Origin of the sequence: Sporosarcina luteola, assembly GCF_007991495.1 — a bacterium.
Classification (GTDB): Bacteria; Bacillota; Bacilli; order Bacillales_A; family Planococcaceae; genus Sporosarcina; species Sporosarcina luteola.
This window is the reverse complement of the sequence record NZ_BJYL01000020.1, coordinates 1-115,343: the sequence shown is the minus strand read 5'-3', so window position 1 is coordinate 115,343 and position 115,343 is coordinate 1. Positions and strand designations below refer to the sequence as shown.

Annotated in this window: 123 protein-coding genes, 3 pseudogenes and 2 riboswitches (1 of these 128 running past the window's edge); of the genes and pseudogenes, 35 read left to right on the top strand and 91 right to left on the bottom strand. The window is 41.9% G+C overall.

The genetic code is table 11. From position 1 onward, the window contains the following. Positions 1-44 carry the start of a peptidylprolyl isomerase gene (locus tag SLU01_RS08170; protein ID WP_246110928.1) on the bottom strand. 727 nt of this gene lie to the left of the window's left edge, so only the first 44 of its 771 coding nucleotides appear in the window; its start codon is at positions 42-44; its stop codon lies beyond the left edge, outside the window. Between the two features lie 181 nt (positions 45-225). Between SLU01_RS08170 and SLU01_RS08165 the strand changes: the two genes are divergently transcribed. Both SLU01_RS08165 and SLU01_RS08160 read left to right on the top strand, forming a co-directional pair. After that, positions 226-1,464: an MFS transporter gene (locus SLU01_RS08165; protein WP_147057119.1), complete on the top strand. Its 1,239-nt coding sequence runs from the start codon at positions 226-228 to the stop codon at positions 1,462-1,464. A gap of 55 nt (positions 1,465-1,519) precedes the next feature. Next, entirely contained in the window at positions 1,520-3,373 is a 1,854-nt protein-coding gene (locus tag SLU01_RS08160) for a transglycosylase domain-containing protein (protein ID WP_147057117.1), read from the top strand. A gap of 193 nt (positions 3,374-3,566) precedes the next feature. Here SLU01_RS08160 and SLU01_RS08155 read toward each other — a convergent pair whose 3' ends face one another. Continuing rightward, positions 3,567-4,127 (bottom strand): DUF5366 family protein, encoded by a 561-nt coding sequence (locus SLU01_RS08155; protein ID WP_147057115.1) that lies wholly within the window; start codon positions 4,125-4,127, stop codon positions 3,567-3,569. Between the two features lie 162 nt (positions 4,128-4,289). Here SLU01_RS08155 and SLU01_RS08150 point away from each other — a divergent pair, with 162 nt between their 5' ends. From SLU01_RS08150 to mnhG, 7 genes are read left to right on the top strand one after another with little or no spacing between them, the layout of a single operon-like run. Continuing rightward, positions 4,290-6,698: a Na+/H+ antiporter subunit A gene (locus SLU01_RS08150; RefSeq protein WP_147057113.1), complete on the top strand. Its 2,409-nt coding sequence runs from the start codon at positions 4,290-4,292 to the stop codon at positions 6,696-6,698. Next, positions 6,685-7,107, top strand: a complete 423-nt coding sequence (locus tag SLU01_RS08145; RefSeq protein WP_147057111.1) for a Na(+)/H(+) antiporter subunit B — start codon at positions 6,685-6,687, stop codon at positions 7,105-7,107. The genes SLU01_RS08150 and SLU01_RS08145 overlap by 14 nt, the downstream gene beginning before the upstream one ends. Beyond that, a complete protein-coding gene (locus tag SLU01_RS08140; protein WP_147057109.1) occupies positions 7,107-7,448 on the top strand; it encodes a Na(+)/H(+) antiporter subunit C in 342 nt (113 codons plus the stop codon). The genes SLU01_RS08145 and SLU01_RS08140 overlap by 1 nt, the downstream gene beginning before the upstream one ends. Continuing rightward, positions 7,441-8,922: a Na+/H+ antiporter subunit D gene (locus SLU01_RS08135; RefSeq protein ID WP_147057107.1), complete on the top strand. Its 1,482-nt coding sequence runs from the start codon at positions 7,441-7,443 to the stop codon at positions 8,920-8,922. Before SLU01_RS08140 ends, SLU01_RS08135 begins: the two co-directional genes overlap by 8 nt. Positions 8,923-8,928: 6 nt before the next feature. Next, positions 8,929-9,408 (top strand): Na+/H+ antiporter subunit E, encoded by a 480-nt coding sequence (locus SLU01_RS08130; RefSeq protein ID WP_147057105.1) that lies wholly within the window; start codon positions 8,929-8,931, stop codon positions 9,406-9,408. Next, on the top strand, positions 9,405-9,686 hold the full coding sequence (locus SLU01_RS08125; protein WP_147057103.1) for a Na(+)/H(+) antiporter subunit F1: 282 nt from the start codon (positions 9,405-9,407) through the stop codon (positions 9,684-9,686). Before SLU01_RS08130 ends, SLU01_RS08125 begins: the two co-directional genes overlap by 4 nt. Then, a complete protein-coding gene (mnhG, locus tag SLU01_RS08120) occupies positions 9,670-10,047 on the top strand; it encodes a monovalent cation/H(+) antiporter subunit G (protein ID WP_147057181.1) in 378 nt (125 codons plus the stop codon). Before SLU01_RS08125 ends, mnhG begins: the two co-directional genes overlap by 17 nt. Positions 10,048-10,095: 48 nt before the next feature. Here the strand turns inward: mnhG and SLU01_RS08115 are convergent, their stop codons facing one another. Both SLU01_RS08115 and SLU01_RS08110 read right to left on the bottom strand, forming a co-directional pair. Beyond that, a complete protein-coding gene (locus SLU01_RS08115) occupies positions 10,096-10,350 on the bottom strand; it encodes a hypothetical protein (RefSeq protein WP_147057101.1) in 255 nt (84 codons plus the stop codon). Positions 10,351-10,413: 63 nt separating this feature from the next. Beyond that, positions 10,414-11,925: a leucyl aminopeptidase gene (locus SLU01_RS08110; protein WP_147057099.1), complete on the bottom strand. Its 1,512-nt coding sequence runs from the start codon at positions 11,923-11,925 to the stop codon at positions 10,414-10,416. A 156-nt stretch (positions 11,926-12,081) separates the two neighbouring features. Here SLU01_RS08110 and SLU01_RS08105 point away from each other — a divergent pair, with 156 nt between their 5' ends. Then, positions 12,082-12,558 (top strand): divergent PAP2 family protein, encoded by a 477-nt coding sequence (locus tag SLU01_RS08105; RefSeq protein WP_147057097.1) that lies wholly within the window; start codon positions 12,082-12,084, stop codon positions 12,556-12,558. A 55-nt stretch (positions 12,559-12,613) separates the two neighbouring features. Here SLU01_RS08105 and SLU01_RS08100 read toward each other — a convergent pair whose 3' ends face one another. From SLU01_RS08100 to SLU01_RS08090, 3 genes are all read right to left on the bottom strand, one after another. Continuing rightward, the gene (locus SLU01_RS08100; RefSeq protein ID WP_147057095.1) at positions 12,614-12,940 is read right to left on the bottom strand and encodes a YuiB family protein; all 327 of its coding nucleotides are present in this window, start codon (positions 12,938-12,940) and stop codon (positions 12,614-12,616) included. Positions 12,941-13,284: 344 nt separating this feature from the next. Then, positions 13,285-14,502, bottom strand: coding sequence for an NAD(P)/FAD-dependent oxidoreductase (locus SLU01_RS08095; protein ID WP_147057093.1), 1,218 nt, complete (start codon positions 14,500-14,502; stop codon positions 13,285-13,287). 243 nt (positions 14,503-14,745) lie between these two features. Then, on the bottom strand, positions 14,746-15,111 hold the full coding sequence (locus SLU01_RS08090) for a HesB/IscA family protein (protein ID WP_147057091.1): 366 nt from the start codon (positions 15,109-15,111) through the stop codon (positions 14,746-14,748). A 121-nt stretch (positions 15,112-15,232) separates the two neighbouring features. Between SLU01_RS08090 and SLU01_RS08085 the strand changes: the two genes are divergently transcribed. Beyond that, positions 15,233-15,928, top strand: a complete 696-nt coding sequence (locus tag SLU01_RS08085; RefSeq protein WP_147057089.1) for a DUF2225 domain-containing protein — start codon at positions 15,233-15,235, stop codon at positions 15,926-15,928. Between the two features lie 49 nt (positions 15,929-15,977). On the opposite strand, the gene SLU01_RS08080 is transcribed toward SLU01_RS08085, so the two are convergent. Next, positions 15,978-16,214, bottom strand: coding sequence for a NifU family protein (locus SLU01_RS08080; RefSeq protein WP_147057087.1), 237 nt, complete (start codon positions 16,212-16,214; stop codon positions 15,978-15,980). Between the two features lie 85 nt (positions 16,215-16,299). On the opposite strand from SLU01_RS08080, the gene SLU01_RS08075 reads away from it, so the two are divergent. Then, the gene (locus SLU01_RS08075; RefSeq protein ID WP_147057085.1) at positions 16,300-16,629 is read left to right on the top strand and encodes a YuzD family protein; all 330 of its coding nucleotides are present in this window, start codon (positions 16,300-16,302) and stop codon (positions 16,627-16,629) included. 122 nt (positions 16,630-16,751) lie between these two features. On the opposite strand, the gene SLU01_RS08070 is transcribed toward SLU01_RS08075, so the two are convergent. After that, positions 16,752-17,816 (bottom strand): NAD(P)/FAD-dependent oxidoreductase, encoded by a 1,065-nt coding sequence (locus tag SLU01_RS08070; RefSeq protein WP_147057083.1) that lies wholly within the window; start codon positions 17,814-17,816, stop codon positions 16,752-16,754. A gap of 140 nt (positions 17,817-17,956) precedes the next feature. Here SLU01_RS08070 and SLU01_RS08065 point away from each other — a divergent pair, with 140 nt between their 5' ends. Next, positions 17,957-18,193 (top strand): YuzB family protein, encoded by a 237-nt coding sequence (locus SLU01_RS08065; protein WP_147057179.1) that lies wholly within the window; start codon positions 17,957-17,959, stop codon positions 18,191-18,193. A gap of 21 nt (positions 18,194-18,214) precedes the next feature. Here the strand turns inward: SLU01_RS08065 and SLU01_RS08060 are convergent, their stop codons facing one another. From SLU01_RS08060 to SLU01_RS07920, 29 genes and pseudogenes are all read right to left on the bottom strand, one after another. After that, entirely contained in the window at positions 18,215-18,988 is a 774-nt protein-coding gene (locus tag SLU01_RS08060) for a TIGR01457 family HAD-type hydrolase (RefSeq protein WP_147057081.1), read from the bottom strand. A 2-nt stretch (positions 18,989-18,990) separates the two neighbouring features. After that, a complete protein-coding gene (locus SLU01_RS08055) occupies positions 18,991-19,440 on the bottom strand; it encodes a DUF86 domain-containing protein (RefSeq protein ID WP_147057079.1) in 450 nt (149 codons plus the stop codon). 104 nt (positions 19,441-19,544) lie between these two features. Beyond that, positions 19,545-19,847, bottom strand: coding sequence for a YutD family protein (locus tag SLU01_RS08050; RefSeq protein ID WP_147057077.1), 303 nt, complete (start codon positions 19,845-19,847; stop codon positions 19,545-19,547). A gap of 17 nt (positions 19,848-19,864) precedes the next feature. After that, entirely contained in the window at positions 19,865-20,824 is a 960-nt protein-coding gene (lipA, locus tag SLU01_RS08045) for a lipoyl synthase (protein ID WP_174842628.1), read from the bottom strand. A 168-nt stretch (positions 20,825-20,992) separates the two neighbouring features. Further along, on the bottom strand, positions 20,993-21,100 hold the full coding sequence (locus SLU01_RS08040; protein ID WP_147057075.1) for a methionine/alanine import family NSS transporter small subunit: 108 nt from the start codon (positions 21,098-21,100) through the stop codon (positions 20,993-20,995). A 12-nt stretch (positions 21,101-21,112) separates the two neighbouring features. Next, the gene (locus tag SLU01_RS08035; protein WP_147057073.1) at positions 21,113-22,642 is read right to left on the bottom strand and encodes a sodium-dependent transporter; all 1,530 of its coding nucleotides are present in this window, start codon (positions 22,640-22,642) and stop codon (positions 21,113-21,115) included. Between the two features lie 266 nt (positions 22,643-22,908). Beyond that, complete coding sequence (locus SLU01_RS08030; protein WP_147057072.1) at positions 22,909-24,492, bottom strand: Na+/H+ antiporter NhaC family protein; 1,584 nt, start codon at positions 24,490-24,492, stop codon at positions 22,909-22,911. A 215-nt stretch (positions 24,493-24,707) separates the two neighbouring features. Beyond that, positions 24,708-24,884, bottom strand: a riboswitch (Lysine riboswitch). 55 nt (positions 24,885-24,939) lie between these two features. Continuing rightward, positions 24,940-25,758, bottom strand: a complete 819-nt coding sequence (yunB, locus tag SLU01_RS08025) for a sporulation protein YunB (RefSeq protein ID WP_147057070.1) — start codon at positions 25,756-25,758, stop codon at positions 24,940-24,942. A gap of 51 nt (positions 25,759-25,809) precedes the next feature. After that, the gene (locus tag SLU01_RS08020; RefSeq protein ID WP_246110927.1) at positions 25,810-27,213 is read right to left on the bottom strand and encodes a bifunctional metallophosphatase/5'-nucleotidase; all 1,404 of its coding nucleotides are present in this window, start codon (positions 27,211-27,213) and stop codon (positions 25,810-25,812) included. Between the two features lie 6 nt (positions 27,214-27,219). Next, positions 27,220-28,044, bottom strand: a complete 825-nt coding sequence (locus SLU01_RS08015) for a sulfite exporter TauE/SafE family protein (protein WP_147057066.1) — start codon at positions 28,042-28,044, stop codon at positions 27,220-27,222. Continuing rightward, positions 28,044-28,907, bottom strand: a complete 864-nt coding sequence (locus SLU01_RS08010) for a DUF72 domain-containing protein (RefSeq protein ID WP_147057064.1) — start codon at positions 28,905-28,907, stop codon at positions 28,044-28,046. The genes SLU01_RS08015 and SLU01_RS08010 overlap by 1 nt, the downstream gene beginning before the upstream one ends. 235 nt (positions 28,908-29,142) lie before the next feature. Further along, complete coding sequence (gene sufB, locus SLU01_RS08005; RefSeq protein ID WP_147057062.1) at positions 29,143-30,540, bottom strand: Fe-S cluster assembly protein SufB; 1,398 nt, start codon at positions 30,538-30,540, stop codon at positions 29,143-29,145. A 143-nt stretch (positions 30,541-30,683) separates the two neighbouring features. Continuing rightward, positions 30,684-31,121: a Fe-S cluster assembly sulfur transfer protein SufU gene (sufU, locus tag SLU01_RS08000; protein WP_147057060.1), complete on the bottom strand. Its 438-nt coding sequence runs from the start codon at positions 31,119-31,121 to the stop codon at positions 30,684-30,686. Beyond that, on the bottom strand, positions 31,121-32,341 hold the full coding sequence (locus tag SLU01_RS07995) for a cysteine desulfurase (RefSeq protein ID WP_147057058.1): 1,221 nt from the start codon (positions 32,339-32,341) through the stop codon (positions 31,121-31,123). Before SLU01_RS07995 ends, sufU begins: the two co-directional genes overlap by 1 nt. After that, a complete protein-coding gene (gene sufD, locus SLU01_RS07990; RefSeq protein ID WP_147057056.1) occupies positions 32,341-33,645 on the bottom strand; it encodes a Fe-S cluster assembly protein SufD in 1,305 nt (434 codons plus the stop codon). The genes SLU01_RS07995 and sufD overlap by 1 nt, the downstream gene beginning before the upstream one ends. An 18-nt stretch (positions 33,646-33,663) precedes the next feature. Continuing rightward, on the bottom strand, positions 33,664-34,443 hold the full coding sequence (sufC, locus tag SLU01_RS07985; protein ID WP_147057054.1) for a Fe-S cluster assembly ATPase SufC: 780 nt from the start codon (positions 34,441-34,443) through the stop codon (positions 33,664-33,666). Between the two features lie 263 nt (positions 34,444-34,706). Beyond that, complete coding sequence (locus SLU01_RS07980) at positions 34,707-35,891, bottom strand: dicarboxylate/amino acid:cation symporter (RefSeq protein WP_147057052.1); 1,185 nt, start codon at positions 35,889-35,891, stop codon at positions 34,707-34,709. 150 nt (positions 35,892-36,041) lie between these two features. Next, positions 36,042-36,896 (bottom strand): MetQ/NlpA family ABC transporter substrate-binding protein, encoded by an 855-nt coding sequence (locus SLU01_RS07975; RefSeq protein ID WP_147057050.1) that lies wholly within the window; start codon positions 36,894-36,896, stop codon positions 36,042-36,044. 54 nt (positions 36,897-36,950) lie between these two features. After that, entirely contained in the window at positions 36,951-37,619 is a 669-nt protein-coding gene (locus SLU01_RS07970; protein ID WP_147057048.1) for a methionine ABC transporter permease, read from the bottom strand. Continuing rightward, positions 37,612-38,625 (bottom strand): methionine ABC transporter ATP-binding protein, encoded by a 1,014-nt coding sequence (locus tag SLU01_RS07965; protein WP_147057046.1) that lies wholly within the window; start codon positions 38,623-38,625, stop codon positions 37,612-37,614. Before SLU01_RS07965 ends, SLU01_RS07970 begins: the two co-directional genes overlap by 8 nt. Before the next feature lie 98 nt (positions 38,626-38,723). Then, positions 38,724-38,828: riboswitch (SAM riboswitch) on the bottom strand. A gap of 55 nt (positions 38,829-38,883) precedes the next feature. Then, the gene (locus tag SLU01_RS07960) at positions 38,884-39,183 is read right to left on the bottom strand and encodes a thioredoxin family protein (RefSeq protein ID WP_373866403.1); all 300 of its coding nucleotides are present in this window, start codon (positions 39,181-39,183) and stop codon (positions 38,884-38,886) included. A gap of 21 nt (positions 39,184-39,204) precedes the next feature. Next, positions 39,205-39,546 carry a toprim domain-containing protein gene (locus SLU01_RS07955; RefSeq protein ID WP_147057042.1) on the bottom strand — a complete coding sequence of 114 codons (342 nt, stop codon included), beginning with the start codon at positions 39,544-39,546 and terminating at the stop codon, positions 39,205-39,207. Between the two features lie 61 nt (positions 39,547-39,607). Beyond that, complete coding sequence (gcvH, locus tag SLU01_RS07950) at positions 39,608-39,991, bottom strand: glycine cleavage system protein GcvH (RefSeq protein ID WP_147057040.1); 384 nt, start codon at positions 39,989-39,991, stop codon at positions 39,608-39,610. A gap of 88 nt (positions 39,992-40,079) precedes the next feature. Beyond that, a pseudogene (locus SLU01_RS18450) lies at positions 40,080-40,229 on the bottom strand (arsenate reductase family protein); the annotation flags it as partial. A gap of 60 nt (positions 40,230-40,289) precedes the next feature. Further along, a complete protein-coding gene (gene opp4C, locus SLU01_RS07940; protein WP_147057037.1) occupies positions 40,290-41,207 on the bottom strand; it encodes an oligopeptide ABC transporter permease in 918 nt (305 codons plus the stop codon). A gap of 14 nt (positions 41,208-41,221) precedes the next feature. Continuing rightward, a complete protein-coding gene (locus tag SLU01_RS07935) occupies positions 41,222-42,187 on the bottom strand; it encodes an ABC transporter permease (RefSeq protein WP_147057035.1) in 966 nt (321 codons plus the stop codon). Between the two features lie 68 nt (positions 42,188-42,255). Then, positions 42,256-44,091, bottom strand: coding sequence for a peptide-binding protein (locus tag SLU01_RS07930; protein ID WP_246110926.1), 1,836 nt, complete (start codon positions 44,089-44,091; stop codon positions 42,256-42,258). A gap of 145 nt (positions 44,092-44,236) precedes the next feature. Beyond that, positions 44,237-45,271: an ABC transporter ATP-binding protein gene (locus SLU01_RS07925; RefSeq protein WP_147057033.1), complete on the bottom strand. Its 1,035-nt coding sequence runs from the start codon at positions 45,269-45,271 to the stop codon at positions 44,237-44,239. Then, entirely contained in the window at positions 45,268-46,257 is a 990-nt protein-coding gene (locus SLU01_RS07920) for an ABC transporter ATP-binding protein (protein ID WP_147057031.1), read from the bottom strand. The genes SLU01_RS07925 and SLU01_RS07920 overlap by 4 nt, the downstream gene beginning before the upstream one ends. Before the next feature lie 235 nt (positions 46,258-46,492). Between SLU01_RS07920 and SLU01_RS07915 the strand changes: the two genes are divergently transcribed. Then, the gene (locus SLU01_RS07915; RefSeq protein ID WP_147057029.1) at positions 46,493-46,702 is read left to right on the top strand and encodes a hypothetical protein; all 210 of its coding nucleotides are present in this window, start codon (positions 46,493-46,495) and stop codon (positions 46,700-46,702) included. Here the strand turns inward: SLU01_RS07915 and SLU01_RS07910 are convergent. The 4 genes from SLU01_RS07910 to SLU01_RS07895 form a co-directional block, all read right to left on the bottom strand. Further along, a complete protein-coding gene (locus SLU01_RS07910; RefSeq protein ID WP_147057027.1) occupies positions 46,699-47,058 on the bottom strand; it encodes an arsenate reductase family protein in 360 nt (119 codons plus the stop codon). The two genes, SLU01_RS07915 and SLU01_RS07910, sit on opposite strands and share 4 nt — an antisense overlap. Positions 47,059-47,131: 73 nt before the next feature. Further along, entirely contained in the window at positions 47,132-48,919 is a 1,788-nt protein-coding gene (locus SLU01_RS07905; RefSeq protein WP_147057026.1) for an acyl-CoA dehydrogenase FadE, read from the bottom strand. A gap of 153 nt (positions 48,920-49,072) precedes the next feature. Further along, the gene (locus SLU01_RS07900) at positions 49,073-50,248 is read right to left on the bottom strand and encodes an acetyl-CoA C-acetyltransferase (protein WP_147057024.1); all 1,176 of its coding nucleotides are present in this window, start codon (positions 50,246-50,248) and stop codon (positions 49,073-49,075) included. Positions 50,249-50,287: 39 nt separating this feature from the next. Continuing rightward, positions 50,288-52,672 (bottom strand): 3-hydroxyacyl-CoA dehydrogenase/enoyl-CoA hydratase family protein, encoded by a 2,385-nt coding sequence (locus tag SLU01_RS07895; RefSeq protein WP_147057022.1) that lies wholly within the window; start codon positions 52,670-52,672, stop codon positions 50,288-50,290. Between the two features lie 264 nt (positions 52,673-52,936). Here SLU01_RS07895 and SLU01_RS07890 point away from each other — a divergent pair, with 264 nt between their 5' ends. After that, a complete protein-coding gene (locus SLU01_RS07890; protein ID WP_147057019.1) occupies positions 52,937-53,254 on the top strand; it encodes a thioredoxin family protein in 318 nt (105 codons plus the stop codon). 14 nt (positions 53,255-53,268) lie between these two features. Continuing rightward, positions 53,269-53,787 (top strand): C39 family peptidase, encoded by a 519-nt coding sequence (locus SLU01_RS07885; RefSeq protein WP_147057018.1) that lies wholly within the window; start codon positions 53,269-53,271, stop codon positions 53,785-53,787. Here SLU01_RS07885 and SLU01_RS07880 read toward each other — a convergent pair. Continuing rightward, complete coding sequence (locus SLU01_RS07880; protein WP_147057016.1) at positions 53,784-54,689, bottom strand: 5'-3' exonuclease; 906 nt, start codon at positions 54,687-54,689, stop codon at positions 53,784-53,786. The two genes, SLU01_RS07885 and SLU01_RS07880, sit on opposite strands and share 4 nt — an antisense overlap. Positions 54,690-54,790: 101 nt before the next feature. Here SLU01_RS07880 and SLU01_RS07875 point away from each other — a divergent pair, with 101 nt between their 5' ends. After that, a complete protein-coding gene (locus SLU01_RS07875) occupies positions 54,791-56,023 on the top strand; it encodes an NAD(P)/FAD-dependent oxidoreductase (protein WP_147057014.1) in 1,233 nt (410 codons plus the stop codon). A 250-nt stretch (positions 56,024-56,273) separates the two neighbouring features. On the opposite strand, the gene hutH is transcribed toward SLU01_RS07875, so the two are convergent. From hutH to SLU01_RS07860, 3 genes are all read right to left on the bottom strand, one after another. Beyond that, positions 56,274-57,752: a histidine ammonia-lyase gene (gene hutH, locus SLU01_RS07870; protein WP_147057012.1), complete on the bottom strand. Its 1,479-nt coding sequence runs from the start codon at positions 57,750-57,752 to the stop codon at positions 56,274-56,276. A gap of 171 nt (positions 57,753-57,923) precedes the next feature. Beyond that, positions 57,924-59,249: a DUF4179 domain-containing protein gene (locus SLU01_RS07865; protein ID WP_147057009.1), complete on the bottom strand. Its 1,326-nt coding sequence runs from the start codon at positions 59,247-59,249 to the stop codon at positions 57,924-57,926. Next, the gene (locus SLU01_RS07860) at positions 59,203-59,763 is read right to left on the bottom strand and encodes a sigma-70 family RNA polymerase sigma factor (RefSeq protein WP_147057173.1); all 561 of its coding nucleotides are present in this window, start codon (positions 59,761-59,763) and stop codon (positions 59,203-59,205) included. Before SLU01_RS07860 ends, SLU01_RS07865 begins: the two co-directional genes overlap by 47 nt. Positions 59,764-59,893: 130 nt before the next feature. On the opposite strand from SLU01_RS07860, the gene SLU01_RS07855 reads away from it, so the two are divergent. Both SLU01_RS07855 and SLU01_RS07850 read left to right on the top strand, forming a co-directional pair. Further along, positions 59,894-60,598 carry a hypothetical protein gene (locus SLU01_RS07855; protein WP_246110925.1) on the top strand — a complete coding sequence of 235 codons (705 nt, stop codon included), beginning with the start codon at positions 59,894-59,896 and terminating at the stop codon, positions 60,596-60,598. A gap of 130 nt (positions 60,599-60,728) precedes the next feature. Then, on the top strand, positions 60,729-61,370 hold the full coding sequence (locus SLU01_RS07850; RefSeq protein ID WP_147057007.1) for a hypothetical protein: 642 nt from the start codon (positions 60,729-60,731) through the stop codon (positions 61,368-61,370). A gap of 51 nt (positions 61,371-61,421) precedes the next feature. Here SLU01_RS07850 and SLU01_RS07845 read toward each other — a convergent pair whose 3' ends face one another. Together SLU01_RS07845 and SLU01_RS07840 are read right to left on the bottom strand one after the other, a co-directional pair. After that, entirely contained in the window at positions 61,422-62,423 is a 1,002-nt protein-coding gene (locus SLU01_RS07845; protein ID WP_147057005.1) for a polysaccharide deacetylase family protein, read from the bottom strand. Next, positions 62,413-63,183, bottom strand: coding sequence for a GNAT family N-acetyltransferase (locus tag SLU01_RS07840; protein WP_147057004.1), 771 nt, complete (start codon positions 63,181-63,183; stop codon positions 62,413-62,415). Before SLU01_RS07840 ends, SLU01_RS07845 begins: the two co-directional genes overlap by 11 nt. A 188-nt stretch (positions 63,184-63,371) precedes the next feature. On the opposite strand from SLU01_RS07840, the gene SLU01_RS07835 reads away from it, so the two are divergent. Then, complete coding sequence (locus SLU01_RS07835; protein ID WP_170232635.1) at positions 63,372-64,274, top strand: M20/M25/M40 family metallo-hydrolase; 903 nt, start codon at positions 63,372-63,374, stop codon at positions 64,272-64,274. A 51-nt stretch (positions 64,275-64,325) separates the two neighbouring features. On the opposite strand, the gene SLU01_RS07830 is transcribed toward SLU01_RS07835, so the two are convergent. From SLU01_RS07830 to SLU01_RS07770, 13 genes are all read right to left on the bottom strand, one after another. Further along, positions 64,326-66,020 (bottom strand): GNAT family N-acetyltransferase, encoded by a 1,695-nt coding sequence (locus tag SLU01_RS07830; protein ID WP_147057000.1) that lies wholly within the window; start codon positions 66,018-66,020, stop codon positions 64,326-64,328. 294 nt (positions 66,021-66,314) lie between these two features. After that, entirely contained in the window at positions 66,315-67,241 is a 927-nt protein-coding gene (locus SLU01_RS07825) for an NAD-dependent epimerase/dehydratase family protein (protein WP_147056998.1), read from the bottom strand. Beyond that, complete coding sequence (locus SLU01_RS07820; RefSeq protein WP_147056995.1) at positions 67,241-68,359, bottom strand: glycosyltransferase family 4 protein; 1,119 nt, start codon at positions 68,357-68,359, stop codon at positions 67,241-67,243. The genes SLU01_RS07825 and SLU01_RS07820 overlap by 1 nt, the downstream gene beginning before the upstream one ends. Positions 68,360-68,676: 317 nt before the next feature. Further along, positions 68,677-70,197, bottom strand: a complete 1,521-nt coding sequence (gene murJ, locus SLU01_RS07815) for a murein biosynthesis integral membrane protein MurJ (RefSeq protein WP_147056993.1) — start codon at positions 70,195-70,197, stop codon at positions 68,677-68,679. Positions 70,198-70,245: 48 nt separating this feature from the next. Beyond that, entirely contained in the window at positions 70,246-71,604 is a 1,359-nt protein-coding gene (locus SLU01_RS07810; protein WP_170232634.1) for an O-antigen ligase family protein, read from the bottom strand. Then, positions 71,585-72,628: a glycosyltransferase gene (locus SLU01_RS07805; protein WP_170232633.1), complete on the bottom strand. Its 1,044-nt coding sequence runs from the start codon at positions 72,626-72,628 to the stop codon at positions 71,585-71,587. Before SLU01_RS07805 ends, SLU01_RS07810 begins: the two co-directional genes overlap by 20 nt. A 33-nt stretch (positions 72,629-72,661) precedes the next feature. Continuing rightward, positions 72,662-73,348 (bottom strand): CpsD/CapB family tyrosine-protein kinase, encoded by a 687-nt coding sequence (locus SLU01_RS07800; RefSeq protein WP_170232632.1) that lies wholly within the window; start codon positions 73,346-73,348, stop codon positions 72,662-72,664. Between the two features lies 1 nt (position 73,349). Further along, the gene (locus SLU01_RS07795) at positions 73,350-74,063 is read right to left on the bottom strand and encodes a YveK family protein (protein WP_147056987.1); all 714 of its coding nucleotides are present in this window, start codon (positions 74,061-74,063) and stop codon (positions 73,350-73,352) included. Between the two features lie 74 nt (positions 74,064-74,137). After that, a complete protein-coding gene (locus tag SLU01_RS07790) occupies positions 74,138-74,878 on the bottom strand; it encodes a tyrosine-protein phosphatase (protein ID WP_147056985.1) in 741 nt (246 codons plus the stop codon). Between the two features lie 202 nt (positions 74,879-75,080). Beyond that, on the bottom strand, positions 75,081-75,737 hold the full coding sequence (locus SLU01_RS07785) for a sugar transferase (protein WP_246110924.1): 657 nt from the start codon (positions 75,735-75,737) through the stop codon (positions 75,081-75,083). A gap of 171 nt (positions 75,738-75,908) precedes the next feature. Further along, entirely contained in the window at positions 75,909-76,826 is a 918-nt protein-coding gene (locus SLU01_RS07780; protein ID WP_147057165.1) for an AEC family transporter, read from the bottom strand. A gap of 163 nt (positions 76,827-76,989) precedes the next feature. Continuing rightward, complete coding sequence (locus tag SLU01_RS07775; RefSeq protein WP_147056983.1) at positions 76,990-77,967, bottom strand: SMP-30/gluconolactonase/LRE family protein; 978 nt, start codon at positions 77,965-77,967, stop codon at positions 76,990-76,992. Positions 77,968-78,083: 116 nt separating this feature from the next. Next, the gene (locus tag SLU01_RS07770; protein ID WP_147056981.1) at positions 78,084-79,382 is read right to left on the bottom strand and encodes an NCS2 family permease; all 1,299 of its coding nucleotides are present in this window, start codon (positions 79,380-79,382) and stop codon (positions 78,084-78,086) included. A gap of 165 nt (positions 79,383-79,547) precedes the next feature. Between SLU01_RS07770 and SLU01_RS07765 the strand changes: the two genes are divergently transcribed. Then, a complete protein-coding gene (locus SLU01_RS07765; RefSeq protein WP_147056979.1) occupies positions 79,548-80,078 on the top strand; it encodes a lysozyme inhibitor LprI family protein in 531 nt (176 codons plus the stop codon). A gap of 258 nt (positions 80,079-80,336) precedes the next feature. Here the strand turns inward: SLU01_RS07765 and SLU01_RS07760 are convergent, their stop codons facing one another. The 8 genes from SLU01_RS07760 to SLU01_RS07725 all read right to left on the bottom strand — a co-directional run bounded on the left by SLU01_RS07760 (position 80,337) and on the right by SLU01_RS07725 (position 85,994). Continuing rightward, the gene (locus SLU01_RS07760; RefSeq protein ID WP_246110923.1) at positions 80,337-81,422 is read right to left on the bottom strand and encodes a sensor histidine kinase; all 1,086 of its coding nucleotides are present in this window, start codon (positions 81,420-81,422) and stop codon (positions 80,337-80,339) included. Next, positions 81,409-82,095 (bottom strand): response regulator transcription factor, encoded by a 687-nt coding sequence (locus SLU01_RS07755; protein WP_147056977.1) that lies wholly within the window; start codon positions 82,093-82,095, stop codon positions 81,409-81,411. Before SLU01_RS07755 ends, SLU01_RS07760 begins: the two co-directional genes overlap by 14 nt. Before the next feature lie 38 nt (positions 82,096-82,133). Beyond that, on the bottom strand, positions 82,134-82,703 hold the full coding sequence (locus SLU01_RS07750; protein ID WP_147056975.1) for a TlpA disulfide reductase family protein: 570 nt from the start codon (positions 82,701-82,703) through the stop codon (positions 82,134-82,136). 18 nt (positions 82,704-82,721) lie between these two features. Beyond that, on the bottom strand, positions 82,722-83,480 hold the full coding sequence (locus SLU01_RS07745; RefSeq protein WP_147056973.1) for a cytochrome c biogenesis CcdA family protein: 759 nt from the start codon (positions 83,478-83,480) through the stop codon (positions 82,722-82,724). Beyond that, a complete protein-coding gene (locus tag SLU01_RS18090) occupies positions 83,481-84,122 on the bottom strand; it encodes a hypothetical protein (protein WP_174842627.1) in 642 nt (213 codons plus the stop codon). It abuts the gene before it with no gap. A 175-nt stretch (positions 84,123-84,297) separates the two neighbouring features. Next, positions 84,298-85,077: a sulfite exporter TauE/SafE family protein gene (locus SLU01_RS07735; RefSeq protein ID WP_147056971.1), complete on the bottom strand. Its 780-nt coding sequence runs from the start codon at positions 85,075-85,077 to the stop codon at positions 84,298-84,300. Next, positions 85,068-85,229, bottom strand: coding sequence for a sulfurtransferase TusA family protein (locus SLU01_RS07730; protein WP_174842626.1), 162 nt, complete (start codon positions 85,227-85,229; stop codon positions 85,068-85,070). Before SLU01_RS07730 ends, SLU01_RS07735 begins: the two co-directional genes overlap by 10 nt. Positions 85,230-85,553: 324 nt before the next feature. Continuing rightward, entirely contained in the window at positions 85,554-85,994 is a 441-nt protein-coding gene (locus SLU01_RS07725; RefSeq protein ID WP_147056969.1) for an Lrp/AsnC family transcriptional regulator, read from the bottom strand. A gap of 122 nt (positions 85,995-86,116) precedes the next feature. Between SLU01_RS07725 and SLU01_RS07720 the strand changes: the two genes are divergently transcribed. Beyond that, on the top strand, positions 86,117-86,662 hold the full coding sequence (locus SLU01_RS07720) for a cysteine hydrolase family protein (protein ID WP_147056967.1): 546 nt from the start codon (positions 86,117-86,119) through the stop codon (positions 86,660-86,662). A gap of 108 nt (positions 86,663-86,770) precedes the next feature. On the opposite strand, the pseudogene SLU01_RS18235 reads toward SLU01_RS07720, so the two are convergent. The 8 genes and pseudogenes from SLU01_RS18235 to SLU01_RS07680 all read right to left on the bottom strand — a co-directional run. Then, positions 86,771-86,947 (bottom strand): annotated as a pseudogene (locus SLU01_RS18235) (GyrI-like domain-containing protein); the annotation flags it as partial. 91 nt (positions 86,948-87,038) lie between these two features. Continuing rightward, positions 87,039-88,841 carry a glutamine--fructose-6-phosphate transaminase (isomerizing) gene (gene glmS, locus SLU01_RS07710; protein ID WP_147056965.1) on the bottom strand — a complete coding sequence of 601 codons (1,803 nt, stop codon included), beginning with the start codon at positions 88,839-88,841 and terminating at the stop codon, positions 87,039-87,041. Between the two features lie 427 nt (positions 88,842-89,268). Beyond that, positions 89,269-90,162 carry a zf-HC2 domain-containing protein gene (locus SLU01_RS07705; RefSeq protein WP_147056963.1) on the bottom strand — a complete coding sequence of 298 codons (894 nt, stop codon included), beginning with the start codon at positions 90,160-90,162 and terminating at the stop codon, positions 89,269-89,271. Further along, positions 90,152-90,634 (bottom strand): RNA polymerase sigma factor, encoded by a 483-nt coding sequence (locus SLU01_RS07700; protein ID WP_147056961.1) that lies wholly within the window; start codon positions 90,632-90,634, stop codon positions 90,152-90,154. The genes SLU01_RS07705 and SLU01_RS07700 overlap by 11 nt, the downstream gene beginning before the upstream one ends. 315 nt (positions 90,635-90,949) lie before the next feature. Further along, entirely contained in the window at positions 90,950-91,564 is a 615-nt protein-coding gene (locus SLU01_RS07695) for a hypothetical protein (RefSeq protein ID WP_147056959.1), read from the bottom strand. A 21-nt stretch (positions 91,565-91,585) separates the two neighbouring features. Beyond that, complete coding sequence (locus tag SLU01_RS07690; RefSeq protein WP_147056957.1) at positions 91,586-91,780, bottom strand: DUF6366 family protein; 195 nt, start codon at positions 91,778-91,780, stop codon at positions 91,586-91,588. Positions 91,781-91,828: 48 nt separating this feature from the next. After that, positions 91,829-92,239 carry a hypothetical protein gene (locus tag SLU01_RS07685; protein WP_147056955.1) on the bottom strand — a complete coding sequence of 137 codons (411 nt, stop codon included), beginning with the start codon at positions 92,237-92,239 and terminating at the stop codon, positions 91,829-91,831. Between the two features lie 21 nt (positions 92,240-92,260). Next, positions 92,261-93,129: pseudogene (locus tag SLU01_RS07680) on the bottom strand (DMT family transporter). A 706-nt stretch (positions 93,130-93,835) separates the two neighbouring features. On the opposite strand from SLU01_RS07680, the gene SLU01_RS07675 reads away from it, so the two are divergent. Both SLU01_RS07675 and SLU01_RS07670 read left to right on the top strand, forming a co-directional pair. Then, positions 93,836-94,813, top strand: coding sequence for a tRNA dihydrouridine synthase (locus tag SLU01_RS07675; RefSeq protein WP_147056953.1), 978 nt, complete (start codon positions 93,836-93,838; stop codon positions 94,811-94,813). A 297-nt stretch (positions 94,814-95,110) separates the two neighbouring features. Continuing rightward, positions 95,111-95,467 carry a DUF4181 domain-containing protein gene (locus SLU01_RS07670; protein WP_147056951.1) on the top strand — a complete coding sequence of 119 codons (357 nt, stop codon included), beginning with the start codon at positions 95,111-95,113 and terminating at the stop codon, positions 95,465-95,467. A 185-nt stretch (positions 95,468-95,652) separates the two neighbouring features. Here the strand turns inward: SLU01_RS07670 and SLU01_RS07665 are convergent, their stop codons facing one another. Further along, positions 95,653-96,465 (bottom strand): DODA-type extradiol aromatic ring-opening family dioxygenase, encoded by an 813-nt coding sequence (locus SLU01_RS07665; RefSeq protein ID WP_147056949.1) that lies wholly within the window; start codon positions 96,463-96,465, stop codon positions 95,653-95,655. A 230-nt stretch (positions 96,466-96,695) separates the two neighbouring features. Between SLU01_RS07665 and SLU01_RS07660 the strand changes: the two genes are divergently transcribed. From SLU01_RS07660 to SLU01_RS07640, 5 genes are all read left to right on the top strand, one after another. Beyond that, positions 96,696-97,229, top strand: a complete 534-nt coding sequence (locus SLU01_RS07660) for a TetR/AcrR family transcriptional regulator (RefSeq protein ID WP_147056947.1) — start codon at positions 96,696-96,698, stop codon at positions 97,227-97,229. A 2-nt stretch (positions 97,230-97,231) separates the two neighbouring features. Then, positions 97,232-97,621, top strand: a complete 390-nt coding sequence (locus SLU01_RS07655; protein ID WP_147057160.1) for a DMT family transporter — start codon at positions 97,232-97,234, stop codon at positions 97,619-97,621. 198 nt (positions 97,622-97,819) lie between these two features. Beyond that, a complete protein-coding gene (locus SLU01_RS07650; RefSeq protein WP_147056945.1) occupies positions 97,820-98,038 on the top strand; it encodes a hypothetical protein in 219 nt (72 codons plus the stop codon). 165 nt (positions 98,039-98,203) lie between these two features. Next, positions 98,204-98,608, top strand: coding sequence for a CidA/LrgA family protein (locus SLU01_RS07645; protein WP_147056943.1), 405 nt, complete (start codon positions 98,204-98,206; stop codon positions 98,606-98,608). Then, the gene (locus SLU01_RS07640; protein WP_147056941.1) at positions 98,578-99,270 is read left to right on the top strand and encodes an LrgB family protein; all 693 of its coding nucleotides are present in this window, start codon (positions 98,578-98,580) and stop codon (positions 99,268-99,270) included. Before SLU01_RS07645 ends, SLU01_RS07640 begins: the two co-directional genes overlap by 31 nt. A gap of 89 nt (positions 99,271-99,359) precedes the next feature. Here SLU01_RS07640 and SLU01_RS07635 read toward each other — a convergent pair whose 3' ends face one another. Further along, positions 99,360-99,923, bottom strand: coding sequence for a glutathione peroxidase (locus tag SLU01_RS07635; RefSeq protein WP_147056939.1), 564 nt, complete (start codon positions 99,921-99,923; stop codon positions 99,360-99,362). Positions 99,924-100,040: 117 nt separating this feature from the next. On the opposite strand from SLU01_RS07635, the gene SLU01_RS17930 reads away from it, so the two are divergent. Next, complete coding sequence (locus tag SLU01_RS17930; protein ID WP_170232636.1) at positions 100,041-100,376, top strand: TetR-like C-terminal domain-containing protein; 336 nt, start codon at positions 100,041-100,043, stop codon at positions 100,374-100,376. Positions 100,377-100,450: 74 nt separating this feature from the next. Here the strand turns inward: SLU01_RS17930 and queF are convergent, their stop codons facing one another. The 9 genes from queF to SLU01_RS07585 form a co-directional block, all read right to left on the bottom strand. Continuing rightward, positions 100,451-100,939: a preQ(1) synthase gene (gene queF / locus SLU01_RS07625; protein WP_147056937.1), complete on the bottom strand. Its 489-nt coding sequence runs from the start codon at positions 100,937-100,939 to the stop codon at positions 100,451-100,453. A 15-nt stretch (positions 100,940-100,954) separates the two neighbouring features. Continuing rightward, positions 100,955-101,542, bottom strand: a complete 588-nt coding sequence (locus SLU01_RS07620) for a VUT family protein (RefSeq protein ID WP_246110921.1) — start codon at positions 101,540-101,542, stop codon at positions 100,955-100,957. After that, on the bottom strand, positions 101,535-102,185 hold the full coding sequence (gene queC, locus SLU01_RS07615) for a 7-cyano-7-deazaguanine synthase QueC (RefSeq protein WP_147056933.1): 651 nt from the start codon (positions 102,183-102,185) through the stop codon (positions 101,535-101,537). Before queC ends, SLU01_RS07620 begins: the two co-directional genes overlap by 8 nt. Positions 102,186-102,393: 208 nt before the next feature. Beyond that, the gene (locus SLU01_RS07610; protein ID WP_246110920.1) at positions 102,394-102,738 is read right to left on the bottom strand and encodes an antibiotic biosynthesis monooxygenase; all 345 of its coding nucleotides are present in this window, start codon (positions 102,736-102,738) and stop codon (positions 102,394-102,396) included. Positions 102,739-102,753: 15 nt separating this feature from the next. Continuing rightward, positions 102,754-103,164 carry an ankyrin repeat domain-containing protein gene (locus SLU01_RS07605; RefSeq protein WP_147056931.1) on the bottom strand — a complete coding sequence of 137 codons (411 nt, stop codon included), beginning with the start codon at positions 103,162-103,164 and terminating at the stop codon, positions 102,754-102,756. Further along, on the bottom strand, positions 103,139-103,960 hold the full coding sequence (locus SLU01_RS07600; RefSeq protein ID WP_147056929.1) for an ABC transporter ATP-binding protein: 822 nt from the start codon (positions 103,958-103,960) through the stop codon (positions 103,139-103,141). The genes SLU01_RS07605 and SLU01_RS07600 overlap by 26 nt, the downstream gene beginning before the upstream one ends. Beyond that, positions 103,947-104,978, bottom strand: coding sequence for a FecCD family ABC transporter permease (locus tag SLU01_RS07595; protein ID WP_373866402.1), 1,032 nt, complete (start codon positions 104,976-104,978; stop codon positions 103,947-103,949). Before SLU01_RS07595 ends, SLU01_RS07600 begins: the two co-directional genes overlap by 14 nt. After that, positions 104,978-105,982, bottom strand: a complete 1,005-nt coding sequence (locus SLU01_RS07590) for an ABC transporter substrate-binding protein (protein WP_246110919.1) — start codon at positions 105,980-105,982, stop codon at positions 104,978-104,980. Before SLU01_RS07590 ends, SLU01_RS07595 begins: the two co-directional genes overlap by 1 nt. A gap of 334 nt (positions 105,983-106,316) precedes the next feature. Continuing rightward, positions 106,317-107,426, bottom strand: coding sequence for a flavin monoamine oxidase family protein (locus SLU01_RS07585; protein WP_147056925.1), 1,110 nt, complete (start codon positions 107,424-107,426; stop codon positions 106,317-106,319). A gap of 681 nt (positions 107,427-108,107) precedes the next feature. Here SLU01_RS07585 and SLU01_RS07580 point away from each other — a divergent pair. Next, the gene (locus SLU01_RS07580) at positions 108,108-108,374 is read left to right on the top strand and encodes a YqhV family protein (protein WP_373866401.1); all 267 of its coding nucleotides are present in this window, start codon (positions 108,108-108,110) and stop codon (positions 108,372-108,374) included. Positions 108,375-108,610: 236 nt separating this feature from the next. Further along, a complete protein-coding gene (locus SLU01_RS07575; protein ID WP_147056923.1) occupies positions 108,611-109,249 on the top strand; it encodes a 2OG-Fe(II) oxygenase in 639 nt (212 codons plus the stop codon). A gap of 83 nt (positions 109,250-109,332) precedes the next feature. Here the strand turns inward: SLU01_RS07575 and SLU01_RS07570 are convergent, their stop codons facing one another. Then, entirely contained in the window at positions 109,333-110,328 is a 996-nt protein-coding gene (locus SLU01_RS07570) for a virulence RhuM family protein (RefSeq protein WP_147056921.1), read from the bottom strand. A 197-nt stretch (positions 110,329-110,525) separates the two neighbouring features. On the opposite strand from SLU01_RS07570, the gene SLU01_RS07565 reads away from it, so the two are divergent. After that, positions 110,526-111,425, top strand: a complete 900-nt coding sequence (locus SLU01_RS07565) for a TIGR01777 family oxidoreductase (RefSeq protein WP_147056919.1) — start codon at positions 110,526-110,528, stop codon at positions 111,423-111,425. 60 nt (positions 111,426-111,485) lie between these two features. On the opposite strand, the gene SLU01_RS07560 is transcribed toward SLU01_RS07565, so the two are convergent. Further along, positions 111,486-112,244 (bottom strand): SDR family oxidoreductase, encoded by a 759-nt coding sequence (locus tag SLU01_RS07560; RefSeq protein ID WP_147056917.1) that lies wholly within the window; start codon positions 112,242-112,244, stop codon positions 111,486-111,488. A 143-nt stretch (positions 112,245-112,387) separates the two neighbouring features. Here SLU01_RS07560 and SLU01_RS07555 point away from each other — a divergent pair, with 143 nt between their 5' ends. Continuing rightward, the gene (locus SLU01_RS07555; protein ID WP_147056915.1) at positions 112,388-112,963 is read left to right on the top strand and encodes a TetR/AcrR family transcriptional regulator; all 576 of its coding nucleotides are present in this window, start codon (positions 112,388-112,390) and stop codon (positions 112,961-112,963) included. Between the two features lie 69 nt (positions 112,964-113,032). Next, a complete protein-coding gene (locus tag SLU01_RS07550) occupies positions 113,033-113,485 on the top strand; it encodes a DUF488 domain-containing protein (protein ID WP_308507720.1) in 453 nt (150 codons plus the stop codon). A gap of 278 nt (positions 113,486-113,763) precedes the next feature. Here the strand turns inward: SLU01_RS07550 and SLU01_RS07545 are convergent, their stop codons facing one another. Continuing rightward, positions 113,764-115,017 (bottom strand): S-layer homology domain-containing protein, encoded by a 1,254-nt coding sequence (locus tag SLU01_RS07545; RefSeq protein ID WP_246110918.1) that lies wholly within the window; start codon positions 115,015-115,017, stop codon positions 113,764-113,766. Positions 115,018-115,343 lie beyond the last annotated feature (326 nt).

The following is a 115,343-nucleotide window of genomic DNA, read 5'->3' as shown; positions in this document are numbered from 1 at the left end:
AGCATTAAAAGTAGAGTGAGCAAAGCAAGTGTCATCTTTTTCATATTCATTCACCCTGAACCAGTTTACCATATCCATCTTCCTTTTTCGATTCATAAGCATGAAACTTTCTTCGGAACACGAAATACTCTATAATTGGAAAATACATATGCGTTTAAACATAAATGACGGAGGGAATTGTTCTACTAACCCCTCGGCATTTCATACGAAAGCAGGTTTAACAGCATGGACGTTCAAAAACGAAATTTCATGATCATTTGGTTCGCAAACTTCCTAGTTGCAGGCACGATGACGATGATCATGCCTTTCCTTTCATTATACATAGAAACATTCGGAGATCATTCGGATGCATATGTCCAAAAATGGTCAGGATTGATTTTTGGAGCGACATTCATCACTGCATTAATCATGTCTCCGATTTGGGGACGAATCGCGGACAAATACGGATTCAAACCGATTTTGCTCATTAACGGATTCGGGATTGCAACGTCCGTCTTTCTGATGGGATTCGTCAATTCCGTTGAGGCTTTCTTCATATTACGGCTCTTCAATGGTGTCGTGACTGGATTCATTCCGACATCACTTGCTTTCATCTCTTCTCAGACAGCGAGAGAGGAAGCAGGAAAGAAACTTGGTACATTGCAAATGGGGAGTGTCACCGGGACTTTGTTCGGCCCAGTGTTAGGTGGACTCATGGCCGATGCTTTCGGTTTCCAATACACATTCGTCATTACTTCTATTTCAGTAGTCATTGCCGCACTCATTGTATTGTTCGGTATTAAGGAACAAAAGAAAGTGCAAGACAAAAAAGCGATCCATTATTCACGTAAGACAATTTTAAGCGGATTGCTTCATCACCGATTAATGTTGAATGTCATGATTGTGACTGCTTTGATCCAAATCGGGAATTTCAGCATCCAGCCCCTCCTATCGCTTTATGTGGCAGGCTTAACAGATTCGAATGATGTTGCATTTCTTGCCGGGCTCACATTCAGTGCAGCTGGTGTCGGCAATCTCCTCTTCGCCAGAAAATGGGGGAAATTAGGGGACGACATCGGTTATGAAAAAGTACTTGGTGCATTGCTCATCCTTTCTTTCATCTTCATCGTACCGCAAGCATTTGTTTCATCCATTTGGCAACTAATGATTTGGCGGTTATTGTTCGGGATTGCAATCGGCGGTATGATACCGATCACTACAGCGCTTGTTAGACGGGAAGCGCCGATCGATATGCAAGGTGAAGTAATGGGCTACAATACGAGTTTCCGTTTTCTTGGCAATATTATCGGTCCGATGTTCGGCGGAATCGTCAGTGGATTCATCGGCATCTCGTCCGTTTTCATTCTTACCGGCGTTCTTTTCCTAATAGGCTTCGCATTCCTTTATTACGCTAAAAGGAAGCCTGTCCAAGATTTTGAAGACTTTTTAGCAGAAGAAGATGCAAAACAACATTCGCATACGTGAATTTAGCACATTTCCAAAAAGGAAATGTGCTATATTTTTTGTAGGAGGGATCGTTTTGAAAAGAATAATAGGATTCATGCTCATCATTTTAATGATCCCATTGCTTTTTGGAATTCAACAATCGATAGCAAAGGAATGGGGCGAAACACAGTCCTTGAAAAATAGCGTAAAAGAATCCATCGAGCTCTCAGATCCTCCCGTGAATATGCCGATTTCTTTTACTGATCGAAATGGCAGGATATTCGCGGAAGAGTATGTCGAGTGGCGGAATCCCCTCCCTTTGGACGCCATACCTGATTTTGTCCGCCAACTTTTCTTAATAAGTGAGGATAAAGGCTTCTTCGACCATAGAGGGTATGATGTTGCGGCGATTTTTCGCGCCTTTGCAGTCAATGCTGCGTCAGATGAAATGCAGCAAGGTGGGTCGACGATTACACAACAAGTTGTGAGGATGCGCTTCCTGACAACTGAAAAGACCTATGAGCGGAAATTCAGGGAACTGCTATATGCGGCCGAGTTAGAAAATCAGTCGTCGAAAGATGAAATTCTCGAAATGTATTTAAATGAAATGTTCTTTGGCAATCAAGTATACGGAATCGGGGCAGCCGCCACGTATTATTTCAGCCGCCCTCTTGGAGAGTTAAGCGAAGCGGAATTAGCTTTTCTAGCTGCAATCCCGAATAACCCATCCAAATACGATCCACTTCGGCATTTTGAGCTCACAAAAAAAAGACAAGAACTTCTTTTATCAGTCCTAGCGAAAAACAGTGTGATCACAGAGGAAGATGCGCAAAGTTGGATGCAGGAAACGATTACGCTAAATGTGAAGGAAAAGGCGAATGAGTTTGCGATGTACAGCTCTTACGTATTGGCAGAGCTTGAAGAATTGATTGGCACCACAGAAGGTTTTTCGGAATCAATCAAAAAAGCCGATACCCCGGAGAAAAAACAACTGGAAGTGGAAGCTTTAAAACGGCGAACAGCAGAGGTTATTTCAAAAGGCATCCAAATTGAAACGGCCCTTGATTCACAAAAGCAGAAACATGATGAAGCTGTAGTCAGCTCCTTATTGACGAAGAAGGATTTACAGGCGGGTGCTGTCGTCATTGACAATGCGACAAGGGAAATCGTAAGCATATACGGCGGTAAAGGATACCGGAAAGCGGATTTCAACCGGGCCTATCAAGCAATCAGGCAACCGGGCTCCGCCATCAAACCATTGCTCGTCTATGCACCTTTTCTTGAAAGCGGACCGTATAAAGAAAGCACACCGATCGACAGCAGTAACTTGTGCATCGGTTCCTATTGTCCAACGAATATCGGCGGCTACACATACGGAATGACTACCTTAAGCGAAGCATTCCGCCATAGCCACAACACCGCAGCCGTTAGGACCTTCCGGAAAGTAGGAATTGAGAACGCGTTCGCCTACTTAAACCCTTTTAAATTCAAATATGTAACTGAAGAAGACCATACGTACCCCGCTGCACTAGGCGGATTCCATAAAGGCGTATCCCCTCTTGAACTCGCTTCGGCGTACACAAGTTTCATTGACGGGACGTATGAATTGCCCCATGCTATCCGGGCAGTTAAAGATCGAGAAGGAAATGTAATTTACGCTTGGCAAGAAAAAGCTGTAACAGCATGGTCACCTTCAACAGCTTCTACAATCCGAAACCTTATGAAAGATGTCGTCCTTAACGGCACAGGCAGGGGCATCGCCTACACAACGACCTACACCGGAGCCAAAACAGGCACAACCGACCATTACAAAGATTTATGGGTCGCAGGCATGAACGACAAATACACAACCGCCGTCTGGATCGGCTACGACAAACCAGCCTCCATCCAACAACTAAGCAACCAAAAAATCCATTTAAAGACTTTTAATGGATTAATGAGAGACTAGATTTCCTTTTATGATTTACTATATGAATAATATGTAGTTGCTTGGAGTGGAAGGCGGCGACTCCTGGGGGGAAAGCGGGACAGGAGAGACCCCCGCAGGGAGCGAAAGCGAAGCGAAGCGGACGAGGAGGCTCTCCGCCCGCCCCCCGGAAAGCGTCCGCCTGAAACGGAAAGCAACGGTCTATTTCTTAGGACTATACAATCGGCAAACTAGCAAGAATCCCGTTGTATAGCTTCAACAGAATATAAATAATAACCGATAAAATCATTCCCCATATAATAATCTCAAAAACCAACAATCCAACCGTACTCATAACCGTCATGAACTTGCTAAGAATAAAAACGGTATACACAAAATAAACGAACGTCGTCAACAGAAAAACAACTAAAAGAATCTTGATCGACTGAATCCCCGCTACCGAAGCAAGCGCCCCAAAAAAGTAAATGAGATTACCGCTCTTCGCCTCACTATACGACTCCCCCACTGCATCCTTCGAAAAAAAGAGCATCGCCGTCTCATGAATCGTTTCCGCAATCAACTTCAAAGCCGAAAACAACATAAAAAAGGCAAGCGAATAAATGACAAGAAGGAAAAGTCTAAGCTGCGGTTCTGTCAAAAACTCCCGCATCCCCGCATAAAGACCAATCTCACTAAAAAAACTTATAGATGTACCAACTAGAAAAACACCGAATGTCAAACTAAATAAGATAATCGTCAAAAATGGCAAATATCCAAATAGGTAAGGATTCCTCATTTGGCACCCCGAATGCAAATATTTTATCATTCCCTATAATATAGGAAGTGAAACCAAAATCGCAACAATGGCAAATTGTCACCTATGCATTCCTGCTCATTTTACGTTATACTTTTAAGCAATGCTTAGAATAATGATTCACTTATTGGAAGGGGGATTTACTTGGAATTTGTATTATTGATTTTCCTGCCAATCGTGGCCGCCCTATTCATACCTATCCTTTTCAAAAGGATAAAAGGCATACATACTGGTTGGTTCGTACTCGTTATACCTGTTCTGTTATTCATTTATTATACGACGTTTATCAGAACAACTATGGATGGTGGACATGCCATATCCGAATTGCAATGGATTCCATCGCTCGGCATCTCTTTTGTTTCCTACATTGATGGGTTAAGTATGCTGTTTTCGTTGCTCATTACGGGAATCGGCGCATTAGTTGTACTCTACTCCATCTTTTATCTTGATAAAAACAAAGAGAAGCTTGGAAATTTCTATGTTTATCTCCTGCTTTTCATGAGCGCAATGCTCGGAGTTGTTCAATCGGATAATGTTATTTCCCTTTACCTATTTTGGGAATTAACTTCCATCTCTTCCTTTTTACTAATTGGTTATTGGTACACTCGTGACGGTTCACGTTTCGGCGCCTTAAAATCGATGATGATAACCGTGTTTGGTGGATTAATGATGCTCGGGGGATTCATCCTGCTAGGCATTATGGGAGGAACCTTCTCCATCCGTGAACTGATCGCAGAATCATCGACTTTTGTCGGACATGAATTTTTCACTTTGGCACTCGTCCTCATTTTACTTGGGGCATTTACGAAATCAGCGCAATTCCCGTTTTACATTTGGCTTCCGGATGCGATGGAAGCGCCAACACCAGTCAGTGCATACTTGCACTCAGCCACTATGGTGAAAGCGGGCCTTTATCTCGTCGCTCGTTTCACCCCGATTTTTGCAGTTTCCGAAGTGTGGATTTGGCTTGTAACAGGCATCGGGTTACTGACGCTGTTCTGGGGATCACTATTTGCCGTGAAACAAACAGATTTAAAGGCAATACTCGCGTTCTCGACTGTCAGTCAGCTCGGCTTGATCATGTCCCTTCTCGGGGCAGGCGCTATTACAATGCACACGAATGAAGCCATCTTTTCCTTTGCCATGTTCGCTGCCATCTTCCATTTGATCAACCATGCAACATTCAAAGGCAGCTTATTCATGATTGCAGGAATCGTCGATCATGAAACGGGGACAAGGGATATCCGAAAACTTGGTGGGCTTATGAGCATTATGCCTGTCAGCTTTACAGTTGCCTTCATCGGCTCTATGTCAATGGCGGGTCTTCCACCATTTAACGGATTCCTTAGTAAAGAAATGTTTTTACAGTCCATGCTCGCAATCCGTCATTTCGAACTGTTCAATTTTGCGACTTGGGGAGTGATTTTCCCCGTTATCGCATGGATTGCAAGTGTGTTCACTTTCATTTATAGCTTCTACTTTGTGTTTAAAACATTTGCCGGAAAGCGAAAAGAAAAGCCTCTTCCGCATGAGCCCCATGAAGCGCCAGTTGGGATGCTTATCTCTCCGGTAATTCTTGCAACACTCGTCGTCGGTATTTTCTTCATACCGAACGTTGTTGGGAAATGGCTTGTAAAGCCTGCAGTGATGGCAATCCAGCCTTATCAATATTCCCATCCGTCTGAGGTCGCGGTCCACGTTTCTGCTTGGCACGGCTTCGCTTCTCCGGAATTATGGATGACGGTCGGAATCATCATTATCGGCGGACTTCTGTATGTATCTTTATCGAAATGGCAGAAGGTTTACGCGATCCAACCTGAATACTTATCATTGAATGCATTTTATGATGCAACGATGACGTTCAGTGAAAAAGGGATGAATCGACTGTCACGCTTCTATATGACTGGTCTCATCCGGACATATTTGTTATATATTTTCGCATTTCTTTCGGTTACGACGATCTCTGTTCTCTTTATCCAAGATGCATTCGTCGTCGATATGGACAGTTTTTCGAAAATCAGTGTATACGGCGTCATCAATGCTATCATCCTTTTGCTCGCAGTCGCTTTCGTCCTGTTCTCCAAAACAAGACTTGGTGCGATCATTTCACTAGGAGCTGTAGGCTATTCGGTCGCTCTATTCTTCGTCATTTTCAAAGCTCCCGATTTGGCCCTTACACAATTAGTCATTGAAACAGTATCTGTCGCCCTGTTCCTTCTCGCATTCCAACATTTGCCTAAGTTAAATGACCACGGCGAGAAGAAAAGCAATAAAATCGTAAACGGCATCATTGCTCTAGGAGTCGGTGTGACTGTGACATTAGTTGCCCTGTCAGCCCACTCACAGAAGCTGGTCGCTTCCATATCACAGTACTACAAGGATACCGTGGCGACTGAAGCCGGCGGAGGTAATATTGTTAACGTCATCCTAGTGGATTACCGTGGATTTGATACATTGTTTGAAATTGCGGTGTTGAGCATAGCGGGAATTGGAGTTCTTGGTATGATTAAACTTCGCTTGGCAAGAAAGGGGGATCCAGATGAAAACAAATGATGTCATTTTACAGACGACAACGAAAGTTGTGTTTTTCATCATCTTCCTTTTTTCCATCCATATCTTTTTTGCCGGACACTATACGCCTGGCGGCGGCTTTGTCGGTGGTTTGCTTACGACAGGGGCGATCGTTCTGTTATTGCTCGCTTTTGATTTGAAGACAGTGCAAAAGGCATTGCCCTTCAATTTCACCATTATGACCGGAATCGGCTTACTTCTCTCACTCGGAACTGCGAGTGGAGCGATCTTTTTCGATGTACCGTTCTTCACGCATGCTTTTGACGACTTTACGCTGCCATTATTCGGAGTCACTTCCCTACATACAGCGATGATCTTTGATGCTGGAGTCTTTCTCGTTGTCGTCGGGTCGGCTATTACAATCATCCAGTCAATTGGAGGGGATTCGTAATGGAATTGTTAATGGCAATTTTAATTGGCGTTTTGTTCACTGCCGCGGTTTACTTGATTTTATCAAGAAGTCTGTTAAAAATCGTTATCGGTACGGGTTTGTTAAGCCATGGAGCTCACCTTCTCATCCTTACGATGGGTGGTCTGGGAGGCGCATCTCCACCCGTATTAGCGGAAGGTGTTACGGATTTCGCGGATCCGCTCCCGCAGGCGCTCATCTTGACAGCAATCGTTATCAGTTTTGGAGTGACAGCTTTCATTCTAGTAATGGCTTATCGTGCATATGCGGTCCATAAAACTGATGATATGAATCAATTGAAAGGAAATGACGAACATGATTAATCTACTTTTATTTCCAATCATTATTCCTTTCCTTTTCGCGATTCTATTATTGTTTTTCAAAGAAAACGTAAGGATGCAACGAGTGTTGACGTTGATTGGCGTCGTTCTTAGCCTTGTTGCATCATTCTATCTATTGATAACGGTTAAGACGGATGGCGTTCAGGCCATTACACTTGGTAGCTGGCCTGCTCCGTTCGGGATATCAATGGTATCTGATATGCTTTCGGCATTATTAGTAACGACAACACTTCTTTTAACATTGTTCGTCGTTATCTACAGTTTCACGTCGATCGGACAAGAGCGCGAACGGTTTTTCTACTACCCTGCTATTCTTTTTATGGTCACGGGTGTAAACGGGGCTTTCACGACAGGCGATATTTTCAACATGTTCGTCTTCTTTGAAGTCCTGCTCATCGCTTCGTATCTTTTAATTGTTCTTGGCGGCGAAAAGAAGCAATTACGCGAATCCATCAAGTACATACTTGTGAACGTCGTGTCTTCTGCATTGTTTGTTATTACAGTCGCTTTTCTTTACTCTGTCGTCGGAACATTGAACATGGCGGATATTTCGGTGAAGATTACTGAAATTGGGCAACCGGGCATTATTACATTGATTGCGGTTCTGCTGCTAATCGTCTTCGGTATAAAGGGATCTATTTTCCCGCTTCATTTCTGGCTGCCGGGCTCCTATGCCGCACCTCCAATTCCAGTACTCGCTTTGTTCGGTGCTTTACTGACGAAAGTCGGCGTATATGCCATCATGCGAACGTATACGTTGTTCTTCACACATAATATAGGCTTTACACATGAAATTCTTATGGCCTTGTCCATCCTTACAATCCTAATCGGATGCATAGGGGCATTAGCGTATTTTGACTTAAAACAAATTATCATTTATAACATCGTCATTGCAGTAGGGGTTATTCTTTTCGGGGCTGCCCAAATGAATGAAGCCGGAATTTCCGGAGCCATTTTCTATCTGATACATGACATGCTGATCAAAGGGGCTTTGTTCCTTTTAATCGGAATCATCATTTACGTAACAGGAACATCCAATTTACGTAAAATGGGCGGTTTAATGAAAACCCATGCACCGTTAGGATGGTTTTTCCTAATTGCTGCGTTCGGATTAGCAGGTATCCCTCCGTTGAGCGGTTTCGTCGGTAAACTATTAATTGCTCAAGGGGCTTTCCAAGCCGGAAACGTTTGGGGCAGTATTATCATGCTCGCTTCCAGTCTGATCGTATTGCTATCGGTCATGAGAATTTTCATCTATGCGTTTTGGGGCGAACCTGTTGAACTTCCTAAAACCAATCGGAAGTCTTATGTACGAATGATGTTTCCTGCAATCGCAATGGTCGTTCTTTCAATCTTCTATGGAGTTGGCACTGAATGGCTGATTCCCTACATGACAGACGCCACAGACGTATTACTAGACCCATCCATCTATATTGATGCGGTGTTAAAGGAGTAGATGTCAATGGCATTTCAAATATTATTGAACTTTTTCATCGCTGTCGTTTGGATGTTCATGAGCTCTTCATTGACCGCAACTACGTTTATCATCGGGTATTTGATCGGTTTAATCTTGATTATTATCACGCGGCGCTTTTTCAAATCAAGGCTCTATATTTGGCGGCTTTGGGCAGCCATTAAGTTGACACTTCTGTTCTTCAAGGAGCTGATACTTTCCAACATTTCGGTACTTTTGCTTGTCATTCGCCCGAAATTGGATCTACATCCAATGATTTTCGCGTTGCCAACGGAGTTGGAACAGGAATGGGAAATAACGTTATTGTCGAGCTTAATCACGTTAACTCCCGGCACAATCGTGCTTCACGTATCCGATGACCAACGGACACTTTATATCCATGCGATCGATGTTGAAGATGTGGACGAAGCAATCGATTCCATTAAGAATTCATTCGAAAAAGCGATTTTGGAGGTGAGCCGCGCATGATAACATTCATTTGGGTCTGTCTGATCCTCGTTGTACTATCAATCGTCGGCATTATGTACCGTGTATTCCGCGGACCTTCCATACCCGATCGGCTCATTGCACTTGATGGATTTGGCGTTATGCTCATTTCTGCGATTGCATTAATTTCCATCTTGTTCGATACACCCTTTTTCATTGATGTTATTTTGTTGATTGCAATTATGTCGTTTATCGGTACAGTGTCATTCTCCAAGTTCATTGAGAGAGGAGAGATCATTGAACGTGACCGTAATCGCTAATATTCTCATTGTCACTACTCTTACTGTAGGTGTCATTTTTACGATTGTAACGATGATTGGGGTGCTACGGTTGCCTGATGTGTACACACGGGCACATGCAGCCTCCAAAAGCGCCACGCTTGGCGTATTAAGTATATTGCTTGGAGTTTTCTTTCACTTTTGGTTAAAAGAAGGCCATTTCAGTATCCAGCTTCTTTTAGGTATTCTCTTCTTATTTATCACTTCACCAATCGGTGGACATTTAATGGGTCGCGCTGCTTATATGTCTGGAGTTAAACCTACTGACGTAACGGTCGACAATGACTTGAGTGCAGCTGTGGAAGAAGCGAAGAAAAAGAATATCGAACGCCTCAAAGATTAAAATAAAACAAACCCGGCATGCCCATGTGGGATTGCCGGGTTTGTTTTTTTAATAAGGGAAGCCGTATGGAGGGTAGTTATAATATGGTGGAAATCCGCCGTATCCTCCATATCCATAAGGATAATAACCATATGGGTATCCATACGGTTGGTTATATCCGTAATTACCTGGGAATAGTGCATTTCCGAGGAAGCCCCCTACTAATCCTCCTAGAAATGGACCACCGATTCCAAATCCATATCCTTGGTTACCAAAAAAACCTTCATTACGTCCATATCCATACCTATGCGAATGCCGTGGCATCTGTATCCCCCTTTCTCACTTATCCTATTCGTAACGGGCGAAGTGTTGGGGGATGAATGCCTATTATTCGCTTAATCCTGCATCTGCCATCCGTTCTACTACTGTTGCAAGTGTGCGGACCATCACGCCTGTGGCACCTTTTGGACCTAAATCATGCGCTGCAGAGGCATCAGACGTTCCTGCGATGTCCAAGTGGATCCAAGGAGTGTCACCAGCGAACTCACCTACAAATCCTCCTCCGAAGATCATATGCCCATCACGGCCGGGTGAATTGTTCAAGTCTGCTACTTCACTCTTGCGGATACGTTTTTTATCATTCTCAGTTAAAGGAAGTCTCCAAACGAATTCTCCCGTTTCCATAGATGCTTGCATGAACTCCTCAAAGAACTGTTCGTTGTTCGTCAATGCACCTGTTTTATCATTGCCGAGTGCAACGATGACGCCGCCAGTAAGCGTAGCGACATCTATCAAGTAGTTCGCGCCGGATTGCTTGGCGTATGTCACAGCATCAGCAAGAACAAGTCTTCCTTCTGCATCCGTGTTTAACACTTCAATCGTTTTTCCGCTCAAGGACGTAATAACATCATCTGGCTTAAACGCCTCACCAGAAATCATATTGTCCGTAGAACCGATGACGGCGATGACATTTTTCGACGGGCGCAATTCGCCGATGATATTCATAGCGCCTAGGACAGCCGCAGCGCCCCCCATATCGCCTTTCATGCCAACCATGCCTTCACGCGGCTTCAATGAATAGCCGCCCGTGTCGTACGTTACACCTTTCCCTACAAGGCCAACAACATCTTCCCATTGCTCTGTCCCTGCGTATTTCAACACGATGAGGCGCGGTTCTTCAACAGAACCTTTATTAACTGCTAAAATGGCGCCCATCCCGAGCTCTTCCATCTCTTTTTTTCCTAAAATTTCAATTTCAAAATCATGCTTTTCTGCTAATTCCTTTGCATAATCGGCCATTTTTGTTGCAGTCAGTATATTAGGTGGCATGTTGACGAGATTACGAGCTTCATTCACAGCATACGAATAAGTGCTTCCTACTTCAAATGCTGCTCTCAACTCTTCTTCGTCTGCCCCCGATAAAAATGTAACTGACTCTAGTGCAACGTCCCGCTCGTTAGAATCTGTACGGTATCCTTCGAATTTATAAGATCCCATTCCGATTCCTTCAGCCGCTGCGAAAACGACATCATCACATGCAAGTGCGTCATTTGTAAATGGCGCTGTCCAAATTGATACAGAGGATGTTTTTGATGCTTTTAGTTCTTTTCCTAAGCTTGCGAAAACTTGGCGAAGACGGTCTTCAGTTAATCTTTTCGCGTTTCCGAGTCCGATGAAATAGACCCGTTCATATGCACCTGTATGGAGTGCAGGCATTTTTACGATTTTTTTAAATTCCGACTGGATATCCCCTGACTTGATCCAGTCCATAAGACGCGGGCTGAATGAACTTGCGAAGTTGTCCCATCCTTCTACGTTTTCCGGGTGTTCAGGAACCCCGATGACTAACACTTCACTTTTCAAATTGCTGAATTCTGGTTCAATAAAAGATGCTTTCATTTGACGACCTCCCTATTTTCATACATCCTCTATTATATACCAACAAACTGTCGAACCAATAATAATAATTCGATTTCCGGAGTATCTATTATTTCAATTCGTTTGTTATGGTATACTATCTATACATTTTCACTTTTTAGAAAAGGAGTGGATTCTATGGCCCTATTGCAAAACACTCCGCTCCTTGCGGCATTATTTGCGATTTTTTTCGCGCAGTTCGTTAAAATCCCTATTCATTTTCTGTTGACGAAGAAAATGGATTGGAAATTGATGACGTCCACAGGTGGTATGCCGAGCTCCCATTCAGCAGCCGTATCGGCACTCACTACCGCCATTGCCTATGAGGTCGGGTTGGACTCCCCGTTATTTGCAGTGTCTGCCATCTTCGCGGTCATCGTCATGTTCGATGCAACCGGTATTCGCTACCAAGCTGGGCAGCAAGCTCTCATTATTAATCAGATGCGAGTGGACTTCCAGACGTTCGTGACAGAAGTAAAAGGTTGGCCTCAAAAGGATGGACAGCAGAAAATAATGGAATTGAAAACGTTGCTAGGTCATAAGCCAAGTGAAGTTTTTGCAGGATCAGTGACAGGAATTCTGATCTCCGTCGTCACTTACTCATTTATCGTTTAATGAAAAAGAAGGTGCTCCTATTATGGAGAACCTTCTTTTATTGTTCCGGATTTGTTTAAAACATTTGATACCCTTGTTTTCTAAGTAGTTTCATAACGAAACCAGAGATGATAGCCCCTACTAGTCCACTTGCAAGGATGATGATATCCGCCGCATGCAAGGAAACGATTTTATCGCCTAACAGTCCGAATGCATAGCCTGGCTTTGTGAAATACTCGAAGAATCCCACCTCATCGATAATGAGGATTACAACGATAGGATAAATAATTGCCATTAACCAAGTCATACGGAGTAGCATATTCAATAAAAAGCCGATTCCGAAAAACATGACCATGAATATAATTATGGATAAGACGACGTGCGTCAATGAAATTGTTCCCAAATTGTCTACCTCCGTTTTCCATTTATCATTTTACAGGAATGGATACAGGCTTTCAATAAAACAATGCCAATTCAATAATTTGTCGGAATTACATTTCTATATTTCTTCTTTGCCACGATCCCCTAGAAAAAACACCCGCCACTAAATAGTAGACGGGTGTTACATACATATGTTGGATTGAAGTATAATCGGATTTCCACTACAGTCGGACGCTTTCCGCGGGCACGGCTTCAGCCTCCTCACTGCGCTGCGCTTCGTTCCGGGGTCTTCAGCCCGTGCTGTTCCCGCAGGAGTCGCCGCCTTCCGTTCCAATCCAAAAGTAGTTCTTAATCATATAAGTTCGCTTATTTCAGTAAGTTAAACTTACCTTTTTTAAGAGTTAGGCCTACTCCGCCGATCATGAAGAGGGAACGGTTATCAACCACTTTTTTCATGAATGATGCTTTTTTGCCCATCAATTTCTTACCGAATGCTACACCGATTGCATCATCATCACCGAGGGAAGCGATGCTGCCTTTAATATCCGGTACGAATTCGGCAGTTCGGTTACCTTTCATCAATGCAATTATGTTATTTGCACACATATCACCTTGCTGCATTGCGATTTGTGCAGTTGGAGGATATGGACGATTGATTTCTTCATTAATCATCAACGCACAGTCACCGACGATGAATACGTCTGAGTGTCCTGGAGCACGAAGATCTTTATCCACTTTAACACGCGCACGCATGTTTTCAATGCCCGTTTCTTCGATCAAGCGGTTTCCACGAACGCCCGCTGCCCATACGACAGTGCCGGCTTTGATGAATTCGAATTCATCTTCGCCTTTTTTAATGTTGACGCCTTCAGGAGTCGCTTCAACAACCGGAGTACCGATTGAGAATTCGATTCCTTTTGCTTTTAATTGTCTAACCGCATAGTCCACTAGTTCTGGATCAAATCCAGGCAATACCATTGGAGCTGCTTCTACACAAATGACACGTACCTTTTCAGCAGGAACATCGAATTCCTTGCAAAGTTCAGGTACACGGTTGCCAAGCTCACCAAGGAATTCAATCCCTGTGAAACCTGCTCCACCGACGACGATTGTTAATCTGCTATCGTCTTTTTCATCTTCAAGGGACCATGTTGCAAATTGGTATTCAATATGTTCACGGATTTGACGTGCTGCATCTACATTAGCAATAGACAATGCATATTTGTCCAAACCAGTGATGCCGAACGTTTCACCTTCGAAACCTAAAGCGATGACAAGATAGTCGTAAGCATGCGTACCGACATTTGTCGTGACGACCTTGCCTTTAATATCGATTGCTTGTACTTCGGCTTTGACGAATTTAACTTTTCCTGGGTTGATGACATCTTTTATGTCATAACGAACTTGTTCAGGAGAAAGTGTCCCTGCAGCCGCTTCATGCAACCAAGTGGACTCATAATGGTAATCATTCTTATTAATGAGTACAATATCAGCCTCGTCAGCGCCAATGGATTTTTGCAAGTTGACAACTGTGGATAAGCCACCGTAACCCGCACCTAACACTAAGATTGTCGGTCTTTTCACGAAAATCGAAACCACCTTTGAATTTATTATGTGCCGGGTCCGATATAAACCGGGCTATACGTCGATTTGCTCAGTCCTGGCATTTGCCTCTATTCGACAAACTTCTACTATACAATAGTAGCCTTTTTGAGAGGGCTTTTCAATACTTAATATTAAAATTGTTAAACTGTATATAATAATAAAGACCCTCCTCCGTGAAGATAGGTCCCAATGGGTTATCTAAACGAAGGAGAGTATTGAAAATTAATCACACGCTTGTGGCGTACCGACTTTTTTCGCTGTTCTGAACGAAGTCCCGCAGCCGCATGAAGCGATTGCGTTCGGGTTGTTGATGGTAAAGCCGCCGCCCATCAAAGACTCTTTGTAGTCGACTTTTGTACCTTCCAAAATTCCAGCATCATCTTTCGCCACGACAATCTGGATTCCATGCTGTGATAAAAGATAATCGTCTTCAGCTTGTTTTTCTTCAAATCCTAAACCATATGTTAATCCGCTGCATCCGCCACCATTGACGGCTACGCGAAGGAACGAACCTTCCTCGCCATTGTGCTTCATCATTTCCTTCACATGATAAGCTGCAGCTTCAGTAATTTCAACGTACTGTGTCATTTACATCCACCTTCCTGCTTTTCTTCTATCATAGCAATGATTTTGCCGATTGTGCAATTATTTGCTCCAATCCAGTAAAAATGGGGTATAATAGAAATATAGTGCGAAAGGATGATGTCAAATGGAAATAAGTCCTACTTTTGCAAAGAAAACGGCATGCTTGAATTGCGGGGAAAAATTCACAACAACGAAAATTCGTTCACGCTTTGTCCGAGTTGTAAAGCATGAAACCGACTTCAAGCCCGTCTATGCAAACTCTTCAGTCTATCCGATTTTATATAATGTAGCAGTCTGCCCACATTGCGGATTTGCATTTACAGATGATTTCTCAACTTATTTTGCACCAGGTGTGAAGGAGCAAATCGGGAAATCAATCACTTCCTTTTGGAACAGTCGTTCATTCGGAGAAGAGCGGACGATTGAGGAAGCGATCGAAGCATATAAGCTTGCGTATGTCAGTGCAAGGGTCAAGAAAGAAAAGCCTTTGACAATCGCGGGGATCACATTAAGGATTGCCTGGCTTTACAATGATTTGGTGGATTTTGGATCGGAGAAAAGGTTTAAAACAATTGCACGCGATTTTTATACGGAGGCGTATTCTGAAAGCGACTACGTCGGAACACAAATGTCCGAAACAAGGGTTTTGTATATGATGGCAGAGCTTTCACACCAAATCGGCGATATGGATAGTGCTGTCCGCAATTTTTCACGCGTCATCGAAAGTCAAAGGACGTCAACCGAACCCCATATTATTGAAAAAGCTAAAGATCGTTGGCAGGAAATTAGGGAGCAAAGACAAGAAGCTGTAAAAAGCTAAAGCGGACTGATAATGACTATCAGTCCGCCTGCTTTATGACGATTATTAATTAAAAGACTTGTTCTACTTCCACTACCCCTGGTACTTCTTCAAGTAAAGCTCTTTCAATACCCGCTTTTAATGTGATTGTCGAACTTGGGCATGTACCACAAGCACCTAGAAGGCGTAGCTTGACAACCCCTTCTTCAATATCAACGAGCTCACAGTCTCCACCATCCCGAAGTAGGAATGGACGCAATTTATTTAAAACTTCTTGTACGGGATCCATCATTGCTGTATCTGTCATTGTAATATCTCTCTCCTTTCATTATACTTATTATAAACTGGATTTCAGAAAAAATCCAATAGAGAAATTGGAAGGGGTTATTTCATTGGGGAAAAGCAAAGTGAAGATTGAAATTTACGGAGCGGATATTATTTGTGCAAGTTGTGTTAATGCACCTTCTTCGAAAGATACATACGAATGGCTGCAAGCTGCAATCGACAGGAAATATCCCGATCAGCCGGTTGACATTGAGTATATCGATATTGAGTCCGAAATCGAAAATCCTGACCAGAAAAGCATCGCTGAACAAGTATTGAATGATGACTATTTCTACCCGCTTGTGATGGTCCAAGGTGAAGTGATCGGGGAAGGATATATTCAACTGAAGCCTGTATTTGCTGAGTTGGAGAAGCACGGTTACGTAGCTCAGGCTTGATGGGTAGTTGATAATAATTCCATATAAATGAGAACAAAAATCCCTCTCCGTTTTGGATGAGGGATTTTTTATTCACGTCTAGCTTCGGGCGCTAGCTGTTCAAGCGCCCTCCGATTTTGTTGTTATCCATTATGCCACTTGTACATCCAAAGCACCCCGGATTTCAACAGTCTTGCGATCCGTCCTGTTACGGTACGGTCTGCAAGATAGGCAAAACCTTGTTTCTTACCTAATGAACCCATGAAGCCTTTCAGCTTGATTTCAGGCATCTCTGCAGGCAACGGTTCCTTGTTCCAAACGAGTCGAAGCACGCGGACGATTTGTTCCGCTTGCTCTTCAGCAAGCTGTGCACTCGGTGCATGCGGTAGGTCAGCAATGTCACCAACGACATAAACGTCTTCGTAATTAGGAATTTGGTGATATTGATTCAACACGACTCGTCCCCTGTTTTGCTCCACATCCAATTCACGGACGATGGAAACGGGTTGGATGCCGGCAGTCCAGACGACAGCGTCGACTTGAATTTTTTCCTCATGATTGTAAAGGATATTCTCTTCGACCTTCGTAATATTCGAATTGGAAATGACTTCAACCTCATGTTTGTCAAACCAGTCTTTTACATAATTGCTCAGTCTTTCCGGGAAATCTTTGAGGATCCGCGGCCCTCTGTCAAATAGCTTGATTTTCAAATCTGGACGACTCTCACGCAACTCACTTGCCAGTTCGATACCGCTTAAGCCGGCACCGACGATTCCGACCGTTGTGCCTCCCCCAAGTCCTTGAAGAATTTTATAAGTCGTACGGGATTGCCCGATTGTTTGAATGCTGCTCGTATATTCAGCAGCTCCGGGTACGCCATGGTAGTTGTCTTCACAACCAAGTCCGATGACTAGTTCATCGTAAGTGATTTCTTCTCCGTTTTTCAGGGCGACTGCTTTCTCTTCCAACTTGATCGCTTCGATTTCCCCTTCAACGACTTTCAATCTATCATGTGTTGGCAATGCGACACGAATGTCGGAATCGGGAGATGTTCCTGCGGCCAATGCATAGAATTCTGTCTTCAAACTATGGAAAGGCGTCCTGTCAATTAAAATGATTTCGAGATCGGCAGGTAATTCTTTATTGAGCAGACGTAGTAAAATGCGCATGTTCCCATAGCCTGCGCCTAGCAATACAAGTTTTCTCATAGTGTTCTCCTTTAATAAACGATTTTCCGGTCTGTTCTCCATCACGATTATAACAGTTTGTGAGAAGTTTCACAATAAGACATCCTATTTGACGATTGATGAAAAAGAGAGTACTATGCCTAGTAGGTGAGGTGATCGTCGTGAATCCGATCGTTGAATTTTGCATGAGCAATCTTGCAAACGGTTCACAGAAAACATTGGAAGCGTTAGAGAAGGATCCCAATATAGATGTGCTTGAATACGGGTGTCTTAGCTATTGTACGAAATGTGCTGAAGGACTATATGCATTGGTGAACGGTGAGGTTGTGGAAGCAGACACACCGGAGGAGTTAACAGAAAGGATTTATCAGTATATCGAAGAGAATCCTTTGTTTTGACGATAACAAAAGGACCGCAAATCATTGCGGTCCTTTTTTGTTCCAGTCATTTAAGTTTTCAAACAGATACGTCGGCTGTTGCAATTGCTTTAAAACAGTCTTTGCATTCGTCACTCCACCTTCAACGTGGATCGTGTCGATTCCGAAACGGATACCGGCTTGGATGTCCGTATCATAATTGTCTCCAATCATGATCATTTCTTCTTTCCGATAGCCTTGCTGTTGAATGAAATGCAACATATGCGGTTCGGGTTTTCCGATATAAATAGCAGTTTTATCGGTCGTCGTTTCTAAAAGTTTTATGAAAGAGCCATTTCCTGGAACGAGTCCTCTTTCAGTGGGAAATGCCTTATCCCCATTCGTCGCGATGAAATGTGCCCCTTCTCTTATTGCTAGACTTGCCTCTGACAGCTTTTTATATGTAATGCCCCGGTCAATTCCGACAACGACGACATCCGGCTGCGTTGCAGTCAATTCAAAACCTTCCATTGTCAATGCGTCTTTAAGTCCTTGTTCCCCGATCATCATGACAGATGCACCGTCAAAATGCTCCTTGCAATAGTTGGCTGAAGCAATAGCGGATGTCATAATTCTATCGTTTTTTGTATGGATGCCCATTCGGGAAAGCTTTAGACTGAACTGATCAGCTGTCATTGAAGAATTGTTCGTAACAAAATACGGCTCAATACCATTTTTTTGAAGGCTGCTAATAAAATCGATCGCTTCAGGAATCGCTTCACTTCCCCGATAGACAGTTCCATCGAGGTCAAGGCAAATCGCTTTATAGATGTCCATTATTATTGCTCCGAAGGACTAAAGGCTGAAACTGGACCGAGTTCATTCTCTAAATAATGTCTGACTCTATCAGGGAATGCCCCGATTACCTCTTTTGTTTCGTTTAACACGGATATAATCTCTTCATTGTCCACAGTAACAAATTCCCGTACAATCATCGTTCTTAGGGCCAACACTTTCTTTAATGGATCCGCCATTTCTGTTGTAATCACTTTTTCGTCTTCCATAATGTCAATAATATCATCATAGCTTCCTGGGTCACGCATAATAAAACCATCAATCATGGAATTACCGACATCGATGATCGACTCAACAATCGTATGCGCAATTCGTTGAAGCGCCAATGAATGAATTTTATCCTTATTCCATTGTTGATGCCCTTCGAATAATGCTAAAAGGCTTTCCATATAGGCTAACGTTTCGTTGATTTTATTGCGATCGATAAAGTACAAGATTGTTCCCTCCCGATAGTCTAAACTACCCTTCCATCATATCATATTGCGCACGCAAATGAACCGCCAAGCATACATATTCTGCATACTTGGCGGCTACGTTCCTATTCTTGTTCAGCAGGCCGAATCTTTGACTTGCCAACTTTTCGCAAAACAAAATAGGCGCATCCGAAATTACAGTATTCATAAATATAGTCCTGCAATGTGCTGATCTTCGTTTCATAAGTCGCTTTTGAATTGCGATCCTCAAAAAAACCTTTCAGGCGTAGCTGACCGTAACCCCAGTCTCCTAAAATATAATCGTATTTTGATAAGACATCGCTAAATCTTGCGACTAAAGCTTCTTCATTGAAACCATCCCGGTAATCGGTCACGATTTCATATTCATAATTATTAATCGTTATCAAACTTTATCACCGCCATTTCAGCTTTTAACAGCTGATTTTAACAACTCATCGCCAATGCGCTGTTTTTCTTTTGCAGCAGCGTTAACTTGTTCATCCGCATGATAGCTCGAGCGAACAAGCGGACCTGCTTCACAATGTGAAAATCCTTTCGTCATTGCAATTTCACGCAGTTCGCCAAACTCTTGAGGCGTATAATATTTTTGGACTTTCAAATGTTTTTTCGTCGGCTGTAAATATTGGCCGATTGTCATAATGTCAACATGATGCGCACGTAAATCATCCATTGTCTCAATAATTTCTTCCATAGTTTCACCTAATCCAAGCATCAAGGAAGACTTTGTAGGAATTTCCGGGTACATTTCTTTTGCACGAAGAAGAAGCTCCAAAGAACGGTCGTACTTAGCACGCGCACGGACTCTTGGCGTTAATCTGCGTACTGTTTCTATATTGTGGTTTAAAATATCGGGCTTTGCATCCATGAGGCGCTGTAGATTATCGTAATCGCCTCCCATATCCGACGGTAAAACTTCAATTGTCGTAAATGGATTTTTACGGCGGATCGCACGAATTGTTTCGGCGAAGACTTCCGATCCTCCGTCTTTCAAGTCATCCCTTGCAACAGCTGTTACAACAACATGCTTCAAATTCATGAGAGCAACTGAATCTGCGACGCGTTCCGGCTCAGCAAGATCGAGCTCATTCGGCAAACCAGTTTTAACCGCGCAAAAACGGCATGCACGCGTACAAACAGCCCCAAGAATCATGAATGTAGCGGTCCGGCGTTCTCCCCAGCATTCATGGATGTTCGGACAACGGGCTTCTTCGCAAACAGTATGTAAGTTCTTTTCACGCATCAGTTTTTTCAAATCTGTATAGTTTTCATTCGTGTTCAACTTTATTTTCAGCCAATCCGGCTTTCGAATATGTTCTACTTTCTTCCCAATCTCTGGTCTGCATGACAAGGCTACCGACTCCATTCCTCATTATGTAAAGATATCCACCACTCTTGTCAATGTAACATATATTCTGACTTGCAACAACTGTTGATTGCCCACTTCTATAGCGATTATCCAAAAACGCCGAAAAGAAAAGCGCCCGTTCCCGGACGCTTTTCATCATAAATCAATTGCAAAATCCCAAATGACTTATGCTCTACTTTTCGATTTAGATACTGCCCAAAATATACTTCCCGCAAGTCCTCCCCAAATGACGAGGATTCCAAGAATCATCATGAATATAGCTCCGCCACTCATATCGAATCCCCCTTATCGATTGTCATAGTCTGTCGATTCCAAAGTCTTTTTATTCCATTTCAATGCTGTGAAGATGATGGCCATGACAATTGCGAAAAGGGCGACCATCCATCCGCTTGACATAATAAAGGCATCTGGATATCCTTCATAGTTTCCATTGTCTGTATCGTGCAATTTCATGATATTGATGCGCAACAGGTCGAACATCATATATCCAAGGACGAGCGGTGTGATGTACTTCAAGCAAATCCTCCACCACGTGCCTGCGCGTATATCCGAAATTTCATTCGCGTGAACTTGAAACACATCAAGCTTCCTGAAGACCCAAACGATAAGGAAGACTTCGATCAAACCGATTGCAGCAACACCGAATTGGTTGATGAAATAATCGGCAGTATCCAGGAAGTACAAACCTCCACGCGTTGCAAACAACAACGATACAAGGGCAGCAAGCCCAACTCCGAATATAACCGATTTTGTTCTTGAGATATTAAATTTATCCGAAAGACCGGCAATATACGTTTCACAAATGGAAATTAGAGATGTGATACCCGCCAGAACAAGTGACAGGAAGAATAACGCACCGAAAAATCCATTCATCCCCGGCATTTCATTGATAATCTGCGGGAACACGACAAAGGCCAGACCTACCCCTGCCGTTGCTACATCCGCAACCGATTCGCCCGCTTGTGTCGCCATGAACCCTAACGCCGCGAATACCCCGATCCCTGCTAAAAGTTCAAAGCCTGAATTCGCAAAGCCCGTAATAAAAGCGTTATTTGTAATATCGGACTTCTTCGGCAAGTAACTCGAGTAGGTGATCATGATGGCAAAGGCTATCGAGAGACTGAAGAAAATATGTCCATAAGCCGCTACCCAAACGGTCGAGTCTGCCAGTTTACTCAAATCAGGCTTAAAGAATGCGTCCAACCCAAGAAGCGCTCCGTCCAACGTAACAGCCCTTATGACAATGAGCAAGAAAACTACGACAAGCAAAGGAATGAAAATTCTGTTTGCCAACTCAATCCCACGTTTAACTCCCGCTAAAAGAATAATAATTGCAATTGCCCATACAAGGATAAGTGGTATTAGCACACCTGGGACTAACCCACCAACCTCTCCAGGATTATCAGCTAAATTCAAAACGCTTCCGAAGAGGAATCCCCCAGTATCATCGCCCCATGCTGTATTGAAAGAGTAAATCGTATACTTCATTGCCCAAGCAATAATTACTGCATAGTACGTAGAAATGACAAACGATACGAAAATCCCCCACCAGCCCAACCACTCAGCTGCTTTTCCTTTCATCCGGAAAAATGATAAAGGCGCTGACCCACGATACTTATGACCTATCGTGAATTCCAGGATCAAAATCGGAATACCGGCAGTTAAAAGTGCAAATAAGTACGGTATAAAAAATGCCCCGCCGCCGTTTTCATACGCAACGTACGGAAAACGCCAGATATTCCCTAAACCTACAGCTGATCCGACAGCAGCCAATATGAATCCGGCCCTTGTACCCCATTGCGAACGCTGTTCCATAACAAATCCCCTTTCTTCTACTTTCTTAATAATCTAGTATTTTCAGATTATTTTATAATCTTAAAACTAGTATATCCGTCTTCGGACATGTTGTCAAAATATTTTTTATTGGTGAATAAGGAATTATAATAGATTTCATATGTTTGAATAGATGAAATAGTCAGTTGAATAAATTTATGTTTGCCATTCACGTTTTATACTTCTAATTCAGCAAATATAAAAGACTGCCACATTCGTCATTAGCAACGATAGTGGCAGCCTAGTGTTTACTTTGTAAGTGAAGTGACGCTCATTGGTGATTTATTACGAATTGATACCCATACAATAAAGAGAACGGCAGTAAGGAGGATGACTGAAACCAAGCCGATCCAAACTGATCCTGTAAATCCGAGGATCAAATAGCCGATTGTTGAAATGCCGGCAGCAATCAATGCGTAAGGCAATTGAGTGGAAACGTGATCGATATGATTCGAGCCAGCCCCTGTCGAAGATAAAATGGTCGTATCTGAAATAGGTGAACAATGATCTCCGAATACAGCACCTGCAAGAACAGCAGACAATGCCGGGAGGAGAAGTTCAGGCTCCGCATTGATCATAATCGTCCCTGCAATTGGTAAAAGGATTCCGAATGACCCCCATGAAGTTCCTGTGGAAAACGCCATTAAACCTGCTAAAACAAAGATAATGACCGGAAGAAATTGAACAGGGACATTAGATTGTTCAACGACATTGGATAAGAATGGCCCAGTTTCAAGAACACTGATTAAATCCGTCAATCCCCACGCAAAGATTAAAATGAGGATGGCTGGCATCATCGCTTTTATGCCGCTTGTGAATGCCTTGCCGATCAATCGATAGGAAGCTGTTTCATTTTTCCCCATTTGAGATACATATAGAATCGCAGCCAATAAGGTCCCGGCAAATCCACCCGTCATTAATGACACCGGAACATCCGTGTTTTCGAATATCGTCCAAATGCTCGTTGATCCACCAATACGATAACCCGTCCAAACCATCATCCCTAAAGTAACGACAACGAGAGTAATGATTGGAGCAATTAGATCCTTAACGCGCCCATAGGCGTGAATCGGGAAATCTTCCTTCAACTGTCCAGGTATTTCTTTGGTAGGATCAAATAATTCACCGGTCGTCTGTGCACGTTCTTCCTGCTTTTTCATTCCAAAGAAGTCAATGTTAAACCAAGCGAAGAAAAATACCATAGCCAATGTCACAACTACATAGAAATTCATCGGTGCCATCATGAGAAATGCGGACAAAGGTGAATAGCTGATTGCGGCAGTTGTACTGAAAATAAGAGCCAATTGGCCAATCAAAAATGCTCCCCAACTGGAAATCGGCGAAACGACGCAAATCGGAGCGGATGTTGAGTCAATGAAATAAGCAAGCTTCGCCCGTGAGATACGGTGCTGATCCGTAATGGGACGAGCAATTTGCCCGACAGCCAATGAATTGAAATAGTCATCCACGAAAATGAGGATCCCTAGCAACACGGTCAAAAGCTTTGCACCGCGTCTTGTTTTAATATGGCGTACAGCCCATTCTGCAAATGCCCTGCTGCCGCCAGACAAGCTGACAAGCGCAGTAATAACACCTAAAAGCAAGATGAAAACCATAATGAAAATATTATAGGTATTCAATTCGCCTTCTGTCCAAAACGACACTGTCATCGCAGTCCAAAGGCTTTTCAACGTTTCTACCGGCGAAAAGCTTGCCACTAATAATGCCGCCGTCAAAATCCCTGATCCGAGCGATAAAAGAACTCTTTTTGATACTAGTACCATAATAATTGCCACAAGTGGCGGTAAAATTGAAACCCAAGTGCCTATCATACTTACTTCCTCCAATTTTTTTGAATTGAAGAACAAGGTAACGAGCAAAAGCGTGGGGCGCTCTATGTCAAGCATAGCCAACTAACGAACTGATTAGTTAACGCCCGACAGCTAAAAGAAAAAAACCGACACCCTTTACACTATGAAAGTGTATCAGGTGTCGGCTTATTCTACGTTTCGTTTGTAAGATAATCAAAGTTGTCTTTATCTAACGTACGATCTGTAGCTCATCATGCGGAGTTCGCATGACAGTGCCATTCCTATTCGAAATGACCCCAGCAGAAGTGGATCGGCAACCCAGTTTCTACTTCGGCAAAACTTCCTTTCACGGACGATCATCAATGCCAATCTAGCGCCCGTTACTAATAAGCCTTGCAGCCTCTACCTAATCGGTGTTCCTCTTGTTGTACAAGCTTATCAGTAAACGAACGCTTTTTCAACCCCTATTTATTGGCCGGCTCCTTTAATTGGGAAAGGTACCTCTATTTGCGGAGCGCTCCCGCTTCCCCCGTTATAAATTTGCGGGATAGGGCTTTGAAGCAATCCGATTGCAACTGGAATCCGTTGCTGCAACACGGTTCTTTGAGTAGCCAGCGGAACGATGATCTGAACATTCACTGTAACTAATACATTCACTTCAACAATCGCATTATTAATACCAAATTCCGTAACGACTGTCTCTACATCTGTTTGAACTTCTCCAATGACATGAAACTTGATAGGGATTTTAGGTCCGAAATTCCCGAGCATCGGCAAATCCAACGCTTGCCCCAATGGAACAAAGAACACCACTCCACCATCGGTTTCCATTTTTTCAGCATCGTATTCAATATCTTCGCTAAGCGGCAGCATTTCCAAATTTCCGCTTTCTGCCATCTCCAGATGAGATTCGATCAACCCTTGTATTTCCGCCATTGTTTTAATAATAATTTCGGCATTCAGCGTATTCGTCACCATACCGGACTCCGAATCATTTGGTACATTCTCTATAATTTCATTCATATTATAAACGCTCGTAGAACGTGATTTAATGGCTTGTGTGATGACATGAGCGGCAATTTTTTCGGTTTGTGTCTCTGCATATAATGTATAAATCGGAGTTAACTTTGAATTGACGTAATAAAGAAAGAGGGCGATTGTGAGTAAGATTGCAGGGAAAAGAATCGGAAACCATCTGCGTTTCCGCCGTGGCCCCCCACGATGGTGTGGACCTCGATGGCGATTTTTCTTATAGTATTTTCGAGGCGCTTGCCCATAAAATCTCAAAACGACCCCTCCTACATAATATTATGCAGTACAGGGGTCGTTCATTCTTGATTAGTATTCGTTTTGGTGCTCCGACATGTTCATTTTAGCTAACGCTTTTTGCTTGCCATACCACCCAGCTATATCGCGAATCAATTCCGGCATATAGTATTCCTTTTCGGCCTGTTGTAAAACAGGGAAGAAAAAACCGAATGTGAACATATCAAGCGTTGCAAGCGTGTATGTTTCGCCTTGAACCACTTGTCGGTTTCCGGCAAAAAGTTCACCTTGTTTATTCTTATAAAGTCTTTCGAAAATTATTTTCCCCATAATTGTACCTCGGAATCCGAGCCCTTTGATTTCCAGCTTTGGCCAGTCTTCATTTTGAGCAAGATTGTAAATTTCAAGTAGTTCCCTTCCCTCCAGCGTAATCACGCAAGGATTGATTGGATGCGGAAGCATTGAATGCAACTGACGTCTAGTCACCCAACCTTCTTCAAGACTCCCCATAAAAATACCTGCATTGAACATGGCACAATCCGCATTTGTATATTCAACCATTGCCCTGCCGAAAAAAGAAGAAAGGGCACTCTCTGTAAAAAGTTGCTGTTTCAGTTGTTCAGCATTGTAAAATACCCTTTCCTCCATTGCCTCATTTCCGGTGCTGATCAACTCGTTTACTTCATCGACATCCTCTTCCGCTCTTTCCATCTCGTTGACATGAATCACTTCTGCCCGTTTTCCGATGACTTTTTTGGATTCGTCCAGGCATATCGTAACATGTCCTACGTATTGAGCAAATTTACCAGTAGCTGCGAGCAATGTTTCATTTACAATTTCGCTTTCCGTGAACAGATGATGGGTATGAGCTCCCAGTATGACGTCGAACAGGGTGCTTTCTTCTGCCAACAGCCGATCTTCATGGACGCCCATATGCGACAAACAAATAAGGACATCCGTTTTATGTTGGATTTGAGTGGCTATCTTTTTCAACGCTTGTCTTGGTTCTTCAATATGCCATCCTAACCTCGCATAGAATTCCGTATACATGGCAGTAGCACCGATGACTCCAACGCGAACGCCTTGCTCCGTTTCATAGATTTGATAAGGCGCCAGCCATCTTGGAATGGAATGATCCGTTTCTTCCAAGTTGCAAAGAACGACATCAAAATCCGCACTTTCATAAAGTGTAGTTAACGCCTTTTTTGACATTGTAATGCCTTCATTATTACCGATTGTCACCGCATCATAACCAGCACGGTTCAGTAAAGCTACGTTCCCTTTTCCAGTAGTGCCTTCTGTAAATGGATGTGAACGGTCAACGTGATCACCGATATCAAATAGAAAGCAAGCTTTGTTCTCCGCTTCATGCAGCTCTCTTTTGGAACGGAGAAATCGGCTAATCTGCGGCCAACTGTCAAAATGGCTATGAACATCATTTGTATGGTAAAGATGGATTGTTTCAACCTGTTGCATCATGACTCAACCCCAGATTCCCTCAATGATTGATCTTACTCCGAATAGTAATAGCATAATTCTTAACACAAGCACTAACGTCTCCGAATTCATTTTCTTATTCAACATCGTTCCGATCATTCCGCCGATATAAGCCCCCGGTATGACTGGGAGTGCATAGAGCCAAGGTACATGCCCCAGGGAGATATGTGTAACGGAATTGACAATCGCGGAAAGGAAGACGATGAACATCGATGTCCCTACTGCGACATGCGGAGGAAACAGGAATAGCAAGATTAGTGCTGGTACGATCATTGTTCCCCCACCGATTCCGAATAGCCCTGAAGAAAAACCAATAATAAAAGTAAGGATAAGTGCAAACCAAATTGGATAGCCGTATACATGGGTTTCTCCATGCTGATCTGTGAATGATCTTTGTTTACCGTGGTCAACAAACCAATGAATCGGCTTTAAATACTTCCTTGCAAGCAATAAGACGGATAGCACAAGAAGCAATATGCCGAAATACAAATTAAAAGACGGCAAATCCAGTCCTTTATTCACAAAAGCGCCAATCATCGTACCAGGAATGGAACCCGCAAAAAAGATCCAACCCGTCCGGTAATCGACGGTCTTCACTTTCACATGCGACAATGTTGAAGATAAACCATTGAAAATCATCATGATTACTGAAATACCAACTACACTTTGCGGAGTGATACCAGGGATCCATCCGAGATCAATTCCGACCAGCAGTGTGAGCGGAACAAGAATCGTGCCGCCCCCGAGTCCTACAATGGAACCCATTACCCCGGATATGGCTCCAATTAACGCTAATAAGAGATACGCCATCATAATTCCTCCCCAAAAATGTTAAGCTGCTTTGGTGTTAGTCTTTCGTAGACAATGCCCATCATTTTTTGAAGGCGTTTCGCATTTTCAGCCGCATGTCCGCCTGAATTATTATTGAAGACGACAAACACATTTTCCGATTCGCGTTGAAGCTTATGGATCACTTGCTGAATTTCCGTTAATTCAGCATCTGTGTAATTATAAAGATAACGGACTTTTCGCCAAGCTTCATTATCCCCTGTCGTATTTCTCCAGCCATTCACATTTCGACCATGCAGTCGTATAAACGATTTATCCCGCCTTGTTGCGATGGCTACGAGCGGCACACTGCCTTCACCCGATTGCGGCTCATCACAAACGGTGTGTATAAAATTAAGGTCTTCAAGGAATTGCACTGTTTTTTCACGCATCGCTCCCGTATACCACGACTGGTGACGAAATTCGATCGCTATATCATAGTCTTCTAATTGTTGCCGAATATACCTAATTTGATCGACATTCTCTTTTCTACAATCAAACCATGGCGGAAATTGTACAAGAACCATCGCCAACTTGCCGGCTTCCTTCATAGGTCCAATAGACAGTTTGAACTCGTTGAACATTTCTTCCGGAGACGAATATGGCAACTTCCCCCTATGATGGCCGGTCATTCCTTGATAGGCCTTCACAATGAATTGAAAGGTATCCGGTGTTTCAGCAATCCATTTTCGGATATTGCGCTCAGGTTGAATGGCATAGAATGAAGCGTCCAGCTCAACGATTGGAAAGTGAGAACTGTAATCGATCAATTTCTCCCGCGCGTTAGAGGAGGGGTGATAGACGGCAGGATGGTCGCCCCACCCCGTCAAACCAATTTGAATCATGTCATTCCCTCTCTTCTGTTCGATAGATGAATATTTTCATCATAGCATATGTTTGGTGAATGATTCCGCCAATTAGCATTGGCTCGACAAGTGGATTGTTGCTTTCATTGTTCTATTCAACGCTCATTCTTTTGCACAACGGCTCGTTTATCCGGAGAACGGCTCATTCTTTTGCGCAACGGCTCGTTTAAACAAAAAAACCGCCTGCTAGGAGGCGGTTTTTCATGTTTCTTTCTTACCCGATTGAACCTTCCATTTCGAATTTAATGAGACGGTTCATTTCGACAGCGTATTCCATTGGCAATTCTTTTGTGAATGGCTCGATGAAGCCCATGACGATCATTTCAGTTGCTTCAAGTTCAGGAATTCCACGGCTCATCAAGTAGAAGAGCTGCTCTTCCGATACTTTGGAAACTTTCGCTTCGTGCTCAAGTGAAATGTTGTCGTTCAGGATTTCATTGTATGGAATCGTGTCGGATGTGGACAGCTTATCCATGATAAGTGTGTCACATTCGATGTTAGCACGTGCGCCGTCTGCACGGCGTCCGAAGTGAACGATTCCACGGTATGTTACTTTACCGCCATGTTGAGAAATCGATTTAGAAACGATTGTAGATGACGTGTTTGGCGCCAAGTGCATCATTTTAGCTCCTGCATCTTGGTGCTGCCCTTTACCAGCTAAAGCGATAGACAATGTCATACCGCGTGCACCTTCTCCTTTAAGAATACATGCAGGGTATTTCATCGTAAGCTTCGAACCGATATTGCCGTCAATCCATTCCATTGTAGCGTTCGCTTCACATACCGCACGCTTCGTAACTAGGTTGTACACGTTGTTTGCCCAGTTTTGAATCGTTGTGTAACGGCAGTATGCATCTTTTTTGATGATGATTTCAACGACCGCACTATGAAGGGAGTTTGTTGTATAAACAGGAGCAGTACATCCTTCAACGTAGTGAACGCTTGCGCCTTCATCTACGACGATCAACGTACGTTCGAATTGACCCATGTTTTCCGAGTTGATGCGGAAATAAGCTTGAAGTGGAGTATCCACTTTGATGCCAGGTGGTACATAGATGAATGAACCTCCAGACCAAACAGCAGAGTTCAAAGCTGCGAACTTGTTGTCTGTGTTCGGAATGACAGTTCCCCAATATTTTTTGAACAGCTCTTCGTTTTCACGTAAAGCCGAGTCTGTATCTTTGAAGACGATTCCCATGTCTTCAAGTTCTACCTTCATGTTGTGGTAGACAACTTCGGATTCGTATTGAGCTGAAACTCCAGCAAGATACTTTTGTTCGGCTTCAGGGATACCTAGTTTGTCAAATGTTCGTTTGATTTCATCAGGTACTTCATCCCAAGATTTTTCTGTTGCTTCGGAAGGTTTTACGTAATACGTAATTTCGTCGAAGTTAAGGGAATTTAAATCTCCGCCCCATTGTGGCATTGGTTTGCTGTAGAAGATTTCAAGGGATTTTAGACGATAGTCCAGCATCCATTGTGGTTCTTCTTTCATTTTCGAGATTTCTTCAACGATTTCACGTGTCAACCCACGCTCCGAACGGAAAACAGATACGTCCTTGTCATGGAAACCATATTTGTAATCGCCAATTTCAGGCATTTTTTTAGCCATCATTATTCCTCCGTTCTTTCATTTGTCAGTTGCCTATAGAAAAGAGCTGACAGTGCTTTGACATAATAAACAATATACCGGATTTCCGCTACTCACCTAACCAACAAGCAGCACAGATAAAGTTCACTGCCAATCCAAGTCTATTACTCAGAATCCTCGCCTACGCCTTTTTCCATTGCTTTCCATGCTAGTGTTGCGCATTTGATGCGCGCAGGGAATTTGGCTACTCCGGAAAGGGCTTCGATGTCGCCAAGGTCGACGGAGTCGTCGATTTCCTTGCCGAGCATCATGTCAGAAAAGATATGAGCATACGTAACTGCAGTATCCACGTCTTTGTTTTTGATGATTTGCGTCATCATCGATGCGGAAGCCATGGAGATTGAGCAGCCTTCTCCTTCAAACTTTGCATCGCGTACGATGCCGTCTTCGACTTTTAATGTCAAATGGATGACATCACCGCATGTTGGATTGTTCATGTCGATTGTGACATTGTTTTCTTCCAAGACGCCTTTATTGCGCGGGTTTTTATAATGATCCATGATGACTGAGCGATAGAGCTGATCTAAATTATTAGTTGGCATTACTCAAAATACTCCTTTGCGATACGGAGTCCTTCTACGAGACGGTCAACGTCTTCTTCTGTGTTATAAACATAGAAGCTTGCACGGGCTGTCGCGGAACATTCAAGACGTTTCATGAGTGGCTGTGCACAATGATGACCTGCTCGAACCGCGATTCCATTCATATCTAGAACAGTAGCCACATCATGTGGGTGAACATTGTCAAGATTGAATGTGACGATACCAGCACGTGCTCCCGGATCTTTCGGGCCGTAAATTTCCAGGCCGTCGATTGTCGACATTTTATCCATTGCAATTGCTGCAAGTTCATGTTCATGCCGCTCAATCTGATCCAGTCCGATCTCTTCTAAAAAGTCGATGGCGGCTCCTAGTCCGATAGCTCCAGCTATAATCGGAGTACCTCCTTCGAATTTCCACGGAAGTTCTTTCCATGTAGATTCGTAAAGGCCGACGAAGTCGATCATTTCTCCACCGAATTCAACAGGCTCCATTTTATTCAATAACTCTTTTTTACCATAGAGGACACCGATTCCAGTAGGTCCACACATTTTATGGCCCGAAAAGGCGAGGAAGTCGCAATCCAAGTCTTGAACATCTAGTTTTAGATGCGGCGCAGCTTGTGCACCGTCAACGACCATCACTGCTCCATGTGCATGCGCAATTTCCGTAATTTCCTTGATCGGATTCATCGTGCCAAGCACATTGGAAACATACATGATTGAAACGATTTTCGTGCGATCCGTAATCGTTTCACGCACTTTCTCTAAAGAAAGAGTGCCGTCATCTTCTAGGTCGATATATTTCAGAACAGCGCCTTTTTCTTTCGCCAGTTGCTGCCATGGAATAATGTTGGAATGGTGTTCCATATGGGTAATGACGATTTCATCGCCTTCGCCGACATTCGCACGGCCGTAGCTTTGGGCAACCATATTAAGTGCAGTCGTAGTACCACGCATGAAGATAATCTCTTGCGTGGACTTTGCATGAATGAATTTACGAACCTTTTCACGGGCTCCTTCATAATGATCGGTTGCACGATTGCCTAACGTATGGACGCCGCGATGGACGTTTGCATTATCAAATCTGTAGTAGTCATTGAGAACCTCAATGACTTGCTGCGGCTTTTGGGAAGTCGCAGCGCTATCTAGGTAAACGAGCGGGTGCCCGTTGATTTCCTGGTCAAGTATCGGGAAATGTTTGCGGATCTCTTTGCTGAGCATTAGCGCACTTTCCTTTCAATAACCTCCGTCAATTGTTTCTTGACACCTTCGATTGGCAATTTGCTCACTACTGGTGCAAGGAAACCATGAATGACGAGGCGTTCAGCTTCCTGTTGCGAAATTCCACGGCTCATCAAGTAGAACAATTGAAGCGGATCTACTCGGCCGACAGATGCTGCGTGTCCTGCTGTAACATCATCTTCATCAATCAAGAGGATTGGATTCGCATCTCCACGAGCTTTTTCGCTTAGCATCAAAATACGGGATTCTTGCACAGCGTTCGATCTCGTAGCACCTTTCGCGATTCTGCCGATCCCGTTAAAAATAGAAGAAGCTGCTTCTTTCATGACACCATGCTTCAGGATGAAACCATCTGTATCAAGTCCCCAGTGAACGATTTCAGAAGTGAAATTCTGTTTCTGGCTGCCTCGGCCGACAACGACTGACTTCATATCGCTAGAAGAACCGTTTCCGACTAGATGAGTGATGTTTTCCGAAATTGTATCACTGTCGTTCATCAAACCTAATGCCCATTCGATGCGGCTGTTCGGTCCAGTGATACCGCGTCGGTTTACATAAGTTGTAAATCCTTTTGCAAGAACATCTACAGCACCGTAGATAACTTTTGCATTGTCTTCTGTAAACACTTCTGCGATGATATTTGCTTGTCCAGCAGCCTCATCAACTGTGGACAGATAGTTTTCAACATATGTTACAGAGCTGTTCGCATCTGCCACGACAATTACGTGATTGAAAAGTGATGCTTGTGCATCATCGTGTAAAAATAGAACTTGCAACGGCTCTTCTACAACTACATTTTTTGGTACATAGACGAACACGCCGCCATTCAGCAACGCTGCGTGAAGTGCAGTGAGTTTATGTTCATCCACTTTAACCCCGTCTGTCATGAAGTATTTCTTCATAAGATCGGCATGTTCACGAGTAGCTGTGAAAATATCTGTTAGAATAACGCCTTGCGCTTTCAATTCATCGGAAAGAGAAATGAATGCAGGTGTATTATTATGTTGTACATAAATATTCTTTTGATCATCACCGACAATTTCCTTCGCTTCAGCCGGAAGTTCCGCAAGTGTAGCGAATGTTGTACTTTCCACTGCATGTGCAGGGAAATCTACAAAGTTCCACTTGTCGATTTTAGTTTTGTCTGGTGTTGGCATAGGAAGCTGTTCCACTTTCGCTAACGCATCAGTGCGGAATTCTGCCATCCAATCGGCTTCATTCATGTTTGCGGAAAAAGAGCGGACGTCCTGTTCGGTCAATGCCATTTTTGTTTCAACCGTCATTTTGAATCGTCCCCTTTCTTATGCTTCTTGTCCAACTGTTTCGTCTTCGATTCCTAATTCTTCTTTGATCCAGTCATAACCGCTCTCTTCAAGTTGTTTCGCAAGCTCTGCTCCGCCTGATTTAACAACTCTGCCTTGCATCATTACGTGGACAAAGTCCGGTGTAATGTAGTTTAGAAGGCGTTGGTAGTGGGTAATAATCAAGCAACCGAAGCCTTCACCGCGCATTTCATTAATTCCTTTGGAAACAACTTTCAATGCATCGATATCAAGACCGGAGTCGATTTCGTCAAGAACTGCAAATTTCGGCTTCAACATCATTAATTGCAGGATTTCATTGCGTTTTTTCTCTCCGCCAGAAAAGCCTTCGTTCAAATAACGCGTTGCCATATCTTGATCCATTTCAAGAACTTCCATTTTGCTGTCCAATTCACGGATGAATTTCATTAGGGAAATTTCGTCGCCCTCTTCACGGCGTGCGTTAATTGCTGAACGCATGAAGTCCGCATTCGTTACACCTGTTATTTCACTTGGGTATTGCATCGCAAGGAAAAGTCCCGCCTGCGCGCGCTCATCCACTTCCATTTCAAGAACGTCTTCTCCGTCAAGAGTGACAGTTCCGGAAGTGACTTCGTATTTCGGGTGACCCATGATTGCGGATGCAAGCGTCGATTTACCGGTTCCGTTCGGTCCCATGATCGCGTGGATCTCACCTGTATTGATTGTTAAATTGACGCCTTTTAATATTTCTTTACCTTCAATTTCGACGTGAAGGTCTTTGATTTCCAAAGTTGCCATTCCAATACCTCCAATATGATAAAGATGAACGGGTAATCCATTCTCTATTTAGTATCATTCTAATTTTAGCCTATTCGGCACTGCCTTGCAAATCATTAAGAACCGTTATCATTTAATTAAGGGATTCCTATGCTATTACATATTCATTATTGGCTTGAAAAGGTCCCAGTCATTTTCAATTATCACCAATTCATTGAGAATCTAGCAGAAAATCTTTCATTGAATTGGAAAAACCGCCTGATAGCATGGCGGTTTTTTGTATATTAATCTTTTTTAGGTGTGAATCGATCCACGATCATTGCCAAGGCGCCGTCTCCCGTGACATTTGTCGCTGTCCCGAAACTATCTTGTGCCATATATAAGGCAATCATTAAAGCTACCATGGATTCATTAAATCCTAGCATCGTGCTAAGTAGACCGACCGCTGCCATAACAGCTCCACCGGGAACTCCTGGTGCAGCAATCATCGTGACGCCGAGCATTAGAATGAATGGAATATAGCTGGACAAGCTCACCGGCATATCATTCATGAGCATGACACCAATGGAACAAGAAACCAATGTGATTGTACTTCCTGACAAATGGATTGTCGCAAACAAAGGAATCGTAAAATCGGTCACTCGTTCCGATGTACCTGTTTGCTTCGCCTGCCTTAGCGTGACCGGAATCGTAGCTGCGGAAGATTGTGTACCGATCGCTGTCATATAAGCGGGAGCCATTGTTTTCATGAGCATTAAAGGATTTCGTTTTGTAAGAGATCCTGCCACTGTATATTGAATCGTCAGCATAAGCAAATGCAATATAATAATCATAATGAAAACGACCGAGAATACAGAAAGAACCTTTGCAACTTCTCCGCTGTATGTCATGTTTAGAAAAATGCCGAAAATATGAAACGGTAGTAAAGGAATAATAACGAATGAAATAACTTTTTCAATTAATACATTAAACTCTTCAAATACGGATAGCATCGATTTACTGCTGATAGAGGCCATACCGATCCCTAAAACAAACGCAAGTAATAGTGCAGACATTACCCCCATAATCGGCATCATTTCGAGTTCAAAAAATGCTTCAGCAGGTGCTTTCCCTGCACTCTCAACAGACTTTGCACCAATGCCGTTAATAAAATTCGGCAAGATATTCGTTGCTGCGAAAAACGCAAGTATTCCAGCAAAAATTGTTGAAGTATAAGCGAACACAGTAGCGAGTCCTAGTAATCTTCCAGAACCGCTGCCAAGTTTAGCGATCCCTGGCGCTATGAATGCAATAATGATCAATGGAACGATGAAATTCAGGAAACCGCCAAAAATCATATTAAATGTCGCTGCTAAACGGGTAAACCAATGTGCAAAACCTTCATGTACTGCTGGTAACAACAGTCCCAATCCTACCGCAAGCCCGATAGCGATAACGATACGCCATATAAGCCCTATCTTTTTCTTCACATCATGTCCTCCTCAAAAATACATATGTATTCATAATTGATGAAACTACTTTACCATACTAAAGAGAGAATAGGAATGCCTTTTTCCAAAAGAAAAAAAGACTGGCAATGATATCGATTTTCGATAAAATTGCCAATCTTAATTTATGATTTATTTTACTGGAACGACCGATCCGCCCCACTCTTCCAACATGAAATCCTGGATTTCTTCAGACGTCAACACTTCTACAAGCGCTTTGATTGCTTCGTTGTTTTCATCACCTGAACGGACTGTGATGACGTTGACATATGGCGAGTCGGTCTCTTCAAGTGCAATCGAGTCTTCCAGCGGATTAATACCTGCATCGATTGCATAGTTGGAATTAATGAGGAGTGCGTCGCCTTCGTCATTCTTATAAAGTGTCGGCATTAGGGCTGCTTCATAATCCGGTTCAAACTTCAAATTCTTCGGGTTGTCTACGATATCTTCAAGTTCAGCTTTAACTTTATCAACACCTTCAGCAAGTGTGATCAATCCTTCTTTTTCAAGCATTTCAAGCACACGGCCATGATCCGAAACAGAGTTGCTCATAAGAACCGTAGCACCGTCCGGCAATTCATCTAGAGATTTATATTTTTTCGAATAAACACCCATCGGTTCAATATGGATTCCTCCGGCGTTGACGAAGTCGTAGCCAAAATCAGCAATTTGACTTTCCAAGTAAGGGATGGTCTGGAAATAGTTCGCATCTAATTGACCTGATTCTAAATCTTTGTTCGGCAATATATAGTCTTGATACGTTTCGATTTCCAAGTCATAGCCTTTTTCTTTCAACAATGGCTTCACTTTTTCCAAAATGACTGCATGAGGTGTGTTTGAAGCGCCAATGACGATTTTCGTCTGCTCCCCTTTATCGCCAGAACCATTCTTGCTTCCGCTAGCGCCCTCTTCTTTATCTTTCGCTCCGCATGCCGCCAAAGCGAGCACAAGAACCGTCAATAGTAATGCGGATATTATCTTCTTCATAATTCATCTCTCCATTCATAGATGTTTTTTATAATTAACAGGAAGTCCTGCAAATTAACGCTTGTCCATTTTTTTTACCGCTATGTCACCAATAATCTGAATCGCAAATACGATAATCAGAATTATGATGGTTGCGACGATCATCACATCAGTTCGGCTTCGCTGGAACCCTTCATAGTACGCAAGGTTCCCTAGACCGCCAGCCCCAATGACACCTGCCATCGCCGTATAACCGACGAGCGCAATCGAAGTGACCGTAATCCCTGAAATGAGGGCCGGCATCGATTCAGGCAACAACACTTTGAAGATGATTGTGCTTGTTTTTGCACCCATGGATCTTGCAGCTTCAATGACACCTTTGTCAATTTCACGCAAGCCGATCATAACCATCCGTGCATAAAACGGAGCAGCTCCGATGACGAGCGCCGGGATGGCTGCTTCCGGACCGCGCATCGATCCGACAAACAAGGTCGTGAACGGAATCAATAGAATGATTAAAATAATGAAAGGAATAGACCGGAAAATATTGACGAACGCCCCCGTTACACCGTAAACGAGTTTATTTTTCCAAAGCTGTCCGGGGCTCGATAAGAATAGCAGTACACCAAGGACAAGTCCGAAAATGAATGTATATAATGTGGAAACTCCTGTCATATACAATGTTTCAACAGTTGCTTCCCACATTTTCTCCCAATTGACATGTGGTAATAATTCCTCAATCATTGCCGATCACCTCCGTCCGTACGCCTTGTTCATGAAGATGGGCAATCGCTTCTTCAATTTCTTTTTCATGACCGATCAGTTGCAAAATAAGCGTTCCATACGCCCCGCCCTTCGTGTGGGAAATGTTCCCCTGGACGATGCTCACTTCTATTGGAAACGTACGGATCAAACTGGCTAGTACAGGCTGTTCCGTCCGCTCGCCGACGAATACAAGTTTGACGAGAGTTCCGGTTGGTAGATGCGCGATTGCCTGCTCGGTTCCAGATGGTTCCGTCACCTGCGAAACAAATCGTTTCGTAATCGGCGCTTCAGGTGATTGAAACACTTCAAGAACAGAACCGGTTTCAACTACCTTCCCCGCTTCCATGACAGCGACTTGATGGCAGATCTTCCGAATGACATGCATTTCATGGGTGATCAGCACGATCGTCAAGCCAAGCCGTTCATTGATACTTGTCAATAAATCAAGGATGGAATCCGTCGTTTCAGGGTCCAGCGCTGACGTCGCTTCGTCACAAAGCAACACTTCAGGATCATTGGCCAATGCCCTTGCAATTCCGACACGTTGCTTTTGCCCACCTGATAATTCCGAAGGGTAAGCGTTCTCCCTTCCCTTTAAACCGACCAACTCAATTAACTCATTCACCTTTTTTTCACGTTCAGTCTTTTTAATCCCCGCAATCTCCAACGGAAAGGAAATGTTTTGCTTCACTGTACGTGACCAAAGTAAGTTGAAATGTTGGAAGATCATGCTTATTTTCTGTCTTGCTTCTCTTAATTTCTTATTGCTGACTGAGGACATTTCATAGCCCGCGATTGTTACAGTTCCCGATGAAGGCTTTTCAAGACCATTCAATAGTCGGATTAACGTACTTTTCCCTGCTCCGCTATAACCGATGATGCCGAAGATTTCGCCTTCCTCAATGTCCAAATTCACTTGATCGACTGCGTTAATCGCATTCGCACCCGCACCAAATTTTTTATTTACATCTGTTAACTGGATCATTTAATTCACCTCTGTATAATTATGCCCAATAAATAAAAGCCTTTCCGCAGATAAGCAGAAAGGCTATAACGTCATATATAAAAAAACGTCCATCCGATCTCTCATCTCTCAAAGCAAACGCTTTGCGTGACTTGGCACCATTTCACTTCCGTGACGGTTGCCGGGCTTCATAGGGCACTTCCCTCCACCTCTCTTTATAAGAGCGACGATATTCAATTAAGTTAATAGATACATTTATATCATGGAGCCGAACCGATGTCAACTTAACTTTTCAAGTAAATACGGAACAGAGTGGAATGCATAGATTTTGTGAACGACTTTTCCACCTTCTTGAATGAGTAAACACGGAACGCTTTCGATTTCATAGTCAATTGCAAGGTCCTCAACATAATTCAAATCAGCTTTGCCAATCGGCAAGTCCGTTTTCATGGCAGCAATGACTTCCACCATTTTGGACGCGACTAAACAAGTGCCGCACATTGGTGTGTATAAATAAAACACGGATTTCGGAAAATCAATTTTGCTAGCTTCCCAATGCCCACGTGTCCAATTTTCAATAGTAACCATTTTTATTCACCTTCAGAGTAAGAATTCGGGATGTATTTCAAAGTTTTCAGCAAGAAGGATTGATGCGAGCACACGATAGGGGGTCGTCTCAACTTGTTTGTAGACACGTTCGGTATAGAGATGGATTGCTTCTGGATAGGCTCTTTTGAAGAGTGTACGGATTTTCTCCCCGGATTCGTCGGCGTCAAAAAAGACAAACAGCTCACAGTCCTCATAAGGCATGAGCATTTCTTCAATGCGATAAGGACTCACAGTCCCATTCGTACAAATGATTTCAACTTGCTCCGCCAACACCTTTTGCAGCCTTTGCCGATCAGACGCACCTTCAACGATGAGAACTCTACGAAATTCCATTTTCCGCCTCCTGAATTATTGAAAAAAGCGCCGGAATTATCCCCAGCGCCTTCTTAGAAAATTACTCTCCGACAGTCATTTTGTCGTAGTCTTCAGCAGACATTAATGCGTCAATTTCTGACTGGTCAGATGCTTCAACTACGATCATCCATGCACCTTCGTATGGAGACTCGTTCACCAATTCAGGGCTGTCTTCCAATTCTTCGTTCACTTCTACAACTTTACCGCTTATAGGAGCATATAATTCAGATACAGTTTTTACCGATTCAACACTTCCGAATGGCTCGTCCGATTTCACTTCGTCGCCAACTTGTGGAAGTTCAACAAAAACGATATCGCCAAGCTCGGATTGTGCAAAATGCGTAATACCGATGCGATATTTACCATTCTCATCTTTTACCCATTCATGTTCTTCAGAATAACGCAAATCTTTAGGTGTGCTCATCCCGTACCCCTCCATAAGTATACATTTATTTATTTCTATTCAATTCTCACATATTTCAATGATAAAGACAAGTGAGTTATTTCGCTCCTCATACCTCTTTCAAACGGTCTTCATTGAAACCGACAGTCACTTTTAAGCCATCTGTCACAATCGGTCTTTTCATGAACATGCAGACAGTAGACAAACAGCGAAATTTCGGTGTTTGCCTACTGTCTTTTTTCTTATAAAATCGTGTTAAATTTGAGTAAGTAGATGCCTACCGAAAAGGGAACCATACTGGTTTTATTTGATATGCATTTTAACGTCTATCACTCTTTGGATCAAACGCGTCTCTTAGCCCGTCCCCAATGAAATTGATGCTGAGAACCGTTAGGAGAATTGCGAGACCTGGTGGAATCCATGCTTCAGGATGATACCGTAGTATACGTAGCCCTTGTGCCTCTGAAATCATATTTCCCCATGTTGGTGTCGGTTGGGGAATTCCCATGCCGATGAAGCTAAGTCCGGATTCGACGATAATCATTGCAGCCATTAATAAAGTCGCATTTACAATAATCGGCCCAATTGCATTTGGCAAAAAGTGTCTAAAGATGATTCTGAAGTCGCTTGCACCGATTGCCCTTGCACCAAGGACAAATTCCTGTTCACGTAAAGAAAGGAAAGTACCACGAATAATCCTCGACAATGTCGGCCAACTTGTAACTGCAATGATGACAACGAACAGCCCGATCGTAACTTTTTTCAAAAGGGCAATGATTGTCAGCGCCAAGACGAGAAAAGGTAAAGCTAGAAACAAATCCGTAATCCGCATAATGATGCTATCGATTTTTCCGCCGTAATAACCACTAAGTGTCCCGAAAATCATGCCTAACAAGACGGTGAAAACCATTGTACTAATACCGATGGTCAATGAAACTCTTGCACCGTATAGCAATCTCGAGAAATTATCGCGACCCGAGCTATCCGTTCCTAGAATGTGTTCTTTGCTTGGCTTTTGCTCAACCTTTAAAAGATTATGCGCTTTCGGATCATGGTCCGTCAAGAGAGGTGCAAAAACCGCTGACCCTATGATAATGATGAGAACAATCATGCCTGCGATGGCGAGCTTGTTTTTCAGGAATCGCCGAAGAGATAACTGAAAAGGACTTCGATGTTTCCTTCTTGTTTCAATCTGAAGTTCATCAAGTTGATTTTCTTTTTCATTAACCGTACGCATATATTCTCACCACCTCAGTCATAGCGAATCCTCGGATCTACGACGCTATAAAATATATCTGCCAACAAATTTCCTACAAGAATGGCAACTCCCAGTAAAAGAGTAATCGCCATGACGACTGGATAATCCCGGTTAATGACGGAGCCTATGAAAAGGGTGCCAATGCCAGGAAAGTTGAAAACCTGTTCAGTAATAATTGCTCCGCCAAGTAAAGGGCCCAGTTCCATGCCGAGTAATGTGATAACCGGAATTAGCGCGTTGCGAAGTGTATGTTTGTAAAGAACGTTATTGTTCGACATCCCTTTCGCTTTGGCTGTTCTAATAAAATCACTGCCAAGAACGTCCATTACCTCGGATCGCATATAACGCATGTAACTGGCTGTACTTGCCAACCCAAGCGTCAACCCTGGTAAAATCATGTGATGAATTCTATCTTGGAACTCTGCAAAGCCTGTTAGTTTATTGGAAGAAAGTGTCCCTTGAGCAGGAAACCATCCTAGTTTGATGGAGAATAAGTAGATGACAACCAGACCAAAGAAAAAGTTTGGAACGGCTAGTCCAAAAAAGCCGAATGTCGTTGATCCGTAATCCAACAGTGAGTATGGATGTCGTGCGGAATAGATCCCAATAGGAATCGCGACTAGTAAAGTAATAAAGAGTGCGAATAACCCTAAATATACTGTGTTTAGGAAGCGCTCTTTAATTAGACTCTCAACGGATCTGCCTTTATAAGTAATTGACTCACCGAAACTGCCTTGTACAATTTTTCCTGCCCAGCGCAAATATTGGACTGGAATCGGTTTGTCCAAACCAAGCTCCGCCCTTTGCTTCTCATATACCTCCATGCCGACTTCCGGATCAAGAATCTTGCCTGAAAATGGGTCACCAGGAGCTGCCTTTGCTAAGCCGAAAACGATGATTGATAATGCAAGTAACATTGGGATGAATTGTAAAATTCGTCTTATTATATATTGATACATTCGTTTTCCCCCTACCTAGGAAGGAGGAGAGTATACGATTGACGTATACCCTCCATATTTCCTTCAAGTTATTCCGCGTCCTCGACCCACCATTCATGCGCATCTTGGTACATGGAATGTGGAAGAATCTTGATACCCTGAATACGATCATTGTATGCCCATAGACTGTTTTGCGCGTAAAGGAGCAATGCCGGCAATTCTTCAGAGAAATGTTTTTGCCATTCAGCATAGACTTTAGAACGGTAATCTTGATCAAAAGCGTCAGGAGCTTTTACAGCTTTTTGCATTAACTCCTCAGATGTAGGACTGTTCCAACGGGAGAAGTTGTAACCCGCTTTAGTCGCCCATAGACCAGCTGGATCTGGATCTGTACTACTTAAGCTCCAACCAATGAGGTAAAGATCCCAATCCGTATTGTCATCTGTCAAACCAGGTACATAAACTGACATTTCAGCAGGTTGGCGTAGGTTTACCTTAATACCCACATTTTCTAAGTCTGATTGAAGGATAGGAGCAGAACGTTCACGTAGTTCGTTTCCAGTAGGATAATCAAAATTCAATATCCATTCTTTGCCTTCCGGATCTTCTCGGAAGCCGTCGCCTGTAACATCAACATAGCCGAGGTCATCTAAAATTTGTCCAGCTTTGTCAGGGTCATATTCATATGCGGTAGCCGAAGATTCGTCATATGCCCACATTTGTTGTGCGATTGGCGAATTGATCGGCTGTCCACGGCCATGTAACAGACCTTCCCCATGCCCAGAACCAACAAGACCTTGACGGTTAACTGCGTGAGCAATTGCTTGACGCACTTTAGGGTCAGACAATTTTTTGTTCGGGACCCAATTATCAGGATTCAATGCACCCGACTCTACATCAGCTGTCGTTCTGTGGTTCAGCTTGAAGCCCATTAGTTGATAGCCAAAGTCAGCTTGTTCAATTATTTCAATGTTTCCGAAGTCAGCTACAATGTCATGATCAGCTGGAGCAATCCCGCCAGGACTTGCTACAAAGTCAATCTCACCTTTTTCAAGCAGTCCGATCATGACAGATTGTGCAACTACTTTCCAAACAATGCTGTCTAAGTGCGGAGCACCTTGCCAATAATCTTCATTGCGCTCAAGAATATATTGTTCGCGTTCAATCATATCAGTGAATTTGAAAGGCCCGGTACCAATTACTTTGCCAGGATCTTTTGATTCAGCAGCTTCGGGAATATCCTTAACAGAAATAGAACTGAAAATGTGTTCAGGGATAATTGGGAAGCTCGCATAGTAAAGTGGCGATACGTTCGGTTCAGCGAACTTAAATGTCACTTTATAGTCCCCATCTGCTACTACTCCTTCAAACACATCCGTTTCTCCTGATTGATAGGCTTCGTATCCGAGTAAAGGAGCTACGTAATTTACTCGTACACCACCAGCGTTTTCATATTCAGGATCGGACATTGCTTGATAAGTGTAGACAACATCATCAGCTGTAAAGTCCTCTCCATCATGCCATTTCACGCCTTCTTTCAAGAAAAACGTGATTTCAGTTTGATCATCATTTACTTCCCACTTTTCCGCAAGGCTTGATATGAATTCAAGTTTCTCATTTTGTGTTACTAAACCTTCATGTGTAAAGTCTAAAATGTTTGCCTCATAAGCTTCTTCATAAAAGATCGGATTGAACATTCCTGCTGGTGCAGAATACATCGCACCTACAATTGTTCCTCCGTCTTTTGGTCCACTGTCAACTGATGCATCTTCTTCACCGTCATCCGTTTCCGACACGTCAGTAGATGTTGACTCATTCGGATCACTTAGTTCCTTATCATCATCCTTGTTACATGCTGCTAAAATTGTTCCTATCATCAACAATAAAATCAGAAGAGCAAATCTGTGTTTAAAATGTTTTAACAAAATAGCGTCCCCCTTTATTTACTTTAGTTGTAGAACAAAATGAACCCTTGCAGCAATTATTTATCCACGAAACACCCCCTAAAAGTAACTGCATGAATTAGTAAAATGAAACTCATATGAAGTTATCATGGATGCTAAAGTATATTTATCTTTCACTATATAAATGACAAGCTACGAAATGGTCCTTCTCAATTTCTATAAGTTCAGGTCTGTCAATAGCGCACCGATCGTGAACCTTAGGACATCGAGTTCTAAACGTGCACCCTGAAGGTGGGTTAGCTGGGCTAGGTAAATCCCCTTCAAGTTTGATCCTTTCTTTCTTTGCATTTTCTTCATTCAAGTCAATGATTGGAATGGAAGAGAGTAATGCTTGTGTGTATGGATGCAATGCGTTTTCGTATAATTGTTTTTTTGGTGCGACTTCTGCAAACCTTCCTAAATACATGACAGCTACACGATCACTAATGTGTTTTACGACACTCAAATCATGTGCGATGAATAAGTAAGTAAGCCCTAAATCGTCTTGTAAATCTTTCATTAAATTAAGAACTTGAGCTTGAATTGATACATCCAGGGCGGATACAGGCTCATCGCAAATAACAAAATTCGGATTAAGAACAAGTGCACGTGCGATACTGATTCGTTGTCTTTGACCCCCAGAAAATTCATGAGGATATTTTTGCAAGTCATCTTTACGTAATCCGACTTTCTCAAGAACCTCTAGCACCTTTTGTTTACGTGCAGGTTTTGCCAACTTCCCCTGGACAAGCAAAGGCTCTTCAATAAGCTGTTCAATACTCATTTTGGAATTCAAGGATGCGAACGGATCTTGGAAGACCATTTGCATGTCCTCCCGGATAGGTCTGATTTGTCGTTGACTTAAATTGGTGATATCAGTCTGATTAAAGATAATCTGACCAGACGTCGGATCTAGCAATCTGATAAGAACCCGCCCGAGTGTGGATTTTCCAGAACCCGATTCACCGACGATACCTAACGTCTCACCTTTACGGATAGTGAAAGAAACATCGTCAACTGCTTTTAATTGCCCGACCGTTTTCTGCAAAATACCACCTTTAATAGAAAAATACTTTTTCACATTGCGCACGTCGACGAGAACATCCTCATCTATCGACCGTTTTTCATCAATAGCCCCTTGCTGTTTTGTCACCATCGTCATTGACGCTCGCCTCCTTCTTCATAAAGATGACAGCGAACAAGATGATCTGTGTCATATTGAAGTAACTCCGGATTCACCTGTTTGCATTTTTCCATTACAAATGGACAGCGGGTCGAAAACCTACAGCCTACTGGGAAGTTATATGCCGCAGGGACAGTACCTTTGATAGTTCCTAATCGTTCTACATCTTCATCCATTTTAGGCAAGCTGCTCAACAAACCTTTTGTATAGGGGTGTTTCGCGAGAGATAAGAGCTGCTTTGTAGGGGCTTGTTCAACGATTTGCCCGCCATACATGACAATGACTTTGTCGGTATATTCATAGACAACGCCCAAATCATGAGTAATGAGAAGAAGCGCCATGTTATAACGCTTTTGCATCTCAAGGAGCAAATCTAATATTTGGGCCTGAATTGTAACATCCAGCGCTGTAGTTGGTTCGTCGGCGATAATGAGTTCAGGCTCACATGAGATTGCCATTGCAATCATCACACGCTGTCTCATTCCACCCGAAAGTTGATGTGGATATTCTTTGGTAATCTGTTCGGGGCGAGGGATACCGACAATTCTAAGTAATTCAATTGCCTTCTGTTCTGCAATTTGCTTAGACACCTTTTTATGTTTCCGGACCATTTCGGTAATCTGATTGCCAATCGTGAAGACAGGATTTAAAGCAGTCATAGGTTCTTGGAAAATCATTCCAATATGATTGCCACGGATAGTCGTCATCTGTTTCGGTTTTAAATTTAGCAGATCTTTATCCTTTACGTGAATACTGCCTTCCACAATCCGACCTGGCTTGTTAATCAATTGCATAATGGACAGCGCGGTTATACTTTTCCCACTTCCCGATTCGCCGACAATCGCCACAGTTTCCCCTGGGTAAACAGAAAAGGTGACGTCATCTACCGCTTTTGCAACTAACCCTTGTTCCAAATAGAAATACGTTTTTAACTTTTGAACATCCAATACCGGCAGACTACTCATATAGACACTCCATTCCTTTTGGTAAAATCACAAGTCTTTGAGAATTGGGATAGACTACAAGTCAGTAGATTTCAAATTTAATAAATCTGATTGTTATATATAACCCTAACCACGGTAAACTGAATTGTCAATCAATTATTTTGTAATATATTGTAAAGTTTAGTGGATTAATGTTGGACTTTGTATTTTCAGGGATATTATTCGTGCCAGTAAATTTTCGGAGGACGAAATATTAGTGGATTTATTGGATAAAATGACATTAAAAAGAAATGAAAGAATTGTTAAAGCAAACGAAAATAGTGAAATAGTACACAGTATTAACTACAAAAAAACCGCCTTACATGTTGAAATTACAACATGTAAGGCGATTTTTGGTGTCAAAGATGCATGCAATTTCCATTCATGTTTGACATATTCTGATGCAAACGACAAGAAAGCATACTAAGCTTTCCAAACTTCTTCAAACTGGTCTTCCTTAAAGCCGACCGTCACTTTTGAGCCATCTGTCACAATCGGTCTTTTAATGAGCATGCCATCTGTGGAAAGGAGCTCGATCTTTTCATCATCCGTCATTTCAGGTAGTTTATCTTTTAAGTTCAATTCTCGGAACTTCATCCCACTGACATTAAAAAATTTCTTTATGTCAAGGTTTGAATTTTCGATCATGCGTTGAAGCTCTTCCTTTGTCGGCGGGTTCTCGACAATATTGTTATCAATGAATTCCAAGTTGTTCGTTTCCAACCACTTTGTCGCTTTTCTGCAAGTCCCGCACTTAGGATAACCATAATAGGTCAATGTCATCTCACAACACCTCCATTTTCTCCAGTATAACAGAGAATCCACCCAGGAATGAACTGTCCTGGGTGGTGTGTGATCAAACGATATATTTTTCAGCGTCAATCAATTTGACAGATGCTTCACGTTTTTTCGCGATGAGATTATATGGATTTGAACGAGTGAGCTTGCGAAGAGCCGAAAGCATCATACGTTGGTTGTCTCCATCGACAGAAGCAAGCAGTGTTTCCTTTGCATCCTTTTCGATGGCTTCGAATGCCTCTTGACAGAAGATTTCTGTGTAAAGGATTTTTTGTTGTTCTTTCTCTTCGCCATTTTTAGCAATTGCTTTTTCTGTACGCAGAAGTGCAGATTCCATTGCAAAGATATTATTTGCAATGTCAGCAATATTTACAAGCACTTCTTGTTCAGCGTCAAGCTTCGTGCCAAAGCGTTGTGCAGCCATTCCAGCTGCAAGCAAACCGATTTTCTTCGCATTTTTCACAAGCACTTTTTCTTGCGCAAGTGCTTCGTCAGCGATCTCTTCAGGCATCATCATCAGAAGTTCTTCCTGCAGGCTTTGTGCTTGTTCAAGCAATGGCAGTTCGCCTTTCATCGCTTTTTTCAAGAATGTACCTGGAACGATCATACGGTTAATTTCATTCGTACCTTCAAAAATACGGTTGATGCGTGAGTCGCGGTAAATGCGCTCCACTTCATACTCTTGCATGAATCCGTAACCGCCGTGTAATTGGACAGCTTCATCCGCAATATAGTCAAGAACTTCAGAGCCGACTACTTTGTTGATGGAGCATTCGATAGCGTATTCAGCGATTGAAGCTGCAACCGCTTTTCCATCTTTCTGCTGCTCCGGCGTCATTTGGCTGTTACGCTCTTCGAAGTACCCAACTGTACGGTAGATTAAGCTTTCTGTTGCATATAGCTTAGAAGCCATTGTCGCAAGTTTTTCTTTCGTCAAGTTGAATGAAGAAATCGGTGTCTTGAACTGTTGACGTTGGTTCGCATAGCTGATTGCAAGTTCAAGTGCACGTTTGGATCCGCCAATTGTGCCTACGCCTAATTTATAACGGCCGATATTCAAAATGTTGAATGCGATAATATGCCCTCTGCCCACTTCACCTAATAGGTTCTCAACTGGAACTTGTGCATCTTCGAGAATTAATGTACGTGTGGAAGATGACTTGATGCCCATCTTTTTCTCTTCAGCGCCTACAGATACGCCAGGGAATTCTTTTTCAACGATGAATGCAGAGAATTTATCTCCATCTACTTTAGCGTAAACGACGAATACATCCGCAAATCCAGCGTTTGTAATCCATTGTTTTTCACCGTTTAATACATAGTGCGTGCCTGCTTCGTTCAATTTCGCAGTCGTTTTTGCACCAAGTGCATCTGAACCGGAACCTGGCTCTGTTAACGCATAGGCAGAGATTTTGTCGCCTGAAACAGAGTTCGGCAAGTATTTTTTCTTTTGTTCTTCGTTACCGAATAGGACGATTGGCAATGTACCGATACCTACGTGTGCGCCGTGTGTGATGGAGAAACCGCCAGCTACGGACATTTTTTCGGCGATTAGCGCGGATGAGATTTTATCGAGGCCGAGGCCGTCGTATTCTTCAGGTACGTCAGCTCCGAGAAGACCGAGGTCCCCAGCGGATTTCAAAAGTTTGACGGAGTGCTCGAACTCATGGTTTTCTAAGTTTTCGACGACAGGAAGTACTTCGTTTTTCACGTAGTCTTCTGTTGTTTTGGCGATCATTTTTTGCTCGTCGGAAAAGTCTTCTGGTGTGAATACGCGTGAAGCGTCGATGTCTTCGATGAGGAAGGCTCCTCCACGGATTAACTCATTTATTTTAGTTTCAGTCATTGTATACTCCTCCTTGTTTTTCATGAAATATCTTTATAATCGGATTTCCGTTCCAGGCGGACGCTTTCCACTTCAATCCTTAGTGTCAGCTTCAAAAACGCATAAACCTTCGTAAACACGCATAAATCCCATCAAGAGCTCGTAAAGTGCCTCTTATAACATTTCAAACACACCAGCAGCACCCATTCCACCGCCGATGCACATTGTGACGACGCCGAATTGTTTGCCTTGGCGTTTGAGTTCGTTCATGAGACGCAGTGTTAGTACTGAGCCTGTCGCGCCTAGCGGATGGCCGAGTGCGATGGCGCCGCCGTTGACGTTTACTTTATCCATGTCGAGGCCTAGGTGGCGGATGACTTGGAGTGATTGGGATGCGAATGCTTCGTTCAGCTCCCAAAGGTCGATGTCCTCGATGGATAGTCCAGCGAGTTTCAATGCTTTTGGAACGGCTTCGATTGGGCCGATTCCCATTACTTCGGGTGGCACGCCGCCTACTGCGAATGAACGGAATTTAGCGATCGGCTTCAAGCCTTTGCCTTCTGCAATTTCGCGATCCATGACGAGGACGGATGCCGCGCCGTCGGATGTTTGAGAAGCGTTTCCGGCCGTGACAGAGCCTTTCACGGAGAATGCAGGACGGAGTTTCGCCAACACTTCCATTGATGTGCCTTGGCGAACGCCTTCATCCATCTCGAACATGACGGTTTTCTCTTCGTATTTTCCTTTTTCATTCACAAATCGTTTTACGACTTCGACAGGGACGATTTCGTCTACGAATTTGCCTGCTGCGATGGCTGCTGCTGCTTTTTTATGTGAACGGACTGCAAAAGCGTCCTGGTCTTCGCGGCTTACGCCATATTTTACTGCGACTTGTTCAGCTGTGTGGCCCATTCCCATATAATATTGCGGTGCCGTTTCAGCCAATTTGAAGTTCGGTCGGATCGTGTTCCCCATCATAGGAACCATGCTCATTGACTCGACACCGCCTGCGATGATTGCCTCTGAGTGACCGAGCATGACACGCTCCGCCGCGTAGGCGATTGATTGGAGACCTGAAGAACAAAAACGGTTGACAGTGATTGCCGGCGTCGTATCAGGCAATCCGGCGAGCGCGCCGATATTGCGCGCTACGTTCATGCCTTGTTCCGCTTCCGGCATTGCACAACCCATAATTAAGTCATCTATTGGTCCATCGTATCCATTTGCACGTTTCAACGTTTCTTTAATTGCCAATGCACCCAAATCGTCCGGACGCACGGTTGCAAGAGATCCGCGGCCCGCTTTTCCGACCGGCGTTCTTGCACCTGCTACAATTACTGCTTCACGCATTCGACTTCCTCCTTTTTGCTCCTAAAAATCAGTGACAGATCAGTTGCGCAACGGTTTCCCTTTGAGGAGCATATGCTGCATCCGTTGTTGGGATTTCGGTTCCTGCACAAGGCTTAGGAACGCTTCACGCTCCAAATCCAACATAAATTGTTCGTCGACAAGTGTTCCATAAGGCACTTTTCCGCCAGATAAAACATATGCGAGTTTTTTCGCTATTTTTAAATCGTGATCGCTGATAAAACCAGAGAGGTACATGCCTTCCGCTCCAAGAAGCATCGTTGCATAACCGGAATCCCCCGTAACTGGAATCTTTGCTTTCTTCGGTGCTGTATAACCGCCTTCATACAATGCAAGTGCAGCTTGCTTCGCGTCATAGATCTGGTGATCCGGATTGACACTAATGCCATCCGCGAAGTCGAGGAAGTTGTTTTCCCTAGCTTCTTCTGCAGATGTCGAAACTTTCGCCATTGCAATCGTTTCAAATACTTTATTCGCAACATATTGATAGTCGACTTGTACGCCGTGCGGCAAGCCCTTTAAATGTTTGGAATAAAGATTGACGTTTCCGCCGCCTCCAGGAATCAAACCTACTCCCGCTTCAACCAAACCGATATAGGTTTCCATCGACGCTTGGATATGAGCGGCAGGCAAGCACACTTCCGCACCTCCGCCAAGCGCCATTTGGAATGGAGCTGCGACAACCGGTTTACGGCTGTACTTGATTTTCATCATCGCATCTTGGAAAGAACGGATAATGAAGTCCAATTCAAAGATATTGTCGTCTTGCGCTTCCATCAAGATCATCCCAAGGTTCGCACCTACACAGAAGTTTTTCCCTTGGTTTCCGATAACAAGGCCTTTGTAATTTTTCTCCACTTCGTCAATTGCAAAATTGATCATTTGGATAATATCAGGGCCGATTGCATTCGATTGTGAATGGAATTCTAGCAATGCGACACCATCACCGAGGTCGATCAGGCTGGCACCGGAGTTCTTTTTAATGACGCCGTGCTTTTTCTTGTAACGTTTCAAGTTGATCGCTTTTTCATTGACCGGAACAAGCTTGTAGCCTTCCCCATCGTAGAAATAAAGATCGCCGTCTTCTTCTTTGTAGAAGGATTCTACGCCATTATCAAGCATGTTTTGAACGAATGCCGGAATTGCTGCATCTTCTTCTTTCATTCTTTCAACCGATTTCGCAACACCGATCGCATCCCAAATCTCGAATGGACCTTGTTGCCATCCGAAGCCCCATTTCATTGCATTGTCAATCGCAACGATATCGTCAGCGATTTCCCCATTCAATTCTGCTGAATAGCGGAGCGTCGGTGAAAGGATGCTCCAAAGGATTTCTCCCGTACGGTCTTTTGCGTAAACAAGCGTTTTCACTTTATTCGCAAGACCTTTTGCTTGCTTCGCCATTTCAATTGAAGGCGTTTTCAATTTTTTAGTCGGTCCGTATTCAAACGTCTTCGGATCCAATTCAAGAATTTCTTTACCTTCTTTTAAGTAAAAACCTTGCTTTGTTTTAGCCCCAAGCCAACCGTTATCGATCATTTTCTTCATGAATGGCGGCAACTCGAACACTTTCTGCTCTTCGCCTTCCGTTTTGTCATATGCATTCTTTGCGACATGCATGAACGTGTCGAGTCCGACAACATCCAATGTACGGAAAGTGGCGGATTTCGGACGGCCGATCAGGGTGCCTGTCACCGAGTCAACTTCTCCTATTGAATAGCCGCGTTGCTCCATTTCACGAAGCGTAACAAGCAAACCGTAAGTTCCGATTCTGTTTGCAATGAAATTCGGAGTGTCTTTCGCTACGACAACACCTTTGCCTAAACGGTCTTCTCCGAATTGAAGCATGAAGTCGAGGACTGCTGCATCCGTCATTTTCGTAGGGATTACTTCCAACAACTTCAAATAACGCGGTGGATTGAAGAAGTGTGTGCCTAGGAAGTGCTTCTGGAAATCTTCCGAGCGCCCTTCCGCCATTGCTTCAATACTAATGCCAGAAGTGTTCGAAGTAATGATTGTGCCCGGCTTACGGACTGCATCTATTTTTTCATACAAACTTTTTTTAATTTCAAGATTCTCAACAACAACTTCGATGATCCAGTCAACATCTTTCAATTTTTCCAAGTCATCTTCAAAGTTGCCTGCTTCAATTAATGACAAATTCTTTTTCGTTGCCAATGGTGCTGGCTTCTGTTTCAAAAGTTTTTCCAAAGCAGTCGAAGCGAATTTGTTTCGCACTGACCGATCTTCCAATGTAAGACCTTTTGCTTCTTCTTGTTCTGTCAACTTATTTGGAACGATATCCAATAGAAGGACAGGAATGCCAATGTTTGCGAGATGGGCTGCAATGCCAGATCCCATAACACCTGAACCTAATACTGCCGCTTTCTTAATTTGATAAGCCACGTTTGCGAAGCCTCCCTTTTCATCTTGAATGAACACTCATTCATTTTACAAGCAAAAAAAATAGAAACGCAATCTATATCTATTAGTTTAGAACATTCAACACGTTTTCGCAATATTAAAATGTTATATAAGTGATTTTTTCATAGATTTCAGTGGTGCTGGGCATTTTATTACCTAAAACGATCATTAGAATGTACACTATAGATGTTGAACTTATGACCTTTTTGGAAAGCATCTATAAATAGAAGAAGGAGTGTATGTACGATGAAATCAATTACAACAGCAGAACAATTCAATGAAGTCATCAACGGTGAGGGCAAAGCGCTTATCAAATTCCAAGCAGGATGGTGCCCTGATTGCACGCGCATGGATATGTTCATTAATCCGATTGTTGAAGAGTATGACATGTATACATGGTATGACATTGATCGCGATGTGTTGCCTGAAATCGCAGAGAAATATGAAGTGATGGGAATTCCTAGCTTATTAATCTTCGAACACGGCGAGAAGAAAGCACATTTGCATAGCGCCAATGCAAAAACTCCCGACCAAGTTACGGATTTCCTTGAAACTGTAAAATAATACGGTCACTCCTGATGAAACGACTGGAAGGATTCCTTGGAAAATCCCAATATGATCACGATATCAATGAGCGATTCCGACCTTCTGCCTGTGGTCCTGTGACGGCCTATACAATCCTTCGCTACCATGAGCACGATTTGGCAAAGTCATGCGTCGATGATATCTATCGATTGCTTGGCGGAACGAAAATCGGTTTATTCAAATGGCGGTTCGTTTGGAGATTACGCAGGCTACTTGGTCCTGAATGGACAATAGAGAATTGCGGACTCGAAGAGCTAAAAAAGGAAATTGAAGCGGGCAGGCCAGTTGCTGCTAAATTCGATAAATGGTTTTCATTCCATTGGTTTGGCAAGTATGTATTCGATTACCACTGGGTGCCTGTCGTAGGTTTTAAGGAAACCGAGAACGGCATTATATTGCTTGTCCATGACAATGGCGGACGGAATCGGGATAGCCAGGTGCGAGAAATCGCGTATGAGCCGAATCAAGCCATTCTTTCATTTATAAAAATCACAAAAACCACTGTTGCTTAGACAGTGGTTTTTGTGTGTTCTGGAAATAAGGAATTCAGTTGTCTGAGGATCATGGAATAGCCTTGTTGTTCCAATTGGCCTCTTAATTCAACAGAAGAGAAATCAGGCAGTTCCAGTTCTTCAATAGGATCTTTGAAGTCTAGCTCGCAATGGATTTGAGCCAGCTGTTTGGAAAGATGCAGCATTTCCAAATCCGTTTCAATCTTTTTCCTCATGCCAGGTGCAAGTTCGTGCAAGGATTCGATGACCTTTTCGACCGTTTCAAACTCTTTGATCAGTTTCAAAGCAGTTTTAGGACCGATGCCTTTTACGCCTGGATAGCCATCACTCGTATCCCCTGTGAATGCTTTTATTTCCACAAAGCGATGCGGCGGAACTTCATATTCTTCGATAAATCGCTGTTCATCATAAATATCGTAAACATTATAGCCCTTTTTCATGAAAGCAATCTTGACGCCCGGTCGCAGGAGCTGCAATAAATCCTTATCCCCTGTAACGATTGTAATATCGGCCTTCCCTTCCCATTCGCAAACAAGCGAGCCGATGAGATCATCCGCTTCCATTCCTCGTATGCCATAGTTTTTCCAACCGATCGATTCGGATAGGTCCCGTGTCATATCGAACTGTGGCAATAGCTCTGGCGCCGGCTCGGGGCGGTTCGCTTTATAGCCGTCGAATAAATCATTGCGGAACGTATGCGCACCCATATCCCAACAAACTGCCAGATGCGTCGGGTTGAAGATGGATGTAGCTGTCAAAGCATGACGTCCAAATCCTTGCACGGCATTTGTCGGGATTCCTTCTTCGTTTGGGAAATAATGTCCCATCGCAGATGTCGCAAAAAAAGATCTGAATAAGACTGCCATGCCGTCAATAAGCAATATATGTGGTTTATTTTCCATTTTTACATCCTCCTATCCACCTATTTTTCTATTACCTAGTTTGTCTGAAAGTTATTGTTATATGGATATCGGGTAATTGAATAAAAAGGGGGCATTGTTTTATGCATATTCATAGTGGTTCATTGTACTGGCCATCCACCTATTTTACAGCGCCTATTAAGTCATATAAAAGATTGGAAAACTATGATGCCGTCATTGTGGGCGGGGGTATGTCAGGCGCCCTCACTGCATGGGCGTTAATGAATAAAGGGTTAAAAATAGCCGTATTGGATAAAAGGCAAGTTGCAACAGGCAGCACATCCGCAAATACAGGCCTTCTCCAGTACTCTAATGATATCATGCTTCACGAGCTGATTGAACAGATTGGTGAAAAGAACGCTGTCGATTTCTACCGTTTATGCTTGGAAGCGATGGAAGATTTGCGTGAGGTTGCAGAACGGTTGCCGGTTAATGCAGATTTCATAAGGCGATCTAGTATTTACTATGCAAGTGATTCTGCGGATGAAGATAGACTTCTTAAAGAATATAAAACGTTGAGGAAATTCGGATTTCCTTGCGAATACTGGGATAGAAAAATGCTGTTCTCTAAAACCGGCATCGATCGAGCAGGTGCAATCGTTACTCATGGGGATGCAGAGGTCAATCCTTACATCTTTGTGAATGGTATTTTTGAGGAAATTCAAAAGTTGGGGGCTCATATTTTTGAATTCACTGAAGTATTGGATGTCCAAGAGCATAATGAAAGGCTGCAAATCAAGACATCCGAAGGTGACTTTCATGCAAATAACGTAATATTTACTACAGGCTATGAAACGCTTCCAGTTGGAAAGCGCATCGGCGCGGACATTAATCGGAGTTATGTGATTGTGACAAATCCATTGGACTCCCCTCCTTGGTATGGCAACGCACTTATTTGGGAGACGAAGCGACCTTATCTTTATATGCGGACGACTGAGGACGGAAGAATAATCGTCGGAGGACTTGATGAAAATACAGGGTATATGCCACCTAATGCAGAGCGGATTATGGAACGCGGTATGGAATTGAAGGAGAAATTGAAAAATCTATTCCCGGACTTAAATATCTCAATTGACTATTCCTATTGCGCTACGTTCGGGGAATCGCTAGACAATCTTCCGTTTATCGGCGAGCATCCGAAGAAGCGAGGGCATTACTACTTACTTGGCTACGGCGGAAACGGTACCGTCTATAGCATGATTGGCGCAACGATGCTTGCCGACTCCCTCACTGGGAAAAAGAATCCTTATGCCCATATCGTCGCATTGGACCGTGTTCTTCAATCGGAGAACGATGGGAGGACGGTTGTTCAGTGAGTAGCGCGGGTAGGAATGGGAACGTGGTGGTGTCAATGAGAACTCTCAGCTGGAGAATGAGAACTCTTTGCAAGGCAACGAGAACTCTTCATGCTTTAATGAGAACTCCCAGCTAGGGAACGTGAACTCTTCACGCTTTAATGAGAACTCTTCATGAGTTAAAGAGAACTCACCACTTCAAATTTAATCGACAATACAGAAAAGGCATCGAGTCAGCCCTTTATTGCAGGGGACACGATGCTTTTTTCAATCAAGCTTTCAAGTATTCAGCAATCTTTTCAATATCCGGTCCAAAAATCCGGTCTTCGTTTATCGGTTCGACGACTTCCAGAAGTCCTTCCAACTCTTTCCGTGTTTTCGGCGACATTTTTTCAATGCCTCGGAACACGCAACCGGTAATGGCGCATAATGCTTCGATGGCAAGGACATTTCGTGCATTCTTAATGATTTGTCCGGCATGTCTTGAGCCGATTGTTCCCATTGATACGTGATCTTCCTGATTGCCGGAAGACGGAATCGAATCAACAGAGGCAGGATGCGCCAATGTTTTATTTTCGGATACAAGACTTGCTGCAGAGTACTGCAAAATCATCGCGCCCGATTGCAAGCCAGGTTGGGGGCTAAGGAACGGTGGCAATCCTTCGTTCAATTGCGGATTGACAAGACGCTCGATGCGACGCTCTGAAATATTCGCTAGTTCCGCCATGCCGATTTTCAAAAAATCCATCGCAAATGCAATTGGTTGACCGTGGAAATTCCCTCCGGATACGACGACTTCTCCATCTTCAAAAATAAGCGGATTGTCCGTAGCAGCGTTCATTTCAATCTCCAACTTCTCTTTTACATAAGACAATACTTGCCAGCTTGCCCCGTTCACTTGAGGAATGCAACGAATAGAATAAGCATCTTGAACACGTTTTTCGCCTTGTACTGTTGTCAATTGACTTCCTTCCAACCAGTTCAAGATCCGTGCGGCGACATCTACCTGTTCTTGATAACCACGAGCCTCATGGATAGCCGGATGGAAAGCATCTGTAATTCCGTGCAAAGCTTCCATTGTCATTGCAGCAATCCATTCACTGTCATACGCCAGTTTTTCCGACTCCAAATAATTCACAACGCCTTGCGCAGTCATCGCTTGCGTTCCGTTAATTAATGCAAGCCCTTCTTTCGCTTCAAGGACAATCGGCTCCATATCAAGATCCTGCCAAACTTGCTCGGCCGGAATTTGTCCACCATCTCGCCAAACGAACCCTTCACCTAAAAGGACTAACGCCAAATGAGAAAGCGGCGCCAGATCACCCGAAGCTCCAAGCGACCCTTGTTGAGGGATGACTGGGTGAATGCTATTATTCACCATAAATGCAAAACGTTCCAACACTTCAACCCGGATACCTGAAAAACCTTTCATCAATGCATTCAAACGCAACACAACCATTGCCCGGGAAACTATTTCAGGAAAACAATCCCCCACTCCACATGCATGAGATCGGATTAAATGTAACTGCAGAGCCTTCGTATCTTTCTCATCGATTTTCACATCGCTGAATTTACCGAATCCGGTATTGATGCCATAAACGGTTTTGTCGTTATGAACAACCCGGTCGACCGCCGCCCTACTCTTCTTAACGCGTTCCAGTGCATCCGCGTTCAGTACAACTTGCTCTCCCTTATATAAAATCTCTTCCATCTGCTTGAGTGTAAGAGAAGATCCAGTCAATTCAATCATGCCAACCATCCTTCCGCTTAAATGAAATTACATGCTTTTTTTTAATCGTACACGAATCCGGAAAGCTTTTGGTGATTTTTACGAAAATTTGTTCTATGGTAGCATAGTGTTGATTTAGTGTAATGAAGCAAAAAAATCCATGGATAATATATTTCATCCATGGATTCAATCTTATTTAATATTAATTTCAACATTGCCTTTAATGTATGACGGATAGGCATGCAACGGGAAGCGCAGCGGGTTTTTATATTTTTCATTCGGCAAATCAAGACCGATTATTGCTACTTCATTACCATTTTTGGAAAATGACCCCGACATACTATGAAGTTCTTTGCCATCAGCATCGTAAAAGGTTGAAAACGGATTGTGATGATATTCCTCTCGGCCCTTCAATTCGATTTCCATGTAAGGACCATGCATTTTCAAATTACTGAACTTGCCGTCCTTCGGCTGTTTTATAATCTCTTCCTTTTCGGTGTCGACAATCAATTCAGCCTCTTCTTTATCCAAAGCCATCAACTTATTGAATTTCAAAGATAACTTCTCGGTTTCCTTAAAAAAGTTACTTTGCAAATAATAAATCGTTACATTCGGATCATCAGTGCCGGAAGCATAAACACCATTTTTAATGGAACTCCATACGTCTCCCTTGCCATCAGCAATTCGCAAATCTTCAAAGCCGAAAATCTGCATCGTGTTATCTTCGGCAAACTCGACTTCAACAGCTGTTTTAATAGGGCCAATCGTTATGGATTTTATCGTGATGGACTGCCCTTCAACTACAACAGTTTGATTAAGCACGTATTTCTCTTGCTTCACCGGCTGCAGATTGATAGTAAAAGGCAGTGAAATCGTGCCTATTTTATCTTCATCAACTTCTTCAGATATCTCAACTTCTAATATCATTTCTTCTGTAGGTATTGGTCCTTTGAATTCGATTTCAACTGAGTTCGTCGCCTTCAAGTCATCCTCAAGGTTCCAATTCGTATTAAATCCCCCTGCTTCGGAAATTTCCTCGCCTTCCTTATCAAGCAAACGATATCCCGACAAAAATGCGTTTGTCCGTTTTGAAGAGAACTCAATTGTATTAAAAGCGACTAAGCTAGCTTCGTCAGTAATAATTCCTTCAAGCGTCACTTTCATGCCGTCTGCTTCCCCTGTCACTCCAACTTTCTGATAATGATCATTCTCTATAGCGAGCTGAAGCCCTTTATTATCCTGGATCAAATCGACAATCCCGGACATTCCAGGAATGGATGCCACTGCACTCGCAAATGCTAAGGATACGCGGATCGATGTGATGAACGCAAGCATTAGAATGGCCGCGATTGCCATAGACCAAGCGCTTCGCCTAATAAAAAGACGCTTCGTTTTCATCTGTTTTGCCTTCGCTCTTTCATAGCCCATCTGAATTGCGTTTTCCAACCGATCATCCGGCACTTCCCTCTTCTCAATTTCCTCTTTCCACTTCTTCAACTTTCGTTCCTCTTCCGTCAAGTCGCTTCTCCTCCTTCCCCTCGAAAAATGCGCGTAACGATTTGACTGCTTTATATAATCTTGTTTTCACAGTCCCTTCAGGAGTCGAGGTCATATCGGCAATGTCCTTGATTTTAATATCATGCAAATACTTCAAATGCACTAATTGCCGATCTTTTTCGGATAAATGACTGAGTGCCTCTTCCACTTCCAGATACGTGAAATCATCACTGACTCCTCCTAAGTCGTTCAAGGTTTCATCCCGTACGTATCGTTTCTTTTTTTGAAGAAGATCATGGCAATGATTCATCATGATCCGAACAAGCCATGTCTTTGCATATTCCGGCATTCTTAATGTTTTTATTTTCTCGTAAGCGCGGAAGGTCACTTCTTGTACGGCTTCAAGTGCCTCATCCTCATTTTTCAAATAGGCGAGCGCCGTTCTATATAGCGCTTCTTTGTGAAGGGAAATCAATTGTAAAAACGCTTCATCTTCCCCATTTATCGCTTGTTGTGCAACCTCACGCTCCGTCAATTCCCCACCTCCGTTGTCCCCACTATACATTAGACCCGCGAATGCGAAAAAAGTTTTCATACCCAAGAGTCCAACCCATTTCTTTCATTGTGACATAGGATAAAAGGAAGTGCTTGAAAGGAGAGAATCAATGTCTAGTATGTACTCAAGCGATCATGATGAAGAACAATGGTACCCAAAATTACCTGAAGGCTATACAGAGGAGGCAAGGATGATGAACGGAAGTGGAATGGATGGATGGATGCCGGGCGCGGGGATGCCATCCTATGGAACGGACAGTTTTATGCCTGGAATGGGGTCTCCAGGGTATGGAATGCAAGATTGGGGCGGAGGAACATATGGAACGCCTTTCGGACAGTCCAACATTTTTCCTGGGTTCCCCGGATTTCCGCCGAGTCAGGGAGGCCACGGATTTCCACCGGGGCATGGCGGACCAGGGTTCCCAGGTAGTGGAGGATTCCCAGGCGGTGGAGGGTTCCCTCCAGGGCAAGGATTTCCTCCTGGCCACGGAACTCCCGGATTCCCACCAAGTCCCGGGATGCCAGGTTTCCCGGGCGGACAAAGCGGCCAAGGCAACCAGGCACCAACAGCACCGCCACCTAACCAAATACCAGCTTATCCAAATCAGCAAATGTTAAGAGTGGATCCAGGTGGGATTAGAGGATGCCTATTTCGTTACACATATGTATGGACATCCAGACGAAACGGTTTCTGGTTTTTCCCAACATTCGTAGGCCGCACTTCCGTGGCAGGCTTTCGATGGAGATCCAGTCGCAGAAGATGGGAATACTTCGGTATTGACTTAAATCGGATTGACCAGTTTACTTGTTTCTAATTGTAATCCCGGATGCTGCGCGCATCCGGGATTTTACTGTTTTCATAGTTAATGCACTCACAAACATCAGCATGGTATACTAGTCAAATAGCCAACACTTACATATTTACGGGCTCAAGGAGTGAATGATTTGGATAAAAAAGAACGACAACTATTTGATTTTTATTACAATAAGTTTGCAGAAAGACGTTTTGATGAGAAAGACGTCTTAAGCTTTTTATTATTCGTAAGAAAAGATGCAGAAGACAATCATGTAATGAAAGAACTCGTGGATTTTATTGTTCAACGGGAAAACAATTCAGGACAAGTGAAGGCATTCTTCGAGGAGTGCAAACAAATTATAAATAATCTTGGTAAAGGAAAAACGAAAAAGATCGAGAACCTGTTCTCCTTTAAAGAAATTCGCAATGGATTCAACGCTTTATTCATCGAACAAGGCTACGAAAAACTGTCCCCCGTTGTAATAAACGACTTCATTTTATGCGTTATTTCACTGTTGCAACACGTTAAATTAGTGTCTGGAAGCTTACATAAGGAAGTCGGACATTTAAGTTTCGCAGCATCCAGCAAAGAGCTCTTTTTAATGGGCAATATGAAAATCCTACATAAAGGAAGATTCATGCCGGTAACCTTCCCGGTCCTATCTGTAAAAAATATGTACGAAGCGGTCAAACCGCAAGATGCCAATGACACGCCTTATCTATTTGATAATGAAATCATTGAGGTTGTGAATAGTGACGGGGAACTGATGATTACGTTTCCTGCGTTGTGATGTTCGAAGCGATCGACAGATTTAGGGCAAAAAATAAAAAAGCGAAACCAATCAAGCACCAACGTGATTGGTTTCGCTTTTATTCACTATCGTAGCTGCTTCACCCATATTCATACTTTGCATGCCATAAGTTTCATGCATCTTTGACACATGTTCCAATATTTTTCGTAAAAAAGAAATGTTTTCATCTAAATGCGTACCGAAATTGTGAGGGTGCCACCAAAGATGATAGATTTCACCATGCCGTGCTGCATGTTCCACACCTTTTTTAATCCGGTTTAGACGTAATTGTTCCAACAATTTAAGTTTGGGATGGTATGGCCTTAAAAACCTGCTGGATTGCAAATTTACTGGAGTATCAGGATTATATTCTCCGATTTTAAATGTATGATGACCGGTTATATTTAAATAGCAATCCAATAACCGGATCATTCGTTTAAAATTGCTTCTATCTTTATATCCACTTGCCGCATACACCCAATTTTCTTCATTCCCACGATAGGAATGGATGCCCAACTCTTTACAAATCTTTAAATAAGGAGAATTCGTTTGATTCCTTGGAAATACAACTGAACGGACATTCAGTTTCTCCAACAACGGTACATTCATTGAAGCTTGTAGATCTGCTTTAAATTGATCTGCATCCTGTCCTTTTTCCAGACAATAAAAATGTGAAAATGTATGCGTTCCGATTTCCTGATGAGGTACGTTAAGAATTTGCCGGACTAACGATTCCCCGAAATGATAAGGATCCATTTCCTCATTTTCACCAACTTCATGCATTTTTCCATATGGTGAGAAGTCCTGGTTTTCATACGTCGGAAGAAGATGAGGTATATGTAGCAACAATTCTTTTTTATCTGCAAAGCAAAGCATGCCAACGGTTGCCCACGTTGCATGTATATTATATTGCTGGAAAAGATCCAGCATCATAGGAATTGCTTTACGTACCCCTAAAATATTTTCTCCATACTGGTTTTTTGTAAATACATCGTGAACGCCCCAATTCAATTCAAAATCCAAGGAGACGATAAAAGCACCTTTATTTCGCAAGCTTTTTTCCGCTTTTCATATGAATTCGATTCCTAGCTAGTAAAGTAAGTTTCCCTATTATTGAATTTGCCGTATAACCCGAATAGACAGTGACCACGTCTCCTCCGAAGCCTGTTTTGAACTTTTTAATAGAAGGTTTGTCTGTCAATCCACCCATATCTAATATTTTTACCCCTTTCTTTTTAAACCTTAAAATGTTTTTCCAAATTAAATAACGGTTTGCCTCGCTCAATTGCCGTCTCGTTTCGGGTAATGTTTTAAGATGAACATTCGACGCTGAGTAAAGTGTCATCGCCATTTCCCCGTCGGTTACATATATGCGGTAACAATATATATTGTTATGTCCAGAGTCTGTAATATACGTTACTACTAAACCGTTCTTTTCGACTAGCTTCTGCATCGTCCGCAAATGAAAAGAATTGCATCTATATGTCTGTTTCAGCTTTGCATGCTGGTTATAAAAGCTTTGGAATTCCTTTAGTTCTGATGTGTTCGGTTGTTCCAACACAACGTACTGCATTCGTTGCTTCTCAGCTTTACGAATTTGCCTTCTGTTTTCCTTGTCAATTTCAATAAATAGTGTTTCTTCACTTTTAAGTAAATCAATATAGATCGTTTGAAGCGGTTGCGTACCCTTAATATTTATAAGAGCATGGGCGAAACCGGTTAAGGTGTAACTTTGGTTAGTTGTGACATCATTTTTCACGAAATATCGATTACATATGCTCGACAAAATCATCCTACGATGAATAGATATCAATATAACCTCTCCTATTCATCCTGTTTTTCTATCATCCGTATCTTTTCAATCCATTTTCAAAACGGATTTTATTTTCTGAGCACAAAAAAAATTAATATCACTGAATATTCATCTTCTTCTCCGCATAAGTAGTTACCTTTTCATTTAATAATGGTACAATTTTCTAAACGAGAATGGAGGGAATACGATTGCTGCGTAAAGTCTTATTTTTTTCACTCATCTTTATTCTTTCGGCCTGTTCATCCACAGACGAAGTGAAACGAACGCTAACTGATACGGAATCGGCAGTGTTAAGTCGCCTGGATATCGATCAAGTGCATGAAACGATATTGGAATTAACGAAAGAGCCCCGCGTGGCCGGTACGGAATCCGAATCTAATGCTGCTGCGTTCTTAAGGACACAACTTGAACAGTACGGGTATGAAGTCGATGAAAAGACTTTTACACTAGATGGATCTACAGAAGCCAAGAACAAATCACAAAATCTTATCGTCACCAAAAAACCTACTTCGGATTTACCATCAACCGACGATATCATTATCATTGGTGCTCATTACGATTCGGTCGTCCATTCACCGGGAGCAAGTGATAATGCAAGTGGCACAGCCGTTTTGCTAGAGGTTGCTCGCATGCTAAAAGACACAATCACTTCTAAAGAAATCCGTATCATTTTTTTCGGATCTGAGGAAGCAGGTTTAGCTGGCTCGGAAAATTATGTGAGTGAGATGTCGACAGACGATATCGAACGAACAATTGCTATGTTCAATCTAGACATGGTCGGAAGCGCGGATGCTGGTCCTCTCACAATGTTTACAGTAGATGGCCTGCCAAATACAGCGACGAACACAGGCAATATAGCGAATGAGAATTTATTCGGAAAATCATTACCCGTTAAATCCTCAGATCAAAGTGATCATTACCCTTTCTATAATGCAGGAATTGATGCCGTAGTATTCACTCACTACCCTTTAGAGAAAGCCTACCATTCAGCCAATGACACCATCGATAAATTGAGTAAAGAACGGGTAGAAAATATTGTTCTAATTATTTCAATGTCTATTCTTGAGTTAACTGCCACGAAGAGTGAGTGATTCTTTGACTTGTAATGTCAACCTCTTCAATAGTCCCAATTGCATTTGCAATTATATTCGCTTCCCGCCATTTATAATGGCAGATTTCTTGAAGCCAAAATAGGTTCGGTTATAAATTTCTTTATCTATGATAAAACCTTTGCTTTCTAAAGACCGCAACGTTTTTTCATTGGACTTTTCTAAGTTAATAATGACTGATTTTGCTTTGACATCTTGCTTTACTGAAGCACATATATCTAAGATATTATCGCAGTCCCACCCTTCTATATAGATAGTTCCGTTTCGTAGTTGTTCCAAATAAGAAATTCCATCGATTCGGATTACTTTTTGGTTAATCCAGCAAATTGTATCGAATGACAATTTTTCCGCGGATGAATAACCAATAAATCCGCGGTAAAGCCTTTTTCCAATTTCTTTCATAGCTTCATCTTTAAAGTCTATGTCCGAAAAAACTTTTTCTATGGTGATCGGTGTAAAGGTTTCATTCGTGACTATGAGTCCATTTGTATGAAGATCCATTTTTAATACTAGATGCTTCTTTCGTTCATAAAAGAATTTCCTTAAGCGATTTATAGTTCTTAAAACGTCCGGTTTTAACTTACCCACTGTCTTAGTTGAACGCAGATTCCTTACTAGATATTTTATTTTCCCAACTGTATTCCGCCTAAATAACACAGCTGATCGGCGTTTTTTGATACCAGAAAGCAGCCACTCTTTCCACCAGATGATATTCCTTCTCGATTTGGCTTGTATAGAATTTGAAGAAAAAACCATCCTTATTGTATAATCCAGGTCGGTATTCCATTCGAATTTATAAGGCTCATAACCAATACTCATATCCAAAATGTCGATTGAACTAGAACTCTCAACACTCTTTTTAATCTTTTCTTTCACTAGAATCCTTCCTGGGCTGAAATAGTCAAAGGCATCATCATGTCCCAATACATACCCCATATATCTTCCACGACATTTAAAGCCGTATGTAAACGCAATCAATCTATCTTCTAGATAAAGAGACTCAATTTGCACACGCATGGCTCCTGATTCATTTTCAGCTAATTGACGAAAGAATTGTCTTTTCTCTTGACTCGTAAATCCACTCGTATCATTTTTCTTTTCCCATCTTTTATTATGAAGATAAAAAATAATGTCCATTTCTTCCGGGTGACTTGTCGCGAGTCTGACTGTTCCTAATGACCGTAATCTTTTTTGCCTCCTATCAAGTCCGTGAAGTGTCTTTCTTTCTTTCATGTAGTCTTCCAGATGAATTGTTTTCAGGTCAACAAAAGGAGTCACAATTCGGTACGATCGCTTTTCAATCTTTCGCTTCTTCAAATAGGCTTCCAAACTTTTAGGGGTATTACTGCTTTCCAATAATCCGTGCAAGTTAAACAATACCCTTTTCCTTGTATGATGTAGATAGTCAAAAACTAATTCGATTGCACTGTCCAAGACAAATGAATAAGCTATAACATCCATATAGTTCGCTTGCCCTAGCGCCATAAAGTTATATTCATAAGTAAACCCTTTTTTGGTATACATAAAGGGGAAAAACGCAACAAAACGATCATTTTTTTGAACAGCAATTATTTCAATATTTTTCCCTTCGCCCAAATAATTCCACCACTCATACAACCATTCAAATTCGATAAAAGGGTTTGTATTGTTAGTACTTTCTAAAATTATTGACCAGTCGTTTCGAAAGTCCTTAAGTTGATTAATTGATGTAATTGTAACGAGATTCATAGTTTCCTCCCATTAATAATCACTTTATAAATAACGTCAAGAAAGAAACTGTTGAAGAATAGTGAACAGTTTCACGTAAGTTTCAAACCAAGACACTTTTTCTGTTTTTCATACACCAACTATTTGAGCACTCTAGTATCTTCCTAAATCCTCTATTCCAAGTTAGCCCATTTTAATTTGATGAATAGATTGAAATTCTAGCTGTATGTCAGAATTTCAGTCTCTATTTTCACCGTTTGTCCCAAATATAAATATGAACAAGTTCCATCATATCGCCGCCCTTTCATTTTATAATTAAAGCTTATGGAAAGATCTATGGACATAGTATTCGATTGTTTCATCCAGCCCTTCCGTTAAAGAATAGGCCGGTTCCCATGCAAGTTTCTGTTGTGAATATTCATTGGACAGCACACTTCTTATGAGTTCGCCTTTACGAAAAGGTTTGTAGCTAGCATGTATATCAGCATCCATTTTCTTAGCAATCAATTCATTCAAGTCTTCTATTGAAATTTCAATATTTGAGCTAATATTGAAAATACCTTGCTTGTTTAATTCGACCGCCTTTTTACATGCAGATGCAACGTCTTTCACATATATAAAATCCCGTGTTTGATGACCTCCGTAAATTGTGCAGCATTCTTTCTTTAATTGTCTTAAAATAAAAATTCCGACGACTCCCGCTTCTCCAGAAGTATTTTGTCTTGGTCCATAAACGTTTGAAAATCGGAGGATTGTATAAGTGAAGCGGTGAATCTGAGCAAAGGCTTGAATATATCGTTCTGCAGTATATTTTGATACTGCGTAAAAGGATTGAGGACTAATAGGATGTTCCTCTACAACCGGCAAATGAACCGTCTCCCCATATACTGCTGCGGAAGATGCAAAAACGAACTGGCGGACACCATACTTCACCGCATATTGTAATAGCTTCACTGTAGCTGCCGTATTTGTTTGAAAGTCAAAGTATGGATCCCTCATTGAGTGGGCGACAGATGTTTGTGCAGCGAGATGTATGATAATTGCAGGTTTCTCTATTTTAAAGACATTTTCAGCAGCAGGATCATTGATATCAACTTGGTACAAACGCACACCCTCGGGTAGATACGTCGCTGAACTGGTGGAAAAGCTGTCCATTATCACAACCTCATACTTTTCCGCTATCAATTGCTCTGCGACATGGGAACCGATAAAACCCGCTCCACCTGTAAGCAAGATTTTCATTAATTTTCTTCCTTTCTTGCAATTGTCCAATACAAAGACATAGTCTCTTCCATCATTTTGGCAAATGTGAACTGCTCTTCGAATAACTTCCTACTTTTCGTTCCCATCTGTGTTCGTAAGTCTTTATCTTTTATCAACCGTTCTATAGCACTTTTTAATCCTTCATGATCATCAGTTTCGACTAAGATTCCATTTCCAACTTTGACCGCTTCTTTTACGCCGCCTACTTCTGTCGCAATTATCGGCAAGCCAGCTCGCATCGCTTCTAGTATCGATAAAGGAAGTCCTTCATAACCGGAAATCAGAAGGAAAATATCGGACTTCTCTAAAACAGTTTCCACGTCTTTCCTCCATCCTTCAAAGAAGACTCTATGAGCAATTCCCAGTTCATTTGCATATTGTTCCGCCTTCAGCTTTTCGGTACCATCTCCGACAAAATGCATGGTCCATTCAAGATGCTTTAATTTAGAAAGGGATTCAAGGAGGTTAATTTGTTTTTTAGGGATATCGAATCGAGCAATCATTGTTAGACGAGGAACAGCATTAAATACCTTAGGATGCTTCAAAGGGTAATCATGCACACCATTCTGGATAGAAATGATTTTCCTTTCGTGGATGACTTTCCGTCGAATTGCCAACTGTTTGTCATATTCCGAGACTGCAATGACACGATCTGTGAATACGCCGGCCAGTTTTTCAATCAATCGATAAATAGCCCTTTTCGGATTCGGCATGCCTTCAGTGAAAGACCAGCCATGTGCAGTAAAGATTACGGGTATGCGTAGTGATTTGGCGGCAAGACGTCCTATAATGCCGGCTTTGGATGAATGAGTTGCAACAATATCAGGATCGATCATTTTTAAAATTTTCCTGGTTTCAAAAAACGCCCGCACGTCTGCTAATGGTCTAAGTTCCCTAACTAGTTTGTTGACATGATACGTAGGTATATGCCCAAATCCCTGATGGATATTCTCCATTGCACCTGTTATCAAGTGAACGGGGTGCCCTTGACGTTGTAAATAGCTTACAACGTCACGAACATGAATCTGGGCACCCCCTGCATGATCCATTCTCGTAATCACTTGGACAATTTTGAGTTTCGCGTCTGTAGAAGACAACCATCCACATCCTTTAGGTTAACATCACGTTTTAACATCACTATTACTCAGAAAACTCGTCCAAACTAATCCCAAATGTATTTTTCAATCGGAATGTCGTTGGCGCAAATTCGTTCTTGAATGTAAAATTATCCCGCAGTTCTTCTTTTTCTACTTTAGAATTATCAGTTGCCGCTTTCTCCTTAATTGAACATATGCATTTAGAAGTACCATCATTCTGACTTGACAGGGATTTAACCTCATTAAGATCCCCTACTAACAATAAAAAGGACTAACTGTCTTTCCTAAGGCAACGGTTTGATATGATTTCACTATTATTATTTCTTCATAGACATTCTTTGTTTTAAGTAATCCAAAATCAACTTCGTCTCTTTTACTTTCAAAAGGTTAATAAGGATGAAATATACAATACTACCTGTGCTAATAACAGCTAGCATTTTGACTAACGGATTCCATCCTGCTAGTAAAATTTCATTCATAATATATACGACAAATCCCATTGCCGATGACGCTATGAGTACTTTCACCAATGTAGTGAAGATTCCTCTAAAAGCAAATCCTCCAATCTTCTTCCGGAGACTGATCATTAGTAAAGTCGAGCAAAAGAGAGCTGAAATACTTGTAGCAAGCGCCAATCCACTAATGCCCATTAACGAAGATAATATGAAATTCAAAATTATATTTAAAGCAACAGCAAGAGCAGCGTTAATCATAGGGGTTTTCGAATCTTGAAGAGAATAAAAGGAACGATTTAAAATTTCACGAAAACCATAGCCGACCATCCCTATAGAATAGAAAAAGAGAGCATGAGCCGTCATATCAATGGCACGTTCATCAAAATGACCATGACCAAAAAGCAATCTGATAATCGGGTCAGCCAAAACCATAATGCCGATACTTGCCGGTATAACAATAATTGTTATGCTAGAAATCACATCACTAATAGACTCTTTAAAATCGTGCATTTTATTTTCGGCCGCCATATTTGAAATTAAAGGGAACATTACCGTAACGAATGAAAGAACAAAAATTCCTTGTACAAAGTCATTCAAACGGCTAGCGTATGTCAATGCAGATATCCCACCTTCCATTAATGTGGAAGCTAGAGTTTTATCTACCATTAAATTAATTTGATCTATTGATATTCCGATCATTATCGGGAAAACAATTAGGACTAACTTCTTTATATTTTCATCAGCGAAGTTAATGGTTGGTTTGTAACGATAGTTTATTTTCCTTAATGTTGGGACCAGGAACATTAATTGCACAAACGCGGCTATTAAAGTCCCAATAGCTAAAAAAATCACATTCCATTGGTAACTGATGAAAATAGCCATTATGACAATTAAATTAAACGGCAAGCCGATCAATGCAGGTATGATGAATTTTCCTTTTATTTGAAGAAGACTTGTATAAAGTTGAGTTAAACTCGTGAAATAAACACTTATCAATCCAATTTTAGTGAATTTCACTGCCATCTCTAAGGTCGCACCACCGAAACCTATGGCAAATACTTTTACTATTGATTCTGAAAAACAAATTCCGATAACAAGGAGGACAGTCGTTACAATTAAGACTAGGTTTATGAGGTTATTGGTGAAAGCAGATGCGGAATGGATACCGTAGTCATGCTCAATTCGTTTGAACATCGGGATGTATGCAGTTGATATGCCAAGAATAATAAGACTGAACAATACAGAAGTGATTGTAATCGAAATTATATATGCATCACTCGTAGAAGAAGCACCATAAAAATAGGATAGGGTTATATCACGTAGAAAACCGGTAACTTTTGAAAGAATAGCAATTACCATCAAGAGTAATGCAGTTTTTTTCATAGTTTCAATGGCTGATCCTTCTTTGTTTGATATTTTCTACCTTATAATTTAAATCCGTTCATATTCATAGATATTTTTCATTGCAAACAATAATAATAGGAAAGAACTTTCATTAGACATTGCATTAATGGACAAAAAACTGACTCCAATACAGAGAAGGGGCAACCAGCCAATTAAACTTGTACCAAAGAAAATTTTTGAAGGCTTAGTGTTTTTAAATATTGTAAGTATAAAAACAAGAAAAACAAAGAAACCTACAATTCCCCATACAACAAATAACTCCAAAAGTAAATTATGTGTTTCCAGAAGAACTCCCGACCTTATATGATAATCTTGAATGCCGATTCCGAAAATCAAATGTATATAATCTGAAGACATGAGCTCCAAGTATTGTTCTGCAATTATATTCCTGTTGCTCGTTAGTGCTGCCGGATCATCTATGAAATCGGTAAATCGGGAAAAGAGCAACCCTATTGCAGACATAATATCCTTACTGTAATAGACGATGAAAATAGAAAGATATGTAACAATAAACATAATAAATGTGATTAGTCTTTTACTTTTTCTAACTGTAAATACAACTTTCAGAACGAGTAAAAAACATAGAAATGTAACTACCAATAAAAACATTCTCGATAAACTTAAAACTCCAAATGCCATGAGAAGCAAAAACAGAAAGGGATAGACCATCCTGCCAATCTTATTTGTTTCACGACTTATAATATACAACATGCAAAACATTGCAATCATAATATACATGGAATAATAGTTGGCATCACCTGCTCCTCCATGAAATCTGATTGTTGCATTATAATTCACAAGGGATCCATACCTATCCAGAAAATCCAACACCCCATAAAACGTTGATATGAACACCCCGACGATAAAGTGCTTAACGGCTATTTGATGATTATAAGTTTCATCTATTAAAACCAAGTATAAGGAAACAAATAAAACAGCAGCACTCCAGCTAAAAAGTAGGAATATGGAATTTAAATTATAATAAACAGCATGCCCCCATTCATATGCAAGAAAAAAACCTATAACGAAAATGTAGGTCTTCTTTATTTTTATATTTCTAAAGGAAAGCGCCAGTTTAACCAACGATAAACAAATCAACATATTCAATACAGGAACGGATGAACCACCGACACTTATTTGCATAATCCCTAAATTAGGAATTAATAATAGCAACAAGGCAAAATTATAAGCCAATGAGCTATAAAGTATCCGTATAACTAAATAAGCAACCAACATATAAAGCAGAAAATTACTATGAAGTAGCTTGCCCCCTAAAATACACGCGCCAGCGACTATTACGTCTATTGAATAGAAATACGATTTATTTTCAACGTATCGATTTTCACGCAAAATAACTGAACCAATATCATTTATGGATTGCATCATGATACACCTTTTTCAATTGCTCTATATACATGTCCATACTACAAATATCCTCTGCTTTTCTTAAAGCAGCTACTGACATTTGCTGATACTTTTTTTCCGATCTTAGCAGTGTAATAATTTGATTGACGAAATCTATATTCGTTTTGCAAGTATAACCACATTCTTTATTTACAATGTTCTCAATGCCGACTAATTGTGGGACAATAATAGGTTTTCCTAGAGCCAATGCCTCAATCGCCACCATCGGCAATCCTTCCGACTTTGATGTCATCACAAGGATTTTCGACTTTTTTATAATAGGATACGGATTTCCCAAAAAACCTCTCAATACAAGGTTATTTTGCATCCCCTTTGCCCGAATGGCATTTCTGCACTCATCCTCTAGCGTACCTCCACCCATCATTATCGCTTTCACAGAAGGAAGCTCTTTTATCACTTCAGAAACTATTTTTATAAACCGCAAAGGATCTTTAACTTCCTCAAACCTTCCAACAAACGCTAAATCATACGATTCACTTGTTTGAAAAGTTGCTTTTTTTGTGATCCAACTAATATCCACAATATTTTTAATGACAATGGACTTGCCTTTAAAGAAATATGATAAAAAGTTTTTTTGCTTTATGGCAGGCGAAACTAAAACTATTTTACTCAATTTAAAGCAAGCTAAAAAGAATAGTATCGAGCGTAAATTAAGCGTCCTCAACCACGATGGATTTTGATGGATATGAGAAATAACAGGTATAGAGATGGTTGAAAATAAGCATTTTATCGTTGCTGTAAAATCATGTGCATGTATAATGTCGGGCTTCCATTCTTTTAAAACTTTTCTTATTTCTGAACTGGAGAAATTTCTTAATGGTATATAGTCAATGCCTCTGCTTGAAAGTACGTCTTTAATGTCTCCTTCTGGGGATACATATGCACAGCCGAAGGAATCGACCAAATTGCTTATTATACATATAGCTACATTTTCCGCGCCCGCCAAACTAGTTGAAGGCAGGATATGCAACACTTTTTTCTCCATATATATATCGCTCCCCATGCAATTTCCTTACTCCTACCTGATATAATAATCGTTATAATAATGATCTTTTTCCAACTTATAATTATTAAGTACTGTTCCTATAACTTTAGCGTTAGAATTTTGGAGAGTCTCTTTAACTTTCAGAAGATTTTTCTTCTCTGTTCCATCTGAGCTGACAACGACAATTGTTCCATCGCATTTTTCCGATAGAATTTGTGCATCAGCAATTGACAGTAAAGGAGGCGCATCAAAAATGATGATATCGAATTCCCTTTTCACTTCTTCAAGGAAGGAATCCATCGAGTTGGAGCTAAGAAGTTCTGCTGGATTTGATGGAATTGGTCCGCATGTTATTATCCCCAACCCCTTTATCCCTGATTCTTTTACTACATCCTTTAATACCCAATTACTAATAAGCAAATTGGTTAGCCCAGGAGAAAGAAATCGATTAAAGGTGTAATGCATTGTCGGTTTCCGTAAATCAGCATCCACCAAAAGGGTTTTCTTGCTTTCTTGTGCAAACGCGATAGCAATATTAGCCGCAACTGTTGATTTCCCTTCTCCTACAGAAGAGGAAGTAACTAGGAGTGTTTTTACACCTTCATTTTTCGTTGAAAAATTGATATTGGCACGGATAGACCTGAACTGTTCCGAATAGATGGATATATGTTCAGTCATCAGGACTCTTCCAGCAGTTTGATACTTTTTATTCTTTGACAAACTATCTCACCTCTTTTTCCCGAGCATCTCTTATCTTCTTTGCGGAAGCCGGGCTTACAAAACCAAGAATAGAAAAGCCGACTAATTCTTGTATGTCCTCTTCAGTTTTAACCGTCGTATCAAAGAACTCAATAAGAAAAGTTATTCCAACTCCAATCATTAATCCAACTACTGCAGCAATGATAATATTCAATGGGGTATTGGGAGTAATCGGCTTTATATACGATTTATTGATAGCCGGTGATAGAATTGTTACATTATCAACATTCATTAGTTCACTAATCTCTTTTTGAAATACATCAGCAGTCATATTTGCAATTTCAGCGGCCCTTTTCAGTTCCCGATCCTTCACAGTGACATTGACAACCTGCGAATTTTGTTCACTGGTTACCGATATTTTTTTTGTTAGTAAGTCTGGAGTAGTTTGTAAGTTTAGCTTCTCGATAACTTGCGACAAAATAACCGGGCTCTTAATGATCACACGATATGTGTTGATCAACTGAAGATTCGTTTGTATATCTTGGCTGTTTAATTGCTCATCTCCAGATTCTTTTTTGTTTACTAGGATTTGCGTGGAAGATTGATAATTGGGTGGTAAAAGAAAATAGCTGACTAAACCGGTCGCAGATACGACGAATAGAAATATACCAATATTGAGCAATAATCTTTTCTTAAATGCTTGGAGCAATTCGTAAAGGCTTATTTTATCTTCCATCCAAATAAATCCTCCTACAACATCGATATTTCTTGGATATATGACTTTTCCGACTGAACTACAAGCTTAGAAATTCACTTATACCCAATTGGTGGTAAAGGTTTAAATTCAGTACCGAATAATACATGTCTAGCATTATCTATAAAATAGTTTCTCTTGTTTGCAGAGAATTTTTTATCAATAAATTTATATGCAGTTCCAATTAGAAATGGCCGATGTTTACACTCATGTGCATCAGAGGCTATGAAGTGTACCAAATTATGTTTTATCAAATCAATAGAGTAATTTTTTTTTGTTCTTCCTTGCTTGCCAATCAAGCTCGAAGCAGTTATTTGAACTAACACTCCTTTTGTTACTAACTCGTAAAGCATTTCCTTCCTTCGTCTTAAAATTACATTCCTTTCCGGATGAGGGATGATCGGAATGTAGCCTTTTAACTGCAGTTGAAAAATCACATCATAAGTAAAAAGCGGAAAATGATCATCAGGCAACTCAACTAAAATATATTTCCTACTTCCAGCCAACGTTAATAGCTCCCCCATCTTATCCATGTCCAAGAAATTAGTGAGATGGATTTCTTGTCCAATAAAAACTTCAACCGGGATATCTTCTAGAGCAATTTCTTCATTCAGATTTTTTACAGCTTCTTTTATTTCCGTTACATCATTACTATATGTCGAGTTCCTATGTGGAGTCGCAATGATTTGTGTCACACCATTCGCTGCTGCATTTTTCACTAATAAAATCGCCTCACCCATGGACTTCGGCCCATCATCCAGGCCGGGCAAAATATGATTATGAATATCTACGATCATTGACGAAATATGCGACCCCTCCAATACAATATAAGATAGTACAAGCAAACGAGATTAGTATATTCACAAGCTCTATTAAAATGAACCACGATTATGTCAGAGCGAATTACGTACCTTTTTTGAGGAGGACTTTTTCGTATGATAGGGGAATGTCCTATTTCATTTTTCGCTACCCAATATGTTGGCCCGATTTTTTTTCAAACTAAAATGCCCCTTTCCCCTTCACTACGCATTTAATAGTTGCTATGATAATTTTCAAATCAAATAGAATCGACTGATTTTCAATATAGTAAAGGTCATACTCAATTTTCTTGCCATGATTAATTTCAGATCGTCCATTCACCTGAGCATAGCCCGTAATACCAGGTTTTACTTGGAGCCGTTTTGCCTGTAATGAAGTGTAATGAGTTGTGATCTCAGGAATTTCCGGTCTTGGGCCGACAATGCTCATCTCTCCGAAGAAGACATTGAACAACTGAGGCAACTCGTCCAAACTATATTTTCGCAGCACACGGCCAATTGGTGTGACGGAAGCATCAAAATCCGTTTTAAACGTAAAGCTATCCGGTACGCCTTCTTTCCATTCATATGCATGTGTAGGTCGATTATGCTTTGAACCTTTCATCGTTCGGAACTTAAAGATGGTGAACAATTGATTGTCTTTTCCCGTTCTTTTTTGCAAAAAAAAGATAGGAATTCCCGAATTCAATACAATTGACACTGATAAAATAAGGAATAAAGGAATACAACATACAATAAGAATGGAACTTGCAAGGACATCAAATATCCTTTTTCTAATTTGATACCTACTAATAACAACCGGCTCCAGTTCCACATACCGTTGACTCTCTTTTTCCACACTCCACCCCTCCGGACCTACCATTTGACTATTTTTCAAGTCATTCTATTACTCAATCGTATGCTATAAGGTGCAATTTCATTCGGATAATATAAGGAGCTCTTTCAGTCATTATTTTCCCAACAACAAAAAAGCATGAAGGGAGAAAGATCTCAATTCATGCTTAAAATTTCAGTAAAAGTAAGGATGCAACCATTGCAGCAAGCCGTATAGTAATGGAATGGTAAGAAGACAAAGCAAGGTTGTCAGCATCACGCCAAATGAGGCAAAGGAAGCGTCTCCACCGAACTTTTGTGCATAGACAGAAGTGGTCGTGGCGCTCGGCATGGCGGATGTCAACACTGCTATTACGATCAATGGGTATGGAGCATGTAGAAGAAGAAATAGTAGTAAAAATAATGGAAGGAAGATTAATCTAAAGCTAGCTGCTAGCCATATGTAACTATTTTTACTGTATTGACGGAATTGGTACCACCGTAAGTCCGCGAGCAAACTTCCGATCAGTAGCATCGATAGGGGGATGGTCATTTTGCCAACGCTTTCAAATGTAGCGACGATGGCTTGTGGCCACTTGAATGGAAGGAAGAGCATGGCTAAACCGATGAAAGTAGATAGGATGCCCGGATTAAAAACTAACATTCTCCAGTTTATGCTTTGTTCATTTTTTGTGAAAAGGTAGATGCCGTACGTCCAAATGAGAACTAAATAGCAAATGTTAAAGAGGGTCAAGTAAATGAGGCCTTGCTCCGCCATTACTATAAATATGACGGCAAACCCGATGAAGCCTTGATTCCCAAATACAATTAAACTTTCATATACATTTTTTTGATTCATCGGCAATGCTGCTTTTCTCCTCAGCCATGCAGCTATAAAAACAGATACAGCCAGGATGTAGAGAGACATCGCGACCAGCCATGCGAAGTCAATTAGCAAATCACTTGAAAATGTCGTATGAAGAGAGTATAAAATCAAAGCCGGCAAGGTGATATAGAGCATTAATTGAGTGATAACTTCGTTGGCATGAAAGTTCATTACGTTCATTTTCCTGCTAGTAAAACCTATTATTGAAATGAGATAGAGAGGTATCATTTCGAGTAAAAATGCACTTGGTGAAAGCAATAGGTTCTCTCCTTTCACTGCTGATGTAGCGTATGAATTTCATCCCCTGATGGTACCAAGGGATAGTTAATTTACACATGCCAAAAAGCCAATCAACTATGAAGATGATTGGCTTCTTACTGTAAATCCTTATTTAAGCAAACTGATAACCCAAATGCCCTTTTGCGAAACCTTTTGCTCTAAAGAGCCATGAGCCACCGCCGCCTACCGGATCATTCGAGCAAATAATGAGCTCGTTCGTTTCCGGTATGAAAGCTGGATGAGTGGAGCGCAACATATGCCCATTCTCTCTGCCTGGTAGTAAAATCTGCCCTATTGGACATCCGTTTTTATTGAACACGAGCACTCTTCCCTGTTCGTACATCGCGACGTATAGATTGTCGTCGGTGTCGATGCAACAGGAGTCTGGACCGTCGTAGCCTGAAAAGTAATAAGGTACGGAACTGCCATACGGTGCGATTGTAACGCCATCGTCCAATAATTCGATCCGATTGAGGCGATTCGCATTTGTCTCGGTAATCCATAACGATCTTTCATCCTTGCTCAAAGAGATGCCGTTCGGACTTGCCAAGTTCTTTGCAATCGGGGTTACTGAGTTGAAATCCGGGGAGACGTAATAGACGCCTCCGAGCGGATCGAAATGGTGGCCTCTGAAATCGGTAAAGTAAAAACCGCCTTTTCGATCAAACACCATATCGTCCACCGCGTACTTTTCTCTTGGAGCAATGATTTCCTCCATATTCGACCCGTCAGGTTGGATTGCGTAAACACCTCCTGATCCGATCGAGCTATTTAAATCTCCAAGCACACAAAGGAACAGTCTTCCATCTTTATGAATTTTAATGGCAGCAGGATTCATAGTATTTTCGCCAAACACCGTTTCGATGGTCTTTTCTGGCAAGCTTACTTTGAATACACGCCCGCCGAACACTTCCAACAAATAGAGATTGCCTTCACGGTCAAAACATAATCCTTCAAGCTGCAATGCCTCCTTGGAGATTTCCAACCAAGGTTCAGCTGTCACCGTTTGTAGCTGATTTTCATCAGCGGATAACGGAAATGCAGCCGAATTCCTGCTATATTGCAATGAAATCGTATTTTTTTCGTCCATACAAAAACTCCTTTCCTGATGATATATCTTAGTTTTACGGTTTTATAAAGAAAAATGCAATTTAAAAGGAGCCAATCGGACTGACATGATTGGCTCCCCGTACTATTAGATATCGATCAATGCGGCAGAAACGCCAATTGATAAAAGAATAGAACCGCGAATACATACACAAGAGGATGGACCACTCGCCATTTCCCCGTGACGACCTTCAAGATCGGATAAGAAATGAATCCCAGCGCAATCCCTGTAGCGATGCTTGACGTGAGCGGCATGCTTAGGATGATTAAGAATGCTGGAAACGCTTCGTCAATTTCATCCCATTTGATTTTCGCAATAGCTCCCATCATTAAACTGCCGACAATGATTAAAGCAGGGGCGGTTATCGAAGACAGACCAGAGACCGCACTAACAAGCGGTCCGAAGAACGCCGCAACGATAAATAAAATAGCAACCGTTACTGTAGTAAGTCCTGTTCGCCCTCCTGCTGCGACACCTGCGGATGATTCGATATATGCGCTTGTTGGTGTCGTTCCAAACATAGAGCCTGCTGTAGCTGCAACAGAGTCTGCGAGTAGAGCTTGACGTGCCCGAGGCATTTTATTATCTTTCATTAGCCCCGCTTGCTGCGCAACGCCGATCATTGTGCCTGTCGTATCGAAGATTGTCACCATAAGAAATGAAAAGACGACCGGGAACAGCATATGTTGCCACACATCCGTGAAAGCGGTAAATGGATTGGAAATAATAAGGCCATCCGGCAACGACGGCATTTGAACGAAACCTTGGTCAAATGATAGATGTCCTGTGAAAAAGGCAACAACTGCCGTAATAATCATCCCAAGGAACAATGCCCCATGCACTCTCAACGCCATTAGAATGAGCGTAACAGTAAGTCCAAGCAAGGCAAAAAGCACAGTTGGCGAGTGAAGGTCCCCGAGTGCAACAAGATTAGATGGATGGGAGACAATCATGCCGGCTTGTCTCATTCCGATAAAGGCGATGAACAAACCAATCCCCGCTGTAATCCCATGCTTCAAGTTTTCAGGTATGGCTTCAATTAATACTTTCCGGAAAGAGGTCAACGATAATACAACAAAAATGATACCTGCAACGAAAACAGCCGAGAATGCCGTCTCATACGTAATGCCGTTTGTGCCAACGACAGAATAAGCGAAATATGCATTCATGCCCATACCCGGTGCAATTGCGATCGGATAATTAGCTGCAAGCGCCATCCAAAGTGTCCCGATCACCGTAGCAATTATAGTAGCTGTAAACACTTGATCAAACGGCACACCTGCATCTTTTAAAATAATTGGATTCACAATCACGATATAGACCATCGTGAAAAAGGTCGTAAAGCCTGCAAGAACTTCCGTTTTTACAGTCGTATGATTTTCTTTCAGTTTAAACACAGAGAAACTCCTCCAAAACACGAACATTTTTTTATCCCTTACATATATTATTCGTTTTTAGATGAAATGACAAGTGTTTTCTATTTCATCTACACTTACACATGAAAATTTCTGTTATTGTATAAGAAAAGGTAGATAAACCCATCGGATGAAAGGCGGTGCACAATGAAAAATCATCGGAAGTTATTAGTAGGCATGTTGGCAATCATTTTGGTTATTGTAGGTGCTTGTGGAAACACATCTGACGAGACACAAAATAACGATTCCCTTACTCCATCCACAGGCAACGATGATGCAGGCAATCATATTGACCCAATAACTAATACAACAGCGGGCTTTAAAAAAGAATATCATAAGAAACTCGCTGATACGAACAAAGAAGTGAATGAAATAAGAAAAAAGTATGCAGATGACTCTTCTACATACGCTATGAAAAAAGTGGAAGGTGACCGATATGATCTGTGGGATGAGTTATTAAATGAGATTTACGGAGTCCTCAAGGAGCAACTTTCTACAGAAGAAATGGACCAATTGCGAGATGAACAACGGAGTTGGATTAAACAAAGGGATAACGCTGCAAAAGAGGCATCGCTAAAATTCGAAGGTGGCACTGCAGAACAATTAGAATACATAGTTGTGCTGGCAAATCTTACAGAAGAGAGATGCTATGAACTAGTTGAAACGTATATGGACTGATTTTCTCGATTCCAATATGACTGCCGCAGAATTTCTGAACTCTTTTGACGCCCCCAATGTCCGTTCTTTCACTCAAATTCCTCCAAAGGTTGAATACAGCCGATCATTCAAGAAATGTGCCAATTGGGCGAGCATAACAACGAAAAATAACGACAAAAAAGGTATAACTCCTGAGCGTTGGGAATTATACCTTTTATTTATTGTATGGACACATGCATTTGATTACATAACAAAGAGGTTTACGTGAAAATGTATTTTTCACCTCGGTAAGACTATCCAAAAAGCATTGCTAGCACTCTTTGGGCTAACTCCGATTTCACCTTGATGATAGCGTTCGATAATTTCCCTTGAAATTGCAAGTCCTAATCCTGAACCACCAGTCATACGGTTTCGAGAGGAATCAAGTCGGTAAAACCGTCTAAACACCTTTTCCTTTTCATTTTCCGGTATCGGTTGACTTGGCCCCGAAATAGATATGTGATAAGCCTTTTCTTGCTTCGCCCCCACCAATAAAATTGGTCCTTCGCCCTCATAATAATTAATAGCATTTCCCAATAAATTACTAATCACTTGTTGGATGCCCACAATATGAAGTTCTACTTTGCAAGATTCAATCTCTAATCGTATAGGTATGCTCTTTTCTTCTAACGTTCTTGCAAACATCGCAACACATTGGCGCAGTACGGGCTCAATCTCATGGGTCTCTTTTACAACAATTGTTTGGTTCGATAGGTGATCCCATTCTTTTAATTGCTCAAGTTGTTCGAGCATTCGAGACAATCGTTTTGATTCTTGATACAGGGATGCAAAAAGTGCTTGATCTCCAATTATATCTCCATCTTTCAGCCCTTGCAGATACCCATTTAAATTCGATAATGGCGTTCTTATTTCATGTGATACGTCTGTAACGAGCCTGTTCCTCTGCTGTTCATTCATTTGCAGCTGTACAACCAGCTCATTATATTGGTGAGCCAATTGACCGATTTCATCACTTTTATGAACTTTCACTAAATCAGGATATTGCCCCCGTTTCAGTTCTTTCGTAGCTTCGATCAAACTCTGGATTGGTTGGATGAAGCGTTTAATTAAATAAAAATGAAATACACTCCCAACAAAAACCGCAATTAGGATTAAGATCCATAAGTAACTGCGAAGTGTCCGATTAAATCGTTGCTGCAAAAGCGTATCAAATCCCCCTACTTCTCCTGCAAGAAAGCAAGCGGAGCTATATACAGCCCATCCACTTATAACAGTTACCATCATGATGACTAAAATATTTATGAAACTTAACCGCCAAAGAAATCCTGTTGGTGTAAGGCGGGAAAGAAGGTTAAGGATTCGCAACGAACTTATACCCCATTCCCCTGACCGTTTGAACGCGAATTGGTTTTGACGGATGCTCCTCAATTTTCTCACGAAGTTTTTTTATATGTGCATCGATCGTACGATCCAACACACTGCTCTCCATATTGGGATGAATTTTTCTAATAAGCTGTTCACGTGATAGTACAATATTGGGATTCTGCATGAAGTAATGTAATAGATTAAACTCATACTTTGTAAGCATGATATCTTCACCATTAAGTAAAACTTCTCTTTTTCTCGGCATGATACATAACCCATCATGAACAATTCTTTGACAAAATTGTCCAGTACGTCTAAGGACAGCTTCGACTTGTGCGATAAGTTCATTCGGGTCAAAAGGCTTTGTCATATAAGCGTCCGCACCTAGATTCAACCCAGAAATCCGATCTTCAATTCGCACTTTCGCTGACAGCATAATGACCGAAACCTCATTATGCTTTTGCTCACGAATCCACGTGTAAAACTCTTCACCGCTGACCTTTGGAAGCATGAGGTCCAATAGGATTAGACAAGGTCGACGTTCTAAGAAAACCGATTTTGCTTCTTCTCCATCACTTGCTTCCACAGCGTCATATCCATTTTTCTTTAAATAAATAAGGATAAGATTACGAATCATTTGATCATCTTCAACAACCATTATCGTTTTTTTCATCTAGATCACCTCAATTCTTCGTTTCCACGGCCGTAAACCTACTCCATCATTTCAAACTGCTGCACCATAAAATCATAATTCATCGCACCCAACATGACGAATTGAATGCGCCCGTTCGAGTCAATCATATACGTAGTGGGATATGCCATAACTTGATATTCCTCTGAAACAGCAGATTCCTCATCCAGAGGGATTGTCAATGTCAACTCCAAGTCGTCAACGAACCGCTGAACATTTTTCGGATCTGATTCTGTTTCAGATAAATTGACAGCCAATATTTGCACATCCTTCTTTTCCTGAAACTTTTGCATATCAGGCATTTCAGCGCGGCATGGCGGACACCAAGTTGCCCAGAAGTTCAGCATGACTCGTTGTCCTCTGTAATCTGACAACTTGATTGTTTCACCATCCAAAGTCTTGAGTTCAAAATCTGGGGCTACTTGTCCTTTACGAATCCCTATTTCATTTGATTCAACCACTTTTTCTCCGATATTACCATCTTCATATTCCGAGAATTTTGTATTACCCTTATCAGATGAAAGGACAAACTCATACACTGTCCAACCCAGCATCCCTACGACAATCAAAATAAATATCGTCTTTTTCAATTAACTCCCCCCCATTTTTCATCCCAATTTTTCGAACCATGTATCCTGCACTAATTTAAGTAGAAACTCGGTGATACGTGGCATTTGACCCGTAAACAAGATTAAGCCCATAAGGATCATAATAACGGCACCCGTTTTCATGATTACTTGACTATGACGTACAATCCATTTGGTCGAACCGAGGAAAAATGTCAGGATAAGAAACGGCAAGGAAAAACCAATAACATACATTACCGTATACAAGATTCCTTGCCCCGGATTACTTGCTGCCAAAAATAATATGGAACCGAAGATCGGCCCAATGCAAGGTGTCCATCCAGCGGCAAATCCCATACCTACAAAAAAAGTACCTAAATAGCCAACAGGTCTTTTAGTGGATTGGAAACGCTTTTCTTTCATTAACAATGTGATATTGATCCACCCCCCAACAAAAAGCCCCATGAAGATGATAAATATTCCGGCTAAACGCTGAATCAGTAATCCTGAATTTCCTATTAATAAGCTTTGAATCCATTGACCTAAAAATGAAGCACCGATTCCCAACCCAATAAAGACTAGTGAAATTCCCAACAAAAAAAACACAGAATGGCTTAATAATTTACTACGTATTTTACCATTATGATTTCCCTGCAGTTCTTTCACACTGATGCCCGTGATGTACGATAAATAGGCCGGGAAAATAGGCAATACACAAGGCGATAAAAAAGATAGAGCTCCTGCTCCTGCCGCTAAAAACATTCCCACGACTAACATCGTATCTGTCTCAATTCCTCCCATTTACAACACCGTCCTCCATTTTTTTATCATTAACATTGTTAAAGAAGTGATGAACATAAGGCTTAAAAACCACGGAGAGATTGTATATCCGAACACCATCGTAAACGGCATACTGAAAGCCAATCCCAATGTCCCTAACATCCAGCCAACTATCATGATTACATTTAATCTGTCGGTTGCTATACGGTCACGCAAGACGACGATCATGATAATAAGCAAAGCAAGTAAACCCATATATCTTATCGAATATGTATTGTTGTTCCATACTATTTGAATAAATTCATAAACAAACGACGCCATTAAAAGGATAGAGAGCAAAGCTTGAAAAAATGGTGTGCTATCAATTTTTTGTCGTTTGAACTTCAACGAAATGGTTATCCCACTCGCTAAAACAGCTACGTAAAATGCAGATGAATTACTTGGGTAGGCTACTATCGACAGCGGGTCTTTTAAAAAAACTGAAAGGTTTAAAATGATTTTTCCAATCCACATATAAATAACAAAATTCATCAGTTGCCCTAAAACCTCTTCCATACTGCCCTTCTTTTTTTCCCTAGTTAAATCATTTAGGAAGTAGTAAAAAAGAAATCCCATACTCAAGCTTAAAATGATAATACCAACGGACACTTGTGCAGTAGACATTGCCAATGTTACCTCCTATCCAAAAAACCGCTCAATGTTCATAGTAATCAAGGTTTATGAAAATTTGATGAAAATGGCTAATCTACATAGTTGCATCAAAAAAGACGACCCAAATTAGGATTTGGAGTCGTTTTTTAATTCGCTGTATTAATTTTCAATGACTTTTTGTTTTCAACTACAGTAAAATATCGAACCAAATTTTCACTGCAGTGCCTGCAATCAGAAGTGCTAAAATTATTTGTAAAACTCTTATATTCATATTCTTACTAGCTTTGGCTCCAAGCGGCGCTGCTAGCAGGCTTGCCACAATCATAATAAGCGCTGGCCAATAATCCACTTGACCGGTAACGAGTTTACCTACACTCCCCCCGATGGAAGAAATAAACGTAACGGCTAGACTTGTTGCAATCGTCATTCGTGTTGGTATGTGCAGGACGGTTAACATTATCGGTACGAGTAGAAATCCCCCTGCGGCACCGACGATACCAGATGCCATTCCTACAATTAAAGCTAAGATTGCTGCCAGTGGCTTATTAAATGTCACTTCATTCAGCGGCATATCGTCTACTGGCTTTTTAGGTATAAACATCATCACAGCTGCAATGACGGCAAGAATGCCATACACGACGTTTACCGTTTGTTCTGATAAGTAGCTGGACCCAAAACTACCTATTAAGCTACCAATTAAGATCGCTCCACCCATATAAACGATGAGTTGTTTGTTTAGATATCCACCTTTTCGGTATGCCCATACTCCGGCAACTGAAGCAAACAGCACTTGTACCGCGCTTATACCTGAAACCTCATGGGCTGTAAAGGTTACAAGACCAAATAAAGGAGGAATATATAACAGCATTGGATATTTAATAATTGAACCGCCGACACCTAGCATCCCTGATAAAAATGAACCGATAAATCCAATCGCAAATACGACAACGATAAATGTTATATCCATGGATCACCACTTCCTTCCGTCGTACCTAAATACTGATGCCCTACTCTGCTTCCCCATGCCGCTAAATCAGCCATTGAGCCTTTATCGGCCGCTTGAACTTCCAATAATTGGCCATCTTCAAGATTGATAATTGCATCGGATATGCTAAGCATTTTGCAACTAACTGCTTATTTGTTTCAGTCATTTGATTACCCCCTTTATAGCCATATCGTCACTATATATACGGGTGCGGGTATAATAAGATGCAAATAAAATAGTCGTTGTTTTACTAACGACCGTTCACTTGATGATCTATTGGATTTTCATCAACTACTTTCATATCTCACAAATTATATTATACCCCCGTAGGTACTATGTCAAGCCAATGATTTAAGCGGAGCCAATTCAAAGTGTTTGTCAGATCACGGTGAAACATACTCACTTTAACAGCAATAACAGACAGAAAAATTCCATTTCTGTCTGTTTTTCACATCTTATTATTTAGCCGTTAATGGATTTTCTTGTTTAATCTTCTGTATCGATAAATGCACAGTATAGTTCCCATACTCAAGAATTTCGTCCAGAAACAGATTCAATTGTTCTTGCGATTCCACTTTTATTTTCAAATGATAACAACCTTCCCCCGATACTCGATGGACTTCTATTACCTCTTTGCGAGCATTCATTAATTGTTTAAATGATTCGTGGTTTGTTGTTTTCATATAAATGATGATAAAAGCTGTATAAGGAATGCCTAATTTTGTTTCATCAACGAGTAGGGAATAGGCTTTAATGATCCCGCTGTCCTCAAGTTTTTTTATGCGATTCCCTACCGCCTGGCCTGTCATATGAATTTGTTCGCCTAAGTCTTTCCATTGTATACGTGAGTTTTCGGACAACAACCGGAGTATTTGAAAATCAATAGTATCAAGTTCCATAAGTAACTCCTTTCACCGTGAAATTGTTTTGGCTAAAAGCGTTTCGTCAAGTTATCGATAACATACCATATGCGGTATATGATTGGATTGTAGCAAAAATACGTTAAACGAGGTGGAGAATTATGAGCACAGCTCTAATTATTGTTGATATTCAAAATGACTATTTCCAACACGGAAGAATGGAATTGGTTAACCCAGATAAAGCGGCTGCTAATGCTGCTAAAGTGCTTGAGTATTTTAGAAAGAATAACAAAGAAAACATTTTTCACGTTCAGCATATCGCAGCTGATCCGTCACTAGGATTTTTCCTACCGGATACAGAAGGTGCTGAAATCCATAAAACGGTTCAACCTATGGAAGACGAAACCATCGTCGTGAAAAACTTCCCGAATAGCTACCTAAAGACTGATTTGGAAAGCAAATTAAGAGAAAACGGTGTAACGAAAGTTGTTGTTATCGGCATGATGACTCATATGTGTATCGATGCGACAGTCAGAGCTTCTGTAGACCTTGGCTTTGAAACGGTACTTATTGAAGACGCTTGTGCCACACGCGATATGTCTTATGATGGAAAAACAGTTCCAGCTGAACAAGTTCATACTGCATTTGTTAGCGCACTTGGTAGTATGTACTGTGAAGTCACTTCGACTGAAAACTTCCTTAAATAAGAAGCTCAACCCAAGAATTTTAAAAGGCTGTCCAGACCGATTCTGGACAGCCTTTTCATTATACGTTATTTGATTGTTCGATATAGCTCAAGAAGCTCTTTTAAACTTTTATTCTCTTTTCAAAACCGGAAACCAAATTTCACTTGTCACAGAAGGTGAAGTTAGATCTTGAGATTTAATCGACAAGATTTCGGGTCCTTCTGCTACTTAATTCGAAGATGGAAACCATTCAGAATAAATCCTTCCCCAAGTTTCCTGTAATGTACTAAGGAAAGGCCCGGTTGAATTTCCCCCAAAAAACCCCTTTAGATCAGCATATCTAAAAGGGGTAAAACGCTATAACTTTATTTCAAATCTGATCAACTAAAACCCAGTCTCACTCCACCGTAACGCTCTTCGCCAAATTCCGAGGCTTATCTACGTCGCATCCACGATGAAGCGATGCATAATACGCAATTAGCTGTAGCGGAACAACTGAAACGATTGGTGTCAGTAACTCATGGACAGGCGGCAAGACAAAACGGTCGCCTTCTTCTTCGGTACCTTCCATGGAAATAATGCATGGATGCGCGCCACGAGCGACAACCTCTTTGACATTGCCTCGGATATTGAGGCTGACGGACTTTTGAGTCGCTATGGCGAAAACTGGCGTGCCTTCTTCAATAAGAGCGATTGTTCCATGCTTCAGTTCTCCGCCGGCAAAGCCTTCTGCCTGGATGTATGAGATTTCTTTTAGTTTGAGTGCACCTTCCAGGCTGACGTAGAAATCTAAGTTCCGGCCTAGGAAAAAGGCGTTGCGTGTTGTTTCAAGGTACTCCTTCGCAATCTGTTCCATCTCATCCTTCGAGTCGATAAGGGTTTGGATGGCGTTGGCGACGATGGAGAGTTCCTGTCTCAAATCAAAATCAACTTCCTTGTTCAATTGTATTGCGACAACGTACGCAGTGATGGCGAGCACGGCAACCTGAGCGGTGTACGCTTTCGTCGATGCAACTGCGATTTCTGGACCTGCGTGAAGAAGCAATGTATGGTCTGCTTCCCGTGACAACGTAGAGCCTGGAACGTTTGTCATTGTGATTGTCGGGTAGCCGAGCGATTTGATTTTCACGAGCACTTGACGGCTGTCTGCTGTTTCCCCTGATTGGGTGATGAATAAAAACAACGGATTCCTCGAAAGCAATGGCATGTTGTAGCCAAATTCGCTTGAAATATGCACTTCCACTGGGATGCCTGCGAGCTTTTCGAAGTATTGCTTGCCGATCAAGCCAGCATGGTAGCTTGTACCAGCCGCAATGATATAAAGTCGATCAGCATCTTTCATTGCTTGGATAATGGCTGCGTCGATAGCAAGTGCCTCTTGATCATTTGTGTAAGCCGTTAAAATCTTGCGCATTGCGCCTGGCTGCTCATCGATTTCTTTGAGCATATAATGCGAGTATGTTCCTTTTTCAATATCGCTCATGTCGAGTTTCGCCGTATATGGCGCCCGCTTGATTTCCGTTCCGTCGAGCGTCATGATGCGGATCGCTTCTTTTGTGACGAGGACGACTTCTTCATCATAGAGCTCGATGAACTGGTCTGTCAGTTGCAGCATAGCCATCGCATCTGACGCAACGACGTTAAAGCCTTCTCCGACGCCGACGAGCAACGGACTGCGATTTTTAGCGACATAGATTGTTCCTTGATCCCCCGTATCCAGCATGGCAATAGCGTAAGAACCGTGCAATAACGATAACGTATGACGAAAAGCCTCTACGGTTGTCATGCCATTTATTACGAACACTTCAAGCAATTGTACAATTACTTCAGTATCGGTTTCCGAATTCATGTTCACGCCTTGCAAGTATTGCTTTTGCAATTGTACATAGTTTTCAATGACACCGTTATGCACAAGCGTAAAGCGTCCGGATTCGCTTTGGTGCGGATGGGAATTCTTCCGATCTGGAATCCCATGTGTCGCCCATCTCGTATGGCCGATCCCTGTTTTGGACTCGATGGATGGATCAACTGCATTTCGTAAATCTGCGATTCGTCCTTTTTCTTTAATGACTTCCACACCGCTCTTTGTCAGAAGTCCAAGTCCCGCTGAATCGTATCCTCGATATTCAAGTTTTTCGAGCCCTTTCAGTAGGATCTCTTTCGTATCCTGCTCTCCAATATAACCGACAATTCCACACATACTAGTTTCCTCCTCATGAAGAAATGACAAAACCCACCTCGGGATTCCCGAAGTGTTTGCCTTTTACTTGTTAGAATAGCCTTTTTACCTTGTTGTCCATCCGATTGCTCGCATGTTTTGTAGGCAAAAGTTACAATCGGGCATTTCGATCGGGAGGCATCCGCCGAATGTTTCGATACTCCTCCACCTCGTCTGCTGGGAATGTGGGGCGTCCGATTTTCTCAGCACTGGCGCTTTCATTGGTTTCCGATTTTCCGTATAATTCCCCTCCTTGACACGGGTCGGTTGACAACCGATTCGTTAATCATACAAAACTCGCTATTTTTTTGTCAATCCGTAGTTTTATGATTACGGTTTTAGCCTTCTATCAAGGCATAAAAAAACAAAGTTAACTCCATACATTTTGAAGTTAACTCAGTTTCCAACGTTAGTCTAATATATTTTCCACAGGTTTTGAATTTCGTTTTTGGATTAGCCAATTTCCGAATATGAATGCAGTAACGATGAACAGAACTAACGGTAACTGAAAGACCGTCCAGGTTGAAGGTCCATAATACTTAGTTTGATGGGCTTTTTCAATCGTTTCAAGATAGGAATCCTGATATTCAAATTGCACAATCCATTGGTCATTAGCCATTGCGATTGTACCTATATCATAGTCATTCGGAATAATTGACTCTGTAATTTTCCCATTCTTACCAACTACAAGCGCTGCCTGTGCATAATTAATTGGATAAATAGTTGTCGGCCCTTTCTGTAAACGTGGGAGTTCAATCGGATAAGGCTCTGTTTTTCCATCTCGTAAAAGCGAGAAGTCTTCTACATCGTCATTAGAAAATACAGCCAAATACTGTAGCTCTCCATTGTATTTTTGGAAGACGGATTGAAGTGCTGCTTCATCCGGTTCTTTTTGTGTCTCTAATACCTCTAATGTGTCTTCCAGAATACTCCCCTTTTGCTCTTCAATCGCTTGTGCTTCTTGTCGGTCATCGTTAAGATCAATAAACATAATTAAAGAGTGAATAAGAAAACCAACCGTCACGATAATCGAAATCCATAATGACCTTCTTAAAAAGGTCATAAAACTCTTTTGTACATCGATATAATGTGCAACCTTTTGAAATGGCTTTTTTTGTTCAATCCTAGCTTGAATGTCAGGCTCCTCATGAACATCAAATTCTTCACGCATTTGATGCAAATGCTCCGCACATTGTTCACAAGTATCTATGTGCCGCTCGATATATCTTGATGTTTCCTCACTGCATAGACGATCTATGTACGAAGGTAATAAATCACGCACAATATAGCATTCAGTTTTCATTTAGAATCCCTCGCTCCCTTAATTTTAATTTTGCACGGTAAAAGGTGACTCTCGCCCAATTTTCATTTTTCAGGTGGATCTCTCCAATTTCTTTAAAGGATAAGCCGCCCAGTATACGAAGTAACACAATTTCTTTATACGGCTCTTCTAACAAATGAATTGTCCGATAGAGTGCAATTTTATCTTCGCCTTCAATTAGTTTGTTTTCTAGTGAAGGTACCTGATTCAGCAGAGGCGGTGATTGCGGTTGTTTGACTTGCTTATCTACGAACTTATAATACGTATGCTTTGCAATCTGGCAGAGCCACACAGACATTTTGCATTCGCCATTGTAACTATCGATTGAACGAACTGCCTGATAAAAAGTCTCTTGCGTGAGTTCCTCCGCAATGTCGACATTCCGACAGAGAACCATTAAATATTTGAAAACTTGTTCGGCATTTTGTTCATATATTTCCGTTAGCTCCCCCAACGTCCTACCTCCTTTCCACCTATATATCTAAAAAAACATCGTTTCGTTACAAGCTTTCTTGTTATTTTTTCTCATTCGGCACATTGTACCATTTCGCCATATAAATGAGTCAATGACATAAAAAACGAACTGTGGGTTACCATCAGTCCGTTTCATTCTCATATTTAAATGTGGTTATATGGCGAAACTATCTTCAATCAATGTTCTACAAGCCCAGGTCCGAAAATATCTATATCTACACTGTTTCAAACAGCCAGAACTTTGTCCAAGTTGTTACCTGTAACTCATCTGTTCCATGGTAGCCGCCAGGAGTGGTTATTCCTTGTCTTTATTAGTCAATACAATTTTATACAATAACGCAGTTTCAAAATCAATAATCCCTTCAGGTAGTTCGCCGTTTACGCTTCCAATCGAGCGCAATGAGTTTTTAGTTGTGCCTACCCACGCTACTAAATAAACAGGTTCGTTTTTCTTCAATGTAATCTTTGTGCCAATTAAGTTACCAATAGAAGAAGCAGTCATGGTAGTTGTATAATTCGTTGACGCTACCCCGGAAGGCATGCCCGATATCAATTTTATGATTTTTTCAGAATCATCTTCCCCATTGAAATCACTTATCCCAAAGGATAGAAGGATGTCTTTATATTTTTTATCAAGGGCACCCCAAGTCTTCATCAATTCCTCCTGAAACTCTCCGTTTTTGAACAACTCCACGGAAAGTTCCAAATCCTCATCTTCGCCAAGTGTTCCATTTAACTTGAAGTAATCAATATGCCCGACTCCCGTTTTACTTACAAGCAGTTTTTCATGTTCATTCAAGGTATATGGTTCAATCGTCATTTTAGATGTGGTGCCCTTCGGTTTTCCGTCATTACAACCAGTTAATAGTAAAGTTAGTATGAATATAATTATGTAAGCAGCTTTTTTCAATTTTAAAATCTCCTTTATTCTCTAGTTGAAGAAAGCAAAATAGAATACTGTAGCAATAAGTAGTATAAGAATTAATATGCCAGTCCCCTTCCATCCTAGTCCCCCTACTAGATCTTGAAGCCCTCCTCCGTGAACACCTCCTGCTGGGTTTCCTTTCAATTCTTCTTGTCTCAATCTTTCCCTTAATTCTTCAGGACTTTCTTTTTCTTTATTCAATTGATATATTCCCCTTTTCGTTTCAGAATGCAATTCAGCATATCGATCCTATGATTTAATCAACTTTTTAATTAGCAGCAATACGACGTGATGAATAACTCCACCTACCATACCAAAAAGGAACATGAAGATCATTGAGAACAGATCATAAAAAATAACGCCCGCAATAAGACCCGCTATGCCGCCGGAACCTGCATATATCAATGCCTTTACCCAGTTCGGACGATCCTTCATTCGAGCTGAAAAGTCGATGAATAAGGAAATAGGAAAAGCTCCAAACCCAAAGAACGGCCATGAATAAAGTGCCACAACGAGGACAGTCGGACCAAAACTCCAAGAGTCTTGAAAAGCGATTATTGAGTAGATTGCCATGAAAACTCCAAACAGGATAGGGGAAATGAAAAGCCCCAATAGATAGATAGAGAAACGGTCAAATATCGTTTTATAGCTCGTTTCCATATTGAAATTCCTCCTCCTTTTTCATACACTCTTCACTTCTTTAGCCGTCCAATTCACCATGAAGATGCCGATAAATATACATACACCACCAAGTATTACATTCCAAGCAATCGTTTCATCCAATACTAACCACCCTGTAAGTACGCCGAAAAATGGAGCTAGAAACAAGAAAGCACTTGTCTTTCCAGGTTCGCCTGTTTGTAAAAGATAAAACCAAACGGCGAATTGTACGATGGAAGCCATGAGTGCCAACCATAATAGAATGGTGATCGATAGTGCGGTAACTTGAAACGAAGGATTCTCCAATAGAAAACTTCCAACGAATAGTATAAGACCACCAAACAACATTTGATATGCCGTTAAAACCCATGTATTAAATGAACGCCCCATTTTTTGATCAGTAAAGTGCCGATAGCCCACGAGATGGCTGACAGAAAACCAAAAAGGGTTCCGATTCGCAAATCCATCTGTGCACCAAGCGTAATGATTACGCCAACAAAACCCAGAATAACACCGATCCATTGCCGCCAATTATACGTCATTTTCATGAATAAAGTTCCAAAGATAACGACCAGAAGCGGGTTCATAAATGTTAATATAGATGACTGCCCCGCTGGTATTGTCCGTAAACTGACAAAGATACATCCCATGACGCCTGCCGTTTGAAAAAAACCGATCAGCGCTATTTTCAACCAATCCGTCATCTGCTTGGGATGAGCCATTCGTAAACATTTTACAATAATCGCCATAATGACCCCGGCTATAAGAAATCGTAATGCAACAAGCATGATCGGTGTAGCGTAAGCCAGGCCAATCTTTCCGATTGCGAATGCTGATCCCATTAACGATGTTGTCAAAACGACCAAAAAACCAAAAAGCCATTTGTTCATAAAGATATTCCCCTTCAAAAATACTACTCGTTATTGAAAATTAGTAAAGTTCATGAAACGAGTATAACATCAAGGAAAGGGATTGAGGATAGTTTGTTAGTTATTAAAAGTGGCTTCATTAAGGTCAATGACTATATGACGTCCCAATTGTGGGAGAACCGTCCCGACATTTCGTCGGATATTGGGATTGTTGCTATTGTTATTATTTGGAATAAAAATCAATAGAACGAGAACTCTTCGCGACTTAATGAGAACTTCCCTTCGTAGAACGAGAACTCTGGGCGACTTAAGGAGAACTTCCCATCGAAGAACGAGAACTCTGGGCGACTTAATGAAAACTCCCCTTCGTAGAACGAGAACTCTGGGCGACTTAATGAGAACTCTTCATTGAAGAACGAGAACTCTTCGCGACTTAATGAGAACTTCCCATTGAAGAATGAGAACTCTCCATTGTAGAACGAGAACTCTAGGCGACTTAATGAGAACTCCCCATCGAAGAACGAGAACTTTGGGGGACTTAATGGGAAAGAATGGACCTTGCCAGCGAAAGAATGGGCCCTTGCTGCGAACAAGTGGAATTTGCATAAAAGAATTACGAGCTTTTCATTAATAGAGTTGTTTTTGAAGAATGTATCAGTGCATTAGACTATAAAAAGTGATACTATTTGATGAGCAAAGGATTTCGCATGCAACAGGAGGATACAAAATGAGCAACGAAGATAATTTTTGGCTTGATTTACCGAAGCCGTTTTTCATATTAGCACCGATGGAAGATGTTACAGATGTCGTGTTTCGCCACGTCATCAGCGAAGCAGCACCACCTGACGTTTATTTCACGGAATTTACGAATACGGAAAGCTATTGCCATCCGAATGGCAGAGAAAGTGTTCGCGGCCGTTTGATGTTCACAGAGGATGAACAGCCGATTGTCGCTCATATTTGGGGCGATAAACCGGAGTATTATAAACAGATGAGCATCGATATGAAAAAACTCGGTTTCCGTGGTATCGATCTCAACATGGGCTGCCCGGTACAAAACGTTGCAGCTAACGGAAAAGGTGCGGGATTGATACGACGCCCTGAAGTTGCAGCTGAACTCATTCAAGCCGCAAAAGCTGGCGGATTGCCAGTCAGCGTAAAAACAAGGTTAGGTTACGTTGAAATCGACGAATGGCATGAATGGTTACGACATGTCTTGGAGCAGGATATTGCCAACCTTTCCATTCACCTTCGCACAAGAAAAGAAATGAGTAAAGTGGATGCACACTGGGAATTGATTCCGGAAATCAAAAAATTGAGAGATGAAATTGCCCCAAACACATTGTTAACCATTAACGGCGATATTCCTGACCGCGCTACAGGACTAAAATTAGTGGAACAATACGGCGTGGACGGTGTCATGATCGGCCGTGGTGTTTTCACGAATCCATTCGCTTTCGAGAAAGAGCCAAGAGAACATAGCGTGAAAGAGTATCTTGAGTTACTACTTTTACAATTGGATCTTCACGATAAATATTCAACAGAAGAAGAACCACGCCCATTCAAGCCACTTCTCCGCTTTTTCAAGATCTATATTCGCGGATTTAGAGGTGCTGCTGAATTAAGAAATGAATTGATGAACACAAAAACGACAGATGAAGTACGCCGGTTAGTGATGGAAGTTATGGAGAAGGAATTGGATTAAGATAGGTAAACAAAAAGAAGCCGATCAAATTGTAACGGATTCGGTACACGGTGAGAAAACATTAAATGACATAGCATTTGGGGACACGATTCGCATATGAATTGGTGTCCCTGTTTTTGTTGTTATATCACTTGTGAGAATTCGCACTATAATTTTGTTAAATGGCTTATTTAGTATAAGTGAATATTTTGAAAAGGATTAGAGATTACGTGTTAAAATAGATTAATCAACTAACGGGACAGGGTAGGAACAAAGATAAGTAAAGTAAGTTTATACTATCGGTGTGGGGAGTGTATTATGTTTAAGTTCTATATTTTTATTGCTTTGATACTGGTTATCAATTCCGTGTTAACGAAGTTCCTAAGAAAGAAATATAACATTATTGACCCAAAAAGGATTAGATATATGAGCAATACACACAAATGGGTAGAAATAATATTGATTATTTTATTCGTCATTTCCCTTGTTTTTTTATGGTTTTTTGAGGATTTGGTATTGGTCTATGTACTAATTGCTATTGGTAGTGTTGCATATATATTCCGTGCTTTTGTTGAATATAAATACGAACAAGAAGAAAAAGAATATATCATTACTCTTGTAGATTTTGGAAGCTTGTGGGTACCCTTTGCTATACTACTGGTTGATTTTATTTGATAATACTTTCAATAACGATCGCAATTGCGGAGTGAGAAATAGGCAAACTATAACAAGAAGACATGGCAAACGCACAGTCAATTATGTATGTGCGTTTTTTATTTGCTTTTTCCACTGTTAGTTGTTGTTTAAATAATATGCTAATTGGGTTACTGTTTCAGTTGCGTTTGGCTTCTATTTTGATTTTAATTCGACCCCACTTCAGCGCAAATCAATCCAAAATAGGTAGGTGCCTCATAGGAAAGGAAACGAATCTTACGGTACTCCTTCGGCATCGCTCCTGCAAGAACCAATGCCTGCCAAATCCCATCCGGTTTAGCTGCCTCGATATAAGCCGGTTCAAAATCCGCCATTTTCTCCAACTCATTTGCCTCGATGAGAGTGACTACATCTTCGTCCAATTCCTTGGCGGCTGGGTCAAATCCATATGGACCTTTTTCATCATGTGCATGCGACCAATCGCAGCTCGCGATAAGGGCAATCCGTTTTTCGCTATTTTGTGTAACCTGGCGGATGACTTTACCGAACTGGATATGCTGCTCAAACGAAAGTTCTCGGGAAGGATTGATGACGACAATCTCTGTTTCAGGCATAAATGCAAGCGGCACAATGACTCCCCAATCAAGCGGCAATACGGAAGCAGGTCCAGCAGCGGATCCAAAATTTACGGAAGCTGTTGGGATCTCAAGTAGTTTCGCGGCTTTCGTTATTTCCATTGCCAAATCACGATCAACCTTACGGGTCACCGTATACGAAGCCCCGTTTTCCTCGACAGACCCGTGCATTTTTTCACTGTTCGTTATTGCAAACATGCCATCGATTCTAGTGCCGTGTGGAGTGAGTACAATAATAGTGTCTGGATTGGCTTCCTTCATCTTCTCGCCGATCTGTTCCATACTGTTCCTTGTTATTTTCATGCGCTCCGGTCTCTTTCCCGCAAGCTCCGGAATAATTTCTCCACCATGAGGTGTAATGCAGGCAAATACGAATGGATTCATACAATCACTACTTTCTGAAAAGGATATGGACATATTTCACTGTACAATCTAATTCCTACTCAAGTGAGGGTAAAATCCCCCTATACTATTATTCGACATTGATAACCCAAACTCCTTATAATAAGTTTTCATTTTTGCTAATTCATCGCCAATACTACAAATCTTAAGTGTTTGACAATAAAACCGTCTGGACGGTACACTAAAGTTATTGTTGTTTTGGAGGGATTACGATGAATGAAAAGAAAAAGAGTTTATTAGCTGCTGCATCTGAAATTGTAGAAGAAGAAGGAGTTGTGAAGCTCACATTAGAGGCGGTCGCTCAAAGGGCTGGGCTGAGCAAAGGCGGGCTATTATATCATTACCCAAGCAAAGAAGCGCTAATTAAAGGAATGGTGGAAAATTGGTCAAACAATTACTTTGAAAGCATTTTATCGTTAGTGAAAGATGATACGACCGAGCAGGGAAAATGGAGCAGAGCTTACGTTACGTCTACCTATTCCGATATTGATAACAACAAGCATCTAAGTTCAATCATGGCTGCGATGTTTTATAATCCGGATTTACTAGATGACTTCCGTCAACAATATGATCATCTGCTCAATCAGTTAACTGATGATGGAATCGATCCAGTTAAAGCAACGATTGCAAGATTATCGATTGACGGTTTATGGTTTTCAGAGATGCTTGGAATGAAGCCCTTATCTAAAGAATTACAAACACAAGTTATTAATAAGCTCATTGACATGATTCAGGAGGATGAATAATGATGTCCTATTTATATTTAGCACTTTCTATAGCACTGGAGCTTGTTGGTACGTCGTTACTAAAAGCTTCAGAGGGATTTTCGAAACTATTTCCTACCATCGGGGTCATTATCGCTTTTATTAGCTGCTTTTTCTTTTTATCGTTATCTTTAAAGACAATTCCTTTAAATACTGCCTATGCCATTTGGTCAGGAATCGGAATTGTTGCTACTGTAATTATTTCAGTTAGTATTTGGAAAGAAAAAATTAACATGGCCAGTATTGCAGGTATCACACTTATACTCGTTGGTGTGGTCATCTTGAATTTATTTGGACCCGGACATAACGAATCCAGCAGTGACGATAAAACAAGTGGATCATCAGTAGTTATTGAAGATGGTATGAATAAGTGAACGCATCCTATCAATGAGGATAGTGGCTCATAACGACGAACAGCTCTTCATGATGAGAGCTGTTTTTACATTAGGTACCTGCTTATTCCGGATTGGGAATAGCTATTACCGAAATGGGTATTACGAATCATTTCAGACTTTTCTTTTTTCCGAGTATCCTTTTTGACCTCTCCCTTCCATAGGGCCATCTCTGGAAGAATGCTAAAGTATGAAATATATAAAGACGATAAGCATATCTTCGAGGGCCTTGCGTATCGTGCATTGATGATTGCTGTCATGGCAACGAAAAAGAAGCCGATCCGCAATTTGCCCGGCTACTTTAAAGGTGTGTTGGACAAGTTGGTCGATGAGACGTATTTCAAGGACATTTTCATGATGTTTGATGTGCCGGTGGAAGGGTTTTATTGTCCTAAATGAATTGTTATGGCAGTTCAGACGATTTTAGAATCATTGAACCTCATTTTTTATAGTGATATAATTTATTTATTCGTGTCTTGCAAGATTTAATTCATGCGAATAAACATACAAGGAACAAATCTTATACAGAAAGAAGGAAGTTGTCTCTTTAAAGACAGCGTAAAAATGAAAGCTATACGTATTTGCCTACAAATCGGGATACTTTTCATATTTTCGTATATCGGTACGTTTATCCAAAACCTTTTTCATCTCATTATTCCAGGCAGCATCATCGGGTTAATCCTGTTATTCATTTGTCTAACCTTGAAGGTGATTCCTGTTGAACTAATTGAAGACGGCGCAGGATTTTTACTCGGCATTTTAACGCTCTTGTTCGTCCCAATGACGGTCGGCATTATGAACTACCCTTCCCTTTTATCATGGCAAGGCTTGCTGCTTTTTGGAATTGTTGTGGTAAGCACTGCGATTACAATCGTCATCTCGGGCATTTTCAGCCAACATTTGGAGAAAAGGACGGAAAAGAAGAAGGAGGCATCCGAATGCAACAAATCCTGTTCGCAACACTCATGATTCTGTTGACAATCATAAGTTATTTTTTTATGACAAAGCTTTATATTCGATTTAATTTCTCATTTTTACTACCGGTGTTGACCTCGACAATTTTGATCATCATCATCCTTGTTGCCTTTCAGATCCCGTACGAACGCTATATGCAAGGTGGTCAGTGGATCAATTCCCTGCTCGGACCGGCAGTTGTCGCACTTGCCTATCCGCTTTACAAGCAACGGGAGTTTTTGCGCAAGCATGCAGTAGTAATCTTAGCAAGTGTCACTTTCGCTGGGACGGTCGGAATGCTGAGCGCCGCACTTCTTGCCAAAGTCACAAGCTTGGGCCATTCATTGAGTCTTTCCATACTTCCAAAATCAGTCACGACACCAGTTGCAATTGCAATTACAGATGGAATCGGCGGCAATGCTTCGATGGCAGTCGTCGCCGTCATGATCGCGGGCATATTCGGTTCAATCCTGGCACCTATCCTTTTCAAAATGGCGAAAGTGCATAGTCCCGTTGGCAGAGGAATCGCTCTTGGCAGCGCCTCGCACGCACTCGGAACAGCAAAAGCGGCCGAATATGGTGAACTTGCATTTTCGATGGGTTCCGTCTCCATGTCACTCAATGCCCTGCTTAGCTCAATCCTTGCACCATTGATTGTATGGATATTGTTTAATTGAAAAAACTGTAGAAATGCAAAAGGGGAGCCAATCATCGTACGACATGATTGACTCCCCTAATATTTCATGCAATTCCCTATCCAGCTAAATCAAACCAAAGTCGGCTCCGCTAAGAGGCGTTCAATTTCTGCCGCAATGTCCAAATCTGATTCCGTCGGCTCGAATCGCTTGATAACCTCTCCATTTGCACCGACAAGAAACTTCGTAAAATTCCAGCGGATGTTCCGACCGATCAAGTAATCGGGATATTCCTCTTTCAAACGCAATTTCAGCATCTTTTCTGTCGCAATCGTCTCATCCAACTCACGGAATGGAACTTCATGTTTCAAATAATTAAATAGCGGTTCGGTCTCTTTCCCGTTCACTTGCACAAGGTCATATATCGGAAAGCTGACGCCGTAGTTCCGTTGGCAAAATTGTGCCGACTCTTCCCCATTTTCCGGGTTTTGCTGCCCGAATTGGTCACAAGGAAAGCCGAGCACGACAAGTCCCCGCTCTTTATAGTTCTCGTACAACTTCTGAAGCTCGTCGAATTGATAGGTGAATCGGCAACGGCTCGCAGTGTTGACGATCAGAATTGCCTTTCCACGGTATGTTTCCATCGATAGAATTTCTCCATTAGGTTTTCTTATCAAATAGTTATAAATGCTCAAATCTCATTCCTCCTGTAGTAACCATATGCCTTTATTATAGGTTGGAATGAAGATTATCCAATTTTCGGCCTGTGTTTTATATTTTTAGTCGAAATGAGGGCAGGCGAATAGGTTGTGATGCAGGCAGACTTCGTTTCGTTACAGACGATTTTCATTGCGATGCGAATCGGTTTGATTGTGTTGCGAATTGAGTTCATTGCTTTGCAAGATAGTTTGCTTTTGTTGCTAATCAACTTCATTGCGAATGAGGAGCTATTCATCGCGGAATATGACTACGGGTTAGCAGAAGGAACAATCCTCAATCCAAAATGGTTATACATATACAGAGCACATGGTGTAGCGGGACTCATTATTCGGTGGATAGAGGAAGATTTCTCCGAGGAACCTGAATACATGTCGAAGCAAATCATCGAATTGATGGTCACGTCGACGAGTGGATTTCATGTGAAATAGTAGTGTGAAGCACCAATAAAACAGGCAAGCCGCATCCACATGCAGCTTGCCTGTCACTTTTTTCAAATATTTACTTATCGATTATTAATGTTTTCCGGATACATATCATGCTGCATGAGGCGGTTGACCGCCATTTGCTCAAACATCGTCCCCGGCTTTCCGTAATTGCAATATGGATCGATGGAAATGCCGCCACGTGGTGTGAATTTCGCCCATACTTCGATATACCTTGGGTCCATCAAGTCGATTAAATCGTTCATAATAAGATTCACGCAATCTTCATGGTACGCGCCATGATTCCGAAAGCTGAACATGTACAATTTCAACGACTTGCTTTCCACCATTCGGACATCCGGAATATACGAAATATAGATGGCAGCGAAATCCGGTTGGCCGGTCATCGGACATAGACTTGTGAATTCCGGTATATTGAACTTTACGAAATAGTTATTTTCCTGATGTTGATTTTCGAATGTTTCCAGTACTTCTGGACAGTAGTCCGCTTTGTATTCGGTATTTTGATTTCCAAGTAGTGTCAGGTCTTTTGTGTCACTTTGCTTCATTACAATGTCTCTCCCTTATCGTGTTGTTTGTACTGCCTGCGAAACGGTAGTTTGCACTTCCGATATATTCGGCTCATAAATGCCTAATTTCATCACAAAGCGCCTGATTCCCCCGGCGACAATTAGCTGCATTAACGTTTTCGCAACCCATTGGCCTGCGATTGCATAAGGAATAAGTTCCCAAGGCACATAACCAAGTCCTAAAGGACCGATCCCGATGATGACAAATATGGATGAGTCCAGAAAACCGGAGACGATTCCTGAAACCATGACACGCTTTACAAAAGGAAATTTAAACCGTGTATAAATTTCCGTGTCAGTCGTTTCGGATATGATGAAACTTAATGTGGAAGCAAAGACGATCCATAATGCATCCCCAAGAAGATGGCTTGTAATCGCAGACAGCGCAAGCGCAATAGCGATCCACATATATGTTTTTGCTCTGCCGTATTTATTTTGAACCATATCACGCATCACGAGTGTCAATCCGATGAAGAGCGTGCCATATGGTATGATGAATAACCCTAATTCCATCGGGGCAAATTTGGCTGTAATGACATTGGCAAGGACGATGGATAATAAATAGATAAGAACTCTATACACGTTCATACCCCTTTTCCATATAGGCGTCCAACCCTTGCTTTCGCAATTTGCAAGATGGACAGTCGCCGCATCCGTCACCAATCACTCCGTTATAACAAGTTGTCGTATGCTCTCGAATGTAGTCAAGTCTGCCCATTCTGTCTGCCATTTCCCATGTATCCGCTTTTGTTTTCCACATAAGCGGCGTATGGATTTCAAAACGTGCATCCATCGCAAGATTGAGCGTCACATTTAATGATTTGATGAAATCATTGCGACAGTCAGGATAGCCGCTGAAATCCGTTTCACTTACACCCGTAATAATGTGGCGCGCTCCAATCCGCTTTGCATAAATCGCCGCAAAGGATAGGAAAACATGGTTTCTGCCTTCAACAAATGTATTCGGCACCTCACCTGTTTCGTCAATTTCCATATCACTTCGGGTCATGGCATTCTCCGTCAGCTGATTCAGCAAACTCAAATCCATGATTGTATGAGCGACTCCCAGATCCTTCGCAATCTTCTTTGCCGAATCCAGTTCCGAGCTATTTCTTTGCCCATACAAAAAAGTGACGGCTTCAACGCTATCAAACGTCTTCTGTGCCCACAGAAGACAAGTCGTCGAATCTTGCCCGCCACTAAATACAACTACCGCTTTTTCCATATGTACTTCCTCCCTAGTTTTTATTATAGAGGGGATGGTTACGAACCCTCTTTATTCTAGTATAGTTCAATTTATCATCCTTGTGAACCGCCTATACGCATTTAAGGAACGTATGCCATTGATGCATACGCTCCTTTTTCATTCGTGGGTGCTTCGCTTCACGCAACATAAACAAGGCTGCGCCCATACGGAAATCGGGTGAGGCTTCTTATGATTTCACTTCAATCGCTGGGAGATGCTGCACTTTCACTGCGAATGTCGTCAGTTCACTTCCTAAAATCGGGCTGTTGCCTTCGGATTCTTTCGAACGGCCCCCGCCATGTGCCTTTTCGGCTTGCCGGCTTTTGAGCCAGTTATTGAAATAGCTATGGTCTTCCCATGTTGTACATACTTTCAATTCATCGTATTCCGGGGAATCTTCCTTCATCCACACTTCCATACGGATGAAACCTTTAAACGTATGCACCGACTTTGCCACGGCAAAACGGCTTGCAACTTCCTCCCCTCTCCCCTTTTCAATACGTATTGTGTTGACAGCTGTCATCATTTGCATGTTAATGCCTCCCTTTCATAATGGTTGTGGACTTTTAAGAACATCTTGTAAGTACTCGAGTACGGCGTATGCCTCTTCTCCTCCGCGCTCCGCGTGACGAATCAATGGGATGCCGTGCGGTCCTGTCGAATGAATCATATCCGGGAAGCTGGCAAGAATGCTTTTTACAATGTCGAGTTTGCCGAGCATCGCCGCTGCAAAAATATCGATCCATGCGCCACGCTCGATTAAGTATTCCGCGATATCCCGGTTGCCTGTATGGGCAGCCGCGCCCAAGCCGCTTTCCCAGTCGTTGCCGCCCCAGTTCATAACCGCGTTGACAAGTCCCGGCTCTTGCTGAAGCAAGACTTTCACCTCTGATAAATTCCCATGCGCCGCAACAACAAATGCACGGACAAGTTCAATGTCCAACTGTTCTTTTTTCATACCTTCCTGTCTCACAACAATCACCCTTCCGCAATTTTTTTGGAGAGAAAAAATACAATCCATCTTTCATGAAAATATCTGCTTCAATCTCAAAGATCGAGCGAAACATATCCTGGCAAAAAACACATTGAGGAATCCCATCAAACCGGACCTGCCCCTCTTTCAGAACGATAAGCCGGTCACTGTATCTCGCAGCCTGATTAATGTCATGAAGCACCATGACAACGGTCATCCCCGATGTTTCATTAAGGGACCTGACGAGCTCCATCACTTCCAGCTGGTGAGAGATATCAAGGTATGTCGTCGGTTCGTCCAGCAGCAGGATTTTCGGATGTTGGGCAATTGCCATTGCAATCCATGCGCGTTGCCGCTCACCTCCTGAAAGTGAATGAAGCATCCTATTCCGATAAGATGATAATTTCGTTACCGAAAGCGCCCACTCGACCATCTCTTCATCCTCATGCGATGGCTTTCCATACGTTTTGCGATGGGGATGCCTGCCGAATTCAACTAGTTCGCCGACCGTCAAATCGAGCTGGTGATCTTGCATTTGCGGAAGCATCGCAAGTGTTTTCGCCACCTCCTTCGTTTTCATCTGTTCGATACTCCGACCGTCTAAAACGACTGTTCCACTATGCGGGGCAATCAGTCGGGAAATGAGACGCAGGAACGTCGATTTTCCTGAACCATTCGGCCCGATCAAACTGACAATCTCACCCGGCTTAATTTCCAGATCGATATTAGCGAGCTGGAAATTAGCAGAATGGCTAAATGACAGGGATTCAGTTGTCAACAAATGAATTCCTCCGTTTCTGAATCAAATATAAGAAAAATGGACCGCCAAGGAAGGACAGCAATATGCCGACCGGAAGTTCAATCGGACTGAAAGCGCTTCTCGCAATCGTATCTGCAACAACGACGAGCAGACCGCCTCCGAGAGCAGATATCGGCAATAAATAACGGTAATCCCCTCCTACAAGTGTCCTTACAATATGCGGGACAACGAGTCCTACAAAGCCGATCAAACCGGATACACTCACAGCAATCCCCGCTAGAAGCGTACTGAGCAGGATAAGGAAGAAACGGGACCTTTCCACTTTATGGCCAAGCAATTTCGCCATTTCATCACCCAGTCTCAAGATGCGAATATGCGGGATGCCAAACACAGCGAGCACAAGCGCCGCGATAGCATAATAAATGATCATTTCAAACTGCACCCAGCCGACACCTGCAACTCCTCCGGCAAGCCACGGAAGGACGGACTGGACACGATCACTGTAAAGAAGCATAAGCGCACTCATAGCGGCTCCGATCACTGCATTAATTGCGACACCGACAAGGATGATCCGTACCGGTGAGGCACCTCCTTTCCAGGACATCGCATAAATGACGAGCGCCGTGACGAGCGCCCCTAAGAACGCCGCTGCCGGAAGCAGTATGATGTAAGCCGGAAATAGGATCATTATGACTGTTGCAGCCAATCCTGCTCCCGACGAGACGCCGATAATGCCGGGATCGGCTAGCGGATTGCGCATGATGCCTTGCAAAATCGCCCCTGCCGACGCAAGGCACATCCCGACGATTAATCCGATGAGCATCCGGGGAACGCGCAACTCCCAAACGATTCTGCGTTCCAACGAATCTACCGAGGAAAAGATTCCATTCCAAATTTCCGTTATCGAAAAGGATACAGCTCCAATCATCAAACTGGCGATTGCCGATACGAACAGCATTGTACCGACCGAAACGAAGATGATGAAGCGTTTCCGGGCGAGCGGATGGCGCTCTTTCTCGGCGTGCTCAGTAACAGTAATCATTTTTCGGCGCCTTCTTCCAAGCTTTCCTTCATCACATTAAACGCCTCAATTACTCTTGTTCCGGGATTCGTGCCGAACAAATCACTAGGCAGCACGACGACACGGCCGTCTTTCACCGCATCAAGATTCTTCCAAGCGGGATTCTTCATCATTTCCTCTTCGAATGCAGCTTTCACCGCTTGCGGATCTCCATGCGTAATGAGCATGACGACTTCCGGATTACGCTCAATAATTTTTTCGACACTTAAGCTTGCATATTGCGGATAGTTATCTTCATTCGGGAAGTCACTTGCGATATTCTCTCCGCCTGCCAGCTCCAGCAGGTCGCCTGAAAGTGAATTAGGCAATGCAGCAAGATATGTCCCTGGCGCTCCATATACGAGCAATGCTTTTGTCCCCTTATTTCCGAGTCCTTCCTTCCCTGTTGCCAAATCCTGATCGATTTTGTCGTTAAGCGATTTTGCATCATCATCTTTCCCAAGAAGCTGACCGACAAGTGAGATTGTTTGTTGTATATCACTCACGCTGTTTGCTGCTGTGTACACCATCTTTATGCCCTGTCTTTCAAGATTCGCTTCGTGCGCCTTCATACTCGCAGATGCAATCATCACGTCTGGATGTACCTCTGCGATTTTTTCAAAGTTCGGTTGATGCGGATTGCCGATCTGTTCAACTGTTTCCAGTTCCTTTGCAACCGGCCCTTGTGATGTCGGCCGTCCGACCACGTTTGCGCCGAGCGCCGTCAAAATATCGATATCCCCGGAACTTAGAGCCGCAAATGATTGAGGTTGTTCCTCAAAAGCTACCGAGCGGCCTGTACTATCTGTCACTTCAATATTTTTATTATCAATTGAATCTTCTACTTGAGAATCCGACGATGACTCTACGCTTTCTTTGTTCACCGTCTCGGCATTCGCTTTTTCTCCAGTCGAATCTTCCCCGCATGCCGTCAATACTGCAACGACAGCTATTAATGCTATGAAAATAAACAGCTTTTTCAATGTGTTTTCCCTCCTTTTATTTGAGAACCATTCTCACTTAATCGAGTATAGTTGATAATGAGAATCATTGTCAATTAATTTTTCGGAAAATAGACTAAAGTCACGGAAAGAGCTCGATCCTACCTTTTCAAAGGTAAAAAGACGTACACATGAATTTCAATAAAACTATGCATACAAAAAAGACCTTACGAAGATCGCAAGGCCACTTGGTAATGGAGATAGATACTGATCAACCTACTGAAAAAAAGAACAGACAGAGGGGCTCATTCTTTCATTGCCAAGATCTATTCTTTCTCCCGTAAGTTTTAGATAATGATTTCTATTGACTGGCTTGTCATAAAGGCTTGTTTTTTAATTCCAGTATTTCAACAACTGCCTGTTCTGCTGATAGAAGCGCACCTTCGAGATGTCCACCAAATTGTGAATTCGTCTCAGTACCAGCAAAGATAATTTTCTTTTCCCACTCCCCTACAATAGGTGGTTGACCATAGCTTGGAAACTCCCTAAGTGGGGTCATGTCCTCCTCAACAGCTGTATCAGAGTCATTAGCCCAATCCTTATATAAGATTGTTTTTACGTTTTGTGCGGAAGTTCCAAAGAGCCTTACCAGTTGATCAATGACCAGTTCTTCAACTTTATCTTCTCCCAATTTTCGGCGCGTGCTTGCTGGCATTCCAAAGAAGCCAAATAATGCACCAGATCCTATTTCAGGGGAAGCGTCATGGATTTCTTGTAAAGGTCCCACCCAACTCGATACGAATCCAGACAGTCCGGAATCCCGCCAAAAGGGACGATCATAGATTGCAACTGCCTTGGCTTGTCCTGCCATCCACGTAGGTTTGCTTCTTAGATCAGCGATAATACTTGGAGGGAGAGAAGGAGAAAATTCAATATGACGCGCCACTATACGAGGCGGCAACCCAAGAATAACAGCACTTGCCGAAACTTGCTTTTGCTTTCCATCCGCCAAATCTGCTTCAACCGTAATGGCGCCGGCTTCATCTTGTCTAATGGCCGTTACTCGCGTTTCTAGCTCGACCACCCCTGGAGGAATCGTATCTGCTATGGCCACAATAAGAGACTGCACCCCTCCTGCGAGTCGAATCGACGTTGAATAGGGATTGTCTGGCAGTACATGGCGCTCAGGTGGCTCGCTCAGGGAGCGTTCTGAAAGCATTGCCCCTTGGTTGTACTGGACGAACGTATCTAAATTCAGTTCTTTAACAAGATTGGTAATAGCTCTTTCATACTGCGGCCAGAACCATGTTGGCCCAAGGTCAAATTTATCCAGATCAGGTCTGTTGGGGTCAGAAGCACTCAACACTCTTCCACCAACTCTATCCCTAGACTCCAGAACCATACATTTGATCCCCCGTGCAGTAAGAAGAGATGCTGCACGAAGTCCACTTAAACCTGCTCCCACTATAACTACAGGATCGTTCATACCCATTCCTCATTTCAACTATTAATTTACTGAATGTTCCCTGATTAATGATGTGAATCTGTTTATTGAAAATGTATGCTGACAATCTCATTATTTTTGGATTTATTGCTCTCACATGCAAATCACTTATCAAGATTATTGTCATGCCTACAGGCAATGAAGTTTCTTCCATTTCAATATCGCAGGAATGCCACAGCTAAAATCATACCTAGTTTACCTCAATCGAACAAAGCACCAACAGCTTAACACTTCGAAGAAATGCCCGTGTGCTTAAAATGAGCACCCAATTAACATGTACCCTTCTCAAAATAAACGAGCCATTGTGTGAAAGAATGAGCCCTTCTCGAAATAAACGAGCCGTTGCGCAAAAGAATGAGCCCTTCTCGAAATAAACGAGCCGTTCCGCAAAAGAATGAGCCGTTCTCAAAATAAACGAGCCGTTCCGTGAAAGAATGAGCCGTTCTCGAAATAAACGAGCCGTTCCGCAAAAGAATGAGCCGTTCTCGAAATGATTTTCGGATCAGAGATTTGCGGATTAAAAAATGTAAACGAGATTTTGTAAAGATGCTGACAGAAAACGAACTTTCCATAATGAACATAAGCCCTCTTACATATAGTAGAAACAGTCCTATCGGAAAAAATTACGATGGGATGGACATTGAAGGGAAAGAGGCAACGTGATTGATTGAAAGAGCATTGCTAATGATTATCGTTTTGCGGATTTTTTCCGGCAGCGTGGATATCATGGCTGCCATGTTGATGTATAAGTTCAATGACTTGGAAAAGGCTTTTTACATTAACACGTTATTGGCTCTTGTCGGACCTTGTGTATTGATCATCACTACAGCGTTCGCCCTCATTGGCCTCGCTGAAAAAGTTTCCCTCCCCCGAATGGTTTGTCTTTTTGCTGGAATCACACTCATCCTTATTAGTTTAAAATCCAACTAAGAAACGGCCACTTCCTGCGGAGGAGACAAACCTTTCCTCTGCCTATTTTTATTTGTAAAAAAACCTTATGTTTACATTTTACGACATTAAAACTGTATGATAAAATATATTGAACTTGAATTTAATTCCAAAAGGAAGTGTATAACTACGGTGTAAGAATTCCGTTAAAACCACGTATGCTCATTATCTAACACGCATTTGTTTTAAAAATCGAATCGTTTCGAGGTGGTTTGAAGTTGATAACGGAAAATAGAGAGCAAACAATATTTGATCACGTTGGCAGTAAAATAATTACAGATAGAGAGATTGACATCGTCACTCGACTAGAAGAGCCTTTGATCGTTGTATTAGGAAATGTGTTAAGTCATGAAGAGTGTGAGGAACTGATCAGATTGTCTACGGATAAAATGAAACGTTCAAAGATTGGAATGACACGCGAAGAAAACGAGCTTAGGACAAGCAGCAGTATGTTTATTGAGGAAAGTGAAAACGAAATTGTCGCAAGAGTCGAAAAAAGAATCTCAACTATTATGAATATACCGATTGAACACGGGGAAGGTCTTCAAATCCTTCAGTATACTCCTGGTCAGCAATACAAAGCGCATTACGATTTCTTTTCATCATCAAGCAAAATGGTAAACAATAATAGAATCAGTACACTCGTTATGTACTTGAATGACGTAGAACAAGGCGGAGAGACTTTCTTCCCAAAGCTGAACTTGTCAGTAACGCCCAAAAAAGGGATGGCTGTCTATTTCGAGTACTTCTATAATGACCAAGCACTAAACGATTTAACCTTGCATGGCGGAGCCCCAGTAATCACTGGTGAAAAGTGGGTCGCTACACAATGGATGAGAAAACAACGAATCAGGTAAAAATTATCATATGACAAACAGCCATTGGAACGAAATTTTGTTCTAATGGCTGTTTTTGTGTAGGGTTCAGGAACTAGTCAAGCTTAAGATTTTAATCGCTTCTGTTCTAAAAACCTATCAAAGTCATCTTTGTCGGGATTTGCTAAACGTTGTTGATGGAAGATGTCATACTGCTCTTTTGCCAACTGATCTGCTGTCTTCTTGCTGACTTTCCCGGGGTTTGTGAGGATTTCATGCTCATTGAATTCTAAAAATGCATCTAACTTTTCAGTCCAGTCTTTCATGTACATCGGCTTTTGTTTTTTCGCTTGAGATTCGGCATAATCTAAATACATCGTGACAATACGATTTAAATCATCTAACTCAACCTTAGTTAGATAATTTTGTGCAATCGTTACGTCGTCTTTTCTAATCTTGTCGCCTTTCCAAGTAGTCAAGCCCATATTGTCTTTAGTTGCATCAGCACGTAGTTTAATCAGTTCGGATGCTGTATGCCCATGAATGGCGAAGTGCAATTTATTTTGGAACGTTGCAAAAAAATCCTTCGTCATCTGTACATTAGGCGAATAATCAATAGAAGTAGTATAGATATCAGTAATTTTACTGTAAAACCGTTTTTCGGACGCACGGATATCTCGAATTCGGGCAAGAAGTTCATCAAAATAATCTTGTCCAAGGTTTCGGATTTCTTTTAAACGTTCATCGTCCATGATAAAACCCTTAACTAGGTATTCATTTAATCTTTCTGTTGCCCACTGCCGAAATTGTGTTCCGCGATGGGAACGGACACGATAGCCAATTGCAAGAATCATTTCGAGATTATAGTGTTTAACCTTTCTTTGGACCTCTCTTGAACCTTCAACTCGAACTTGTAAGTATTCCTTACAAGTTCGAGTCTCCGATAATTCTCCCTCCTCAAATATGTTTTTCACATGAAGCGTAATGTTCTGAGTAGATGTCTGAAACAGCTCTGCCATTGCCTTTTGCGTCATCCAAACGGTCTCATCTTCCAAACGAACATTAATTTTTGTTTCATCATCTTCAGTTTGATACATTAAGAAATTCGTCTCATTCTCCACCCTCTTCACCCCTAAGACCTTTTTGTTTTGTAATGAACCTATTTGGAATTATTCTACCTCAAACGAACGTACGTTTCAAATAAACAATACCCAGTAACCAAACTGCATGTTCGGCGCGGATTCCCACTTTCCCCATGCATTCATGCTAAACTAAATATAAAAATACAAGGTAGGTTACTATTTTAGGAGGTGAACTGTTGAAAATCATCGTTGCCGGTGGGACCGGTTTTATTGGGAATAAATTAATAGACGTGTTATTGCAAAATGGCCATGAGGTTGTTGTTCTAACGAGGAAAGCGAGGCCCTCGTCAGGAAAATTATCATATGTAGTATGGCTAAAAGAGGATGCGGTTCCGGAATCGGAAATTAAAAGTGCGGATGCGGTCATTAACTTGGCTGGTGTTTCGATAAATGAAGGTCGATGGACGCCGAACCATCAAAAGCAAATTTACAACAGCAGAATGGTTGCGACAGATGAGTTGCTGAGAATTATCTCGGAATTGTCACAAAAACCTTCCGTATTTATCAACGCAAGTGCAATCGGCATTTACCCTGTATCTCTTGATGAAATATATACGGAAGACTCAAAATGCGAGCCGGATGATTTTTTAGGAAAGACTGTGCAGGATTGGGAGAACAAAGCGAAGCAAGCTAGTATTTACGGAGCACGCACAGTCTTCATGAGATTCGGAGTCGTATTAGGCAATGACGGCGGCGCCTTACCTCTCATGGCATTGCCGTATAAATTTTTCGCCGGTGGAACGGTCGGATCGGGTGAACAATGGGTTTCTTGGGTTCATGTGAACGATGTTGTCCGAGCGATTTCGTTCGTGGTTGAAAATGAACGTTTACAAGGACCCGTTAACGTCACTGCCCCCTCCCCTTTAAGAATGAAGGAATTCGGCAAAGTGATTGGCAACGTCCTAAAACGTCCACATTGGATTCCCGCCCCTGCGTTTGCTATGAAATTGGCTTTGGGCCAGAAGAGCAAACTTGTCCTGGAAGGTCAAAAAGTATTGCCGGAAGTGTTATTGGAAAATGGATTTGAGTTTGAATTTCCGGTGTTAGAAATCGCTTTGCAAGATTTGTTGAGATGAACCCAGTACGTAGAAAACCTCCATGCAGAAAACAATCTGCTAGGAGGTTTTTGACTCATATTAATATGCGGTCCAGCCTGAATCTGCCGCAATGACTTGTCCATTAATGAAGCTTGCATCATCTGAACCGAGGAAAATAGCTAATTTCGCAATTTCTTCTGGTTGGCCTACACGAGGGTTAATGCCCATGCCCAGCTGTTGGCGAGAAAAACCGAATTGGCTGACGTTCGTCATCGAAGAACCAATATTCGTTTCAACACCACCCGGTGCAATGCCGTTACAGCGGATATTTTGATCCGCATACATGAATGCTGTATTCTTTGTTAGTCCTACAACTGCGTGCTTGGAAGCTGTGTATGCAGCTCCGGCACGTGCCCCGTATAATCCGCCTGCAGAAATGTTATTCACAATGACCCCATGCCCTTGCTTCTCGAATTCCGCAACTGCCAAACGCATCGACTTCATGACAGACGTCGTATTGATGGCGAAAATCCGATCCCATCGGTCATTTGTGATTTCACCAACCGGCTCCATCCCATCCATGATGCCTGCATTGTTAACAACAATATCTATTTTTCCATATTTTTCTTTTGTTTCTTCGAATAATTGCTGGAGATCTTCTTCTGATGCTACATTCGTTTGAATCGCTACCGCTTCGCCACCCGATTCAACGATTGCTTGAGCGACGTTCTGAGCACCTTCAAAATTCAAATCTGAAACGACAACTTTTGCACCTTCTTGGGCATAACCTTCAGCAATCGCTTTTCCCATGCCTGACGCCGCACCCGTAATGATTGCCACTTTGTCTTGTAACTTCATCTTCATAACCTCCTTAGTTATTGAACATCTGTTCATTAATAAGTATAATCATAAGAACAAGCGTATACAATAATCAAAAAACTATAATCTGTTCAATAAGCATCAGTTTCACAAAAACTGTTCATTAGCCGAGGAGAATTCGATTGAATAAACAAGATATGCGTGTATTGAAAACGAAAAGCAGTTTACAACAGGCATTGTTGACACTACTGAAAACGATTCCTCTGGAAAAAATCAAGATTACGGAAATTTGCAGAGAAGCAAATATAAACAGGGGAACGTTTTACTTACATTACACCACTGTTGAAGACGTTTTTCATGACTTTTTCCAAGAAGTGATCCTTGATTTGCAAACGTCCTATGATGAGCCTTATAAATATACGATTCCCTTTGAGATCGCAAAGATCAATCCAAAATCGATTCAAATTTTTCATCATATCAAAAGGCATCAAAGCTTTTATGAAATTGTGTTCTCAAAAAACACGAATAAATCCTATTACTATATGCTTTTCGACCAAATTCGATTAAACGTGGGCCGCGACTATAAACCGAACCAGATTTCTGACGTATCGAAGGAATATATCGTTGGCTACCAAGCAAACGCCATCATCGGTTTGGTCATCGTTTGGTATGAAAATGGGTTTAATGAAACTCCTGAAGAAATGAGTAGGAAATTACATAAGATTGTACGGGCTTTACATACCATTGATAGTCCATAATACATGACTACATGTTTTACTTATAGCACACAGAGGAATGAAAGGAGTAAACGCAGGGAGGATTGTGGTATGGAGATTTTTACGATTGGACATTTTTCACATACGAAGGATGAGTTCATAGATTTGCTAGGACTTGCTCGCATCGAGTTGCTTGTCGACGTGCGCTCGTTTCCGGGCAGTAAAAAGTTTCCGTGGTTCGGGAAAGAGGCAATGGAAGAATGGTTGCCCAAAGCAGGCATTGCGTATTGCCATATACCTGAACTCGGAGGAAGACGTCCGGATTCCGATCTTGTCTCGCCTGCGCTGAATGATGGATGGCAGAATAACTCCTTTCATCATTATGCGGATTATACGCTGTCGCATTGCTTTGAAGAAGGCATCAGGCAATTGACTGCACTGGCGAATGAGAGGCGAACGGCCTATTGTTGCTCAGAGCGGCACCCTGCTCGGCTGCCATCGGCTGTTGATAAGCAATTGGCTTGCAGTGCGGAATTGGGATGTCAGTCATATCGTACCGGTTAAGGATGGCGGAGAACTAGTCACGCATGAATTGGGGAAATGGGGAGCGATGCCGATTATTGAAGAGGATGGGACGGTGGTTTATCCGCAGTTGGAGTAATAAAAGGTGCTGAAAAGCATTCATGTTAATCCGGCACAGGTATCTATATTACCTACGCACGCACATCTGCAAAAACTTGCTCAGACAATAGAGTAAACCAGATTGTCTACGGGCATCTTAAATACAAAAAAGTCCAGAAAGTCAGGTTTTCTACTTTCTGGACTTTTTCATGTCTCGGTTTCTAGTTTTGATTCCAACCTTTTTGGTCTAACCGGTACATCACCGCTGCCAATTGTGCTCTGGATATTGAATCATTGACTCCAAATCGTCCATCGCCATAGCCTGCCATAATCCCTTCTTGCCTTATTGTTTCAATGGCTATATGAGCCCAGTGGCCATTGTGAACATCTGTGAATGAACTCATATGATTTTCCGCGGACTGACTATAGAAACCGGCATTGTAAAATACTTGTGCCATTTGTGCTCTTGTCATATTTTTATTCGGCGAGAACTGATCACTTCCTGTGCCGTTCATTAGTTTGTGCTGTGCCACTAAGATCACTGAATCGTGTCCCCAAAAACTACTAGGTACATCTTTAAAATGGATTGGCTCAATTGTATGGGTTAAACCTAGGAAATTACTTAGTATTTTGGCTGCATGTGCTCTCGTCAGACTAGCGTTTGGTTTGAACGTTCCATCGGGGTATCCGTCTATCCAACCTTTCTCCATCAAAAACTCTATTTCTTTTTGAGCCCAATGTCCATGTATGTCCTTGAATGTGTTCTCATCGTGCTCGTATAAATTCCATTCTGCCATCACTTGACCAACAACGTTTCGATAGCTTTCGCCGCCCAAATGATTATAGCCGGCATTCGCAATCTCATATATATATTGTTTGGATGCGCGTTCGGAACTCCAACCTTTTTTCAAATTACTGGCGTAGTTTGTTTTCGCAAATCCATATCTTTGATTTTGAAGAAATGTTCCTGCCAAGTAATCGACCGCTTCCTGACGGCTCGAAAACATGCGATACCAGTTATCTACTCTTTGGGCCTCGTCATAGATAACCCTATCTACGCCGAAATCGGATAATACCGTGACTGTCCCGTTATCTTCGTCAGGCTGTCCTTTCAGCTGCCACCCTTGACTAGGATTCGTTCCCCATATTTTTATTCCAAATATATTATTAGCATTGACTGCAATTCTCGTCGTCCCATACCCACTCTCAACCGCCGCCATCCCGATGATTGCACTCGCCGGAATGCCCCATTTGGCACTAGCTTCTTTTGCGTAACCCGAAATTTCATTGATAAAGTTCTCCCTGTCACCCCGAGATGGATTGGATGTCGGCAAGTAGGCATTGCTGTTTCTACCTGCTTCTGTATTTTCATAAGGCAAGTAATTATTCGAACTAGCACTCACCATCGCCCCATTTATCGACAGCACAAAGAGAATGCCAACGAGAAGGATTACGATTCTTTTTGTTAGGAACACGATGCTTCACCCTTACTAGTATTCTCGGATATGATTTCCGGCGTCCCTATTATAATAGAAACTTCTCTACGTTTGGGTTGAAAGCTTGATTTAAAATTTGTTAAGTTCAACCGGGAGCGGATGGACTTTCCAGAATGGATAGTTGAAAACATTTGTTACAAATAGATAAATTGAAAAAGACATCCCACCGCCGTGCAACTTAGCAGTGCATGGACGGAGAAAACGGGACAAGTTTCAAATATATTCTAGATAAAATGTTATAACAGCACCTTTGCATTGTATAATGAATGAAACAAGGACTTCCTTGTCATAAATCCTATATACTT

What these genes read in the sequence shown, in the direction of transcription:
- SLU01_RS08165 (WP_147057119.1), top strand. Translation starts at nt 226, where the DNA reads ATGGACGTTCAAAAACGAAATTTCATGATCATTTGGTTCGCAAACTTC.
- SLU01_RS08155 (WP_147057115.1), bottom strand. Translation starts at nt 4,127, where the DNA reads ATGAGGAATCCTTACCTATTTGGATATTTGCCATTTTTGACGATTATC.
- SLU01_RS08145 (WP_147057111.1), top strand. Translation starts at nt 6,685, where the DNA reads ATGAAAACAAATGATGTCATTTTACAGACGACAACGAAAGTTGTGTTT.
- SLU01_RS08140 (WP_147057109.1), top strand. Translation starts at nt 7,107, where the DNA reads ATGGAATTGTTAATGGCAATTTTAATTGGCGTTTTGTTCACTGCCGCG.
- SLU01_RS08135 (WP_147057107.1), top strand. Translation starts at nt 7,441, where the DNA reads ATGATTAATCTACTTTTATTTCCAATCATTATTCCTTTCCTTTTCGCG.
- SLU01_RS08130 (WP_147057105.1), top strand. Translation starts at nt 8,929, where the DNA reads ATGGCATTTCAAATATTATTGAACTTTTTCATCGCTGTCGTTTGGATG.
- SLU01_RS08125 (WP_147057103.1), top strand. Translation starts at nt 9,405, where the DNA reads ATGATAACATTCATTTGGGTCTGTCTGATCCTCGTTGTACTATCAATC.
- SLU01_RS08115 (WP_147057101.1), bottom strand. Translation starts at nt 10,350, where the DNA reads ATGCCACGGCATTCGCATAGGTATGGATATGGACGTAATGAAGGTTTT.
- SLU01_RS08110 (WP_147057099.1), bottom strand. Translation starts at nt 11,925, where the DNA reads ATGAAAGCATCTTTTATTGAACCAGAATTCAGCAATTTGAAAAGTGAA.
- SLU01_RS08105 (WP_147057097.1), top strand. Translation starts at nt 12,082, where the DNA reads ATGGCCCTATTGCAAAACACTCCGCTCCTTGCGGCATTATTTGCGATT.
- SLU01_RS08090 (WP_147057091.1), bottom strand. Translation starts at nt 15,111, where the DNA reads ATGACACAGTACGTTGAAATTACTGAAGCTGCAGCTTATCATGTGAAG.
- SLU01_RS08085 (WP_147057089.1), top strand. Translation starts at nt 15,233, where the DNA reads ATGGAAATAAGTCCTACTTTTGCAAAGAAAACGGCATGCTTGAATTGC.
- SLU01_RS08080 (WP_147057087.1), bottom strand. Translation starts at nt 16,214, where the DNA reads ATGACAGATACAGCAATGATGGATCCCGTACAAGAAGTTTTAAATAAA.
- SLU01_RS08070 (WP_147057083.1), bottom strand. Translation starts at nt 17,816, where the DNA reads ATGAGAAAACTTGTATTGCTAGGCGCAGGCTATGGGAACATGCGCATT.
- SLU01_RS08060 (WP_147057081.1), bottom strand. Translation starts at nt 18,988, where the DNA reads ATGGACATCTATAAAGCGATTTGCCTTGACCTCGATGGAACTGTCTAT.
- lipA (WP_174842628.1), bottom strand. Translation starts at nt 20,824, where the DNA reads ATGGAGTCGGTAGCCTTGTCATGCAGACCAGAGATTGGGAAGAAAGTA.
- SLU01_RS08040 (WP_147057075.1), bottom strand. Translation starts at nt 21,100, where the DNA reads ATGAGTGGCGGAGCTATATTCATGATGATTCTTGGAATCCTCGTCATT.
- SLU01_RS08035 (WP_147057073.1), bottom strand. Translation starts at nt 22,642, where the DNA reads ATGGAACAGCGTTCGCAATGGGGTACAAGGGCCGGATTCATATTGGCT.
- SLU01_RS08030 (WP_147057072.1), bottom strand. Translation starts at nt 24,492, where the DNA reads ATGATAGGCACTTGGGTTTCAATTTTACCGCCACTTGTGGCAATTATT.
- SLU01_RS08020 (WP_246110927.1), bottom strand. Translation starts at nt 27,213, where the DNA reads ATGCAACAGGTTGAAACAATCCATCTTTACCATACAAATGATGTTCAT.
- SLU01_RS08015 (WP_147057066.1), bottom strand. Translation starts at nt 28,044, where the DNA reads ATGGCGTATCTCTTATTAGCGTTAATTGGAGCCATATCCGGGGTAATG.
- SLU01_RS08010 (WP_147057064.1), bottom strand. Translation starts at nt 28,907, where the DNA reads ATGATTCAAATTGGTTTGACGGGGTGGGGCGACCATCCTGCCGTCTAT.
- sufB (WP_147057062.1), bottom strand. Translation starts at nt 30,540, where the DNA reads ATGGCTAAAAAAATGCCTGAAATTGGCGATTACAAATATGGTTTCCAT.
- sufU (WP_147057060.1), bottom strand. Translation starts at nt 31,121, where the DNA reads ATGCCAACTAATAATTTAGATCAGCTCTATCGCTCAGTCATCATGGAT.
- SLU01_RS07995 (WP_147057058.1), bottom strand. Translation starts at nt 32,341, where the DNA reads ATGCTCAGCAAAGAGATCCGCAAACATTTCCCGATACTTGACCAGGAA.
- sufD (WP_147057056.1), bottom strand. Translation starts at nt 33,645, where the DNA reads ATGACGGTTGAAACAAAAATGGCATTGACCGAACAGGACGTCCGCTCT.
- sufC (WP_147057054.1), bottom strand. Translation starts at nt 34,443, where the DNA reads ATGGCAACTTTGGAAATCAAAGACCTTCACGTCGAAATTGAAGGTAAA.
- SLU01_RS07975 (WP_147057050.1), bottom strand. Translation starts at nt 36,896, where the DNA reads ATGAAGAAGATAATATCCGCATTACTATTGACGGTTCTTGTGCTCGCT.
- SLU01_RS07970 (WP_147057048.1), bottom strand. Translation starts at nt 37,619, where the DNA reads ATGATTGAGGAATTATTACCACATGTCAATTGGGAGAAAATGTGGGAA.
- SLU01_RS07965 (WP_147057046.1), bottom strand. Translation starts at nt 38,625, where the DNA reads ATGATCCAGTTAACAGATGTAAATAAAAAATTTGGTGCGGGTGCGAAT.
- SLU01_RS07955 (WP_147057042.1), bottom strand. Translation starts at nt 39,546, where the DNA reads ATGGAATTTCGTAGAGTTCTCATCGTTGAAGGTGCGTCTGATCGGCAA.
- gcvH (WP_147057040.1), bottom strand. Translation starts at nt 39,991, where the DNA reads ATGAGCACACCTAAAGATTTGCGTTATTCTGAAGAACATGAATGGGTA.
- opp4C (WP_147057037.1), bottom strand. Translation starts at nt 41,207, where the DNA reads ATGCGTACGGTTAATGAAAAAGAAAATCAACTTGATGAACTTCAGATT.
- SLU01_RS07935 (WP_147057035.1), bottom strand. Translation starts at nt 42,187, where the DNA reads ATGTATCAATATATAATAAGACGAATTTTACAATTCATCCCAATGTTA.
- SLU01_RS07925 (WP_147057033.1), bottom strand. Translation starts at nt 45,271, where the DNA reads ATGACGATGGTGACAAAACAGCAAGGGGCTATTGATGAAAAACGGTCG.
- SLU01_RS07920 (WP_147057031.1), bottom strand. Translation starts at nt 46,257, where the DNA reads ATGAGTAGTCTGCCGGTATTGGATGTTCAAAAGTTAAAAACGTATTTC.
- SLU01_RS07910 (WP_147057027.1), bottom strand. Translation starts at nt 47,058, where the DNA reads ATGACATTGACCTATTATGGTTATCCTAAGTGCGGGACTTGCAGAAAA.
- SLU01_RS07905 (WP_147057026.1), bottom strand. Translation starts at nt 48,919, where the DNA reads ATGACTGAAACTAAAATAAATGAGTTAATCCGTGGAGGAGCCTTCCTC.
- SLU01_RS07900 (WP_147057024.1), bottom strand. Translation starts at nt 50,248, where the DNA reads ATGCGTGAAGCAGTAATTGTAGCAGGTGCAAGAACGCCGGTCGGAAAA.
- SLU01_RS07890 (WP_147057019.1), top strand. Translation starts at nt 52,937, where the DNA reads ATGAAATCAATTACAACAGCAGAACAATTCAATGAAGTCATCAACGGT.
- SLU01_RS07885 (WP_147057018.1), top strand. Translation starts at nt 53,269, where the DNA reads ATGAAACGACTGGAAGGATTCCTTGGAAAATCCCAATATGATCACGAT.
- SLU01_RS07880 (WP_147057016.1), bottom strand. Translation starts at nt 54,689, where the DNA reads ATGGAAAATAAACCACATATATTGCTTATTGACGGCATGGCAGTCTTA.
- SLU01_RS07875 (WP_147057014.1), top strand. Translation starts at nt 54,791, where the DNA reads ATGCATATTCATAGTGGTTCATTGTACTGGCCATCCACCTATTTTACA.
- hutH (WP_147057012.1), bottom strand. Translation starts at nt 57,752, where the DNA reads ATGATTGAATTGACTGGATCTTCTCTTACACTCAAGCAGATGGAAGAG.
- SLU01_RS07855 (WP_246110925.1), top strand. Translation starts at nt 59,894, where the DNA reads ATGTCTAGTATGTACTCAAGCGATCATGATGAAGAACAATGGTACCCA.
- SLU01_RS07830 (WP_147057000.1), bottom strand. Translation starts at nt 66,020, where the DNA reads ATGAATCTCGTTACAATTACATCAATTAATCAACTTAAGGACTTTCGA.
- SLU01_RS07825 (WP_147056998.1), bottom strand. Translation starts at nt 67,241, where the DNA reads ATGAAAATCTTGCTTACAGGTGGAGCGGGTTTTATCGGTTCCCATGTC.
- murJ (WP_147056993.1), bottom strand. Translation starts at nt 70,197, where the DNA reads ATGAAAAAAACTGCATTACTCTTGATGGTAATTGCTATTCTTTCAAAA.
- SLU01_RS07810 (WP_170232634.1), bottom strand. Translation starts at nt 71,604, where the DNA reads ATGATGCAATCCATAAATGATATTGGTTCAGTTATTTTGCGTGAAAAT.
- SLU01_RS07805 (WP_170232633.1), bottom strand. Translation starts at nt 72,628, where the DNA reads ATGGAGAAAAAAGTGTTGCATATCCTGCCTTCAACTAGTTTGGCGGGC.
- SLU01_RS07795 (WP_147056987.1), bottom strand. Translation starts at nt 74,063, where the DNA reads ATGGAAGATAAAATAAGCCTTTACGAATTGCTCCAAGCATTTAAGAAA.
- SLU01_RS07790 (WP_147056985.1), bottom strand. Translation starts at nt 74,878, where the DNA reads ATGATCGTAGATATTCATAATCATATTTTGCCCGGCCTGGATGATGGG.
- SLU01_RS07780 (WP_147057165.1), bottom strand. Translation starts at nt 76,826, where the DNA reads ATGATACCTCTCTATCTCATTTCAATAATAGGTTTTACTAGCAGGAAA.
- SLU01_RS07775 (WP_147056983.1), bottom strand. Translation starts at nt 77,967, where the DNA reads ATGGACGAAAAAAATACGATTTCATTGCAATATAGCAGGAATTCGGCT.
- SLU01_RS07765 (WP_147056979.1), top strand. Translation starts at nt 79,548, where the DNA reads ATGAAAAATCATCGGAAGTTATTAGTAGGCATGTTGGCAATCATTTTG.
- SLU01_RS07755 (WP_147056977.1), bottom strand. Translation starts at nt 82,095, where the DNA reads ATGAAAAAAACGATAATGGTTGTTGAAGATGATCAAATGATTCGTAAT.
- SLU01_RS07745 (WP_147056973.1), bottom strand. Translation starts at nt 83,480, where the DNA reads ATGGGAGGAATTGAGACAGATACGATGTTAGTCGTGGGAATGTTTTTA.
- SLU01_RS18090 (WP_174842627.1), bottom strand. Translation starts at nt 84,122, where the DNA reads ATGTCTACTGCACAAGTGTCCGTTGGTATTATCATTTTAAGCTTGAGT.
- SLU01_RS07735 (WP_147056971.1), bottom strand. Translation starts at nt 85,077, where the DNA reads ATGGATATAACATTTATCGTTGTCGTATTTGCGATTGGATTTATCGGT.
- SLU01_RS07730 (WP_174842626.1), bottom strand. Translation starts at nt 85,229, where the DNA reads ATGCTTAGCATATCCGATGCAATTATCAATCTTGAAGATGGCCAATTA.
- SLU01_RS07725 (WP_147056969.1), bottom strand. Translation starts at nt 85,994, where the DNA reads ATGGAACTTGATACTATTGATTTTCAAATACTCCGGTTGTTGTCCGAA.
- SLU01_RS07720 (WP_147056967.1), top strand. Translation starts at nt 86,117, where the DNA reads ATGAGCACAGCTCTAATTATTGTTGATATTCAAAATGACTATTTCCAA.
- glmS (WP_147056965.1), bottom strand. Translation starts at nt 88,841, where the DNA reads ATGTGTGGAATTGTCGGTTATATTGGAGAGCAGGATACGAAAGAGATC.
- SLU01_RS07705 (WP_147056963.1), bottom strand. Translation starts at nt 90,162, where the DNA reads ATGAAAACTGAATGCTATATTGTGCGTGATTTATTACCTTCGTACATA.
- SLU01_RS07685 (WP_147056955.1), bottom strand. Translation starts at nt 92,239, where the DNA reads ATGGAAACGAGCTATAAAACGATATTTGACCGTTTCTCTATCTATCTA.
- SLU01_RS07675 (WP_147056953.1), top strand. Translation starts at nt 93,836, where the DNA reads ATGAGCAACGAAGATAATTTTTGGCTTGATTTACCGAAGCCGTTTTTC.
- SLU01_RS07670 (WP_147056951.1), top strand. Translation starts at nt 95,111, where the DNA reads ATGTTTAAGTTCTATATTTTTATTGCTTTGATACTGGTTATCAATTCC.
- SLU01_RS07665 (WP_147056949.1), bottom strand. Translation starts at nt 96,465, where the DNA reads ATGAATCCATTCGTATTTGCCTGCATTACACCTCATGGTGGAGAAATT.
- SLU01_RS07660 (WP_147056947.1), top strand. Translation starts at nt 96,696, where the DNA reads ATGAATGAAAAGAAAAAGAGTTTATTAGCTGCTGCATCTGAAATTGTA.
- SLU01_RS07655 (WP_147057160.1), top strand. Translation starts at nt 97,232, where the DNA reads ATGTCCTATTTATATTTAGCACTTTCTATAGCACTGGAGCTTGTTGGT.
- SLU01_RS07650 (WP_147056945.1), top strand. Translation starts at nt 97,820, where the DNA reads ATGCTAAAGTATGAAATATATAAAGACGATAAGCATATCTTCGAGGGC.
- SLU01_RS07645 (WP_147056943.1), top strand. Translation starts at nt 98,204, where the DNA reads ATGAAAGCTATACGTATTTGCCTACAAATCGGGATACTTTTCATATTT.
- SLU01_RS07640 (WP_147056941.1), top strand. Translation starts at nt 98,578, where the DNA reads ATGCAACAAATCCTGTTCGCAACACTCATGATTCTGTTGACAATCATA.
- SLU01_RS17930 (WP_170232636.1), top strand. Translation starts at nt 100,041, where the DNA reads ATGCAGGCAGACTTCGTTTCGTTACAGACGATTTTCATTGCGATGCGA.
- queF (WP_147056937.1), bottom strand. Translation starts at nt 100,939, where the DNA reads ATGAAGCAAAGTGACACAAAAGACCTGACACTACTTGGAAATCAAAAT.
- queC (WP_147056933.1), bottom strand. Translation starts at nt 102,185, where the DNA reads ATGGAAAAAGCGGTAGTTGTATTTAGTGGCGGGCAAGATTCGACGACT.
- SLU01_RS07610 (WP_246110920.1), bottom strand. Translation starts at nt 102,738, where the DNA reads ATGCAAATGATGACAGCTGTCAACACAATACGTATTGAAAAGGGGAGA.
- SLU01_RS07605 (WP_147056931.1), bottom strand. Translation starts at nt 103,164, where the DNA reads ATGAAAAAAGAACAGTTGGACATTGAACTTGTCCGTGCATTTGTTGTT.
- SLU01_RS07585 (WP_147056925.1), bottom strand. Translation starts at nt 107,426, where the DNA reads ATGAACGATCCTGTAGTTATAGTGGGAGCAGGTTTAAGTGGACTTCGT.
- SLU01_RS07560 (WP_147056917.1), bottom strand. Translation starts at nt 112,244, where the DNA reads ATGAAGTTACAAGACAAAGTGGCAATCATTACGGGTGCGGCGTCAGGC.
- SLU01_RS07550 (WP_308507720.1), top strand. Translation starts at nt 113,033, where the DNA reads ATGGAGATTTTTACGATTGGACATTTTTCACATACGAAGGATGAGTTC.